The sequence below is a fragment of the Streptomyces sp. NPDC088197 genome (assembly GCF_044741185.1).
In the GTDB taxonomy this organism is placed as follows: Bacteria; Actinomycetota; Actinomycetes; order Streptomycetales; family Streptomycetaceae; genus Actinacidiphila.
Map to the genome: position 1 here is coordinate 1 of NZ_JBIUSD010000005.1, position 114278 is coordinate 114278.

97 protein-coding genes, 1 pseudogene and 1 riboswitch (1 of these 99 running past the window's edge) are annotated in these 114278 nt (G+C 72.7%); of the genes and pseudogenes, 40 read left to right on the forward strand and 58 right to left on the reverse strand.

Translation table 11 applies throughout. The features are described 5' to 3' along the window. From ACIOC1_RS14370 to ACIOC1_RS14420, 11 genes are all read right to left on the reverse strand, one after another. On the reverse strand, nt 1–84 hold an 84-nt coding region (locus ACIOC1_RS14370), incomplete at its 3' end, for a biotin carboxylase N-terminal domain-containing protein (RefSeq protein ID WP_355335748.1). A gap of 106 nt (nt 85–190) precedes the next feature. Beyond that, nucleotides 191–421 carry an acyl-CoA carboxylase epsilon subunit gene (locus ACIOC1_RS14375; RefSeq protein ID WP_391047672.1) on the reverse strand — a complete coding sequence of 77 codons (231 nt, stop codon included), beginning with the start codon at nt 419–421 and terminating at the stop codon, nt 191–193. Beyond that, nucleotides 418–2019, reverse strand: coding sequence for a carboxyl transferase domain-containing protein (locus ACIOC1_RS14380; RefSeq protein WP_391047674.1), 1602 nt, complete (start codon nt 2017–2019; stop codon nt 418–420). The genes ACIOC1_RS14375 and ACIOC1_RS14380 overlap by 4 nt, the downstream gene beginning before the upstream one ends. A gap of 34 nt (nt 2020–2053) precedes the next feature. Further along, nucleotides 2054–3883 carry a fatty acyl-AMP ligase gene (locus tag ACIOC1_RS14385; protein ID WP_401854309.1) on the reverse strand — a complete coding sequence of 610 codons (1830 nt, stop codon included), beginning with the start codon at nt 3881–3883 and terminating at the stop codon, nt 2054–2056. A 2-nt stretch (nt 3884–3885) separates the two neighbouring features. Continuing rightward, nucleotides 3886–4470 (reverse strand): flavin reductase, encoded by a 585-nt coding sequence (locus ACIOC1_RS14390; RefSeq protein WP_391047680.1) that lies wholly within the window; start codon nt 4468–4470, stop codon nt 3886–3888. After that, nucleotides 4460–6112: an NAD(P)/FAD-dependent oxidoreductase gene (locus tag ACIOC1_RS14395; protein ID WP_391162580.1), complete on the reverse strand. Its 1653-nt coding sequence runs from the start codon at nt 6110–6112 to the stop codon at nt 4460–4462. The genes ACIOC1_RS14390 and ACIOC1_RS14395 overlap by 11 nt, the downstream gene beginning before the upstream one ends. A 36-nt stretch (nt 6113–6148) precedes the next feature. Then, nucleotides 6149–7786 carry an FAD-dependent oxidoreductase gene (locus ACIOC1_RS14400; RefSeq protein ID WP_355334782.1) on the reverse strand — a complete coding sequence of 546 codons (1638 nt, stop codon included), beginning with the start codon at nt 7784–7786 and terminating at the stop codon, nt 6149–6151. Nucleotides 7787–7850: 64 nt separating this feature from the next. Continuing rightward, entirely contained in the window at nt 7851–12563 is a 4713-nt protein-coding gene (locus ACIOC1_RS14405; RefSeq protein WP_401854313.1) for a type I polyketide synthase, read from the reverse strand. Further along, entirely contained in the window at nt 12560–21469 is an 8910-nt protein-coding gene (locus ACIOC1_RS14410; protein WP_401854315.1) for a beta-ketoacyl synthase N-terminal-like domain-containing protein, read from the reverse strand. Before ACIOC1_RS14410 ends, ACIOC1_RS14405 begins: the two co-directional genes overlap by 4 nt. Continuing rightward, on the reverse strand, nt 21469–22812 hold the full coding sequence (locus ACIOC1_RS14415) for an NAD(P)/FAD-dependent oxidoreductase (RefSeq protein ID WP_401854317.1): 1344 nt from the start codon (nt 22810–22812) through the stop codon (nt 21469–21471). Before ACIOC1_RS14415 ends, ACIOC1_RS14410 begins: the two co-directional genes overlap by 1 nt. A gap of 116 nt (nt 22813–22928) precedes the next feature. Then, nucleotides 22929–23222: a phosphopantetheine-binding protein gene (locus tag ACIOC1_RS14420; RefSeq protein ID WP_355334794.1), complete on the reverse strand. Its 294-nt coding sequence runs from the start codon at nt 23220–23222 to the stop codon at nt 22929–22931. A gap of 300 nt (nt 23223–23522) precedes the next feature. On the opposite strand from ACIOC1_RS14420, the gene ACIOC1_RS14425 reads away from it, so the two are divergent. The 3 genes from ACIOC1_RS14425 (at nt 23523) to ACIOC1_RS14435 (ending at nt 27002) form a co-directional block, all read left to right on the forward strand. Then, nucleotides 23523–24236 carry an alpha/beta fold hydrolase gene (locus ACIOC1_RS14425; protein WP_355334797.1) on the forward strand — a complete coding sequence of 238 codons (714 nt, stop codon included), beginning with the start codon at nt 23523–23525 and terminating at the stop codon, nt 24234–24236. Nucleotides 24237–24393: 157 nt separating this feature from the next. Then, on the forward strand, nt 24394–25527 hold the full coding sequence (locus ACIOC1_RS14430) for an acyl-CoA dehydrogenase family protein (RefSeq protein WP_355334800.1): 1134 nt from the start codon (nt 24394–24396) through the stop codon (nt 25525–25527). Continuing rightward, entirely contained in the window at nt 25524–27002 is a 1479-nt protein-coding gene (locus tag ACIOC1_RS14435; protein WP_391047695.1) for an amino acid adenylation domain-containing protein, read from the forward strand. The genes ACIOC1_RS14430 and ACIOC1_RS14435 overlap by 4 nt, the downstream gene beginning before the upstream one ends. On the opposite strand, the gene ACIOC1_RS14440 is transcribed toward ACIOC1_RS14435, so the two are convergent. Beyond that, complete coding sequence (locus ACIOC1_RS14440; protein WP_355334806.1) at nt 26982–27647, reverse strand: response regulator transcription factor; 666 nt, start codon at nt 27645–27647, stop codon at nt 26982–26984. The genes ACIOC1_RS14435 and ACIOC1_RS14440 overlap by 21 nt on opposite strands. A gap of 494 nt (nt 27648–28141) precedes the next feature. Between ACIOC1_RS14440 and ACIOC1_RS14445 the strand changes: the two genes are divergently transcribed. The 4 genes from ACIOC1_RS14445 (at nt 28142) to ACIOC1_RS14460 (ending at nt 31885) form a co-directional block, all read left to right on the forward strand. Further along, a complete protein-coding gene (locus ACIOC1_RS14445) occupies nt 28142–28777 on the forward strand; it encodes a TetR family transcriptional regulator (RefSeq protein ID WP_355334808.1) in 636 nt (211 codons plus the stop codon). 377 nt (nt 28778–29154) lie between these two features. Then, a complete protein-coding gene (locus tag ACIOC1_RS14450; protein WP_401854321.1) occupies nt 29155–29913 on the forward strand; it encodes a ferric reductase-like transmembrane domain-containing protein in 759 nt (252 codons plus the stop codon). Continuing rightward, the gene (locus ACIOC1_RS14455) at nt 29910–31616 is read left to right on the forward strand and encodes an FAD-dependent oxidoreductase (protein ID WP_401854323.1); all 1707 of its coding nucleotides are present in this window, start codon (nt 29910–29912) and stop codon (nt 31614–31616) included. Before ACIOC1_RS14450 ends, ACIOC1_RS14455 begins: the two co-directional genes overlap by 4 nt. After that, on the forward strand, nt 31613–31885 hold the full coding sequence (locus tag ACIOC1_RS14460; protein WP_391047703.1) for a hypothetical protein: 273 nt from the start codon (nt 31613–31615) through the stop codon (nt 31883–31885). Before ACIOC1_RS14455 ends, ACIOC1_RS14460 begins: the two co-directional genes overlap by 4 nt. A 36-nt stretch (nt 31886–31921) precedes the next feature. On the opposite strand, the gene ACIOC1_RS14465 is transcribed toward ACIOC1_RS14460, so the two are convergent. From ACIOC1_RS14465 to ACIOC1_RS14480, 4 genes are all read right to left on the reverse strand, one after another. Beyond that, the gene (locus tag ACIOC1_RS14465) at nt 31922–32776 is read right to left on the reverse strand and encodes a DUF4232 domain-containing protein (RefSeq protein ID WP_401854326.1); all 855 of its coding nucleotides are present in this window, start codon (nt 32774–32776) and stop codon (nt 31922–31924) included. Continuing rightward, on the reverse strand, nt 32760–33263 hold the full coding sequence (locus ACIOC1_RS14470; protein ID WP_355334821.1) for an RNA polymerase sigma factor: 504 nt from the start codon (nt 33261–33263) through the stop codon (nt 32760–32762). Before ACIOC1_RS14470 ends, ACIOC1_RS14465 begins: the two co-directional genes overlap by 17 nt. A gap of 183 nt (nt 33264–33446) precedes the next feature. After that, nucleotides 33447–34127, reverse strand: a complete 681-nt coding sequence (locus tag ACIOC1_RS14475) for a class F sortase (protein ID WP_355334824.1) — start codon at nt 34125–34127, stop codon at nt 33447–33449. Nucleotides 34128–34130: 3 nt separating this feature from the next. Then, nucleotides 34131–34877: a DUF4232 domain-containing protein gene (locus tag ACIOC1_RS14480; RefSeq protein ID WP_401854330.1), complete on the reverse strand. Its 747-nt coding sequence runs from the start codon at nt 34875–34877 to the stop codon at nt 34131–34133. A 214-nt stretch (nt 34878–35091) separates the two neighbouring features. Between ACIOC1_RS14480 and ACIOC1_RS14485 the strand changes: the two genes are divergently transcribed. Then, nucleotides 35092–35925 (forward strand): phosphotransferase, encoded by an 834-nt coding sequence (locus ACIOC1_RS14485; RefSeq protein WP_401854333.1) that lies wholly within the window; start codon nt 35092–35094, stop codon nt 35923–35925. A 43-nt stretch (nt 35926–35968) separates the two neighbouring features. On the opposite strand, the gene ACIOC1_RS14490 is transcribed toward ACIOC1_RS14485, so the two are convergent. After that, a complete protein-coding gene (locus ACIOC1_RS14490) occupies nt 35969–36382 on the reverse strand; it encodes a MarR family transcriptional regulator (RefSeq protein WP_391048211.1) in 414 nt (137 codons plus the stop codon). Nucleotides 36383–36609: 227 nt separating this feature from the next. Here ACIOC1_RS14490 and ACIOC1_RS14495 point away from each other — a divergent pair, with 227 nt between their 5' ends. Further along, nucleotides 36610–38103: an MFS transporter gene (locus tag ACIOC1_RS14495; RefSeq protein ID WP_401854335.1), complete on the forward strand. Its 1494-nt coding sequence runs from the start codon at nt 36610–36612 to the stop codon at nt 38101–38103. A gap of 87 nt (nt 38104–38190) precedes the next feature. Here ACIOC1_RS14495 and ACIOC1_RS14500 read toward each other — a convergent pair whose 3' ends face one another. Both ACIOC1_RS14500 and ACIOC1_RS14505 read right to left on the reverse strand, forming a co-directional pair. Then, nucleotides 38191–39225, reverse strand: coding sequence for an NAD(P)-dependent alcohol dehydrogenase (locus tag ACIOC1_RS14500; RefSeq protein WP_401720926.1), 1035 nt, complete (start codon nt 39223–39225; stop codon nt 38191–38193). A gap of 250 nt (nt 39226–39475) precedes the next feature. Next, nucleotides 39476–39967, reverse strand: a complete 492-nt coding sequence (locus ACIOC1_RS14505) for a peptidylprolyl isomerase (protein WP_355334835.1) — start codon at nt 39965–39967, stop codon at nt 39476–39478. Nucleotides 39968–40374: 407 nt separating this feature from the next. Between ACIOC1_RS14505 and ACIOC1_RS14510 the strand changes: the two genes are divergently transcribed. The 3 genes from ACIOC1_RS14510 to ACIOC1_RS14520 all read left to right on the forward strand — a co-directional run bounded on the left by ACIOC1_RS14510 (nt 40375) and on the right by ACIOC1_RS14520 (nt 42271). After that, nucleotides 40375–40776 carry an ATP-binding protein gene (locus tag ACIOC1_RS14510; RefSeq protein WP_355334838.1) on the forward strand — a complete coding sequence of 134 codons (402 nt, stop codon included), beginning with the start codon at nt 40375–40377 and terminating at the stop codon, nt 40774–40776. Between the two features lie 81 nt (nt 40777–40857). Next, on the forward strand, nt 40858–41643 hold the full coding sequence (locus ACIOC1_RS14515) for a class I SAM-dependent methyltransferase (protein WP_401854338.1): 786 nt from the start codon (nt 40858–40860) through the stop codon (nt 41641–41643). Between the two features lie 40 nt (nt 41644–41683). Further along, nucleotides 41684–42271: a DinB family protein gene (locus ACIOC1_RS14520; protein WP_401854340.1), complete on the forward strand. Its 588-nt coding sequence runs from the start codon at nt 41684–41686 to the stop codon at nt 42269–42271. Nucleotides 42272–42324: 53 nt separating this feature from the next. On the opposite strand, the gene ACIOC1_RS14525 is transcribed toward ACIOC1_RS14520, so the two are convergent. Further along, a complete protein-coding gene (locus ACIOC1_RS14525; protein WP_391162608.1) occupies nt 42325–42711 on the reverse strand; it encodes a metalloregulator ArsR/SmtB family transcription factor in 387 nt (128 codons plus the stop codon). Between the two features lie 94 nt (nt 42712–42805). Here ACIOC1_RS14525 and ACIOC1_RS14530 point away from each other — a divergent pair, with 94 nt between their 5' ends. Continuing rightward, nucleotides 42806–44839: a heavy metal translocating P-type ATPase gene (locus tag ACIOC1_RS14530; protein ID WP_401854343.1), complete on the forward strand. Its 2034-nt coding sequence runs from the start codon at nt 42806–42808 to the stop codon at nt 44837–44839. 90 nt (nt 44840–44929) lie between these two features. After that, nucleotides 44930–45604, forward strand: coding sequence for a Type 1 glutamine amidotransferase-like domain-containing protein (locus ACIOC1_RS14535; RefSeq protein WP_401854345.1), 675 nt, complete (start codon nt 44930–44932; stop codon nt 45602–45604). Here the strand turns inward: ACIOC1_RS14535 and ACIOC1_RS14540 are convergent. Then, complete coding sequence (locus ACIOC1_RS14540) at nt 45588–46616, reverse strand: NADP-dependent oxidoreductase (RefSeq protein WP_401854883.1); 1029 nt, start codon at nt 46614–46616, stop codon at nt 45588–45590. The two genes, ACIOC1_RS14535 and ACIOC1_RS14540, sit on opposite strands and share 17 nt — an antisense overlap. A 122-nt stretch (nt 46617–46738) precedes the next feature. Between ACIOC1_RS14540 and ACIOC1_RS14545 the strand changes: the two genes are divergently transcribed. Continuing rightward, nucleotides 46739–47332, forward strand: a complete 594-nt coding sequence (locus ACIOC1_RS14545) for a TetR/AcrR family transcriptional regulator (RefSeq protein WP_401854347.1) — start codon at nt 46739–46741, stop codon at nt 47330–47332. 143 nt (nt 47333–47475) lie between these two features. Here ACIOC1_RS14545 and ACIOC1_RS14550 read toward each other — a convergent pair whose 3' ends face one another. Further along, nucleotides 47476–48414, reverse strand: a complete 939-nt coding sequence (locus ACIOC1_RS14550) for an alpha/beta hydrolase family protein (RefSeq protein WP_401854350.1) — start codon at nt 48412–48414, stop codon at nt 47476–47478. Between the two features lie 209 nt (nt 48415–48623). Here ACIOC1_RS14550 and ACIOC1_RS14555 point away from each other — a divergent pair, with 209 nt between their 5' ends. From ACIOC1_RS14555 to ACIOC1_RS14570, 4 genes are all read left to right on the forward strand, one after another. Next, a complete protein-coding gene (locus ACIOC1_RS14555; protein ID WP_355334854.1) occupies nt 48624–49004 on the forward strand; it encodes a MerR family transcriptional regulator in 381 nt (126 codons plus the stop codon). 250 nt (nt 49005–49254) lie between these two features. Next, nucleotides 49255–50514: an extracellular solute-binding protein gene (locus ACIOC1_RS14560; protein WP_391162622.1), complete on the forward strand. Its 1260-nt coding sequence runs from the start codon at nt 49255–49257 to the stop codon at nt 50512–50514. After that, nucleotides 50511–51404, forward strand: a complete 894-nt coding sequence (locus tag ACIOC1_RS14565) for a sugar ABC transporter permease (RefSeq protein ID WP_355334860.1) — start codon at nt 50511–50513, stop codon at nt 51402–51404. Before ACIOC1_RS14560 ends, ACIOC1_RS14565 begins: the two co-directional genes overlap by 4 nt. A 1-nt stretch (nt 51405) precedes the next feature. After that, a complete protein-coding gene (locus ACIOC1_RS14570; RefSeq protein WP_401854352.1) occupies nt 51406–52242 on the forward strand; it encodes a carbohydrate ABC transporter permease in 837 nt (278 codons plus the stop codon). 39 nt (nt 52243–52281) lie between these two features. On the opposite strand, the gene ACIOC1_RS14575 is transcribed toward ACIOC1_RS14570, so the two are convergent. After that, nucleotides 52282–52893: a TetR/AcrR family transcriptional regulator gene (locus ACIOC1_RS14575; protein ID WP_401854355.1), complete on the reverse strand. Its 612-nt coding sequence runs from the start codon at nt 52891–52893 to the stop codon at nt 52282–52284. A gap of 127 nt (nt 52894–53020) precedes the next feature. Here ACIOC1_RS14575 and ACIOC1_RS14580 point away from each other — a divergent pair, with 127 nt between their 5' ends. Further along, entirely contained in the window at nt 53021–53737 is a 717-nt protein-coding gene (locus tag ACIOC1_RS14580) for an SDR family NAD(P)-dependent oxidoreductase (RefSeq protein ID WP_401854358.1), read from the forward strand. 167 nt (nt 53738–53904) lie between these two features. After that, nucleotides 53905–54240: an STAS domain-containing protein gene (locus tag ACIOC1_RS14585; protein WP_355334871.1), complete on the forward strand. Its 336-nt coding sequence runs from the start codon at nt 53905–53907 to the stop codon at nt 54238–54240. A gap of 15 nt (nt 54241–54255) precedes the next feature. On the opposite strand, the gene ACIOC1_RS14590 is transcribed toward ACIOC1_RS14585, so the two are convergent. The 7 genes from ACIOC1_RS14590 to ACIOC1_RS14620 all read right to left on the reverse strand — a co-directional run bounded on the left by ACIOC1_RS14590 (nt 54256) and on the right by ACIOC1_RS14620 (nt 62047). Next, the gene (locus ACIOC1_RS14590; protein ID WP_401307382.1) at nt 54256–55026 is read right to left on the reverse strand and encodes a beta-glucanase; all 771 of its coding nucleotides are present in this window, start codon (nt 55024–55026) and stop codon (nt 54256–54258) included. Nucleotides 55027–55183: 157 nt separating this feature from the next. Further along, nucleotides 55184–55630 (reverse strand): ATP-binding protein, encoded by a 447-nt coding sequence (locus tag ACIOC1_RS14595; RefSeq protein ID WP_355334874.1) that lies wholly within the window; start codon nt 55628–55630, stop codon nt 55184–55186. 253 nt (nt 55631–55883) lie between these two features. Continuing rightward, a complete protein-coding gene (locus ACIOC1_RS14600) occupies nt 55884–56258 on the reverse strand; it encodes a hypothetical protein (RefSeq protein WP_355334877.1) in 375 nt (124 codons plus the stop codon). A 143-nt stretch (nt 56259–56401) separates the two neighbouring features. Further along, the gene (locus ACIOC1_RS14605) at nt 56402–56803 is read right to left on the reverse strand and encodes a roadblock/LC7 domain-containing protein (RefSeq protein WP_391047738.1); all 402 of its coding nucleotides are present in this window, start codon (nt 56801–56803) and stop codon (nt 56402–56404) included. A gap of 103 nt (nt 56804–56906) precedes the next feature. Next, on the reverse strand, nt 56907–57713 hold the full coding sequence (locus ACIOC1_RS14610; protein ID WP_401854363.1) for a transcriptional regulator: 807 nt from the start codon (nt 57711–57713) through the stop codon (nt 56907–56909). Continuing rightward, complete coding sequence (locus ACIOC1_RS14615) at nt 57710–58132, reverse strand: hypothetical protein (RefSeq protein WP_391048217.1); 423 nt, start codon at nt 58130–58132, stop codon at nt 57710–57712. The genes ACIOC1_RS14610 and ACIOC1_RS14615 overlap by 4 nt, the downstream gene beginning before the upstream one ends. A gap of 333 nt (nt 58133–58465) precedes the next feature. Beyond that, nucleotides 58466–62047 (reverse strand): choice-of-anchor D domain-containing protein, encoded by a 3582-nt coding sequence (locus tag ACIOC1_RS14620; RefSeq protein ID WP_391047743.1) that lies wholly within the window; start codon nt 62045–62047, stop codon nt 58466–58468. A 484-nt stretch (nt 62048–62531) separates the two neighbouring features. Between ACIOC1_RS14620 and ACIOC1_RS14625 the strand changes: the two genes are divergently transcribed. Together ACIOC1_RS14625 and ACIOC1_RS14630 are read left to right on the forward strand one after the other, a co-directional pair. After that, nucleotides 62532–63332 carry a polysaccharide deacetylase family protein gene (locus ACIOC1_RS14625; RefSeq protein ID WP_401854366.1) on the forward strand — a complete coding sequence of 267 codons (801 nt, stop codon included), beginning with the start codon at nt 62532–62534 and terminating at the stop codon, nt 63330–63332. Nucleotides 63333–63365: 33 nt separating this feature from the next. Further along, nucleotides 63366–63809: a BlaI/MecI/CopY family transcriptional regulator gene (locus ACIOC1_RS14630; protein WP_355334889.1), complete on the forward strand. Its 444-nt coding sequence runs from the start codon at nt 63366–63368 to the stop codon at nt 63807–63809. Between the two features lie 72 nt (nt 63810–63881). Here the strand turns inward: ACIOC1_RS14630 and ACIOC1_RS14635 are convergent, their stop codons facing one another. Both ACIOC1_RS14635 and ACIOC1_RS14640 read right to left on the reverse strand, forming a co-directional pair. Then, nucleotides 63882–65306 (reverse strand): sensor histidine kinase, encoded by a 1425-nt coding sequence (locus ACIOC1_RS14635; RefSeq protein ID WP_401854368.1) that lies wholly within the window; start codon nt 65304–65306, stop codon nt 63882–63884. A gap of 14 nt (nt 65307–65320) precedes the next feature. Next, nucleotides 65321–65989 carry a response regulator transcription factor gene (locus tag ACIOC1_RS14640; RefSeq protein ID WP_401854370.1) on the reverse strand — a complete coding sequence of 223 codons (669 nt, stop codon included), beginning with the start codon at nt 65987–65989 and terminating at the stop codon, nt 65321–65323. A gap of 103 nt (nt 65990–66092) precedes the next feature. Between ACIOC1_RS14640 and ACIOC1_RS14645 the strand changes: the two genes are divergently transcribed. Together ACIOC1_RS14645 and ACIOC1_RS14650 are read left to right on the forward strand one after the other, a co-directional pair. Then, nucleotides 66093–66938: a hypothetical protein gene (locus ACIOC1_RS14645; RefSeq protein WP_391162633.1), complete on the forward strand. Its 846-nt coding sequence runs from the start codon at nt 66093–66095 to the stop codon at nt 66936–66938. Nucleotides 66939–67047: 109 nt separating this feature from the next. Beyond that, nucleotides 67048–68178: a sodium-dependent transporter gene (locus ACIOC1_RS14650; protein WP_401854372.1), complete on the forward strand. Its 1131-nt coding sequence runs from the start codon at nt 67048–67050 to the stop codon at nt 68176–68178. Here the strand turns inward: ACIOC1_RS14650 and ACIOC1_RS14655 are convergent. After that, nucleotides 68141–68959, reverse strand: a complete 819-nt coding sequence (locus tag ACIOC1_RS14655) for a hypothetical protein (RefSeq protein WP_401854885.1) — start codon at nt 68957–68959, stop codon at nt 68141–68143. The two genes, ACIOC1_RS14650 and ACIOC1_RS14655, sit on opposite strands and share 38 nt — an antisense overlap. Before the next feature lie 297 nt (nt 68960–69256). Continuing rightward, nucleotides 69257–71881: a polysaccharide lyase family 8 super-sandwich domain-containing protein gene (locus tag ACIOC1_RS14660; protein ID WP_401854374.1), complete on the reverse strand. Its 2625-nt coding sequence runs from the start codon at nt 71879–71881 to the stop codon at nt 69257–69259. A gap of 184 nt (nt 71882–72065) precedes the next feature. Between ACIOC1_RS14660 and ACIOC1_RS14665 the strand changes: the two genes are divergently transcribed. Both ACIOC1_RS14665 and ACIOC1_RS14670 read left to right on the forward strand, forming a co-directional pair. Next, nucleotides 72066–72524, forward strand: a complete 459-nt coding sequence (locus ACIOC1_RS14665; protein WP_401854376.1) for a nucleoside deaminase — start codon at nt 72066–72068, stop codon at nt 72522–72524. 99 nt (nt 72525–72623) lie between these two features. Continuing rightward, nucleotides 72624–73400: a GNAT family N-acetyltransferase gene (locus ACIOC1_RS14670; protein WP_355334907.1), complete on the forward strand. Its 777-nt coding sequence runs from the start codon at nt 72624–72626 to the stop codon at nt 73398–73400. Here ACIOC1_RS14670 and ACIOC1_RS14675 read toward each other — a convergent pair. Together ACIOC1_RS14675 and ACIOC1_RS14680 are read right to left on the reverse strand one after the other, a co-directional pair. Next, nucleotides 73374–74558 (reverse strand): PP2C family protein-serine/threonine phosphatase, encoded by a 1185-nt coding sequence (locus tag ACIOC1_RS14675; protein ID WP_401854378.1) that lies wholly within the window; start codon nt 74556–74558, stop codon nt 73374–73376. The two genes, ACIOC1_RS14670 and ACIOC1_RS14675, sit on opposite strands and share 27 nt — an antisense overlap. A gap of 209 nt (nt 74559–74767) precedes the next feature. After that, entirely contained in the window at nt 74768–75298 is a 531-nt protein-coding gene (locus ACIOC1_RS14680) for a GNAT family N-acetyltransferase (protein ID WP_401854379.1), read from the reverse strand. Nucleotides 75299–75388: 90 nt separating this feature from the next. Between ACIOC1_RS14680 and ACIOC1_RS14685 the strand changes: the two genes are divergently transcribed. Next, nucleotides 75389–75736 carry a cupin domain-containing protein gene (locus ACIOC1_RS14685; protein ID WP_401854382.1) on the forward strand — a complete coding sequence of 116 codons (348 nt, stop codon included), beginning with the start codon at nt 75389–75391 and terminating at the stop codon, nt 75734–75736. Between the two features lie 125 nt (nt 75737–75861). Continuing rightward, the gene (locus ACIOC1_RS14690; protein ID WP_401854887.1) at nt 75862–76557 is read left to right on the forward strand and encodes a YqjF family protein; all 696 of its coding nucleotides are present in this window, start codon (nt 75862–75864) and stop codon (nt 76555–76557) included. A 79-nt stretch (nt 76558–76636) separates the two neighbouring features. Here the strand turns inward: ACIOC1_RS14690 and ACIOC1_RS14695 are convergent, their stop codons facing one another. The 3 genes from ACIOC1_RS14695 to ACIOC1_RS14705 form a co-directional block, all read right to left on the reverse strand. Beyond that, the gene (locus ACIOC1_RS14695) at nt 76637–77647 is read right to left on the reverse strand and encodes an alpha/beta hydrolase (protein ID WP_355334916.1); all 1011 of its coding nucleotides are present in this window, start codon (nt 77645–77647) and stop codon (nt 76637–76639) included. A 216-nt stretch (nt 77648–77863) separates the two neighbouring features. Next, nucleotides 77864–80071 (reverse strand): alpha-galactosidase, encoded by a 2208-nt coding sequence (locus ACIOC1_RS14700; protein WP_401854385.1) that lies wholly within the window; start codon nt 80069–80071, stop codon nt 77864–77866. A gap of 118 nt (nt 80072–80189) precedes the next feature. Beyond that, nucleotides 80190–82331, reverse strand: coding sequence for a fibronectin type III domain-containing protein (locus ACIOC1_RS14705; RefSeq protein ID WP_401854388.1), 2142 nt, complete (start codon nt 82329–82331; stop codon nt 80190–80192). A gap of 333 nt (nt 82332–82664) precedes the next feature. On the opposite strand from ACIOC1_RS14705, the gene ACIOC1_RS14710 reads away from it, so the two are divergent. The 3 genes from ACIOC1_RS14710 (at nt 82665) to ACIOC1_RS14720 (ending at nt 85983) form a co-directional block, all read left to right on the forward strand. Beyond that, nucleotides 82665–83819, forward strand: a complete 1155-nt coding sequence (locus ACIOC1_RS14710) for an ROK family protein (protein ID WP_401854390.1) — start codon at nt 82665–82667, stop codon at nt 83817–83819. Nucleotides 83820–83991: 172 nt separating this feature from the next. Then, nucleotides 83992–85395 (forward strand): Si-specific NAD(P)(+) transhydrogenase, encoded by a 1404-nt coding sequence (gene sthA, locus ACIOC1_RS14715; RefSeq protein ID WP_355334926.1) that lies wholly within the window; start codon nt 83992–83994, stop codon nt 85393–85395. Between the two features lie 105 nt (nt 85396–85500). After that, nucleotides 85501–85983: a VOC family protein gene (locus tag ACIOC1_RS14720; protein ID WP_355334929.1), complete on the forward strand. Its 483-nt coding sequence runs from the start codon at nt 85501–85503 to the stop codon at nt 85981–85983. A 32-nt stretch (nt 85984–86015) separates the two neighbouring features. On the opposite strand, the gene ACIOC1_RS14725 is transcribed toward ACIOC1_RS14720, so the two are convergent. Next, nucleotides 86016–86741 (reverse strand): TetR/AcrR family transcriptional regulator, encoded by a 726-nt coding sequence (locus tag ACIOC1_RS14725; RefSeq protein WP_401854393.1) that lies wholly within the window; start codon nt 86739–86741, stop codon nt 86016–86018. A 75-nt stretch (nt 86742–86816) separates the two neighbouring features. Here ACIOC1_RS14725 and ACIOC1_RS14730 point away from each other — a divergent pair, with 75 nt between their 5' ends. From ACIOC1_RS14730 to ACIOC1_RS14745, 4 genes are all read left to right on the forward strand, one after another. Next, nucleotides 86817–87479, forward strand: coding sequence for an O-methyltransferase (locus tag ACIOC1_RS14730; RefSeq protein WP_401854395.1), 663 nt, complete (start codon nt 86817–86819; stop codon nt 87477–87479). A gap of 98 nt (nt 87480–87577) precedes the next feature. After that, nucleotides 87578–88912 (forward strand): MFS transporter, encoded by a 1335-nt coding sequence (locus ACIOC1_RS14735; RefSeq protein WP_401720458.1) that lies wholly within the window; start codon nt 87578–87580, stop codon nt 88910–88912. A gap of 293 nt (nt 88913–89205) precedes the next feature. Further along, nucleotides 89206–89433, forward strand: a complete 228-nt coding sequence (locus ACIOC1_RS14740; protein WP_401854909.1) for a hypothetical protein — start codon at nt 89206–89208, stop codon at nt 89431–89433. Then, nucleotides 89430–89579 (forward strand): hypothetical protein, encoded by a 150-nt coding sequence (locus ACIOC1_RS14745; protein ID WP_401854398.1) that lies wholly within the window; start codon nt 89430–89432, stop codon nt 89577–89579. The genes ACIOC1_RS14740 and ACIOC1_RS14745 overlap by 4 nt, the downstream gene beginning before the upstream one ends. Here ACIOC1_RS14745 and ACIOC1_RS14750 read toward each other — a convergent pair. The 12 genes and pseudogenes from ACIOC1_RS14750 to ACIOC1_RS14805 form a co-directional block, all read right to left on the reverse strand. Further along, nucleotides 89566–90543, reverse strand: a complete 978-nt coding sequence (locus ACIOC1_RS14750; protein WP_401854400.1) for a sugar kinase — start codon at nt 90541–90543, stop codon at nt 89566–89568. The genes ACIOC1_RS14745 and ACIOC1_RS14750 overlap by 14 nt on opposite strands. Nucleotides 90544–90634: 91 nt before the next feature. Next, nucleotides 90635–91288: a bifunctional 4-hydroxy-2-oxoglutarate aldolase/2-dehydro-3-deoxy-phosphogluconate aldolase gene (locus ACIOC1_RS14755; protein WP_401854403.1), complete on the reverse strand. Its 654-nt coding sequence runs from the start codon at nt 91286–91288 to the stop codon at nt 90635–90637. Nucleotides 91289–91482: 194 nt separating this feature from the next. Next, nucleotides 91483–92361, reverse strand: a complete 879-nt coding sequence (locus ACIOC1_RS14760) for a hypothetical protein (protein WP_401854405.1) — start codon at nt 92359–92361, stop codon at nt 91483–91485. Continuing rightward, a complete protein-coding gene (gene dgoD / locus ACIOC1_RS14765; RefSeq protein ID WP_391047794.1) occupies nt 92355–93500 on the reverse strand; it encodes a galactonate dehydratase in 1146 nt (381 codons plus the stop codon). Before dgoD ends, ACIOC1_RS14760 begins: the two co-directional genes overlap by 7 nt. Nucleotides 93501–93631: 131 nt before the next feature. Then, nucleotides 93632–94369 (reverse strand): annotated as a pseudogene (locus ACIOC1_RS14770) (FadR/GntR family transcriptional regulator); the annotation flags it as partial. 69 nt (nt 94370–94438) lie between these two features. Continuing rightward, a complete protein-coding gene (locus ACIOC1_RS14775; RefSeq protein WP_355334955.1) occupies nt 94439–95197 on the reverse strand; it encodes an SDR family NAD(P)-dependent oxidoreductase in 759 nt (252 codons plus the stop codon). 88 nt (nt 95198–95285) lie between these two features. Next, a complete protein-coding gene (locus ACIOC1_RS14780) occupies nt 95286–97436 on the reverse strand; it encodes an alpha-galactosidase (RefSeq protein WP_401854410.1) in 2151 nt (716 codons plus the stop codon). Continuing rightward, nucleotides 97433–98365 carry an ABC transporter permease subunit gene (locus ACIOC1_RS14785; protein ID WP_391162655.1) on the reverse strand — a complete coding sequence of 311 codons (933 nt, stop codon included), beginning with the start codon at nt 98363–98365 and terminating at the stop codon, nt 97433–97435. The genes ACIOC1_RS14780 and ACIOC1_RS14785 overlap by 4 nt, the downstream gene beginning before the upstream one ends. Continuing rightward, nucleotides 98362–99297, reverse strand: a complete 936-nt coding sequence (locus ACIOC1_RS14790) for a sugar ABC transporter permease (protein ID WP_355334961.1) — start codon at nt 99295–99297, stop codon at nt 98362–98364. The genes ACIOC1_RS14785 and ACIOC1_RS14790 overlap by 4 nt, the downstream gene beginning before the upstream one ends. A gap of 1 nt (nt 99298) precedes the next feature. Continuing rightward, the gene (locus ACIOC1_RS14795) at nt 99299–100591 is read right to left on the reverse strand and encodes an ABC transporter substrate-binding protein (RefSeq protein ID WP_401854415.1); all 1293 of its coding nucleotides are present in this window, start codon (nt 100589–100591) and stop codon (nt 99299–99301) included. A gap of 172 nt (nt 100592–100763) precedes the next feature. After that, a complete protein-coding gene (locus ACIOC1_RS14800; protein ID WP_401854418.1) occupies nt 100764–102908 on the reverse strand; it encodes a glycoside hydrolase family 27 protein in 2145 nt (714 codons plus the stop codon). Between the two features lie 121 nt (nt 102909–103029). After that, nucleotides 103030–103932 (reverse strand): helix-turn-helix domain-containing protein, encoded by a 903-nt coding sequence (locus ACIOC1_RS14805; RefSeq protein WP_391047806.1) that lies wholly within the window; start codon nt 103930–103932, stop codon nt 103030–103032. Between the two features lie 205 nt (nt 103933–104137). Here ACIOC1_RS14805 and ACIOC1_RS14810 point away from each other — a divergent pair, with 205 nt between their 5' ends. Beyond that, nucleotides 104138–104914, forward strand: coding sequence for an SDR family NAD(P)-dependent oxidoreductase (locus ACIOC1_RS14810; protein ID WP_391047809.1), 777 nt, complete (start codon nt 104138–104140; stop codon nt 104912–104914). A gap of 17 nt (nt 104915–104931) precedes the next feature. Here ACIOC1_RS14810 and ACIOC1_RS14815 read toward each other — a convergent pair whose 3' ends face one another. Further along, on the reverse strand, nt 104932–105252 hold the full coding sequence (locus ACIOC1_RS14815) for a multidrug efflux SMR transporter (protein ID WP_188280976.1): 321 nt from the start codon (nt 105250–105252) through the stop codon (nt 104932–104934). A gap of 32 nt (nt 105253–105284) precedes the next feature. Further along, nucleotides 105285–105355: riboswitch (guanidine-III (ykkC-III) riboswitch) on the reverse strand. A gap of 194 nt (nt 105356–105549) precedes the next feature. Between ACIOC1_RS14815 and ACIOC1_RS14820 the strand changes: the two genes are divergently transcribed. After that, nucleotides 105550–106236, forward strand: coding sequence for a TetR/AcrR family transcriptional regulator (locus ACIOC1_RS14820; protein ID WP_355334974.1), 687 nt, complete (start codon nt 105550–105552; stop codon nt 106234–106236). A 35-nt stretch (nt 106237–106271) separates the two neighbouring features. Here ACIOC1_RS14820 and ACIOC1_RS14825 read toward each other — a convergent pair whose 3' ends face one another. Next, nucleotides 106272–107009 (reverse strand): SDR family NAD(P)-dependent oxidoreductase, encoded by a 738-nt coding sequence (locus tag ACIOC1_RS14825; RefSeq protein WP_401854420.1) that lies wholly within the window; start codon nt 107007–107009, stop codon nt 106272–106274. A gap of 91 nt (nt 107010–107100) precedes the next feature. Here ACIOC1_RS14825 and ACIOC1_RS14830 point away from each other — a divergent pair, with 91 nt between their 5' ends. Then, nucleotides 107101–107964 carry a LysR family transcriptional regulator gene (locus tag ACIOC1_RS14830; RefSeq protein WP_401854421.1) on the forward strand — a complete coding sequence of 288 codons (864 nt, stop codon included), beginning with the start codon at nt 107101–107103 and terminating at the stop codon, nt 107962–107964. A 43-nt stretch (nt 107965–108007) separates the two neighbouring features. Here the strand turns inward: ACIOC1_RS14830 and ACIOC1_RS14835 are convergent, their stop codons facing one another. Then, nucleotides 108008–108679 carry a GDSL-type esterase/lipase family protein gene (locus ACIOC1_RS14835; protein WP_391047819.1) on the reverse strand — a complete coding sequence of 224 codons (672 nt, stop codon included), beginning with the start codon at nt 108677–108679 and terminating at the stop codon, nt 108008–108010. Between the two features lie 231 nt (nt 108680–108910). On the opposite strand from ACIOC1_RS14835, the gene ACIOC1_RS14840 reads away from it, so the two are divergent. Beyond that, entirely contained in the window at nt 108911–109318 is a 408-nt protein-coding gene (locus ACIOC1_RS14840) for a PH domain-containing protein (protein WP_391162663.1), read from the forward strand. Between the two features lie 86 nt (nt 109319–109404). On the opposite strand, the gene ACIOC1_RS14845 is transcribed toward ACIOC1_RS14840, so the two are convergent. The 3 genes in view from ACIOC1_RS14845 to ACIOC1_RS14855 are tightly spaced (at most 4 nt apart) and all read right to left on the reverse strand, a layout consistent with a single transcriptional unit that may run on beyond the window. Next, nucleotides 109405–112161 carry an alkaline phosphatase family protein gene (locus ACIOC1_RS14845; protein WP_401854423.1) on the reverse strand — a complete coding sequence of 919 codons (2757 nt, stop codon included), beginning with the start codon at nt 112159–112161 and terminating at the stop codon, nt 109405–109407. 4 nt (nt 112162–112165) lie between these two features. Continuing rightward, on the reverse strand, nt 112166–113590 hold the full coding sequence (locus ACIOC1_RS14850) for an ABC transporter permease (RefSeq protein WP_401854425.1): 1425 nt from the start codon (nt 113588–113590) through the stop codon (nt 112166–112168). After that, nucleotides 113587–114278, reverse strand: the 3' portion of a protein-coding gene (locus tag ACIOC1_RS14855) for an ABC transporter ATP-binding protein (RefSeq protein WP_401854428.1). Its footprint extends 247 nt past the window's final position; 692 of the gene's 939 nt are visible here — the last part of the coding sequence; the start codon falls outside the window, past its right edge; its stop codon occupies nt 113587–113589. Before ACIOC1_RS14855 ends, ACIOC1_RS14850 begins: the two co-directional genes overlap by 4 nt.

Genomic DNA, 114278 nt, shown 5'->3' on the forward strand with positions numbered 1-114278 from the left:
CACACTCGCGATCCCCGCATCCCGGCAGGCACGGGCAACGCGGACAGCAATTTCACCGCGGTTCGCGATGAGCACCTTGCGCACGATGGCTCCCTTGGCTCATTTGGCTGGTTCGGCTTCCCCGACTCCGGCGGCTTCCCGGCTCCGACGCCCCGCGGCGGTCAGGGGGCCGCGCGACGGACGGCCGCGCTCACGGCGTCCAGCCGCCGCTCCGGCCGCCGCGCCGCCACTGGCCGGGGCCGCGGTCCGGGGCGGGCACCGTGCCCCGCCGCCACGATCGCCGCGAAGGTGACCGCCGCGCCGCGGGCTCGTCACCGAGCGCGGCGCCGGCGCCCGCCCACACCGCGAGCAGCGCGGCCAGCTCCTCGGCGGTGGGCTCGCCCCGCACCACCCGGATGTCGGGGTCGCGCGCGCCGCTCACAGCGGGATGTTCCCGTGCTTGCGCGGCAGCCGCGTCACCCGCTTGTCGGCGAGCGCCCGCAGCGCCTGGGCCACTTGCCCGCGGGTCTCGTGCGGCATGATCACCGCGTCCACGTAGCCCCGCTCGGCGGCGACGTACGGGTTGCACAGCGCCTGTTCGTACTCGGCGCGCAGCCGGTCGCGCTCGGCGGCCGGGTCCTCGGCCTGCTCGACGGCGCGGCGGTGCAGGACGGTGACCGCGCTCTCGCCGCCCATGACGGCGATCTCGGCGGTGGGCCAGGCGAGGTTGACGTCGGTGCCGAGGTGCTTGGAGCCCATGACGCCGTACCCGCCGCCGTACGCCTTGCGGGTGACGACCGTGACCATGGGGACGGTGGCCTCGGCGTAGGCGTAGATCAGCTTGGCTCCGCGCCGGATGATGCCGCCGCGTTCCTGCTCCAGGCCCGGCAGGAAGCCGGGGACGTCCACGAAGGTGAGGACGGGGATGTGGAAGGCGTCGCAGGTGCGGATGAAGCGGGCGGCCTTCTCGCTGGCGTCGATGTCGAGCGCCCCGGCCATGTGCGAGGGCTGGTTGGCGACCACGCCGACACTGCGGCCCTCCACCCGGCCGAAACCGCAGATGATGTTGCGGGCGAACAGTTCCTGCGTTTCGAGGAGCTCGCCGTCGTCGAGGACGGTGTGGATCACCTGGTGCATGTCGTAGGGCCGGTTGGCCTCGTCGGGGATCAGCTCGTCGAGCGCGAGGTCGGCGGCGGTGAACTCCTCCGCGGCGCGCACCTCGTAGTCGGGCGCGTCGTCCATGTTGTTCGACGGGAGGTAGCCGAGGAGCAGGCGGACGTACTCGAACGCCTCCTTCTCGTCGCGCGCGAGGTGGTGGGCGTTGCCCGAGACGGCGTTGTGGCTGTAGCCGCCGCCCAGTTCCTCGCGGTCGATCTGGTGGCCGGTCACCGTCTTCAGCACGTCGGGCCCGGTGACGAACATGTGGGAGATGCCCTCGACCATGACGATGAAGTCGGTGATCGCCGGAGCGTAGACGGCGCCGCCCGCGCAGGGGCCGGTCATCAGGGAGATCTGCGGGATGACACCGGACGCCTGGACGTGCCGCTTGACCAGTTCGGCGTAGAGGGCGAGGGAGACCACGCCCTCCTGGATGCGGGCGCCGCCCGAGTCGTTGATGCCGATGATCGGGCAGCCGGTGCGCAGCGCCAGGTCCATCACCTTGAGGATCTTCTCGCCGTAGACCTCGCCGAGGCTGCCGCCGAAGACGGTGAAGTCCTGGGCGAACAGGCAGACCCGGCGGCCGTCGATCGTGGCGTATCCGGTGATCACGCCGTCGCCGAGCGGACGCTGGCGGTCCATGCCGAAGTCGTGGCAGCGGTGCCTGGCCATGGCGTCCAGCTCGACGAAGCTGCCCGGGTCGACCAGGGCGTCGATGCGTTCGCGGGCGGTGAGCTTGCCCTTGTCGTGCTGGCGCGCGACGGCTGGTGCGTCGGTCGCCAGCCGCGCCGACTCGGCCCGCCTGCGGGTGAGTTCGGACAGCCGCTCGGCGGTGGTTCCTCTTCCTGGGCTTGCGGACACGGTGTCTCCTCGGTGCGTCATGACCTGGCCGTGCGGGCGTCGCGGGGCCCGGACGTCAGCCGCTTCGTACGACGGCGTCGGCCAGCGATCCGTCCGTGTAGAGCTGTCGGCAGGCGCGGCGTCGCACCTTGCCGCTGGAGGTCTTGGGCAGAGTGCCGCGCCGCACCAGCAGTACGTCGTCCGCCTCCAGCCGATGATTGTCCCAGACCGCCTCACGTACAAGCCTGTGCAGCCGTTCCGTACCGGTCTCGCGCAGGGTCCGCCCGTCGGCCTCCACGACGACGACCAGTTTCTCGGTGCTGCCGTCGTCCACGGAGAAGGCCGCCGCGCAGTTGGGGCGCAGGCCGGGGGCGGCGGTCTCGGCGGACAGTTCGATGTCCTGCGGGTAGTGGTTGCGGCCCGCGCGGATGACGAGGTCCTTGAGCCGCCCGTTGATGTACAGGGTGCCGTCGTGGAGGAAGCCGAGGTCGCCGGTGCGCAGATATTCGTGGCTGTCGTCGGCGGCGGGGGCGGTGCGGACCCAGAAGGTCTCCTTGCTCGCCTCCGGGCGGCCCCAGTAGCCGGCCGCGACGCAGGGTCCGTTGATCCAGATCTCGCCGACGCGGCCGTCTGGCAGCGGGTTCAGGGTCGCGGGGTCGACGATCCTGATCCGGGTCCCGGGCTCCGGCGCGCCGCAGCCGACGATCGGCACGGCGCCGGGCGCGTCCGCGTCGACCTGCCGGACCACGCCGTCCCGCAGGGCGTCGTCGGAGACCCACAGGGCGGCGGGTTCCCGGTCGACGCGGTCGCCGGTGGCCTTCAGGGTGTTCTCGGCGAGCCCGTAGCCGGGGCACATCGCGCGCGGGTCGAAGCGCGCGGGGGCGAAGGCGGCGGCGAAGTTCTCGATGGTCCGCCAGCGCACCGGTTCCGCGCCGTTGCCCGCGACCTGCCAACTGGACAGGTCGAGGCCGGGGCCGATCCGGCCTTCCGCGGCGGCTGACACGCACAGGTCGTACGCGAAGCCGGGCGCGGCGGCGTGCGTGCCGCGGAACCGCGAGATCGCCTCCAGCCAGCGGGCCGGGCGGCGGATGAACGCCTCGGGTGTCATCAGGTACGAGGTCGGGCCCGCCCACAGCGGCAGCACGATCCCGAACAGCATGCCCATGTCGTGGAAGAGCGGCAGCCAGGACACCACGGTGGCGCCGGGGCCGCAGGGCCACAGGTCGTCGGTCTCCCGCGCGTTGGCCATGAAGTTGGCGTGGGTGACCATCACGCCCTTGGGGTCGCCGGTCGACCCCGAGGTGTACTGGAGCAGCGCGGTGTCGCCCGGTCCCGGCAGGGTGCCGTGCCACTGCTCCGGGTCCGCGCCCCCGGCGGCGTCCTCGGGCAGTTCGTCGGTGGGGATCAGCGTCAGGCCGGTCAGCTCCGGGCGGTCGCCGAACCGCTCCCGCAGCTCGCGTGCCACGGCGGCCGTGGTGAGGACGGCGTGGGTGTCCGCGTCGTCGGCGATGCCGCGCAGCCGCTGGAGTCCGCTGACCCGGCTGGGCACCTGGACCGGCGCCGCGGCGATGCCCGCGTACATGCAGCCGAGCAGGGCGCGGACGAAATCGAATCCTGAGGGGTAGAGCAGTACGGCGTTGCGGCCGGCGAGTCCGGCCGCGGTGAGCGCGACGGCGTGCCGCCGGGCGTCGGCGTCGAGGGCGCCGTAGGTCAGCGGGTCCTGCGGCTCCTCGCCGTCGTGCAGGAAGACGAAGGCGGTGTCGTCCGGCCGTGTCGCGGCGCGCAGCCGCAGCGCGTCCACCAGGGTGCGCACCTCGGGCAGGGTGCGCAGGTCGAGCGGCGCGGAGGGGTCGGGGTACGGGGGCACGGCCTCGGCGACGGGCTGTCGCGTCAGGTCGATGCTCATGGTCAGCGCTCCTTGTCGAGCCGGGCGAGCCGTCCGCGGTAGAAGGTGAGCGGGCCGTCGTCCTCCAGCGTGCCGAGCGAGGTGACGGCGCCGACCACGATCCGGTGGTCACCGCCGTGGTACTCGTCGGCGACCTTGCACTCCAGGTAGCCGATGGCGTCGCGCAGGATGGGCGCGCCGGCGCTGCCGCTGAGGCAGTCCAGCCCGTCGAAGCGGGTCGGTCCCGGTGCGGCGAAGCCCATGGCGACCGGGCCCTGTGCCGCGCCGAGGATGCTCACGGCGAAGGTCCCGGTGGCGCGGACGGCGGCCAGCAGCCGGGAGTCGTGCCGCAGGCAGAACAGCACCAGGGGCGGTTCCAGCGAGACGGAGGTGAAGGAGTTGACGGTGGCGCCGACCCATTGCCCGTCGATCACGCTGGTGACGACGGTGATGCCGGTGGTGAAGTGCCCGCACACCTGGCGCATGGCGGACGGCTCCGGCGGCAGGGCCTGGGCGGGGAACCTCTTGGTTCCGGTGTCTGCTTCCATGTCCACGATCCCCAGGTGGGCGAGTCTGCGTCGGATGTCCTGTTCCTGGTCAGTCGTCATGGCCGAGGTCTTTTCCGCCGCCGCGCGCGCCGTAGGGCCGCACCAGGCGCAGCACTCCCGGTGGTGCTTCCTTGCGCGCCCACAGCAGGGTGCGCACCCGTTGCGGGGTGGTGAGGACGTACTCGCGGTCGGTGGGGTCGCCGAAGCCGTAGATCGGCGGCACCATCGGTTCGTTCCGCAGGCGGACGAAGATCCGGTCGGCGCTCTGGCGGGCGGTGGCGCGGCCCTCGGCGGTGTCGCGGCAGGCGGCGAGGGTGAAGTCGAGCAGCTCGCGGTATTCCGGCAGCGTCTCGTGGCAGACACCGGTGGCGGGGTCGGCGCGCAGCGAGGTGAGGGCGGCCTCGGCGGCGCCGGACGCCATCGTCTTGGCGCTCCGCTTGAGGGAGAGCGCGTCGAACATGGTGCCCAGCAGCCAGACCCTGGCCGTCGCGCTCCACAGCGCGGGGTGCGAGCTGGCAGTCAACGCGGCGTCCACCAGGCGGTCCTGACGGTCCGCCATGCCGTGCTGCAATCGCTCCAGATAGCGGAAGCGGCCCGCCGACCAGTCGTCGTCCCTGGCCGCGGCGAGGATGTCGGAGGCCGCGGAGTAGACGAGTTGGGCGGAGGTGTAGAGGTCGCGGCCGAGGACCGGGTCGCCGCCGAGCGCGGAGCCGTCGAGCAGCAGCATGCGGTCGCCCACGGTGCGCGAGGCGTGCCACTGGCCGGAGTCGGCCGTCCAGCAGAACATCGGCTGGGCGTCGGCGAGTTGGGCGGCGACGGCCGGGTGGCGGGCGGCGCGGGCGAGGATCTCCTCCCAGCCGTCGGTCCCCTGCCGGGGGAAGCGGGCGGCGTCCAGCGACAGGGTGACGGTGGCGAGCGCGGAGCCGGCCGGCGTACCCGAGCCGTTGCGGAAGTGGCCGACCTGTATCCAGCCGCCGTCGAAGACGTGGTGCAAGGTGCCCTGCGACCAGGGGTGCGAACCCTTGAGGACCGGCGCGACCCGCTCGTACGGCCGTACGCCGACGGCGTGCGCGCCGATCACCCGCGTGCCGGTGCCCCCGGAGACCCGCTCGGCGCCGAGCGCGCGGGCCACGGCCGAGTCGGGGCCGCCGGTGTCGACCACGAAGCGGGTGCGTATCTCCTCACCCGAGGTCAGGGTCAGGCGTACCCGGTCGTCCTCGGCGACGGCCTTGTCGACCCGGACCCGCTGCCGTACCCGGGCGCCGTACCCGACGGCCGCGGCGAGCATCCAGGCGTCCAGGTCGGGCCGGTAGAAGCGGCTCTCGCCGTGCTCCGAGGGGATGTTGAACTGGAGGGAGTCGGCCCGCCGGTGCCCGGCGCCCTCGTGGTGGTGCACGAAGCCGAGGGTGCGCTGCACGCCGCAGTTGTACGACAGTTCGCGTCCGACCCGTCCCGCGTCGGCGAGCAGCGCGATCTCCGGCACCCGGAAGCGCTCGGCGATCACCTCGTAGAGGAACGAGGTGCACGGCAGCGTCATCTCACCCGGCTCGCTGCCGGACGTGTCGTGCTCGCCGAGCAGCAGGACGCGCAGGCCGTGCCGGGCGAGGATCACGGCCAGCGAGGTGGCCGTGATCCCGGTGCCCAGGACGGTGACGTCCGGGTCACGCTGGTCGTCTCCGATGTGGTCGGGGTCGGTTCTCATGGTGCCCATCACCTGTTCGGGTCGGATACGGATGGGTCAGCCGCCGTGCGCGACGCGTTCCATGGCGAAGCCGCGCATGGCGTGGGTCACCGTGCCCGCGATGTCGGCGGGTGCCTTGGTCCGGGCCCAGGCGACGGTGCGCGCCATGCGCGCGGGGGTCGCGTGGAAGAAGTGGTTGCCCGGCTTGTCGAGGTTGAGCGGCGGCGGGATGAAGTCGGCGGCGGAGAGCTGCGCGAACAGCCGCCGGGTCGCCTCCTGCGGTGTGATGGTGCCGTTCTCCACCTGCTCGCTGACGGCGGTGGTGTGGCGCAGCAGTTCGTTGCAGCCGTCGTGGGTGGGGAAGGGCGAGCCGAGGTATTTGGAGTGCTCCATCTCGCGCAGCGGGCCGGTGTCGCCGCCGCGGCGCAGCCGGTCGTAGACGCCTTCGAGGTGGAAGGTGCCGAGCACGGTGGAGATCGCCCAGGTCCTGAAGACCGCGTTCCACATCTCGTAGTCGCGGAAGGCGATGAAGGAGCTGTTGACCAGGTCGTCGTTGGCGCTGAGCAGGCCCTGCTCCAACTGCTCGACGAAGGCGAAGCGTTCGCGGGAGAAGTCGTCGTCGCGGATCGCGTCGAGCAGCCGGTAGCCCAGGACGTTGACGACTTCGAGGGTGTTGGTCAGGCCGCGGGAGTAGAGCGCGTCGATGAATCCGGCGGCGTGCGCGGTGATGCAGAAGCGGTCGCCGACGGTGCTGGTGGTCGAGTACTGCAACCGGCCGGTGGAGACCCACTCGCGGACCGGGCGGGCGTTCTTGAACTGCGGTGCGATGTCGGGGAACCGGCTGAGGAATTCGTCGAATTCCTGCTGCGGCGGCCCGTCGGGCCGCGGGTGCCGGCGCGGGTCCAGGGTGAGGCCGACGCTGCACAGCCGGTTGGTGCCGCCCTTGTTGTTGTCGAAGGGGATCACCCACAGCCAGCCGCCGTCGAAGACGTGGTGCAAGGTGCCCTGGTGCCACGGGCTGGGGTTGCCGTACTGCGACGGGTTGCGCATGACGTCGTCGTACGGGGTGACGCCCACCATGTGCGTGAACAGCGAGCGCGAGTGGTGCTTGAAGCGGGTGGGCTGTTCGCGCAGGCCGAAGTGCTCGGCGACCGGGGAGCGGTGGCCGCTGGCATCGACCACGTAGCGGGCCTGGAAGGTCTCGCCGCGGTCGGTGGTCAAGGTGACGCCCGAGCCGTCGATGTCGACGTCCTGGATCCGGGTCTGCTGCCGCAGGACCGCGCCGTAGGAGGCGGCGGTGTACGCCATGTAGGCGTCGATGTCCTGCCGGTAGAAGTGGTTCTCGGTGTGCAGCATCTTCGGGATGACGAACTGGTTGACCTCGTCGGGCCGTTGGGCCTGGCCCTCGCGCTGGTAGACGAAGCCGAAGTTGCGCTTGACGCCGCAGGCCCCGGTCACGTGCTTGCGTACGCTCTGGAAGCTGGCGAGGTGGGCGATCTCCGGCACGTCGTAGCGGGCGCTGACGACCTTCATCAGCACCGAGGTGTAGGGGATGGTGGACTCCCCGATGGCGAACCGCGGGTGGGTGCCGGCGTCCAGCAGCAGCACCTTGGCGCCGTTGCGGGCGAGTACGGCGCCCAGGATCGAACCGGCGATGCCTGCGCCGAGAATGGCTACGTCGTGGCGGGTGTTCATCTGCGACCTCCTGGGATACGGCGGTGTGTCCTGGGGCTTCGGCCGGTGCAGCCGGATCGGTGGGTCAGTGCTGACGGGCGACCTCGGCGGCGAGCAGCCGTGCCCAGTGGACGGCCGGTTCCTCGAAGAAGGGACGGGGTTCCAGGCGCAGGGCCAGGTCGGCGCGGTAGCGGGCGATGACCTGCGTCACCCCCAGCGAGTCCAGTCCCAGGTCGAGCAGGCTGATGTCGTCGGTGATCTCGGTGAGCGCGACGCCGAGGTGGTCGGCGAGGACGGTTCTGACGTAGCCGTCGAGCAGCGGTTCGCGCTGGTCGGCGGGCGCGTCCAGGACGGCCCGCAGGTGTTCGGAGGGACCCTGGTCCTGGCCGGGACCGGCGCTGTCGGCGCGGACCTCGGTCAGCAGCGGGCGGGCGCGGCGCGATTCCAGCAGCGGGCCGAGCGTCGTCCAGTCGGCGCCGGAGACCACGGCGTGCGCGGTGTCGGAGGCGAGCAGCGGGCCCAGGTGCCGCAGCCCGGTCTCCGGGTCGATCGCCCGGAGCCCCAGGGCCTCCAGACGGGCCATCAGCTCGTCGCCGCCCAGGCCGCTGGCCACCCGCCAGGGGCCCCAGCTCACGCTGAGCGCGGTGGCGCCGGTGCCGCGCCGGTAGGCGGCGAGCGCGTCGAGGAAGCGGTTGGCCGAGGCGTACGCGCCCAGGTGCGCCGAACCCCACACGGAGGCGATGGACGACATCAGCAGGAAGAAGTCCAGCGGTGCGCCGTCCAGCAGCCGGTGCAGCGTCCAGGCTCCCTCGACCTTGGGCAGCAGCACGGCGTGCAGCGACTCGGGGTCGGCCTCCGCGATGTTCTGCGCCCCGGCCAGGCCCGCGGCGTGGATGACGCCGCGCAGCGGCTGCCCGCTGTCGGCGATGTCCGCGAGGACCGCCGCCATGCCCGCCTCGTCGCCCACGTCGGCGGCGGCGACGGTCACCCGCGCCCCCTCGGTCTCCAGGGCGCGGATGGCGGCGACCCGCTCGGCGACGGGCGCGGGGAGCGCCGGGTCGTCCCAGCTCTGACGCGGGGGCAGGCCCGCACGGCTGGTGAGGACCAGGTGCCGGGCGCCGAGGCCGACCAGCCACTCGGCCAGCGTCAGCCCGAGGCCGCCGAGCCCGCCGGTGATCAAGTAGCTTCCGTCGCCGGTCACTTGGAGGCGCGGGGCGTCGTCGGCCGGGGGGCCGGAGCGGATCAGACGGGGGACGAGGCGGGCGCCGCCGCGGTAGGCGACCTCGTCGTCCTCGTCGCCGAGGAGCAGTTCCTCGGCCAGTTCCGCGGCGCCGCTGTCGGCCGCGCCGCCTTGCGGGTCCAGGTCGACGGCCCCGCCCCACAGGTCGGCGTGTTCCAGCGAGACGACCTTGGCGAGGCCGGTGAGCAGCGATCCCGCCAGGCCCTCGGGGGCCTCCTCCTCGCCGGTGGCCTGCGCGCCGCGGGTGACCAGCCACAGCCGGGGCGGCCGGGCCCCGGCGGTGGCGGCTTCGGAGGCGGAGCCGGGAGGCGCCTGGGCGGCTCCTTCGGCGAGCGCCTGGATCAGGTGCACCACGGTCTCGGGTCCCGTCACACGGGCCCGCGCCAGGTCCTCGACGGTGGTCTTGTCGCCGCCGGGCGCGTCGAGGGCCGCCAGGTGCACGATCCGGTCGACTGGGCCGACGTCGGCCAGCAGCGCGCGCAGCGCGGCGGGATCGCCCGCGGGGACGCTCCGGGCGCCCGGCAGCCCGGCCGGACCGTCGCCGATCCTGGCCAGCACGCACTCCCCGCCGAGCGAGGACAGCTCCGCCGCCAGCCGCTCACCGACCCCCGTGGTGTCGGTGAACAGCAGGGTGCGCCCGGCCGGATCCGCGGCGCGGCCCGCGCGCGGCGAGCGGCGCCACTCCACCGCGTACTGCGGGTAGTCCGCGGCTTCGGGGTCCGCGACCGCCCCGCCGGGTCCTGGCAGTACCGGAGAGGTGCCGTCGGCCAGCGGGAAGTCCAGTCGCAGCCGCTGGAAGGCGTACGTGGGCAGCGGCACGTGCCGGTCGGCGGTGGCCGGGTGCACCCGCGACCAGTCGACGGGTACGCCCCAGGCGTGCAGCGCGCCGAGGCTTCCCAGGACCTGCTCGGCCTCGGGCCGGCCGCGCCGCAGGGACGGCAGCCACAGCAGGTCGGGGTCGGGCAGGGCGCGGGCGGCCAGGCCGAGCAGGGTCCGGCCGGGGCCGATCTCCACGAAGGCGCCGACGCCGGTCTCGCGCAGTGCCAGCACGCCGTCGTGGAAGCGGACGGGCTGCCGGGCGTGCCGGGCCCAGTAGCCGGGGTCCGCGAGGGTGGCGCGGTCCAGCGGCCGGCCGGTGAGGTTGGAGATCAGCGGGACGCGCGGCTCACGGAAGGTGATCTTCGCCGCCGCCTCCTCCAGCGGGGCGAGGACCGGGTCGAGCAGCGGCGAGTGGAAGGCGTGCGAGACGGTCAGCGGTTTGGCGGTCACACCCTCGCGGGCCAGCTCCGCCCGGATCTCCGCGATGGCGTCGGCATCGCCGGAAAGGACCGTGTCCTGGGGCCCGTTGACGGCGGCGACGGCGACCAGGTCGGCGCGGGAGCCGATGGCCCGCTCGGCGGCCTGCGCGTCCAGTTGTACGGCGAGCATCGCGCCGGGCGCGGTCACCGACTCCATCAGCCGGGCCCGCAGGGCGATCAGCCCGAGCGCGTCCTCCAGGTCCACCGCTCCGGCGACGCACGCCGCCGCGTACTCGCCGACGCTGTGGCCGATCACGGCGGCGGGGCGGACGCCCCAGGACGCCCACAGTTCGGCGAGCGCGAATTCGACGGCGAACAGCGCGGGTTGGGTGTAGCCGGTCCTGTCGAGCGAGCCGTCGGGCTCGACGGGGTGGACGACCTCCAGCAGCGGTCGGTCCAGGACCGGGTCGACGATCTCGGCGCAGCGCTCCAGAGCCTGCCGGAACACCGGCTCGGCCTCGTACAACTCCCGTCCCATGCCCGCGAACTGGGCGCCCTGGCCGGTGAACATGAAGGCGGTCTTCACGCGGTGCGCGGCCTGGGCGCGGCGGGGGGCGGGGCCGCCGTCGCCGGTCCCGAAGTCGTGCAGCCGGTCGGCGAGCGAGGCGGTGTCGCGGGCGGTGAAGGCGGCGCGGACCTGCTGCGGTGAGCGGCCGGCGGCGATGGTGCGGGCCACGGAGTCCAGCGGGGTCGCCGGGTTGGCGCGCAGGAAGTCGGCCCAGCGCAGGGAGAGTTCACGCAGCGCCGGTTCGCTGCGGGCCGACGCGACGAACACTTCTGCCTGCCGCCCCGGCCGCGGGTCCGGCTCGGGCTGCTCGGTGGTCATGGCGGGCGGTTCCTCGATGACGAGGTGGACATTGGTGCCGCTGGCGCCGAACGAGCTGAGGCCCGCGGTGCGCGGCTGCCCGTCGGACGGCCACGGGGTGTGCTCGGCGGCGACCCGCAGGTGCAGCGCGTCCCAGTCGACGTTGGGGTTGGGCGTGCGGAAGTGCAGGCTCGCCGGGATCTCGCCGTGGCCGACGGCCAGCACGCTCTTGATCAGCCCGGCGATGCCCGCCGCCGCCTCCAGATGGCCGACGTTGGTCTTCACCGACCCGACGTAGACGGGGTGATCCGCCGAACGGCCGGTGCCGAGGACGGTCTCCAGGCTGCGCAGTTCGATGGGGTCGCCGAGGGCGGTGCCGGTGCCGTGCGCCTCGACGTAGCCGATCCGGTCTGCGGTGACTCCCGCGTCGGCGAGGGCCGCGCGGATGACCTCCTGCTGCGCCTTGCCGCTGGGTACGGAGATGCCGCTGGCGTGGCCGTCGTGGTTGACGGCGCTGCCCCGGATGACGGCGAGCACCCGGTCGCCGTCGGCCACCGCGTCGCTGAGCCGCTTGAGCACCACCAGACCGCAGCCCTCGCCGCGTGCGTAGCCGTCGGCGGAGGCGTCGAACGCCTTGCAGCGGGCGTCGGGCGAGACCGCCCCGGCCTTGCTGACCAGCACGAAGCCGTACGGGGACAGGATGACGTTGACCCCGCCCGCCAGTGCCAGGTCGGTCTCGCCCAGGCGCAGGGCCTGGCACGCCTGGTGGACGGCGACCAGTGAGGAGGAGCAGGCGGTGTCGACGACCTGCGCGGGTCCGCGCAGCCCGAAGGTGTGCGCGATGCGTCCGGCGATGAAGCTGTTCTCGCCGAGGAGTTGGTAGCCGTCGATCGCGGCCGGGTCGCCGTACTGCTGCCGCAGCCGTACGTAGTCGCTGGTGCTCGCGCCGATGTAGACGCCGGTGCGGGAGCCGTCCAGCGAGTCGTGCGGGATGCCGGCCCGCTCCAGCGCCTCCCAGGCGACTTCGAGCGCGATCCGCTGCTGGGGGTCCATTCCGAGTGCTTCGCCCGGCGCGATCCCGAAGAGCTGCGCGTCGAAGGTGTCGGCGCTGTCCAGGAAGCCGCCTTCCACGACGTACGCCTTCGCGGGCGCCTCGGGGTCGGGGTCGTAGTACGGGTCGGTGTCCCAACGGTCGCGCGGGAAGGGGCCGATGGCGTCCACGCCGTCGCGCAGCAGGTCCCACATGCGCTCGGGCGAGTCGGCGCCGCCGGGGAAGCGGCAGCCGACGCCGATGACGGCCACCGGGCTGTGCAGCGCGGCCCGTTGGTCCTCGACCATCGTGCGCAGCCGCCCGATGGTCTCCAATGCCTGGGCGAGGCGGGACCGTTGGTCCGGTGCGCGCTCCGGCGTACGGTCCGATGTGCGGGGTCCGGCACCGTCGGTGGGCTGGTTCATCGCTTGTCTCCCTCGATGAGGGCGTTCACGGCGGCGACTTCGGCGTCCAGACGGGCGAAGAGGTCCGCGTCGTCGGGGTCGTCGTAGTCGTCTTCATCGGTGAGGTCGCCGGTGACGGTGGCGTTGTCCGCGGTGCCTTCGGCGCTTTCGGCGCGTCCGGTGGTCGCGGCGTTCTCGGCGCGTCCGGTGTCTTGGGTACGGGTGACGCTGCCGGCGGCGGGCTGCGGCGCGTGAGACCGTTCGTCGCCCGATCCGCCGACCACCTCGGCGGCGAGGAATCCGGCCACGGCGTCGCCCGTCGGGTATTCGAAGGCGAGTGTCGCGGGGAGCGCGCTGCCGAAGCGGCGCTCCAGCCGTACCTTCATCTCCAGCGCCGTGATGGAGTTCAGGCCCAGTTCGAAGAAGCCCTGCCGGGGCTCCAGTTCGCCGGGTCCGTCCAGGCCGAGCACCACCGCCACCTCCTCCAGGACGCACTCCAGCAGCAGATCGCCGCGCGCCGTTTCGGGCAGTGAGCGCAGCTTGTCCAGCAGCGCGCCGGAGTCACCGGGCGCAGCCGCCGCCTCGGCGGCCAGGGCGTCGAAGAGCGGCCAGGGGCGGGCCTGTTGGTAGAGCGGCAGCAGCAGGCCCCAGTCGGCGTCGGCCGCGGCGGCGCCGGTCAGGCCGGCCGCGGTGATCCGGTCGAGCAGTTCCACGGCGATGCCGGGCGGGAGCGGGCGCATGCCGCTGCGCGTCAGCCGGTTGGCGCTGTCGCGGTCCAGCAGATCCACGTCGAGCCAGGGCGCCCAGGCGATGGCGCAGACCGGGAGGCCCAGGGCGCGCCGGTGCCCGGCGAGGGCGGTGAGCAGCGCGTCCACCGGGGCCTGTACGCCCGCCCCGATCGCCGCCCAGGCCGACGCCACGGTGCCCCATACCTGGAAGAGGTCCAGGTCGGTACGCGTGTCGAGCGCTGCTTGGTGCAGCAGCCACGCGCCGCGGGCGCGGTCCTCGACCGCCTCGGCGATCGCGGCGGCGGTCGGCTCCTGGTCGATCGGCAGATTCCAGCCGACGCCGAGCCAGATCACGCCCGCGACGGGGTGTCCGGCCGCGGCCTCGTCCTCGATCAGCCGGGTCGCCTGCTTGGCGTCCTCCACGCGGGGCACGACCAGCGTGCGGCCCGCGCCGCGCGCGGTCAGCCAGGCGGCCACCCGGTCGGGCAGCGGTCCTTCCGCGCCCGCCACCAGATAGCTGCGGTCGGCGGCCAGTTCGACCGGCTCGAACAGCGGCGGCGGGGCCGGGGCGCGCAGCACCCGGGCGGTGAGCCTGCGTCCGGCGCGCAGCGCGATCTGGTCCTCGACGTCCTCGCCTCCGGCGCGGTCGGCGCCGTGGGCGAGCAGTTCGGCCGCGACGGCCGCCGCGTCCTCCGCCACACCCGAGGTCAGGGGGTCCAGGTCGAGCGCGGCGCCCCAGGCGGTGGGGCGTTCCACGCCGGAGACGATCGCGGACTGCCGCAGCGGTGCCTGTGCGGCGGCGGGCAGTTCCAGCTCGTCCACCGCGACCGCGCCCCGCGTCACGTACAGCACGCGTGCGCCGCTGGCGACCGCCGCCGTCACGGAGGCGACCGCCGTCACCCCCGCGCACGCGTCGGCCACGGCGAGGGGGTCGGGCTCGTCCCGCTCCGGCAGGTCCAGCGCCGCGAGGTGCACGACGTCCCGGCAGCCGGGCCCGGTGCGCAACTCCCGCAGCGCGTCGGCGAGTCGCTGCCGTACGGTGTCGGGCTCGCCGTCGGCCGCCAGCAGGGTCGTGGGCCGGCCTTGTGCGGCCAGTGCCCGTGCCAGTTCTTCGGCGACGCCGCCGCGGTCGGCGAGGACGACGGTGACGGGTCCGGTCAGGGGCGCCCCCGCTCCCCCGGCGGCTGTGGACGGGTCGTCGTCGGTCCGCGATGCGCCGAGGCCGTCCCGCTGGGCGGGGACATGGGCGGTCAAGCCGCGCTGCGGTGTCCTGGCTTCGAGCCGAGCCGGGGTTTCGGCCGGCCGCTGCTCAGGCTGACGGACCGTCAGCGGGCGCTCCTGCCAGCCGAGGACGTACAGGCTGGTGGTGAGGCGCGCGGTCTCCTCCTGGTTGAGGACGCGGCCTCGCGGCGGGGCGAGGCGCAGGCCGGTGATCTCGGCGAGCGGCCGGCCCTCGGGGGTGGTCAGGCGGATGTCGGCGGTCGGGTCGCCCGCGGTGTCGGGGCGCAGGGCGGCGGTGACGAGGACGCGGTCGTCGGGGGCCGCGTACAGGGTGAGGCTGTCGAGGGAGGCGGGGAGCGGCGCCGGGTCGGCGGGGTCGGCGGACAGCAGGAACGCGGGCAGCCGCAGGGCGAGTTCGAGGAGGTCGGGGGCGAGGTGCCAGCGCATGGTGGCCGGGCGCAGCCGCAGTTCGAGTTCGATGCGGCCGTCGGCGGTCCGGGCCGATTCCGGGGTCGGCGCGCAGTCCCCGGTGGCGTGCCGGGCCACCCAGGCGCGCAGGGCCTCGTCGACCGGGCCGCGCGGGTGCGGCGGGGCGTCCGCAGCGGTGTCGGCCGGCGCGCGTCCTGGCAGGGCGCGGCCCGAGACGAGGCGGCGGGGGCGCGGCGCGGTGTCGCTGGCGGGCTCCCACAAGGTGAGCGCCAGACCCGGCCGGTCGCCCGACGCGGCGCGTTCCAGGGTGAGTTGGGTGGTGACGGAGCCGTCGGCCGGGACCAGCAGGGGACGGTCGAGGGTGATCTCCTCAAGGCGGACGGGGCGGCCGGGGCCGAAGGCGGTCCCGGCCGCGGCGACGGCCAGCTCCAGCCAGGTGGCGCCGGGCACCCGCAGCGCGGCGCCCACGGGTTCGGCGCCGAGCCGGGTGGCGGTACGGGCGTCGAGGTCCGTCTCCACGACGCGGCCCGACGGGGTGCGGACGTCGCGGGTCAGCAGCGGGTGGGCGCCCTTGTTCGCGGGGGCGGCGTCGCGCTGGTCGACCCAGTACCGCTTGTGCTCCCACGGGTAGGTCGGCAGCTCGGCGAGCGGGCCGTTCCCGGGGTGCAGCCGCGGCCAGTCCACGGCCTGGCCGCCGACGTGCAGGGCGCCGAGCCCGGTGAGCAGCGACTCCGGGCCGTCCTGGTCGCGCAGCAGTGACGGCACGAACAGTCCGTCGGTGCCCGCGGCCCGCAACTCCTGCTCGATGGGCACGAGTTGGATGGGGTGGGCGGACAGCTCCACGAAGGTGTCGTGTCCGTCCGCCGCCGCTGCGCGTACTGCGTCGGCGAACCGTACGGTCTGCCGCAGGTTCCGGCCCCAGTAGGCGGCGTCCAGGGGGGTGTCGGCGGCGAGCGGCGCGCCGTCCACCGAGGAGTACATCGGCAGGCGCGGGGCGGCCGGGGCCAGGCCGGTCAGGGCGTGTACAAGCTGTTCGCGCAGCGGCTCGGCCCAGGGGCTGTGGGCCGGGCCGCCGGCGTTGACCGCACGGAAGAACACGTTGCGCGCGCGCATTCGGGCGCCCAGTTCCTCCAGTGCGGTCGTCTCTCCCGACACCACCGTCGACTGTCGGCTGTTGACCACGGCGACGCACAACCGGTCGCCGTACGGTGCCAGTTCGTCCTCGGTGCGGTCGGCGTCGAGGCCGACCACGGCCATGCCGCCCTGGCCGACCAGGGCCCGCAGCAGGTGGGTGCGGCGCACCATGATCTCAGCGGCCTGCGCCAGGTCGAGCGCGCCCGCGCACAGGGCGGCCGACACCTCGCCCATGCTGTGGCCGAGCACGGCGGCGGGCTCGACGCCCAGGGCGCGCCAGCTCGCCGTCAGGCCGTACTGGGTGGCGAAGAGCATGATCTGCTGGTCGAGTTCGTTCGAAGGCTCGCGCGCGGATTCCAGCGCTTCGCGCACCGACCAGTCCAGGTGGCGGGCGAGCGCGGCATCGCAGTCCGCGATCGCGTCCCGGAACACCGGGTCGGCGGCCAGCAGGGAGCGGCCCATGGCGGGCCAGTAGGAGCCGTGTCCGGAGAAGACGAAGACGGGTCCGCGTGCGCGTGCGGCGGCCTTGCCGAGGACGGTGCCGGGGACGCTGTCACCGTCGGCGACGGCGGTCAGTCGTTCGGCGAGCGCGGCGCGGTCGCGGCCCACGACGACCAGCCGGTGGTCGAGGTGGGAGCGGTGTACGGCCAGGGTCCGCGCCACGGCGGCCGGTTCCGCGCCGTGCGCGTCCCGTGTCGCGTCGCCGTCCGGCTCGGCGGTGAGCAGTGAGCGCAGGGCGGCGGCCCGGTCGCGCAGTGCGGCGGGGGACGCGGCGGACAGCGGCAGGACGTGGAGGCGGGCGGTCAGGGCGGCGCCGTCGTCCGCGTCGGAGGTGCCGGAAGCATCGGGGATGTCGGATGCGTCGGAGGCGTCGGTCGCGGGGGCCTCGGCGAGCACGATGTGCGCGTTGGTGCCGCTGAAGCCGAAGGCGCTGACCCCGGCGACCCTGCGGCGCTCGCCGCGGGCCCACGGGCGGGCCTCGGTCGGGACGTCCAGGGGCAGTTCGTCCCAGGGGATGTCGGGGCTCGGCCGCGTGAAGTGCAGGTGCGCGGGCACCGTCTCGTGCCGCAGGGCCAGGACGGTCTTGATGAGCCCCGCGATGCCGGACGCGGCTTCCAGGTGGCCGATGTTGGTCTTCACCGAGCCGACCAGGCAGGGCTGCTGGGTCGTCCGTCCGGCCAACGCGGCGCCGAGCGCCCGCAGTTCGATCGGGTCGCCGAGCGGAGTGCCGGTGCCGTGCGCCTCGACGTAGTCCATGTCGTCGGCGCCGACGCGGGCGTCGGCGAGTGCGGCGCGCAGCAGTGTCTCCTGCGCGGGACCGTTCGGGGCGGTGAAGCCGCTGCTGGCGCCGTCCTGGTTGACGGCGGAGCCGAGGATCAGCGCCAGGACCCGGTCGCCGTCGCGCCGGGCGGCGGACAGCGGCTTGAGGATGACGGCTCCGCAGCCCTCGCCCCGCGTGTATCCGTCGGCGGTGGCGTCGAAGGTCTTGCACCGGCCGTCGGCCGCGAGGGCCCCGGCGGCGTCGCTGGCCCGGTGGATGGTGGGGCCGAGGATGAGATTGACGCCCGCGGCGACCGCGAGGTCGCTCTCACCCGAGCGCAGACTGGCCACCGCGAGGTGCACCGCGACCAGCGAGGACGAGCAGGCGGTGTCGACGGCCAGGCTCGGGCCGCGCATGCCGAGCAGGTACGACAGGCGGCCGGCGGCGGCGCTGAAGGAGGTGCCGGTGCCGTAGAAGGCGTCCACGTTGTCGGGGTGGCTGCCCACGATCTGGGCGTAGTCGGTGGAGTTCATGCCGAGGAAGACCCCGGTGCGGGACTCGGCGAGCGAGGTCGGCGGGACGCCCGCGTGTTCCAGCGCCTCCCAGGCCACTTCGAGGAACATCCGCTGCTGCGGGTCCATCACCTTGGCCTCGCGCGGCGGGATCCGGAAGAACGGCGCGTCGAAGCCCGCCGGGTCGTCGTCCAGGAAGCCGCCCCACCACACGCGCGGGTCGTCGAAGCGGCCGTCGGGGGCGCGGCGTACGGCGTCGCGGCCCGCGGTCAGCAGCCGCCAGTAGGCGTCCGGGCCCTCGGCGCCGCCGGGGAAGCGGCAGCCGACGCCGATGACGGCGATCGGCTCGGGCGCGCCGGGCGTGCCGGTCGGCGCGGCCGGAGCCGCGGGCGTGTCGGTCGTACGGGACACGGCCGCCGTGGCGGTCGTACGGGACACGGCGGGCGCGGGAGCCGGGGCGTCGCCGAGCAGGCCGTCGAGGTAGTCGGCGAACCGCCGCACGGTGGGGTGGTCGAAGGCCGCGGTCTTCGGCAGCCGCAGCGGCACGGACCGTTCCAGCACCTTGCACAGCTCGACGGCGCCGAGGCTGTCCATGCCGAGGTCGGTGAAGCCGCGACCGCGCGCCACGGTGGTGCCGGAGGCCAGCCCCAGCACCTCCGCGGCGGCGTCCGCGACCAGGTCGGCGAGCTGGTCGCGGCTGGGGCGCGCCGGGGTCGCCGGAGCGGTGGCGGGAGCGGCGTCCACCGGCGCGGGCAGGGCGGGCGGCGCCGTCTCGGACAGCGGCGCGCCCGGAGTGCTCAGGCGCAGCCCCACGGTCTCGGCGACGAGCCGCCCGGCCTCGTCGTACAGCTTCAACTCGCCGTGCAGTGCGCTCAGTCGCGGCAGGGTGTCGGCATCGGCGTTCGCGTCGGGCGCGGGGATGTCGAACCACAGCTTGTCGCCCTGCCACGGGTAGCCGGGCAGGTCCGTGACGGCCGTGGGTCCCGGATTGACCTCGGGCCAGCGGATGTCGACCCCGGCGGCGTAGAGCCTGGCCAGCGAGGTGCGCGCGGTGGTGACGTCGTCGGTGTCGCGGCGCAGGGTGGGGACGACGAGCCCGTCGACGCCCCGGTCCTCCAGGCTCTGGACGACGGGCTGCGCGAGCACCGGGTGCGGGCCCAGCTCCACGAAGAGGCGGTGACCGGCGTCGAGCGCGCGGCCGAGCGCGGCGGAGAAGCGGACCGGCTGGCGGAGGTTGCGTCCCCAGTAGTCGGCGCCGAAGGGGCCATCGGTGCCCGGCTCGCAGGTGAGGTGGACCGGCACGCGCGGCTTCGCCGGGGTGATCTCGCCGAGCAGTGCGACGAGTTCGTCCTGGTAGGGCGCCATCTGCGCGCTGTGGAAGGCGTATTCGCCGGGCATCGCGCGGTAGCCGTGGCCGAGCTCGGCCAGTTCGGCGCCCAGGGCCTCGACGGCCTCGGTGCGTCCGGAGACGACCGTGCTCGCGGGACCGTTGACGGCGGCCACGGTCACGTCGTCGCCGTGTGCGGCGAGCAGCGGCAGCAGGTCGGCTTCGGGGAGGGCAACGGAGGCCATCCGGCCGCCGCCCTCGGCCCGTTGGAGGAGGCGTCCGCGGTGCACGATGACGTGTACGGCGTCGGTGAGGGTGAGGGCGCCCGCCACGTGGGCGGCGGCGATCTCGCCCATGCTGTGCCCGATGACGGCGGCGGGCTCCACGCCCCAGGAGCGCCAGAGCGCGGCGGCGGCCACCTGCACGGCGAAGACGACGGGCTGGGCGAATTCGGTCCGAGTCAGCCGGGAGTGCTCGGCGTCCGCGGTCAGTTCGCCGATCACCGACCAGCCCGCCTCCGCGGCGATCAGCTCGTCCACGCGGGCCAGTTCGGTCCGGAAGGCGTCCTCGTGGGCCAGCAGTTCGCGGCCCATGCCCGTCCACTGGCCGCCCTGCCCGGAGAAGACGAAGCAGACCTGCGGCAGGTCGTCGCCCGAGTCGCCCGGGTCGCCGAAGTCCCCGGCGTCCGTGCCGCCCCACTGCGCGCCGCCTCGCTCTTCCGCCGCCAGGTCCGGCACGGCGGTGTCGAGAGATGTCTCCAGCAACGCGCCGAGTTCCTGGGCGAGTTCGGTGGCCGTCCTGCCGGTGACGGCGATGCGGTGCTCGCGGTGCTGGGTGCGCCGGGTGCCCGCCGCCGTGACGTACGCGGCCAGTTCGGCCTCCGGCTGGTCGAGCAGCCGGTCGCGGTGCGCACGGGCCAGTTCGCGCAGCGCGGCGCCGGAGCGCGCGGAGACCGGCAGGAGCAGCCGGGACGGCCGGTCCTGTACCGCCTCGGCGGGCGGGGCGACGGCGGGCGGTGCCTCGACGATCACATGGGCGTTGGTGCCGCTGAGCCCGAAGGCGCTGACGCCGGCCAGTCGCCGCCCGCCGCCGTCCGGCCACGCGGTGAGGTCCGTCGGCACCCGCACCGGCCAGCGGTCCCAGCGGATACCGGGGTTGAGCCGGTCCAGGTGCAGATGCGGGGGGATCTCGCCGTGCTGTGCGGCCAGTGCCGCCTTGAGGAGCCCGGCCGCGCCCGCCGCGCCGTCGGTGTGCCCGAAGTTGGTCTTCAACGAGCCGACCAGCAGCGGGTGTTCCGCGTCGCGTCCTTCGCCGAGAATCCGGGCGAGCGCGCTCATCTCGATGGGGTCGCCGAGCGGGGTGCCGGTGCCGTGCGCCTCGACGTAGCCGATCTCGTCGGGCCGTACGTCCGCGGCGGCCAGGGCGTCCCGCAGCAGCGACTGCTGGGCGGCGGCGCTGGGCACGGTCAGTCCCGCGCTGTGCCCGTCGTGGTTGACGGCGGAGCCGCGGATCACGGACAGCACGCGGTCGCCGTCGGCGAGCGCGTCGGTCAGCCGCTTGAGGACGAGCACCACGCAGCCGTCGCCGCGGACGATTCCGTCGGCCGCCGCGTCGAAGACCTTGCAGTGCCCGTCCTTGGCCATGGCGCCGACCTTGGACATGAACACCGTCAGCTCGGCGGAGAGCAGCAGATTGACGCCGCCGACCAGCGCGGTGTCGGACTCCCCCGTGAGCAGGCTCTGCCGCGCGAGGTGCACGGCGACCAGCGACGAGGAGCAGGCGGTGCTCAGCGCCACGCTCGGGCCGTTGAGGCCGAGCAGGTACGACAGCCGGCCGGGGCCGAAGCTGGCCTCCTTGCCCGAGGCGTACCAGGGGTCGATGCCGCGGACGCCCGCCTCGCGGGAGTGCCGCAGGAAGTAGTCGACGCTCAGGCCGCCGGAGAAGACGGAGGTACGGGTGCCGGCGAGGCTGCCGGGGACGATCCCGGCGTGTTCCAGCGCGTCCCAGGCGACCTCGATGAGCATCCGCTGCTGCGGGTCGATCTGCCGGGCCTCGCGCGGGGCGATACCGAAGAACTCCGCGTCGAAACGCGTCTCGTCCTCGATGAAACCGCCCCAGCGCGTGTACGTCCGGCCTGGCGCGTCGGGGTCCGGGTCGTAGTGCCGGGCGAGGTCGGAGCGGGACGGCGGGATCTCGGTGATCACGTCCGTGCCGTCCCGCAGCACCCGCCAGAATCCGGCCAGGTCCGCCACGCCGCCCGGGAAGCGGCAGCCGGCACCGATGATCGCCACCGCCTCCGGGGCCTGATCGGTCATCAGAACAGCGCCGCCGCTGAGGGCGCGGACAGGCTGCCCAGGTGCTTGTACCAGAGGTGGTCGGGATCGTTCTCGACCGTGGCGACGATCTTCCGCATCGCGGCGAGCGCGCGCGGTTCGTCGTCGTCGTAGACGTCGCCCTGGAGCATCTTGAGGACGTCGAGCCGGTACCTGGGGTCCTGCACGAAGGCGGTGAACAGGATGTTCAGCCGGTAGTAGATGGAGATGAACTCGTACCAGTTGCTCACCCCGCGCCGCAGCGTCCGCTCGTACTCGGTGAAGCGGGACTTGCTGAAGTCCCCGGCCTCCGCCGCCGCGATGATGTCCTTGGTCGCGATGCGGGCGCTGTTGAGCGCGACGCTGACGCCGCTGGAGAAGATCGGGTCCACGAAGCGCGCGGCGTCGCCGATCAGCACGAAGTTGTCGCCGGTGATCTCCTTCATGCCGTAGCTGTAGTCGCCCTCGGCCTTGAAGGGGCGTACGCGCTCGGAGTCCTCGAGCGCGGCGCGCAGTTCGGGGCGGCTTCCCACGCACTCCCAGAAGAAGCCCTCCAGGTCGTCCTTGGAGGCGGTGAAGTGCTTCTTCTGCGTGACGACGCCGACGCTGGTGATGGTGTCGGTGATCGGGATCTGCCAGACCCAGGTGTCGGTCAGCGGCAGGAAGTGGATGAAGATGTAGTCGGCCTTCTTCTTGTCGTGCGAGAGGGCCGTGCGGTCCAGGCCGTCGAACCAGGTGTGCACCGCGTACTGGTTGAACACCGGGTCGGGGACCTTGAGCTTGAGCTGGCGGCCGAGCATCGTGCCGCGCCCGCTGGCGTCCACGACCATGCGGACGGTGACACCGGTGTCCTTGTCGCGGACGGGGTGGATCACCGGGTGCTCGCCGGAGAAGTCGACGCTGCCGATGCGGGTGTTCTCGAAGACCTTCGCGCCGCAGGAGGCGGCGTGCTGGAGCAGGAGCTGGTCGAACTTGCCCCGGTCCACGTGGTACGTGTGGGACTGGAGGACGCCGGGCTGGTCGCGCTCGTCGAATTCGATCTCGGCGGCGCCGAGGCCGTGCGAGAGGCCGCCGAAGCCCATGGTGGGGATGCCGGCCGGTGCCGCGGACGTCCAGGCCGCGCCGTATTTGCGGGGGAATCCGGCCTGCTCGACCAGGTCGAGCGCGCCGATGTCGCGCAGTACGGGGGTGGTGGCGGGCACCAGTGACTCGCCGACGTGCTCGCGGGGGAAGGTCTCCCCCTCGAAGACCGCGACGGTGAGTCCGGCCCTGGTCAGGTATGAGGCCGCGGTGGAGCCTGCCGGGCCTCCACCGATGATCCCGATGTCATAGTCGACTGCGGACAAGACTGCTCCTCTTGAGTCGGATCGGACGGGCCCTGCCTCGGCACGGGCCGCGCTTCCGGTCGGGCGGTTCGCGTCCGCGTCAAAGCGGCGGCGGCACAGCGGCGTCGGACAGAGCGTCAGGCCATGGCGGCGGGGTCGGTCTGGATCCGGACCACGAGCTTGCTGATGGCGTCCAGGCTCTTGAAGTTCCTGCCGACGATGTACTCGGGCGGCATGAACAGCCCGTACCTGTCGTGGATATGGGCGATCAGCTCGGTGGTGTTCAGCGACGTGAGGATTCCGAGCTGGAGCAGCGGGGAATCGGGCTCGATTCCCTCCTCGCCCTCGGGCAGGAATCGCGTTTCGACGAACTCCTTCAGCTCCGCGAGGACTTCGTCGTAGCCGAGCTGCGGATCAGAACTGTCGGACATGCGTAGCGACCTTCCGGAGTCCGGGGTTGACACGGCGGAACCCCCGACTCCACGAAGTCGCGGTCGGCTCGGCCAGGGCCCCAAACGTAGCTACGGGCGCCGCCGGAGGACTTCACCAGACCTGATGAATTACGCCCGCGCACACACGCCCCGAAGTGCGTACTTACGGGGGAGGCGCCGCTTCCGCTTCACGTGCGGGTCCTCATTAATGATGAGTACTCACGGCCGTGGCCCCGTGCCGCCGCAACGGCGAGGATCGAGGGACCATCCGGTGCGCCCGATCACAGGAGGTCCGCGGCCGTGCTGCTTCCCGCCCTACGGCCCCAGTTGCTGTGCCTGCCCCATGCCGGCGGCAGCGCGGTGATGTACCACGCGTGGCGGCCCGGCCTCGCCGAGGTGGCGCGGGTCCGCCCGGTCGACCTGCCGGGCCACGGCAGCCGCAGGCGCGAACCGCTCGCCCAGGACATCGGCACGCTGACCCGTACCCTCGCGGCCGAGCTGGCACCCGGTATCGAGGGACCCTACGCGGTGTTCGGGCACAGCTTCGGCGCCGTGGTCGCCTTCGAACTGACCCACCGGCTCTCGCAGTTGGTCGGGCCGCCCGCCGCCCTGATCGTCTCGGGACGCAATTCGCCCCGCACCCCGCACGCGCTGCCGCCGCTGCACAACGCGCCGCCCGCCCAACTGCTGAGCGGCCTGCGGACGTTGGAGGGCGCGCTGCCCGCCGTCGAGGACAGTCCTGAACTGCTCGACCTGTTCCTTCCGCCGCTCCGCGCCGACCTGCGGATGACGGAGACCTACCGCCGTCCCACCGAACTGCCGCCGCTGTCCTGCCCGGTGCATGTCTTCGCCGGCGACCTGGACCCGGTGGTGGACGCGCCGGGGCTGGCCGCGTGGGCGGCGGAGACCACCGGGCCGTGCCGGGTCACCACCGTGCGGGGCGGCCACATGATGCTCGCCAGCGCCGAACTGCGCTCCGCGCTGGCGGACCTGCTCACGGTGGGCGCGATGTGATCCGCGAGCCCTGAGCCCTGAGCCCTGAGCGCGGAGCCCTCGGCCCCGAGCCCCAGCCCTGAGCCCTGAGCCCCGAGCCCCGAGCCCCGAGCCCCGAGCGCAGCACCCCACCTTCCGTCTCTCTCCCTCCCTCCCCCCTCCCGATGCAGGAGCCAGCGTGGACTTCAGTTGGAGCACCGAGCAGACCGCGCGGTACGAGGAGACCGTCCGCCGGGCCGCCGACGCGTTCCCCGCGGACCGTCCGCGGCGCCCCGGTGAACGGTCCGACTGGCGGGAACTCGGCCGGATCGGCGCCCTGGGCGCCTGCCTTCCCGCCGAGTACGGCGGGGACGGCCTCGGCGCGCTCGACACCGCGCGGGTCATCGAGGCCGTGGGCCGCGGCTGCCACGACACCGGGCTGGTCTTCGCGGCCAGCGCCCACCTCTTCGCCTGCGCCGTGCCGATCGCGGAGTTCGGCAGCGCGGACCTCAAGAAGCGCTTCCTGCCGGAGCTCGCGTCCGGCCGGATGATCGCGGGCAACGCCATGACGGAGCCGGAGTCCGGCTCCGACGTCTCGCGGCTGCGGGTGACGGCGACCGAAGTGCCGGGCGGATTCGTCCTGGACGGCGAGAAGAGCTTCGTCAGCAATGGCCCGGCCGCCGACGTCCTGGTCACGTACGCGACCAGCGACCCCGACTCGGGACACCTCGGCCAGACCGCCTTCGTCGTGCCGGCCGACGCCCCCGGGGTGCTGCGCGGTGAGCCCTTCGAGAAGATGGGTCTGTCCTCCTGCCTGGCGGGCACGGTGACCTTCCAGGAGTGCTTCGTCCCCGACGACCAGGTGCTGGGCGTCGAGGGGATGGGTGCGACGATCTTCCAGACGTCCATGGGCTGGGAGCGCGCCTGCCTCTTCGCGGGCTATCTGGGCCTGATGGACCGCCTGGTCGAGGAGTGCGTCCGATTCGCCAGCGAGCGGCGGCAGTTCGGCCGTCGCATCTCCGGCTTCCAGGCGGTCTCGCACCGCATCGTGGACATGAAGCTGCGGCTGGAGAGCGCCAGACTCCTGCTCTACCGGGCCTGTTGGGAGATGGACCGCGGCGGCAGGGCGACCTTGCCGGTGGCGCTGTCGAAGCTCGCCGTCTCCGAGGCCGCGGTGCAGAGCGCGCTGGACGCCGTACGGATTCTCGGCGGTCGCGGATACCGGTCGGAGTCGGGTGTGGAGGCGGCGCTGCGGGACGCGGTGCCGAGCGTGCTGTTCTCCGGTACCTCGGAGATCCAGAAGGAGCTCGTCGCGAAGGAGCTGGGACTGTGAGGCTGCACGAATTCGTCACCGCCGCCGCCCGCAGGGCGCCGGATTCCCTCGCGGTCGACGCCGTCGACGGACGGCTGACCTACGGCGAACTGGACGCGCTCGCGGCGCGTTACGGCGCGGCGCTGGCCGCGAGCGGGGTGCGGCCGGGCGACCGGGTCGTGCTGTGGAGCGCGAAGAGCCTGCACGTCGTGGCGCTGATGCAGGCGTGCCTGCGCGGCGGCGCGGTCTACGTACCGGTGGCGTCCTCGAACCCGCCGTCGCGGCTGGCGCGGATCGTCGCGGCCTGCGCCCCCGCGCTGGTGGTGACCGACGAGGACGGCGCGGACGCGGCGGCCGACGCGGGCTGGGACGCGGCGCCCTGCCGTACCTTCGCGGACCTGCTGGCGACGGGCGAGGGCCAGCCCGTACCGTCGCCGGTCGAGGGCTCGGAGCACGATCCGGCGTACATCCTGTTCACGTCGGGTTCGACCGGCGAGCCCAAGGGTGTGTGCCTGAGCCACCTCAACGCGCTGGCGTTCGTGCGGTGGGCGGCGGCCGATCTGCGGCTGGTCCCCTCGGACCGGCTCTCCAACCACGCGCCGTTCAATTTCGACCTGTCGGTCTTCGACCTCTACGCGGCGTTCCTGGCGGGCGCCAGCGTCCATCTGGTGCCCGAGGCGCTGGCCTACGCGCCGGCCCAGCTCGTCCGCTTCATGGACGAGCACGCGATCACCGTCTGGTACTCGGTGCCGTCGGCGCTCACCTTGATGATCACCAAGGGCGGGCTGCTGGACGGGCCGCCGCCGCGCGCGCTGCGGGCCTGCGTCTTCGCGGGCGAGGCGTTCCCGATCGCCCATGTGCGGCGGCTGCGCGCGGCCTGGCAGGACGTCAGGCTGCTCAACTGGTACGGCCCGACCGAGACGAATGTCTGTACGTCGTACGAGGTCTGCGCCGCCGATCTCGACCGCGCGGGCGCCCTGCCAATCGGCGCGGTCTGCTCGGGCGACACCCTGGAGCTGGGCCCAGAGGTCGCGGGCCAGGCGGGGCGGGAGCTGCTGGTCTCCGGCCCCACGGTGATGCTCGGGTACTGGGGCCATCCGCCGCAGAGCGGCCCGTACGCGACCGGCGACCTCGTGCGGTACGACGACGCGGGCATGCTGGAGTACCTGGGGCGCCGCGACCACATGGTGAAGATCCGCGGCAACCGGGTGGAGCTGGGCGAGATCGAGAGCGTCCTGAGCCTGCACCCGCAGGTCAGGGATGTGGCCGTGGTCGTGCTCGGGACCGGGCTCACGGCACGGCTGCACGCCGTGGTGGTCCCGGCCCCGGACAGCGCTCCGGGCCTGCTCGCGCTCAAGCGGTGGAGCGCCGAACGGCTCCCCACCTACATGCTCGTCGACAGCCTCAGCCTTTTCGACGAGATACCCCGAACCGGGAACGGCAAGAAAGACCGTTCCCAGGTCGCGAAAATGGTGTCACATACTGGTACCGACTAAAGATTCTAAATTGCCGCCGGCTCTGACAATTCCTTTTTCATAAGCATATATAACGGCGTGTACTCGATTGCGCAGAGCCAGCTTGTCCAGCATGCGCTGAACGTGTGATTTCACGGTGCTCTCACTCAGAAAAAGTGCTTCTGATATTTCCGCGTTCGAATAGCCGCGGATGATGAGCTGGAGCACGTCGCGCTCACGCCGGGTTATTCCACTGGACACCAGATCGGTCTCCGATGTTTCCGCTTGCGGCGGTTCCGGCGTGATGGCCGCCGCGGTGGCGGCGGCAGTGGCGGCGCCGACGGTGGGAATCACCAGTCGGTAACCGGCGGCGACCATCCGGACGGCGGCGATGATCCGCTCCGGACTCGCCTGACTGTCGAGCACACCCCTGGCACCGGCCGCCTGCCAGTGCTGAGCGCACTGCTCCAGGCTCTGGACCAGGGCTAATATCTTAGGGCAGCCGTCGGCGCCGCCGACGATGAGCTGCTGGATGGCATGCGGAACATCCGGCGCCACATCCAGCGCGTCGATGATCACCACATGCGGAGACAACCTTGCCACGCAGGGCAGAGCGTGCCGAATATCGGCAACCTCGCCCACGACTTCCAGATCGGTTTCCCTGCTCAGCAGGACACTGAGTCCCACACGGGAAACCGCTCTGGAGTCGACGAGAAGAACTCTCGTGATCCCATCCTGAAGCATCGAGCCCCCGACCTTCAGCAAACAGCACGTTATTTCGACTCTAGCACGCACGCCTGACCAGCATCAACATGGAACATTTGAGCTCGTTATGATTGAAAGTTAAATCTATAGCCCTTTCGGGCAATGCCCCGAGCCGCCGCACAGGTCACGGCGCGCCGATAAACTCCCCTCGCGGACAGGTCGCCCGTTTGCGTCCCAAAGAGGTTTCAAGCGACCCTCGCGGGTAATTCTTCCGGGTTCGGCGAGGCGTGTCGAGCGCCTGGCGGGCGGCCGGGCCGCGTCGGCGCCGGACCGGACCGGCGCCCGGTCCGCACGCGGTCCGCGCCCGCGGCGCGGGCGGTGGCCGGCGCACGGCCGGCGGGTGGTTGGCGTTTCACCCCGCCGAGGCTACTCTCATAAATCACCGAACGGTGAATTTACGTGACAGGGCGGCGGTCATGGGAGAGGCGGTCACCGGACGGCCCGGCCGACGGCCGGGCCGCAGCGGCAGCAGAGAGGCGATCCTGCGGGCGGCGCGGCTGAAATTCGCCGAGTACGGCTACGAGCGGACGACGGTGCGCGGCATCGCCCGCGAAGCGAAGGTCGACGCGGCGCTCGTGCACCACTTCTTCCGGTCCAAGGAAGGGGTGTTCGCCGCCGCCGTCCACGAGGCGGTGCGCCCGATGGAGTTGCTGCCGGTGCTCGCCGGGGATCCCGCCACCTCGGGCGAGCGGCTGCTGACGACGGTCCTCGGGCTGTGGGAGTCGGCCGAGCGGCACGACGCGCTGCTGGCGGTGATCCGGTCGGCGGTCTCGCACGAGACGGCCGCCGGGATTCTGCGGGAATTCCTCGGCCGCGAAGTGCTCGGCCCGCTGGCCCAGGCACTGGCCGAGCCACAACGCGCTTTGCGCTCGGCCCTGTTGGGCTCCCAGCTCATCGGTCTGGTCATGGCCCGCTACATCATCCGCGTCGAGCCGCTGGCATCCGCGAGCACGCCGTCGCTGATCGCCGTGTACGCGCCGGTGATCCAGAATTCCCTCACCGGCGACCTGCCGCTCCCCCGCACGGCCGACCGTCCGGGCGGCGCGGGCTGAGCCGCGCCCGGCCCGGTCCTTCACCATTCGCCGCGCAGTACACCGGTTCGTGATTCACCGTCGCCGCGCAAAGCCTTTACGCGAGCTACGCGATCCGGGCCGGTGATTCGCCGTCACAATGGTGATTTAGCGTCATATCGAGTCGGCCCGGGGCCCGTTGGCCATGCATCGACCGCGCGCGAATCTTGGTGTAGCGTCTGCCGCCAAGCAGCGTGTCCTTCAGGGGAAAGGGCCCGAAGAGAAGCCTGCCCCGAACACCTTTGCCGCATTCATCGGCGAATGCACAAAATGGTAACGAGACAGCTCGGCTCCGGGTCTCGCCCCAGGTCTTCGCCCTGCGCGTGTCGCAGTCGCGTCGATACGAGGAGTCACAGGATATGGTCACGGTCGCGGCATTCGACAGCCGTAAGAAGGCCCCCGCGCTCAGCGGTGCTTCCCGTCTTCTGCTGGTGCTTTTCTCGGTATTGGTGCTTTTCACGGTGGGGTTGCTCCTGGCGCGCGGCACTTCCGCCGCCGCTCCCATCCCCGGTTCCCCGCTGGACGCGTACGACAAGCAGTTGCCCTACGACATGGGCGTCCACAAGATCGCGAGACTCGCGGCTCTGATCGCGTATGTGCTGATGGTGGCCACCGTCGTCCTCGGTGTGCTGCTGCGGCTGAGATTCCTGCAGCACGCGGTCAACCGGGCCACCTTCTACGGCGCGCACATGACGCTGGCGCTCTCCGCGATGATCTTCGGTGTCGTGCACGGCGCGACCTTTCTCTACCAGCCGGTCTGGCGGATCGGCGGCCGTGAGCTGACCGTGCCGTTCACCGGCGGTGTGCAGCGGCTCCCGGTGGGCTTCGGCATCCTCGGCACCGAACTGGCCATCGCCGTGGGATGTTCGGTGTGGCTCCAGCGCAGACTGGGCTACCACCGCTGGCTGAGGACTCATCAGTTCGCTTATGCGGCCTTCGGGTTGATCTGGCTGCACGTCTTCCTGGTGCACCCGGAGCCGCGCCATCTGAATCTGGTGTCGGTCGGCATCGCCACCGGGGCGGGCACGGTGTTGCTGGCCTTCCTGATCCGCGCCTTCCCGTCCCGTTCCCGGCTCAGACAGCGCACCTACCTCGGCAGGCCGGGAGCCGCCGAATGATCCAGCCGCCTCGCCCGGGCCGTATCCCCCCGGCGCCCTGGCCACCGGGTCAGACGCCCGCCGCCCGGCCCACCACACCGGTCGTCGTCCACCAAGGCCGCCCGGCCGCGCGCACCGCGCCGCCGCTCCCCCAAGCCCCCATCGCCGCCGAGTCGTTCGCGCCCGCCAGGCCCGTACTGGTGCCCGAGGCGGAGCCGGTACGGATCAGCGTCGACAACAACCGGTGCCACATCTACGGCATCTGCCAGCAGGAGGCGCCCGAGGTCTTCCGGATCGCCGAGAGCGGTTCGCTGCACTACACGCGCAGCGTGCCCGCCGACTACGCGGCCAAGGCCCGCCAGGCGGTGCGGTGTTGCCCGATGCAGGCCATCACCGTCCACGGCGGGCAGAGCCCGTCCGGCGGTCCCGCCGCGATCGGGCGGCGGGCGGCGAGGCCGCTGCGCAGCGGCTCCGCGGCGCGGGCGAGCCTGCGGCGGATCGTCGTCGCGGGCGCCGGGCTCGCCGGGCTGAGCGCCGCGACCCGACTCAGGGAGCGCGGTTTCGACGGGGAGTTGGTGATGGTCGGCGAGGAGCCGCACCGGCCGTACAGCCGTCCGCCGCTGTCCAAGCAGTATCTGTCGGGCCGGCTCGCCGAGCAGCAGTTGCCCTTCCGGGCGGACGCGGCGCTGGACGCGCACTGGCTGCTCGACACCCGGATGACGGGGCTGGACCTGGCGAAGTCCGCGATCGAACTGCGCGGCGGGGAGTATCTGCCGTTCGACGGGCTGGTGGTGGCGACCGGTGTGGACGCCAAGCGGCTGCCCGAGGCGCCGGTGTTCAGCGACCGGGTCCGTACCGTCCGCACGATCGAGGACGCGGCGGCGATACGGCGGGCGATGCACGCGGCGCGCGCCCGTCGGGTGGTGATCCTCGGCGGCGGCTTCATCGGCTGCGAACTCGCCTGCACCGCGCGGGAGAACGGGATGGACGTGACGCTCGTCGTCCACAGCGCGCCGCTGCTGCGCCGGGTGCTCGGCGCCAGGGTCGGCGCGGTGGTCGGCTCGCTCCAGCGCCGCGCGGGTGTCGACGTCCGCCTCGGCACGAAGATCACCGACTGGCAGGACCACGGCGACGGGCTGCGGCTGCGGCTCGACGACGGCGCGGTCCTCGACTGCGACTTCGTGGTGCTCGGTCTCGGCGGCCAGCCCCGTACCGAGTGGCTGCGGGGCAGCGGTCTGGAGATCTCCGACGGCGTGCTCTGCGGGCCGACCTGCCACGCGGTGGACCAGTGGGGCAGGACCACGCCGCATGTGGTGGCGGCCGGGGACGTGGCCCGCTGGCCCAACCCGCGCTTCGACACCGAGCCGCGCCGGGTCGAACACCTCATCCACGCCGTGGAGATGGGGCAGCACGCCGCCGACTCGTTGCTGCGCGGCCCCGGACGCGCGGCGCGCTTCACTCCGGTGCCGCGCTTCTGGTCGGAACAGCACGGCATCCGGATCCAGGCGGTGGGCATCCCCGCGCTCGGCACGGACACCGAGGTCATGGCGGGCTCGATGCGCTCCGACCGCTTCCTCGTCCGCTACTCCCGGCAGACCGCGTACGGTCCGCAGATCGTGGCGGCCGTCGCCTTCGACATGCCGCTGGAACTCCTGCGCTACCGCGACCAGATCGGACGCACTCTGCCCCATACCCGGCCCACCGGCGGGAGGGGGCGCCGATGAGCCGTCGCGGCGTCAACCGCAGGAGTCGTTCCGGGCTGCTGCTGTCCGGCGGGATGCTGTCGTGGCTGCTCAGCGTCCCCGCCCGGCTGCACCTGCGCTGGCTGATGATCCTGCTCGTGATGGCGGCGGCGATGGCGGCGTACGGCAGGGTGCTGATCACCGCGGCGCCGATGCCGCCCAGCAAACCGCCGGGCGTCCGCTCGGGTTCCCCCGCGTCCCCCACCTACTCGATGCCGCCCGCGACCTCCAGCCCGCCGGACGTGCACTGAGCCGGCGCCGGGGCGGACCGACCCCCGCCGTCCCCGTCAGGACGGCGGGTTGCCCGTCGTGCCCGCGGTGAAGGGGGTGACCACGAACTCGTTGTCGCAGTTGGTGATCTTCCCCGGGAAGACCAGCGACGCCCTGCTGCCCGGCGGGTAGATCCGCAGGCTCGTGGAGGTCGGCAGGCAGGTCCCCTGCTGGTTGACGGTGTGGATGGTGTCGCTCGCGGACTCGCCGGGCCGCAGCACGACGGGCCCGTGCGGGAGATTCTGGTACGTGGCGGGGGCGCCGATCTGCTTGCCGTTCGCGTCCAGCAGCGACAGGCCGGGGAAGCCGGTGACATGGCAGACCGTATCGCTGTGGTTGGTGAGCAGCAGGTAGCGGTAGAGGTTGCCCGCGCCCGCGTCGCCGTCACCGAGGGAGGCGGTGAGCTGCGCGGCCGTGCACAGCGGTGTGGCGGCGGAATCGGTGCCGGTGCTGGTGCTGGTCGGCGAGGTGGGCGGGGTGGTCCCTGACGGCTCGGACGTGACGGTCGTACCGTCGCCCGGGCCCTTGGTGGGCGTGGTCCGCGTCGGGGTGGGCGCGGGCGGCGGCACGACGGGCGGGGTCGTCGGTCCGGGGGCCGTGGTGACGGGCCCGCTGCTGTTGGCCGGTGTGGGGACGACCTCCTGCGAGTCGTCCCTGTTGAGCGTGCCGGCCACGTAGAAGGCACCGGTGATGACGGCGGCGGCGAGCGTGCCGCCGACCATCGCGCGGGAGCGGCGGCGCCTGGCCGCGCGGCGGCGGATCAGCTCGAACGAGCCCGCGGGCGGCGGCAGGTAGACCGCGGGCGGGCGCAGCAGCGGCTCCAGCGGGTCGAAGGGCTCCCCGCCGGGACCGTCGTCAGACAGTCCGGTCATGGTGTTCCCCCAGCCTGGCGCGCAGCAGTTCGCGGGCCGCGTGCAGGTCGGCCTTGACCGTGCCCTCGTTCCGGCCGAGCAGCGCGGCCACCTGCTGTACCGGCAGGTCCGCGTAGTAGTACAGCAGTGCCGGGTCGCGCAGTCGCTCCGGGAGGGACTGGACGAGCATGCGCACCGAGGGGTCGCTGCTGTCCTGCTGCTCCTTCACGGCTTCCTCCGTGGTGAATCGGCGCATGGCGCGGCGCTCGCGCTCCAGTCTGCGCCAGTGGTCCCTGACCAGGTTGGCCGCGGTCACATAGAGGTATCCGCTGGGCTCCTCGACCTTGGTCCAGCGCGCCCACAGCCGGGTGAAGGCCTCGGACGCGATCTCGTGCGCGGTCCCGTCGTCGTCCACCAGACGGCGGCACCAGCCCGCCAGGCGCGGATAGACGGCCTCGAACAGCTCGGCGGCCGCGCGCTCTTGGGACCGGATGGCCGCTCTCCTCACTCGTCGTCCTCGTGGTGATCGTCGTCTGCCCCGGTGGCGCCGGGGCAGACCTCCCGGGCCGCCCGGCGCCGCCCGCCCCGCGCCGGCCCCGGATCGGGGCCGGTGCCGGGGACGTACGCGCGGACCAGGTCCGGTGCGTACGAGCGGTCGGTGTCCGGACGGCGGACGGGTGCGGGGTCCTGTTCAGGTTCCCGCTCCCGACGACAGGGACGCGTAGACGATCACGTTGTCCTGATAGCCGCTCCCGGTGATCCGGGTGCCGCCACAGGTGATGAGACGCAGAGCGGGGTGGTCGACGTTCCCGTACACGCGGTCCGTCGGAAATCGCGCTTTGGCGACCGTCTGGACGGAGTCGACGGTGAAGGCGGCCGTGGCGCCGTCCTTGAGGCCGATCTCGATCCGGTCGCCGGCGGCGAGCTCGGACAGGTGGCGGAAGACGCCGTCGCCGTACTGTCCGACCGTGACGTGGCCGAGGATCACCGAGGGTCCGGTGACGCCGGGCGTCGGCGAGCCGCTGTACCAGCCCGCGGGCGAGCGCGCCTCGATCGGCGGTACGGCCACGGTGCCGTCGGAGTTGAGCCCCAGTGACATCACCGGGGTGTCCACGCCGATGGCCGCGATCCGCAGCCGGACCGGGACCGAGCGGGCCAGCGGTACGGCCCCGGTGGTCGCCGGGGTCGTGCCGCCGGACGACGGCGTCGAGGTCGCGGACGCCGAGGCGGACGGTGTCCGCTCCGTCCCGCCCGGGGTGGCCCGAGCGGGCGGGTCGGACTGGCAGCCGCTCAGCAGCACCAGTACGGCGGCGGCGAGCACGCACCAGGCCCGTACCGGGACGGAACGGCTGAGGGAGGTGACGGTCGGCAACGGTCAGTCCTGTGCCCGGCCGTGCGACCTGCGGCGCATCCCGGTGACCAGGCCGAGGGCGCCGACGGCCAGCACACCGGCGCCGGCCAGCGCGAGGGTGTCCTTGTCGTGGGTGCCCGAGGAGTGCGCGGTCTCGGCGAGGCCGGTGTCGGGGGCGCCGCTGGGTACGGCGGTGACCTGCGAGCCGGAGCCGGAGGACGTGGTGGTGGGCGTCGGCGCGGGCGCGGAGTTGGAGGGGTTGCCGCCGGTGCCCGCGACGAGCGGGGTGACGGAGAACTGGTTGTCGCAGTTGGTGATCTTCCCCGCGAAGACCAGCGACGCCTTGTTCCCCGGCGGGTAGATCCGCAGGCTCGTGGAGGTCGGCAGGCAGGTGCCCTGGTGGTTGATGGTGTGGATGGTGTCGCTCACCTTGCCGCCGGGGCGCAGCACGACCGCCGCGTAGCCGTTGTGCTCGCGGGTGGCGGGCGCGCCTATCTGCTTGCCGCTCGCGTCGAGCAGCGACAGGCCGGGAAATCCGGTGAGGTGACAGGTGGTGCCGCTGTGGTTGGTCAGCACCAGGTAGCGGTAGAGGTTGCCCGCTCCGGCGTCCTCACCGCCGAGGGACGCGGTGAGCTGGGAGGTGGCGCACATCGGAGTGCTCGATGTGTCGCTCGCGGGGGCGACGGCGGTCGCCGGGGACGCTCCGAGTACGGCGAAACTGGCCGCGGTCGAGAGCGCGGCGGCGCCGACGGCGAGTGAACTCATGCGCATGTCCGGTCTTCCCTTCTCCCCCCGGCTGCCGCGCTCCGGAACGAGCGCCGGCCGGGCCGTAAGGGGATTCGCAGGGGAGAGACGACGCGGGGTGGCGCCGGGTTGTAAAGAGATTGCCAAATCAATCGAGCGGCGAGCGGCGGCACTTCGCACACGGCGTTTCCCGCGCCGCCTCCCGGCGGGTCCAACGGCGGGCCTGGCAGGATCGGTTGCCATGGGCGCGCATCAGTGGGGCACGCACGCCGTGACGTTCGCGGCCGACGGCGTGACCAAGCGGTTCCCGGCCGCGGCCCACGAGCGCGCCGTGCGCGAGTGGCGGGCGTTGACGCTGCTCGACCGGCACGCGCCGGGGCTGGCGCCGCGGCCGTACTCCTGCGACCTGGGCGACGCGGGGCCGGTGGTCTCGATGTCCCTGCTGCCCGGAGCGCCGCTCCGGGGCGCGCCGTTGGACGGCGAGCGGCTGACGCGTCTCGCGCGGACGGTGAACGCGCTGCACAGCGCGCTGCCCGCCGACGTCCTCGCGCGGGTGCCCGTACGGCCGGAAGGCCCGGCGGAACTCGGCGCGCGGCTGCGCGGTTGGGCGCCACGGGTGCGGGGACGGGTGGACGCGGCCGTGGGGGCCGCTGTCGACGCGGGCCTCGCCTGGCTGGACGCGTCGGGCCTGGACCGTACGGAACAGACCGCCGTGCCCGCGGTCTTCGGCCCCGGTGACGGCAATCTCGCCAACTACCTCTGGGACGGCTCGCGTGTGCGGGTCGTGGACTTCGAGGACTCCGGCCGCAGCGACCGCGCCTATGAACTGGCGGAGATCACCGAGCATGTGGCGAGCTGGGTGGAACACCCGCTGGACGTCGCGGCGTTCCTGTCGCACGTCGAGCTGACGGCGGCGGAGACCGTACGGCTGCGGGACTGCCGACGGCTGATCGCGCTGGTGTGGCTGTTCCTGCTGTCCTTCGAGGACCTGGCCTCGGGAGATCCCGCCGCCCGGCGCAATCCGCCGGGTACGGCGCGGCGGCAGGCGGGCCGTCTGCTGGCCCTGCTCGGCTGACCGGCCGTACGGCCCTCGCGTGGACGGCCCGCCGAGCGCGGTCTCACGGCCGCGGCCACTGCCGCCCTTCGCGGGACTCGATGCTGCGGTTGAAGCGGGCGAGCATGTCGCTGAGGAGTTCCACGTCCTGCGGTGACCAGTCGGTCAGGACGCTGTCGATGCCCGCGATGTAGAACGCGCGGTCGGCCGCGAGCCGTTTGGCGCCCTCTTCGGTGATGCGAAGCTTGCGGGCGAGGCCGCCGTCGGGGTCGGGGACGCGCTCGGCGAGGTCGGCCCTCAGGAGGGCGGCGGTCTGCCGGTTGACCGTCGAGGTGTCGAGCGCGAAGGCGTCGGCGAGCTGTCCGATGGACATCGGGCCCTCCGAGTCGAGGCGCGCGAGCAGCAGATACGCGGACTTGTCCAGCCGCTCGGCCGAGCTGTCCCGGCGCGTCAGCACATGGTGGCGGGCCACCAGCATCAGTTCCCGCTCCAGCCGCTCCAGCACACCGCCTCCGCATGACGTATGGACGCACGACGTGGGACGTACGAACCCGGGGCGCGCGCCGTGACGTCCGTGCTCCCGCCTCCCGAGAGTACCCACGACCTGGGCAATGTGCATGACGCACATCCTATGTATCATGCACATCTCCCTGCCCACCTCGTCCACGGCCCCGCGGCCCGACGACCCCCACCGAAGGCGACGACATGTCCGACTCAGCAAGCGGCACCGGCATACCGGCAGCCGGTCACACCGCCGGTGTCCACCGGCCCGCGAGTGGCGCGGTCGTCGCCGTGCTGGCCTTCGCGGGCATCGTGGTCGCCCTCATGCAGACGCTGGTCGTCCCGCTGCTGCCCGAACTGCCCGGCCTGCTGCACGCCTCGGCCTCCGACACCTCATGGGTGATCACCGCGACCCTGCTCGCCGGAGCGGTCGCCACCCCGGTCACCGGACGGCTCGGCGACATGTACGGCAAGCGCCGCGTCCTGCTGCTCAGCCTCGGTCTACTGGTCGTCGGCTCGCTGGTCTGCGCCTTCACCTCGTCGCTGGTCCCGATGGTCGTGGGCCGGGCGCTCCAGGGCGGAGCGACGGGCGTCATCCCGCTGGGCATCAGCATCATGCGTGACGAATTGCCCGCGGAACGGCTCGGTTCCGCGATGGCGCTGATGAGCTCGTCGCTGGGCATCGGCGGCGCGCTCGGCCTGCCCAGCGCCGCGCTGATCGCGCAGCACGCCGACTGGCACGCGCTGTTCTACACCTCCGCGGGGCTCGGCGTGGCGGCGATGGCGCTGGTCCTGTTCCTCGTGCCGGAGTCCCCGGTGCGCACGCCGAGCCGGTTCGACGTGCCGGGCGCGATCGGGCTGTCCGTGGGCCTGGTCTGCCTGTTGCTGGCGATCTCCAAGGGCGGCGACTGGGGCTGGGCCTCGGGCACCACGCTGGGACTGGTGGCCGCGGCCGTCGTCGTACTCGTCGGCTGGGGCATGTTCGAACTGCGCACCACCGCGCCGCTGGTGGATCTGCGCACGACGGCCAGGCCGCAGGTGCTGCTCACCAACATCGCCTCCGTCATGGCCGGATTCTCGCTCTTCGCGATGTCGCTGGTCCTGCCCCAGCTCCTCCAGCTCCCCGAGGAGACGGGGTACGGGCTCGGCCGGTCCATGCTCGTGGCCGGTCTGTGCCTGGCCCCGTCCGGGCTGGTGATGATGGCCGTGTCGCCGCTGTCGGCGCGGATCTCGGCGGCCCGCGGCCCGCGCGTGTCCCTGATGATCGGCATGGCCGTCGTCGCGGTCGGCTACGGGCTCGGCCTGTTCCTCACCCACGCCGTGTGGCAGGTGGTGGTCGTCGCCTCCGTCATCGGCTGCGGGATCGCCCTCGCCTACGCGGCCATGCCCGCGCTCATCATGGGCGCGGTGCCGCTGGCGGAGACCGCCGCCGCCAACGGGCTCAACACCCTGATGCGGTCCATCGGCACCTCGTCGTCCAGCGCGGTCGTCGGCGTGATCCTCGCCCACATGACCACCTCGTACCACGGCGCGCCGCTGCCCTCGCTCAGCGGCTTCCGGGTGGCCTTCGCCGTCGCCTGCGGCGCGGCCGTCGCGGCGCTGTTCATCGCCGCGTTCATCCCGGCGCGGCACGTGCGCGCCACGGGCGGCGGTGCGGCGAAGGTCCCGGCACCGGCGCCGGCGGACGAGCCGGTCTGAGCGGTCCTCGGCCGTCCCCGGTTCAAAGATCCCAGAAGGTCACAGTAGGTCCCAGTAGGTCTCAGAATCTCAACGTGAGGTCGACCTTCAGGGCAGGATCACCGCGCGGCCGTTGATCTTCCCGGCGTGCAGCCGCTCGTAGGCGAGCGGAGCGTCGTCCAGGGAGTACGTCTCGACGTGGACCTCGACCGCGCCGGAGCGGGCGAGGTCGAGCACCTCGATCAGCTCGGCGCGCGAGCCCCAGTAGGGGGCGCGGACGGCCGCGTCGTAGGCGACGGTGCCGAAGCCGACCGTGGCGCTGCCGCCGCCGATGCCGACGATCGTCACGTCGGACTCGACGGCGGCGCACGCGGTGGCGGTGGCGACCGTGGGGGCGGCGCCCACGAAGTCGAAGACGGCCTGGGCGCCGACGCCGTCGGTCAGCGCGCGGACCCGGTCGGCCGCGTCGGCGTCGGACAGGACGGTCTCGTGGGCACCGACCGCGCGCGCCAGTTCCAGCTTCTCGTCGCTGACGTCGAGGGCGATGACGCGGGCCGGGCTGAGCACGCGCAGCAGCTGCACGGCGACGTGGCCGAGGCCGCCGGTGCCGATGACGACGGCGGTGCTGCCGGGGACCAGCTTCGGCAGCGAGGTCTTGATCGCGTGGTACGGCGTGAGGCCCGCGTCGGTCAGCGGCACCGAGGCGACGGGGTCGAGGTCACCGAGCGGCACCAGGTGCCGGGGGTCGTCGACGATCATGTACTCGGCGATGGCGCCGGGCGCGCCGAGGCCGGGCGGGCGGATGCCCAGCTCCTCGGCGCGCAGACAATAGTTCTCCTTGCCCTGCGCGCACATCAGGCAGCCGCCGCAGCCCCACGGGCCGTAGACGGCGACCGACTCGCCCGGCTCCAGGCCGCCGACGCCCTCGCCGAGCGCGGCGACGGTGCCCGCGCCCTCGTGGCCGAGGGTGAGCGGCAGCGCGAAGGGCAGGGCCTCGGCGGGCCAGCTCATGACGGCGATGTCGGAGTGGCACACCCCGGCCGCCGTGACCTTGAGCAGCACCTGGCCGGGGCCCGGCTCGGGGCGCGGGACGGTCACCACTTCGGGGGCGGCGCCCACGGTGCGGTACTGAACCGCCTTCATCTCGGCCTGCGGCTCCGGTGTCGTCCCGGCCTGAGTCGTGGCCGTCGTCCCTTCAGGGCTTGCTGATGTCGACATTCGGTGACCTCTCTCCGGCTCTCGCTCCCCCGCTTCTGCTCCCGGTCCCGCCGCCGGGACCCCGCTCCCGGCTCTTCGATTTTCCCCCGGTCCCGCCCGCCCCGCTCAGCGAACGCGGAAGGCCCCCGGCGGGTCGCCGGGGGCCTTCGGGCCTACGAGGTCGCTGGTGGGGTGCTTACGCGACGGTGCCGGATGCGGAGATGACGACCTTGGCGGAGGGCGTGCCGCTGCGCGAGCCCTTGCCCTCGATCTGCTTGACCAGTTCCTCGCCCTCGACGACCTCGCCGAAGACGACGTGCTTGCCGTCGAGCCAGTCGGTGACCACGGTGGTGACGAAGAACTGCGAGCCGTTGGAGTTCGGCCCCGCGTTCGCCATCGACAGCAGGAACGGGCGGTCGTGCTTGAGCTTGAAGTTCTCGTCCGCGAACTTGTTGCCGTAGATGCTCTTGCCGCCGCGGCCGTCGCCGCTGGTGAAGTCGCCGCCCTGGAGCATGAAGGACGGGATGATCCGGTGGAACGCCGAGCCCGCGTAGCCGAAGCCGTGCTCGCCGGTGGCCAGCTCACGGAAGTTCCGCGCCGTCTCGGGCACGACGTCGTCGAAGAGACGGAAGACGATCCGACCGGCCGGAGCGCCGTCAATGGAGATGTCGAAGTACACGTTGTCCATGGGCACCATCCTTGCATCCCCAGTGGGAGACGCCGCGCCCAGAGCGGCCCAACACGGCAGATCCGCAGGTCACAGCCGTACCGGAGGTGCCCCAAGGCCTCCGGGGGCGTCCGGGCGCCCTCGGAAGGCCGACCGGGTCAACCTCGTCGCCTTGCCCGTGCGACCAGTGGCAAACTGCGCGGGTCCCAACTGTGGCGGATGCGTTTCGGTCATGGCACGTCGGCAAGACGCCCCGTTGACGACAGACCTGGGAAAAACGTCCGCAGGTGTCACCGCGCACCGCGGGCGACCTCCCCGGACCGTCGCCGTCCGTTGCGACCCGATGTCGAATTCCTGGAGATCAGATGGCCGCTGACAGGCCGCCGCCGGGTGGTGGGCAGCGCTCCACGCAAACGCCCCCCACCGGTATGCGAGCGCTTCGGGCCCCCTTCACGGCCGCCGCCGTACGCGCTCTGGTGCGGGAGACCGTGGCGGCCGACCCCGAGCCGTGCGATCCCAGAGCCATGGGCGACGCGGTGCTCGCCACCTCGGAACTCGCCACCAACGCCATCGTGCACGGCGGCGGTATCACCCACTGCCAGGCCCGCCTCGTACCGCTCGGCGTCGAGGTGAGCATCGACGACCTGAGCCCCGCGCTCCCCCGCCTCACCGAACGCCCGCCGGGCACCGAAGCCCCTTACGTGGGCGGCGGATTCGGTTGGCGTCTGATCCAGCAGCTCGCCCTGCGGGTGACCGTCACCCCGCACGACCCCGCGCCCGACGGCACCCCGCGCGGCAAGCGGATCACCCTCATCCTGCCGCTGTACTGAACCCGGCGCGCGCGGCGGCCTACGCCGCCGCCGCGGCGTGCACGAATCGCCGCAGGTGGGCCCTGCTACGGCGAGTGGCGGGTGCCGCGCTGGTCGTACCGGTACACCGGCGCCAGGTCCGTCACCATGGCGGCCTACCTCGCCCGGATAGTCCGGCAGCCCAGGACCGCCGTGGAGCATCACCACGGGCGTCCGCCGCGTGGTGTCCCCCAGCGCCGTCCACCGCAGCCGCGCCACTACCGGGCGCGGGCGGGCGAGTACGACCGGACCTACGCGCAGTACCAGGAGCTGCGGGATCTGCTGGAGGTGGTCGACGAACTCCCCATCACCGGGGACGTGCTGGAGTTGGCCTGCGGGACGGGCCAGTGGACCCCGAGGCTCGCGGCGCGGGCGCGGTCGGTGACGGCGGTCGACGCGGCGGCCGAGGTGCTGGCCATCGCCCGTACCCGTACCGCGTCCTCCACCGTCCGGTTCGTCGAGGCCGACGTGTTCGCGTGGCAGCCGCCGCGCCGCTACGACACGGTCTTCTTCGCCTTCTGGCTCTCCCACGTCCCGCCCGCCCGGCTGCCCGGGTTCTGGGACACCGTCGCCGCCGCGCTCGCCCCGGGCGGCAGGGCCGTCTTCGTCGACGACGGCCCGGGCGCGGCGACGTACGAGGACGTCCTCACCGGCCATGCGACCCCGGCGGCGCTGCGCAGGACCGACGACGGCGGTCGGTACCGCATCGTCAAGGTGTTCCACGACGCCCGGACGCTCACCGACGACCTCACCGCGCTGAAGTGGTCGGTCAGCGTCCGCACCAGGGCCGGGTTCCTCGTCGGCGTCGCGGAACCGCCGCCCGGCGCGGGCCCCGCACCGACGGCGTAAACGGCGTGACCGGTGGTCGGGCGGGCGCGAGACTGGCCGCATGACCGTAACGGATGCCAAGACCGACCTGCGCTTCTACCTCCAGTCCGCGCGCGACGCCCTGCTGTGGAAGCTGGAAGGGCTCTCGGAGTACGAAGTGCGCCGCCCGATGACGCCGACCGGCACGAATCTGCTGGGCCTGGTGAAGCATGTGGCCAGTGTGGAGTTCGGCTACCTCGGCGACACCTTCGGGCGGCCCTCGGGCGAGCCGTTGCCCTGGCTCGACGCGGGAGCCGAGGCGAACGCGGACATGTGGGCCGCCGCCGACGAGTCACGCGAGTACATCGTGGGCCTCTACCACCGGGCGTGGGCCCAGGCGGACGCGACGATCGACGCGCTGGCCCTGGACACGACCGGCCGGGTGCCGTGGTGGCCCGACGGCCGGGACGAGGTGACATTGCATCACGCCGTGGTGCGGGTGATCTCCGATACCCACCGGCACGCGGGGCACGCGGACATCCTGCGCGAACTCACCGACGGTGCGGTGGGCATGAACAAGAACAACGGCAGCCTGCCGCCGGGCGACGCGGCCTGGTGGGAGAACCACCGTGACCGCCTGGAGCGGGCGGCCCGGGAGGCCGACGCGTGAGGCCGTAGGACCGTCGTTCACCGACCGCCCGGCGTGACGGCACGCGCGCGGCCTCAGTCGGCCGCGACCGCCTCCGGCAGGTCCACGGGGCGGTCGCGGATGCCCAGGCGCAGGTGCTCGACGTGGTAGAGGGCCTGGTCGAGCAGTTCGGCGACGTGGTTGTCGTAGAGGGCGTAGACGATCGAGCGTCCGTGGCGCTCGCCGGTGACCAGGCCGAGGTTGCGCAGCAGCCGCAGTTGGTGGGAACAGGCGGAGGCTTCCATGCCCACGGCGTCGGCGAGGTCGCCGACCGCGCAGGGGCCCTCCTGGAGCCGGGCCAGGATGTGCAGCCGCGAGGGCGTGGCGAGCGCCTGGAGGGTGGCGGCGACGTCGGCGGCGCCGACCGCGTCGAGACGCTCGCGCGGGGTGGCGGTGCCGGCGGCGTCGTTTCCATGGCCCATGCCCCCATCATACGGACGACAACTGAAGACCTGTTCAGATGTTCCTGTACGGTGGGGGCTGTCACCTCGTCCGCCCGTGAAGGGTTGTTTTGTCATGCCTTCTGTCCTGGACCGGCGGCCCGCGCCGGTCTCCGCGGGGCGTCCGCGACCGGCCGTTCCGCGCCGCCGCACGCGCGTCCTCGCACTGCCGGAGGCACGGTGGGCGTGCGCGGCGCTCGCCCTGTTCCTGCTCGCGCTTCCCCCGTACCTGCTGGGCGCCCCCGCCTGGTCATGGGGTCCGCTGTTCGCCGCCACCTACGTCACCGGCGGCTGGGAACCGGGCTGGCAGGGGCTGAAGGCGCTCAGGGACAGGACGCTGGACGTGGACCTGCTCATGGTCGTCGCGGCGCTCGGCGCCGCCGCGATCGGCCAGGTACTCGACGGGGCGCTGCTGATCGTCATCTTCGCCACCTCCGGCGCCCTGGAGGCCGTCGCGACCGCGCGGACCGCCGACTCCGTACGCGGACTGCTCGACCTCGCGCCCGCCACCGCGACCCGGCTCCGGCCGGAGGGCACGGACGGTGGTTTCGGTGGTTTCGGTGCCGACGGTGGTGTCGTCACCGAGGAGAGCGTCGAGGCCGCGCGGCTGGCGGTCGGGGACGTCATCCTCGTCAGGCCCGGCGAGCGCGTCGGCGCCGACGGCGTGGTCCTGGACGGCGCCGGCGACGTCGACCAGGCCACCATCACCGGCGAGCCGCTGCCGGTGGTGAAGCAGGCCGGGGACGAGGTGTTCGCCGGGACCGTCAACGGCACCGGGTCCCTGCGCGTACGCGTCGAGCGCGATCCGGCGGACTCGGTGATCGCCCGGATCGTGCGGATGGTCGAGGAGGCCGCCGAGACCAAGGCCCCCACCCAGTTGTTCATCGAGAAGGTCGAGCAGCGCTACTCGATCGGCATGGTCGTCGCCACGCTCGCCGTCTTCGCGCTCCCGCTGGCCTTCGGCGCGGCGCTCCAACCGGCCCTCCTCCGCGCGATGACGTTCATGATCGTGGCCTCTCCCTGCGCGGTCGTCCTGTCCACGATGCCGCCGCTGCTGTCCGCGATGGCCAACGCCGGCCGGCACGGGGTTCTCGTCAAGTCGGCCGTCGTGATGGAGCGCCTCGGGCAGACCGACAGCGTCGCGGTGGACAAGACCGGCACGCTCACCGAGGGGACGCCCCGCGTCACCGACATCCGGCCGCTGCCCGGCAGCGGCCTCGAAGCGGACGCCCTGCTCCGGCTCGCCGCGTCGGCCGGGCACCCGAGCGAACACCCGCTGGCCCGCGCGGTGGTGGACGCGGCCCGCGAGCGCGGCCTTCCGCTGTCCGCCGCCGACGGCTTCACCTCGGCCCCCGGCCAGGGCGTCACGGCCACCGTCGACGGCCGCACGGTCCAGGTCGGCTCCCCCGCCCGCCTCCTCCCCCTCGGGACCGGCGAGGCGGCGCGGGACGGGCTGCGGGACGGCGTGCGCGAGGCAGTGCGGGAGGTGGAGGCCGCCGGGCGTACGGCCGTCGCGGTGCTGCGCGACGGTACGCCGCTGGGAGTGCTGGGCATCGCGGACCGGCTGCGCCCGGACGCCGCCGCCACCGTCGCCGCCCTCGCCCGTATGACCGACCTCCCCCCGGTCCTGCTGACCGGCGACAACGTACGGGCCGCCCGGCAGTTGGCCGCAGAGGTCGGCATCACCGACGTACGCGCCGGCCTGCTGCCACAGGACAAGGCAGCGGCCGTACGCGCGTGGGAGGCACGCGGTCGCAAGGTGCTGGTCGTCGGCGACGGCGTCAACGACGCGCCCGCGCTGGCCGCCGCACACACCGGCGTCGCCATGGGCAGGGCCGGGTCCGACCTCGCGCTGGAGACCGCCGACGCCGTGGTGATCCGCGACGAGTTGGCCACCGTCCCGGCCGTCGTGAAGCTCTCGCGCGCCGCCCACCGTCTGGTGATCCAGAATCTGACGATCGCCGCGGTCTTCATCGCCGCCCTGGCCGTCTGGGACCTGACCGCCGCTCTCCCGCTCCCCCTCGGGGTCGCGGGTCACGAGGGCTCCACTCTCGTCGTCGCCCTCAACGGGCTCCGGCTGCTGCGCGACACCGCCTGGACCCGGCCGTGAGGTGGCCGGTCTCGGCGCGCCTGCTCTGCCGACAGCGGGTGTGTTAGCGTCGCTCGCTCACTTTCACAGAGCGATCAGTGCGGGGGCGTCATGAAGCTTCTCCTTACCGACTCCGGTGTCAAGAACGCCAGCATTCTGGAGGCGCTCCTCGATCTCCTGGGCAAACCGATCGCCGAGGCCAACGCCCTGTGCATTCCCACCGCCGGGTACGGGGGCCCGTACGGCGATCCGGGCGGGCCGTGGCGTTTCATCAGCGGACAGTCCCTTCACCCCATGACCGGGCTGGGCTGGAAGTCGGTCGGCGTACTGGAGCTCACGGCGCTGCCCGGCATCGACAAGGAGCGGTGGGTCTCCTGGGTCCGGGAGACGGACGTCCTGCTGGTGAACGGCGGCGACGCGCTGTACCTGTGCCACTGGATGCGGGAGTCCGGCCTGGCCGACCTGTTCCCCTCGCTGCACGACACGGTCTATGTGGGGCTCAGCGCCGGGAGCATGGTGCTGACTCCCCGCGTCGGGGAGCACTTCGTCGCCTGGCAGCCGCCCACCGGTGACGACCGCGCCCTGGGAGTCGTCGACTTCTCCCTTTTCCCGCATCTCGACAGTCCGGGCTGCCCCGAGAACACCATGGCCGAGGCGGAGCGGTGGGCCGCCGCGCTCAAGGCCCCGGCGTACGCCATCGACAACCAGACCGCCATCAAGGTGACCGACGACGGCGTCGAGATCGTCTCCGAGGGGAACTGGAAGCTGTTCAACGCGGCGCCGTGACCTGCTCGACCGTGAGCACGATCTTGCCCTGGAGGTGTCCGCGGGCGGCCCGTTCATGCGCCGCCCGCGCGCGGGCGAGCGGGAAGGTGCTGTCGACGGCGACGCGTACCGTGCCCGCGTCGAGCAGGCGTCCCAGTTCGGCGAGTTGCGCGCCGTTCGAGCGGACCTGGGCGGTCGAGACGGTGACGCCCAGCCTCGCGGTCTCCTCGGCGTCGAAGTCCCCGGGAAGCACGGGGAATTGGGCGCCGCCGCGCTTGAGGGTGCGCAGGAACCGCCTGCTGTCGGGGCCGCCGACGGCGTCGAGTACGAGGTCGACGTCGTGCACCAGCTCCTCGGGACGGCTCTTGGTGTAGTCGATGAACCGGTCGGCGCCGAGATCGCGCAGGAACGCCTCGTGCGCGCCGGACGCCACGGCGGTGACATGCGCGCCCTTCCACTTCGCCAACTGCACGGCGAAGTGCCCCACGCCGCCCGCGGCGCCGTTGACGAGCACCTTGCTGTCGGCGTCGAGCGGCGTCGGGCGGTGCCGCGCCGCCTGGAAGGGCGAGGGGTGGTCGTGTCCTGCCTCGATGAGGAACTGCCACGCCGTGAGCCCGGCCATGGGCGCCCCGGCGGCGTGCACGTGGTCGATGCCGGACGGCTTGCGCGCGAGGTCCGACGCGGGCGCGGCCACGTACTCGGCGTAGGCGCTGCCGTGGAAGCCGGGGAAGCGCAGAAGGCCGAAGACCTCGTCGCCCACGGCGAGGTCGTCCACGTCCGGGGCGACGGCTTCGACGACACCCGACACGTCCGTTCCCGGAACGGCGGGCAGCCTGACGGTCGACTCCGGCTCCCCCGGCACCGTGGTCAGCCCGCCGCGCAGGTACCAGTCCGGAGGATTGACGCCCACCGCGTGGACGCGGACGAGCACCTCGCCCGGTCCCGGCTCGGGGATCGGCACCCGGTCCTCACGCAGCACCTCGGGGCCGCCGTGCTCGTGCAGCCGGATCGCCCGCATCGTGTCTGACGGCATCTTCGTGGGCATCGTCGTCTCCTGCCCCCACCGGGGGATACGCTGAACGGATCAGTGGTCCACCTACCCGAACCACTGATCCGAATATATGGACCACTGATCCGGATAGTCAAGAGGGACCCATGCGCGCCGACGCCAGGAAGAACCGCGACCACCTGCTCGACGTCGCGGGCGCCGTCATCGCCGAGCAGGGTGTCGACGTCTCGCTGCGCGACATCGCCCGCAGGTCAGGCATGGGCCTGGCGACACTGCTCCGGCACTTCCCCACCCGGGAGGCCCTGCTCGAAGCCCTGCTCCACACGAGCTTCGGTGAACTGACGGCGCGGGCGGCCGACTTGGAGACACAGGGGTCACCCGAGGACGCCCTCGTCTCGTGGCTGCGCGACTGCGTCGCCTGGACGACCGAGTACCGGGGTGTGACCGTCCTGATGGCCGCCGCCATCGAGGACACCGAATCCGCGCTCCACGCCTCGTGCGTCACCCTGCGCGCGGCCGGAGCGCGGCTCCTCACCCGCGCCCAGGCCGCGGGCGTGGCACGCGACGACATCGACGGCGCCGACCTGTTCGCCCTCGTCGCCATGCTCGCCTGGCTCGGCGACCAGCCCTCCCTCGCCCCCCGCGCCGACCACCTCTTCGACGTGATCGCGAGCGCGATCCTCACGAGCGCGGACAGCGCCGACACCGGCCGGCAGCCGCGCCCCCCGGTCCTCGGCTGAGGCCGTCGCGCCGGGGTCCGCGACGGGCTGGTCCGCACGCGTCACCGTCCACGCGGGCTCGGCGATGCCGCCGCACAGGAGCGGGCCGTCAGCGGATCAGCGGCGTCGCCGCGATCGTCGGAGGCGGCCCGGCGCCGTACGGGTCACTTGGACTCCAGGTGTCCCAGGGGGTGGGCGGCGGCGAGGACGGAGCGGGCCGTCTCCCAGTCGGTGTGGTCGTCGCCGGTGATGTGGCGCAGGTAGGCGAGGGTGACCTGCTGGACGAGGGCGACGCGGCCGGGGTCCTCGTCGGTGGTCTCGGCCGACCGGTAGCCGGAGATGCCGCCGAGGAAGTGCTCGCCGCCGCGGACGGTGAGCAGGCTCTTGTCGCCTCGGCTGAGCGTGTAGGGGTCGGTGGTCCACGCCGGACCCCGGGTCGAGAGGGGGAGGTCGTCCTGGTCGCCCGCGACGACGAGTCCGGGGGCGGTGATGTGGGAGAAGTCCTGGTCACGGAGCCAGGGAAGGTGCTCGTGGGCGAAGGGGGTGAGTTCCGCGCCGCCCTTGCCCGCGGTGGCGAGCTGGACGCTGGCCATGACCCGCGGGTCGGACAGGTCTTCGGCGAGGCCGGTCCGCGGGTCCTTGACACGCAGCCCCACCAGGATGCCCGCGGTCTGACCGCCGAAGGAGTGTCCCGCCGCGACGACACGGCCGTGGTCGGTCCGGCCCGCCAGGCCCGGCACGGACGCCTCCAGCGTTCCGAGTTCGTCCAGGACGCGCTTCATGTCCTGGACGCGGTGGCGCCACAGGTCGGGCGTACGGGGGTCGTCCCCGGCGAGGCCGAAGCGCTTGGAGTCCAGATGGGTGGCCTGGACGGTCACGAAGCCGTGCGCGGCCCAGTGGTCGACCAGCGGCCCGTAGCCGTCCAGGTCGGACCCGAAGCCGTGCGCGAACAGCACGATCGGCAGGCGGGTGCCGGTGACCGGGGCGGAGATCCGTACCCGCAGGTCCGCGCCTCGGTGCGGGGCGGGCAGGACGAGCGGCTTGACCGAGACGGTCGGGGTGGGCGCGGGGCCGGTGAGGCCGGTCGCCGAATACGTGGTCATGCGTGTCTCTTTCGGAGGTGCGGGGGTGCGGGCGTGCGGAGGTGCGGGCGTGCGTGCGGAGGTGCGTGCGGGCGGGCGGGCGGTGGCTCGGGGAGCGGGGCTCTCCGGGAGGAAGCTCCGGGAGAAGGGCGCATTGGTTACGCTAAAACCTGACGTTGACGTCAAAGGCAAGTGGCTGTGACGCGGATCGCAGAGACGTGGAGTGGGACATGCGCATTGGGGAACTGGCTCGTCGCACGGGCGTCAGCACCAGGGCGCTGCGGTATTACGAGGAGCAGGATCTGCTGGTCTCCGAGCGCAGCGACAGCGGCCAGCGCCACTACGCGGAGGCCGCGGTCGACCGGATCAATCTGATCCGGGAGCTGTACGCGGCCGGTCTGTCCAGTAAGACCATCGCCGCGCTCACGCCCTGCGTCATCGACGGCCGGGCCACGCCCGAGCTTCTGGATCGCCTCACGGTCGAGCGTGATCAGATCGACCGGCACATCGCGGATCTGACACACACCCGCGACCGGCTCGACTCGGTCATCGCCGGCGCCTCCGTGAACCTGCGCACCGGCGCGTCCTGCCGACAGGACACGTCCGGCTAACGGTGTCGCGCCGGTCCCGCGGTGGCACTCTTCATCCCCCCATCGCCCGCCGACTGACAAGCGGCCTAGTGCGATCCCAGGGTGCGACGGGGGCACCCACGCGCCACGCGGACGACCGCGCAGAGTGCCCGCCCCGCCACCCAGGGTGCCGCCACGTTCGCGCAATGTCGCTGTCGTAATTCCCCTGCATGGTTGGTGCATGGTCCGGCGCGAAGATCGCCGGGACCCACTCTGACTAGGGGGATACGCAGTGACGTTCAGCCGCAGACAACTGCTCGGTACCGGAGGCAGCCTGGCCCTGACCGGTGCGCTGGCCGCCGCCTGCGGGTCGAACAGCGGCCGGGACGACGGGGGTGGCAAGGGCGGCAAGGTCACCTTGCAGCAGTGGTACCACCAGTACGGCGAGGCGGGTACGGAGCAGGCGGTGCGCCGGTACGCCGACGCGTACACCGCGGCGAACGTCAAGGTGCAGTGGCGGCCCGGCGACTACGACCAGCAGACCGCCGCGGCGCTGCTCACCTCGTCGGGACCGGACGTCTTCGAGGGCGGCCCGACGCTGGACCAGATCCAGGGCGGTCAAGTGGTCGATGTCACCGACCTGGTCGGCCCGGTGAAGGCCGACTTCAACCCGGCCGTGGTGACGACGTACGGGGACAGGATCTGGGGTGTCCCGCAGGTCATCGACATGCAGCTCCTGTACTACCGCAAGAGCCTGCTCACTGCCGCGAACATCGCGCCGCCGACCACGCTCGACGAACTGGTCGACGCGGCGGCGAAGTTGACCACCAAGAAGGTCAAGGGGCTGTTCCTGGGCAACGACGGCGGCGCCGGGGTGCTCGGCGGTACACCGCTCTACGCCGCCGGGCTCAGCCTGGTGACCCCGGAGGGCACCGTCGGCTTCGACGACCCGGCCGCCGCCCGCACCCTGGCCAAGTTCCACCGGCTCTACGCCGACAAGTCGCTGCTGTTGGGCGCGCCGACCGACTGGTCCGACCCCTCGGCGTTCATCCAGGGGCTCACCGCGCTCCAGTGGTCCGGACTCTGGGCGCTGCCCGCGGTCAAGAAGGCCCTGGGGGACGACTTCGGGGTGCTGCCGTTCCCGAAGGACGGCGCGGCGGGCAAGCCCACGGTGCCGGTCGGCGCGTACAGCTCGGCCGTCAACTCCCGCAGCAAGCACCAAGCCGAGGCCAAGGCGTACATCAAGTGGCTGTGGATCGACAGGACCGAGTACCAGGAGGACTTCGCGCTCTCCTACGGCTTCCACATCCCGGCCCGGATCTCGCTGGCGAAGAAGGCGGCCAAGCTGCGGGAGGGCGCGGCGGCCGACGCCGTCTCGTACGCCACCGACCACGGCTTCTCGCAGCCGCTGTTGTGGACACCGGCCAGCCAGACCGCGTACCAGGACGCGCTGAGCCGCATCATCAAGGACGGCGCGAACCCCGACACGGAGCTCAAGTCGGTGGTGCGCAAGACCAGTTCCGAATTGCAGCGGGTCCGGAAGAAGTCGTGAGACACCGCACTCTGTGGTTCTGGGTCTTCGTCGGACCATTCGCCGCCGGGCTCGCGCTGTTCACGTACGTGCCGCTGTTGTGGAGCGTCTATCTGAGCTTCTTCGACGCGCACAACACGGTGTCCCCGCACCGCTTCGTGGGCCTGGGCAACTACGCGGACGTCCTCGGCGACCAGGCGTTCACCGACAGCCTGCGCACCTTCGGGGTGTTCGCGCTGTTCATCGTGCCCGCCACCTACGCGCTCTCGCTCGCCCTGGCGCTGATGGTGAACCGGCTCCGGTACGCGCAGGCGTTCTTCCGTTCGGTGTTCTTCCTGCCGGCCGCCTGCTCCTATGTGGTGGCGGCGCTGATCTGGAAGCTGTCGATCTTCAACGGTGTGCGGTTCGGCCTGGCGAACACCGTCCTGGGCTGGTTCGGCGCCGACCAGACGGCGTGGCTGTCCACCACCCACCCGCCGTGGTACTGGCTGGTGATCGTGACCGTACGGCTGTGGTTGCAGGCCGGGTTCTACATGATCCTCTTCCTCGCCGGACTCCAGCGCATCCCGGCGCAGTTGTACGAGGCGGCGGCGGTGGACGGCGCGCGGCCCGGCTGGCAGGTCTTCCGCCACATCACGTTGCCCCAACTGCGGGCCACCTCGGTGGCGGTGGCGCTGCTGCTGGTCATCAACGCCTTCCAGGCGTTCGACGAGTTCTACAACCTGCTCAGCGACTCCCGCGGCTATCCGCCGTACGCCCGGCCGCCGTTGGTGTACCTGTACACCACCGCGCTCGGGCGGGGGCAGAACCTGGGCGTGGGCAGCGCGGGCGCCGTCGTCCTCGCGCTGATCATCGCGGTGGTCACCGTCGTCCAGGCCCGCTGGTTCGGGCTCGGCAGGAGGGAGGACTGACATGGAGCAGGCCCTGCTCAGATTCGGGCGGGCGGTGCGCCTGGTGCTGCTCGTGGTACTCGCGCTGCTGTTCCTGATCCCGTTCTACCTGCTGGTGCGCAACGGCCTGTCGGCCGAGCAGGACATCACCTCGCCGGACTGGACGTTCTTCCCCACCCACCTCCAGTGGTCCAACATCCGCGAGCTGTTCGACGACCCCGCGGTGCCGATGGCCCGGTCGCTGCTCAACTCGGCCATGATCGCGGTCACCACGACGGTGGGCACGGTGGTGCTGGCGTCGCTGGCGGGATACGGACTGGCCCGTATCCCGTACCGCTGGTCCAACCAGGTGTTCTACGCGATCCTCGGCACGCTGATGGTGCCCGCCGCGGTCACCTTCGTGCCGAGCTTCGTGCTGGTGTCCTCGCTCGGCTGGATCTCCACGCTGCGCGGCCTGATCATCCCGACGATCTTCTCGGCGTTCGCCTGCTTCATCTTCCGGCAGTACTTCCTGGGCTTTCCCAGTGAGTTGGAGGACGCGGCGAAGGTCGACGGACTCGGCTACTGGCGCACCTATTGGCGGATCGTGGTGCCCAACTCCCGGCCGGTCTTCGCGGCCGTGTCCACGATCGTCTTCATCGGCGCCTGGAACGCCTTCCTGTGGCCTCTGGTCATCGGCCAGGACACGTCGTCCTGGACGGTGCAGGTGGCGCTGTCCACCTTCACCACCGCCCAAGTGGTCAACATCCACGAGCTGTTCGTCGCGGCGGCGGTGTCGATCCTGCCCCTGCTGCTGGTCTTCCTGCTCCTCCAGCGGCACATCGTGGCGGGCATCGAACGCTCCGGCATCGACGACTGAGCCCCCGCCGGGAGTCGCGGCGGTACGCCCGCGACCCGGTCAGCGGACGTCGCGGACCGCGGCCAGGCCGCGGTCGTAGAGGTCGAGGATGTCGCCCTCGCCGTCACCCTCGATCCAGGTCGCGGTGGCGGCGTCGAAGCAGCCGAAGGCCGTGGCGAGGACGGCGCGGACCTGTACTCGGTCGGCGCCCGAGGCTGCCAGCCTGGCTTCGAGGAGCGGGAGCAGTTCCTCCTGGCAGCGCACGCGCTTTCCGAGGTAGGCGGCGCGCAGCGAGTCGGTGCGGTGGATCAGGCGGAAGCGCTCCAGGGCCTGTTCGGGACCGGTGTGGACGGAGAGCGCGGCCTTGAGGGCGGCGCGCAGGGTCTGCCAGGCGTCGGCGTCGGCGGGCTGCTCGCGGACGGTCTCCGTCAGCAGGGTGACGAACTGCTCCTGGCTGCCGCCGACGAGGTCTTCCTTGGTGCCGAAGTAGCGGAAGAGGGTGCGCTGCGAGACACCGGCCTCGCGGGCGATCTGCGCGATGGTCGTCTCGTCGTACCCCTGCCGTGTGAACAGCCGCAGGGCGGTGTCGAGGATCTCCCGGGCCGCGAGCTGCCGCGTCCGGTCCCACAGTGTGGGCGCGGCCGGCCCCTCGCCCGTTGTTCCCTGCGTCATGACATCACCTTAGCGCGGCCTGCCATCATGGCATTCACACAACATTTGGCAGTCACTGCCATACGGGCGTACGGTGACAATCAGTGGGGCCGTCCACGCGCCCCACGCGTCGACAAGGAGAGCGACCGTGGCAGCGAAGACAGCCCTCGTCACCGGCGGCACCAGCGGGATCGGCAAGGCCATCGCGGAACTGCTCCACGCGCGCGGCTACCGCGTCATGGTCACCGGCCTCGGCAGCGTCGACAGCTCCGGCCTGCCGCACGACGTGGTCGCCGTCAGGGCCGACGCCGGTTCGCTCACCGACATCGACCAGGCGGTGGAGCGGGCGCGCGGGCACCTGGGCTCCCTCGACCTGCTCCATCTCAACGCGGGCATCTCCCGGCCCGGACCGATCGAGTCCACCGACGAGGCCGCCTTCGACGCCCTGTTCGACATCAACGTCAAGGGGAACTTCTTCACCCTGCGAAAGGCGCTCCCGCTGCTGAACGAGGGCGCGTCCGTGGTGTTCACCATCGGCGCGGGCGAGGGGCTCGGCGCGGCCATGACCGCCGCCAAGGGAGCGCTGCTGCCTCTGATGCGCTCGCTCGCCATCGAACTGGCCCCGCGCCGTATCCGGGTCAACGCGGTGAGCCCCGGCCTGATCGACACTCCCGCGTACGGCAAGCTGGGCATCGGCCGGGAGACGGTCGCCGCGTGGGGCGAGGACGTTCCCCTCGGCCGCGTCGGCGCCCCCGCCGATGTCGCCGAGGCGGTCGCCTTCCTCGCCTCCGACGCCGCCGGTTACATCACGGGCGACAATCTGATCGTCTCCGGCGGCATGGGGATCCACGCCCGCTCCGCCTAGCGGACGGTCCGCCGCCGCGGGCCCATCGGTTTGCGACTGGTTCCGACCGCTTGCGATCAGTTTCTGACCTGGGATCGGGCTCCACCGGCGCGCGTCGACGGGGGCGCACTCGGGTTCGCCCTGATCCGCTCTTTCCTCTCCCCCGTGACGCTGGACATACTTGTCATATGTCGACACACCACGACGCGCATAGGGACCCGGTCGTCGGCGACCTCCCGCGCATTGTCACCCCGCACGGCGACCTCGACGCGGACACGCTGGGGCCGTTGCGGCAGGAGCTGACCGAGGCGGCCGAGGCCGGCCGGGTGCTGGTGCTCGACGCCAGCGGGATCACCTTCGCCGATTCCAGCTTCCTCAATCTGCTGCTGAGCATCCACCAGCACGGTGACCTGCGAGTCGCCGCCGTGCCGCCGCAGTTGGCGCGGCTGCTCCGTATCGTCGGCGTGGACCGCGTCCTCAAGGTGTACTCGACGGCGGAGGAGGCACTGCGGGCGACGGCGTGAGCCACCGGGTCCGGATCAGCGGGTGACGGTGAGTCCGGCGCACTCCCAGTGCAGCAGGCTGGTGCGCGCGTCGGGCGGGGTGTGCCCGTACGCGCCCGCGGACACGCTGATGTTCACCACCGGCCAGGCGCGCCAGGCGGGGCCGACGCCGTGGCCGTCGCGGAAGACGACCTCGTCGTCGATGGACCAGCAGACGTCGTCGGCGTCGAAGCGGACCCGGAGTGCGAAGGGGCGGCCGGGCGCGATCACGTCGGCCGCCTCGAACCCGCCGGGGCGTACGTGGTTGGACAGTTCGAGCAGCCGCGGGTTGGTGGGGTGGTACTCGAAGAGGTCGATCTCGCCGTGGCCCGGCTGGGGGCGGCCCGCGTCGCTGTCGCGGCCCCAGGTCCAGATCGCGGGCCAGGCGCCCTGCGGGGCGTGCACCACGCAGGTGGCGGTGAGTTCGTCGCCCGGCAGCAGCTCGAAGCCGCCGGGGGCGTACTCGGTCGACACCAGGTCGGTGTGCCAGACGCCGCCCGCCGCCCGCCGGGCGCGGAAGACACCCCCGGCGGTGGGGGCGTAGGCGGGGCCGATCTGGTCGAGTTTGTTGTCGCCGGGATTGCGGCCGCTCTCCGGGTAGGCGGAGGTGCGGCCCGCCGCCCAGGCCGTGCGGTCGGTGAAGGGCGCGTCGAAGACCACGCGCCGGGGGCGCCGGGGCGGCGGCGGACCGTGGGGCGGGGCCTGCGGCGGGTCATGAGGGGTCGGTTGCTGAGGGGGCGGCTGAGCCGCGTCCTGGCCGGTGGTCACGGTGCTCCTGGTGGCTCGGCGAGATCCGGCCGAGAGTTCAGGCGGGCAGCTCGCTCCGTACCCAGTGAAGATCACCGCGCGGCTCGCGAACAGGAGCGTGCGGAAGCGCGGGCGGCGCGTAACGCGTCAGCCCACGCCCCCTGACCGGGTCAGGCGCTCACGCTCCGAGGGCGACGCGCACCTTGATCCGCTTGCCCACCGGCTCGCGCCGGACGTCGAAGCCCTCGCAGACCGCGAGGATGATCTCCAGGCCGTGCTGGCCGATCCTGCCGGGCTCCGCCGCGCGCGCGAGCGGCATCGACGAGTCGGTGTCCCACACGGTGATCACCAGATCCGTGCCCTGGATCTCCAGGTTCAGCGCGCAGGGACCCGGCGCGAATTTGCACGCGTTGGTCACCAGCTCGCTCACCACGAGTTGCGCGTCGGCGACGACGACCGCGGGGATCGGCTGGGCGCGCCCGCCCGTCACACCGGCCAGGAAGTCGGCGGTGAAGGCGCGGGCCGCCGCGATCGATCCGGTCTCGCCGTCGTACGCGGCTCCCGCCCAGATGTCCTGCCCGGCCTGCTGATGCGGGCCGTTCACGGCCATCGCGCTGGAACGCATGTTCTTGCCCCTGTCCGGTTGTCCGGCACAACCGTCAGGGCTTCTGCCCCACCCCAGTCGCTTCACACCCATCTTTTTTTCGGCTTCTCCTTCCGGGCCGGACGCGGGCCTCGGACGGGCGGCGCGCTCGGGCTACGGGCGGGTGGTGAGCGGGCCGTGAACGGATGTCTCGCGGAGACGGCCGCCCGGCAGGACGGCCGTCTCCAGGCGGCCCGGTGGGCACGGCCGACGGCGTACGGGCGCGACGGCCCGGTCACAGCTCCAGGTCGTTCTCGATCCGCTTCAACTGGTGCCGGGCCATCGCCAGGTTGGCGCGCGACTTGTCCAGCGCCAGGTACAGGAAGAGGCCGTTCTTGCCCCGGCCCTTGAGCAGCCGGATCAGGTGGTACTGCGAGCCCAGGGTGATGAGGATGTCCTCGATCTCGTCCTTGAGGCCGAGCAGTTCCATGGTGCGCGCCTTGGCACGGACGACATCGGTGTTGCCGGCCGCCGCGACGTTGAGGTCGAGTTCCTTGCCCCCGCCGAGGGTGCCCAGCGCCATTCCGCTGGTGTAGTCGACGAGTGCGACGCCTATGACGCCGTCGATCGAGGTCATCGCGTCCTTGAGGGCGGTTTCGGTGTTGGCCATGATGGCTGGGCTTCCTTCCGGTCGGTTCATGTGCGGTGCTGACGTGGATGCGGTGGACGCGGTGGATACGGTCGATGCCGTTGCCGCGTCGGGGGCGGTGGGCGCGCGGTGGCGGGCGCCGCCGGTCCGGGTGGGTCGGGTGGTCATGGTGTGGGGGCGTCCTCCCGTGGCTCGGGGTCGCCGTCGACCAGGTGCGCGATGTGCGCGCCGGAGCGGCGGGCCTCCATGTGCAGCCGGCCCACGTTGACCTGCGGTCCGGCCAGGACGGTGAGCACGCAGGCGGTGCCCGCGGCGTAGATGGCGACGTATCCCTGCTCGCCGCGGACCAGCAGTTCCCGGAAGGGGCCGTGGGACGCGGTGTCGGTCAGCCGCAGGCCGACGCCCAGCGCCGCGGCGGTGAGGGCCGCCACTCCCTCGGCCTCCACGGTGTCCGCCTCCTGGGCGAGCACCATGCCGTCGACGCCCGCGGCGAGCGCGCCCGTCGCGTGCGGCAGCCGGGCCCGCAGCCGCCGCAGTTCCTCGCGTATCTCGGCCTCCTGCGCCATCAGATTCCTTCTCTCCTCTCTCCTTCCGACCTTCTTGTCGGCGCGTTGTCGCACGACGCGCCTCATATCTGTGCGGTCCCGGTCCTGCGGGCGGGAGTGCGCTTCACGGTCGTGCCTCCAAGGCGTCGAGGACCCTGCGGAGCGTGCCGACGTCGGGAGGTCCCGGCAGGTACCCGGCGCGGTCCGCGGTGGCCGGTGCGGATGCGGCTTCCTGTGCCCGTCCCGGTGGCCGCCCCTGCCCTGCTGGCGGTGCCGCGCGCCGCGGGGTCTCGCAGTGCCCGGCGGCGGCCAGCCGCCGTACGTCGACCAGCGCGTGGAAGGTGGGCCTGCCGAGCACGGTGGCGATGGCGGACGGGGTGCGTACCCCGTCCGCGAGGTCCAGCAGGGCCCGCTGCCGACGCGGTACGGGCGGCAGGCACGCGGCCCTGCGGCGGACGACGGGGGCGGTGTCGAGCTGCGGATACGGCCACAGGGCGTCGAGGAGTCCGCGGCGGCGGCGGGTCTCGCGCTCCACCTCGGCCACCCGCACCGGGCGCACGGGGCCGAACCAGTGGACGACACCGTGCCGGAAGCGCGTGGGGCCGCTGCCCGCGGCGAGGACGAAGAAGGCGGCGTCGTAGAGCGCGCCGAGGTGGCTGATCTCCAGTTCCGCGGCGGAGATCCTGCGGTGCTCCAGGAGGTGGCGGGCGGTCCGGCAGCGGGCTCCGGCGGCGTCCACCGCCTCCTGCCACACCTCGACGGGAAGTCGGCCGCCGGCGGTCAGCAGGACGTCGATGCCGGGGGTGGCCGGGCTCTCGGCGTGCACCACGACGCCGTCCGCGAGGTAGAGCGCCCCGCTGTCCCGGAGCAGCGCGCCGGTCGCGCCCTCCTCGGCCAGGCGCAGCAGCATCGGTGACAGCGGCCCGGTCATGCCAGCACCAGCCGTTCGGCGAGGTCGCGTACGCGCATCATGGCGAGGGCGAGGTTGGCGTGCTCGCGGTCGAGCCACAGGTGCAGGAACACCCCGCCGTCGAAGGGCGCTTCGACGAAGCGCAGCAGGTGGTAACCGGTGCGGGTGACGACGATGACGTCCTCGACCGGCAGTCCCTTGGCGGTGTCTGCGGGTCCTGAGGCAGCGGCGGGCGCGGCGGGTTCCGTGGTCCCGCCGCGCGGTGAGCCGAGGGGTTCCGCCGGTTCGAACGCCGAGTGCTCCACGGCCATGCGCGCGAATTCCGCGGTCTCGGCCGCCGCCGTCTCGGGGTCACCGCCCGGCGCGTCTCCGACCTGTCCGAGGGAGAGCCCGCTGATCCACTCCACGAGAGCGGCGCCCCGGGCTCCCGGCAGCGTCATGGCCTCGCGCAGGCACTCGTCTATCCCGGACACCCGACTCCCCTGCGTGAGGCCGCTGTTGGCCCGCCGACGGATCGGCAGTGACCGTCACGTTACGCACGGTGGCACTCGCGCGAAGGACTTCTGGCAATTTCCAGCGGTACATGACCGCACTGGGCATAAAATGCTCCCCCTCCGTCCGGCCGTCCGCGCTTGGTCGCCGTCCCCGGAGCGCCACCGGCCCCTCGCGTATCGCACGCGAGGGGCCGGGCCGGTTGTACTCAGGGACGCCGGCCGGGTCGGGCCGGGTCGGAGGAGGTCAGTCCGGGCCGGGCCGGAGGAGGTCAGTCCGGGTCAGGTGTTCCAGACCTGGAATTCGGAGATCTGCCCGGCGGGCCAGCCGGAGTTGGCGGTGACCGTCACCCGGAAGTACCGCGCGGTGGCCGCGGTGAAGGTGAGGGTGACCGTGTTGTTGGAGGCGGGGTCGAAGGAGTAGGAGGCCGAGGACTTGAGGGTGGTGAAGGTGCTGCCGTCGGTGCTGCCCGACAGGGACAGCGTCTGGTTGCGGGCGCCCCAGCCCGCGGGGAGCTGGAGGACGACCTTGCTCGCGCTCTGCGCGGAGCCGAGGTCGACCTGGACCCACTGCGGGAAGGCGTTGTTGGCACTCTCCCAGTAGCTGTTCTGGCTGCCGTCGGTGACGTTGGAGGACCCGTAGACGTCGGAGTGGCTGGACTCGCTGGTGGCCTTGCCCGCCGCCAGGTTGGTGCTCACCGTGCCGCTGCCGGTGCCGGTCAGCGCCACGGTGGTGGGGCTGTTGGAGGCGTTCCCGCTGATCGTCAGGGTGCCGGTGCGGGTGCCGGAGGCGGTGGGGGTGAACTTCACCGCGACCGAGCAACTGGCGTTGGCCGCGAGCGACGTGCCGCAGGTGTTGGTCTGCGAGAAGTCCCCGGAGGCGGTGACCGAGCTGATCGACGCGGCGGCCGTACCGGTGTTGGTCACCGTCACGCTCTGCGCGCCGCTGGTGGTGCCGGGCGCCTGGGAGGCGAAGGTGAGCGAGGTCGGGGTGACGGACAAGGTCGCGGACGACGGGTTGGTGCCGCCGCTCGGGTAGACCTGGAGGCCGGACAACTGGGCGGCGCTCCAGCCCGAGTTGGCGGTGACGTTGATCCGTACGTAGCGGGCGGTGGCCGCGGGGAAGGTGAGGGTCACCGTGTTGTTGTTGGCGCTCGGGTCGAAGGTCTGCGCGGCGGAGGGCGACAGGGTGCTGAACGAGGTGCCGTCCGTGGAGCCCTGTACGGAGAGGGTCTCGGTACGGGTGGCCCACGCCGTGGACGGCGGGAGCCGCAAGGTCACCTTGCCGACGGCGTAGTTCTGCCCGAGGTCGACCTGGACCCACTGCGGGAAGGCGCCGTTGGCGCTCTCCCAGTACGTGGACGCGTCCGCGTCGGTGACATTGCCCGCGACGAAGGTGCCGTTGGCGGAACTCGCCGTGGCCGGGCGGCCTGCGGCGATGTCGGTGCTGCTGTCGATTCCGGCGCCGCTGAGCGCGACCGTGGTCGGGCTGTTGTTGGCGTTGCTGGTCAGTGTCAGCGTGCCGTTACGGGTGCCGCCGGCCGTCGGCTTGAAGGTGACGGTCACCGCGCAGGACGAACCGACCGCGAGCGACGAGCAGTTGTTGGTCTGGGTGAAGTCGCCGGTCGCCGCGACGGCCGAGACGGTGGCCGTGGTGGTGCCGGAGTTGGTGACGGTGACGGTCTGCGGGGCGGCCGTCGCGCCGACGACCGTGCCGCCGAAGGACAGGCTCGCCGGGTTGGTGCCCAGGATCGGGCCGGGCGCGGTGCCGGTGCCGGACAGGGCGACGGTGCTGGTGTTGCCGCCCGCGCCGACGGTCAGTGTCCCGGCACGCGCTCCGGTCGCCGTCGGCGCGAATTTCACGCTGACGGTGCAGGAGCCGTTGGCCGGGATGGAGGTGCCGCAGGTGTTGGTCTGCGAGAAGTCACCGCTGGTGGTGATGGCGGAGACGGAGGCGGCCGAGCCGGTCGGGTTGGTGACCGTCGCGGTCTGGGCGGCGCTGGTCGAACCGGTGGCGACCGAGCCGAAGTTGAGCGCGCTCGGGCTGGCGGTCACGCCTTCCGCCGGGTAGGGCGGGAAGACGGGGGTGGGGAAGCCGCCGCAGAACGGGGTGCCGCTGATGCCGGAGTTGCCGCCGCCGTCGGTGACGGTGAAGTTGTTGCCCTCGCAGCTATAGATCGGTGAGCTGGCGCCGATGCCGGTGGCCGTGACGTTGGTGAACTTCGCGGCGCCGCCGGTCTGTTCCTGGAGGGCGAAGGTGCCGGCGCCCGCGATGGTCACGTTGTTGAGGCTGACCCCGCTGACGGTGCCCTCGACCCACTGCACCGCCTCGTAGGGGCTCTGCTGGATCAGCGCGTTGGTCACGTTGATCGGGCCGGTGATGGCGCCCTGGCTGCCGTCGAACCACAGCGCGCCGACGCCGAACTGCCAGTTCGGGTCGAGACTGCCCGCCCTGATCAGGGTGTTGTTGGAGATCGTGGTGGTGCCGACCGGGGTGGAGGTGAAGCGCTGGCCGACGTGGATGCCGCCGCCCTGGGCGAGTCCGGTGTCCCGTACGAGGTTGCCGCTGACGGTGTTGTCGTGGCCTCCGTAGATCGCGATGGCGTTGGCCAGGATCTGGGTCTCCACGGTGTTGTTGGAGATGGTGTCGTTGGCGTCGGCGCCGAGCGCGGCGTCGGCCCAGGTGGCGATGCCGTCGTCGCCGGTGTTGCGGATCTCGCTGTTGGTGACGGTCGAATTGGTCACTCCGCCGTGGAAGTTGACGCCGTCGGCGGTGGTGTCCCGGATCCGCAGACCGCTGAGGGTCAGCTTGTCCATCGGCCCGTCCATCCAGGCGCCGACCTTCAGGTGGTCGATCCAGAGGCTGGAGACGGTGGAGTTGCTCATCGCGCCGCCGATGCCGTTGACCTGGTCGCAGTCGTTGCGCTCGCCGACCTGGCCGAAGATCGCGAAGTTGGAGAGGTGGACGTTGCTGCTCACCCCGCGGTTGCCGCCGACTCCGCAACTGTCGGGCTCGCCGAGCCCGTAGAAGCCGGGCGCCGCGCCGGTCACCGTCGAGTACCACATGCCCGCGCCGGTGACGGTGACGTTGTTGACCGTGATGTGCCGGGGGATCTTGAAGGTGCCCGGCGGGATCCACACCGTGCCGCCGGGGCCCGCCGCGTTGATCGCCGCGTTGAAGGCGGCCGTGCTGTCGGCGGCGCCGGTCGCGTCGGCGCCCTGGCTGGTCACCGAGACCGAGCCGGACGGCTGCGGGAGGGCGGCGCCGACCTGCTCGAAGTCGGCGAAGTCGATGGTGGTGGCGGCGCTGGAGCCGCTGGTCTGGAGGGTGAAGGTGGTGCCGGCCGGATACGTCTGCGGGAGCAGCCGGTGGACCTCGTCGTAGAAGTGGTGCGGGTTGCTGCCCGGTGTGTTGGTGAACGGGTAGCTGCCGTAGTACCAGCTATAGGCGTTGGTGAGGGTGAAGTCGGGCTGTGCGGCGCCGTTGATCGCGAACGACAGCGGGGCGGTGTAGACCGAGCCGCCCGAGCCGTCGGGGATGCTGTAGCGGAAGTCGATCGAGTTGGTGGCGACCGGGGTGGTGAAGGTGACGTACTTGCCGCTGCCCGAGAGGGTCACCGCCTTGCGGTACGACGCCTCGTCGGCGAGCTGTCCCGCGGCGAAACTCGGGCCGATGGCCGTGCCGTTGGTGGCGGAGTTCTCCGCCTGCACCTCGACGTAGGGAAGGCTCGCGCCGCTGCCGCCGGTGGCTGCGGCGGCCGATGCCGGTGGGGCCGCGAGGGCGATGACGCCCGCGGCGGCGATCAGCGCGGTGGTGCCTCCCACGGCGATGGTGCGCCTCAGGGATCTGATGGGCTGGAACAACGTCTGCTCCTTTTCGACACGGAATGCCGGACCTGCGCCGTGCGGACAGCCGTACGAGGGCATGGGGAAGCGAGGTGACGCGGAGCTGGGCCGCCGACGCCGGAGCGGGCCTGGGACACGGCCCGTCGCGGTGGCGGTGAAGGGGATGGCGACTGGGGCGTTGCGCTGAAGCGGTCGGCGGGTGGGGGGGTGACGGCGCAAGGGGAACCGTAATGTCGTGGACACGGCAGCGCAATATACGAACTTATCTTTGCTCAATCTCTACTTTCTCTCGCAAGATCCAATGTTGCCCGTCCGTGGATTCGGGAGACCGCCGCCGCTCGCCCCGTGCGCCCTCCGATCGACGGGCACCTCGTCCACCTTCTACAACGTGTAGTAGATTCGCGGGCAGCCCCCGGCCGGGGCCGTCCGCCGAGGTCACCGCGGGGCGCGGGTCCGGCATGCCCGGCTCCCGCTGCCCACGCCCGCAAGGAGGCCGATCACCGTGACTCCTCATTCCGACCGGCGGACCGTCGCCCGTACCGTCCTGCGCACGGGTGCGGTGGCCGCGTCCGCGCTGGCCGCCGCGTACGCCGGGCCCGCGCTGTCGACCTTCGGGCCGCTGCGCAACCGGCTCATGCCGCGGCTGTCGGGACGCGGACGGCCCGACAGCGTGGCGCTCACCTTCGACGACGGCCCCGACCACCTGTCCACCCCGCACTTCCTGCGACTGCTCGACACCCGCCGTGTGCGGGCCACCTTCTTCCTGCTCGGCTCGATGGCCGTCCGCTCCCCCGGCCTCGTCACGGAGATGTACGAGGCGGGCCACGAGGTCGCGATCCACGGCTGGACCCACCGGCCCGCGCTGCTGCGCGGCCCCTGGACCACGTACGAGGACCTGGCCCGCGCCCGCGACCTCGTCGGCGGCCTCACCGGCGGCGCGCCGACGCTCTACCGGCCGCCGTACGGCGTCATGACCGCCGGTACGCATCTGGCCTGCCGCCGCCTCGGACTCACGCCGGTGCTGTGGACCGCCTGGGGCGAGGACTGGCGCGGGCGCGCGACGCCGCGGACCGTCCTCGACACCGTCACCCGCGACCTGCGCGGCGGCGGCACCGTCCTGCTCCACGACTCCGACTGCGCCTCGGCCACCGGGTCGTGGCGCAACACGCTCGGGGCGCTCCCCCGCCTTCTCGACTTCTGTCAGGAACGCGGCCTGACGGTCGGCCCGTTGCGCGATCACGGGGGTCTCGCGGTGGCCGGTTGGTCGGGCGGCCGGGGCCGGGGCGGCCAGGTCGTGCCGTAGTACCGTGAGGATTTCTACGAAGGAGCGGGAAGCGTGGCCGAGCAGGAAGGCCCGGCCGCCGGGCGACGCGCGCCGGGCGAGCTGGAGAGCGAAGTCCTCGCGGCGCTGTGGGCCGTCGGCGAGCCGGCCGGGGCGGGCGCCGTACGCGAACAGGTCGCGGGCGAACCCGCCTACACCACCGTCCTGACGATCCTCACCCGCCTCCACGACAAGGGCCTGGTCACCCGCGAGCGCGCCGGACGCGGCTACCTCTACTCCCCCGTGCGCGACGAGGCGGGCCACGCGGCGGCCGGCATGCGCGACCTGCTGGAAGCCGGCGGCGACCGCGCGGCCGTCCTGGCCCGCTTCGTCTCCGAACTGCCAGCGGAGGACGAGAGGTTGCTGGAGCGGTTGCTGCGCGATCACGCCTCGGGGCAGGCCACCGGCGCCGCTCCCGGCACCCGCCCGGCGCGGCGCCCGCGCGGCCGCCGGTCCTGACGACGTCGGGCACGGGCGGGCGGGCCAGCGCCGAAGGGGCCGAGGGGCTGTTCGTGATCCGCGGAACGGACCCTAGCCCGGCGGGAGTGTCACCTGGAAGCGGGCTCCGCGCGGTGCGGGGACCAGGGTGATGTCGCCGCCTGCCGCGCGGGCGAGGCGGCGGGCCAGGGGGAGGCCGAGCCCGGCGCCGTCGTGGGCGTCCGTCTCCGAGCCGAAGCGGCGGCCCGCCTCGAAGACGGCCTCGGCGTGTCCGGCGGGAACGCCGGGGCCGTCGTCGGCGACGAACACCCGCGCGCCGTCGGGGAGTCGGACGCATTCGAGGGCGATCGCGCGGGCGGCGTAGCGGCGGGCGTTGTCGAGCAGCGGGGCGAGGACGCGTTCGAGGAGTTCGGGGGTGACGCCGACGTCCACCGGCTCGCCGGACGCCGTGACCGGGGGCGCCTCGGGGTGTTCGGCGCGGCTGCGGTCGGCGACCGCGCGGGCGACGTCGAGGGCGGCGCAGCGGCCCGCCGCCGCCGCGGACGGCTGCCGGGCCTCGCTGAGCAGTGTCCGGCAGATCTGCGCCATCTGTGTGGCCGCGGCGGCGATGGCCTGGTGGGAGGAGCGGGACTGGTCCGCGGTGCGGGGGCGGGCGGTGAGCCAGTCCGTCTCCGCGGTGATCCGGGCCAGCGGATTGCGCAGTTCGTGGGAGAGCTCGGCGGTGAGCTGCTGTTCGTGCCGCAGGACGGCCGCCTGGCGGTCGAGGAGCTGGTCCAGATTGGCGGCCAGCGCGGCCAGTTCCGCGGGCCTGGCCTCCCGCGCGCCGAAGCGCTGCGCCGCGCCGTACCGGCTCCAGCGGGACGCCTGGTCGCTCATGGTGCTGACCGGGCGCAGGGCGCGGCCGATCACCATGCGGGTGACCAGGTAGACGCCGCCGACCAGCAGCAGGGCGAGGCCGAGCGAACCGGCCAGCGCCGAACGGGCGGTGAGCAGATACGGCTCCAGGCTCGCGGCGGCCACGACGGTGGCGACCTGAACTCCCCCGCTGCCCAGCGGCATCGCGTACAGCCGGGTCGAGCGCGGGGTGGAGGTGTCGGCGAATCGGGTCCCCTTGCCCGCGAGGGCGTCCGCGCGGCGCTGGAGCGGTTCCGGAGCGGCGGGGCGTTCGACGACGTGGGCGCCGCGGTAGATCCAGATGCCGCTGTCGAGCGCGCCGTCGTCGCCCGGTTCCCGGACGGCGATGGTCCCGTCGGCGCGGATGTCGACGGTCGCGGCGACGGCCGCGGCGCGGGTGCGCAGCAGGTCGTCGGCCTGGCGGCGCAGTATCTCGTGCAGCGCGACGTTGAACGCGGCGGTGAGCAGCGCCACCCACAGCACGGTGGTGACGAGGGCGAGCAGCGCCAGTCGGCCGCGCAGGGTCGCGGGCAGCGTGCCGGACAGACCTCGGCGGCGCGCCCGCCCCGCGCGCGGCTGCTGCCCGGCGCGGCTCGGGCGTTCCGCCCGGCCCGGACGTCGCACGCGGGCGGGCGGCCTCACGCGAACCGGTATCCGATGCCGCGCACGGTGTCGATGCCGCGCGTGCTGCCCGTCTCGCGGAGCTTGCGGCGCAGCCGCGACACGTACTGGTCGAGGGTGTTGTCACTGACCTGGGCGCCGTGCGGCCACGCCGCCCGTACCAGGCTGTGCCGTCGTACGGCGGCGCCGGGCGCGGCCATCAGGCAGGCCAGGATGCGGAATTCGGTGGGGGTCAGGGGTACGGCGGCGCCGCCGTCCGCGGACAGCGCGTGCGTGACGGGGTCCAGGCACAGTCCCTCGACCTCGCGGGCCGCCACGCGGTTGCCGCGGCGGAGCGCCGCGTGCAGACGGGCGGTCAGCTCGGCCAGGTGGAAGGGCTTGGCGAGATAGTCGTCGCCGCCGGAGGAGAAGCCCGACAGCCGGTCGTGCAGGGCGTCGTGCGCGGTGAGGAAGAGCACGGCGGCCTCGATGCCGACGGCGCGCATGGCCTGGCAGACGTCCCGCCCGTCGGAGTCGGGAAGGCCGACGTCGAGGACGACCGCGTCCACGCGCGGGCCGACCGTACGCAGCGCGCTCGCGCCGTCGGCGGCGGTCAGCACCTCGAAGTCCTCTTCGCGCAGGCCGCGGGCGAGGACGTCGCGCAGTCCGTGGTCGTCCTCGACGATCAGGACGCAGTGGGCGGTCATGAGGCCCAGTATCGACGACCGGGCACGTCGGGGAAGGGCCGGGCGGCCGGAGGCGGGGCGGCGCTCAGGTTGTGTTCAGGCGCCGCGTGCCAGCCTGCGCGGCATGACAACGACCATGGAACGCTCGGGCTCCGCGCCCGGGGTGCGCACGATGCTCAACAAGGTGCCGGAAGTCACCGTCTACTTCTGGCTGATCAAGGTCTTGTGCACCACGGTCGGCGAGACCGCGGCGGACTATCTCAACACCAATCTCCACATGGGCCTGACGAACACGACGTACGTGATGTCGGTGCTGCTGGTGGCGGCCCTGGTGGCGCAGTTCCGGGTACGGCGGTACGTGCCGGGCGTGTACTGGCTCGCGGTGGTGCTGATCAGCGTGGTGGGCACCTTGGTCACGGACAATCTGACCGACAACCTCGGGGTGGCGCTGACCACCACGACCGCGGTCTTCGCGGTCGTCCTGGCGGCGACCTTCGCGCTCTGGTTCGCCGTCGAGCGGACGCTGTCGATCCACAGCATCCGCACCCCGCGCCGTGAGGCGTTCTACTGGCTGGCGATCCTGTTCACCTTCGCCCTGGGCACGGCGGCGGGCGACCTGGTCGCGGAGCGGATGAACCTCGGCTACTGGCTCTCCGCGCTCGCCTTCGGCGCGGTCATCGCGGTGGTCGCGCTGGCGCACTTCCGGCTGCGGCTGAACGCCGTGCTCGCGTTCTGGCTGGCGTACATCCTGACCCGGCCGCTGGGCGCGTCCCTGGGCGACTACCTCTCGCAGCCGCGCGCGGACGGCGGTCTCGGCCTCGGCACGGTGGGCACCAGCGCGCTGTTCCTGGCCACGATCCTGGCGCTGGTCGTCTATCTGACCCGGACCCGCAAGGACCAGCGGCCCGCACCGCACACGCCGCTGGACGAGCCCGCCCAGCAGGACCGGCGGGCGGCGGAAACCGCCTGATGACGTACGCGGCTGCCACCGTCCTGTCTGCGCTGATACGCGGCCCGCGCCGGTCACCGGCGTCCACCGGTCCTCCGTGCCGTATCGCAGCAGACAGGAACGACAGCCCGTGCGTGCTCCCTTCGTCCCCCGCGCCCTCGCGCGCGTCCAACGGTCCCTGACCTGGCTGATGGCCCTGGCCTACGCCGTCGCGACGGTCGCTCCCGCCGCCGGTCTGTGGCTGCGGCACCTGCGGTGGAGCGTGCCGCGCGGGGTCGGCGTACCGGCCGCCGCGCTGTCGCCGCCCTCGGCGCTGCTGGCGTTCGTGCTGTTCACGGCGGCCCTTCAGGTGCCGGTGCGGCGGCTGCCCGCGCTGGCCAGGCGCCCGGGGGCGCTGATGACCGGTACGGCGGTGAACGCGGCCGTGCCGCTGCTCGTCCTGCCCTTGCTGGCGGGACTGTTGCGGTTCTCGCCCGACACCGACGGCGGCAGCGGGCTGCTGACCGGGATCGCGCTCGTCGGCGCCATGCCGGTGGCCGGGGGCGCGACGGTCTGGGGCGGCCGGGCGGGCGGCAACCACGCGTTGGTGGTCGGCATCGTGCTCGCCTCCACGCTGCTCAGCCCGTTGACCACCCCGCTGACGCTCTCCATGGCCGCCGTCTTCGCGCACGGCCACTACGCCCACGATCTGGGGCGGATTGCCGGTGCGAGCAGCGGCGCCTTCGCGCTGGCCGGGGTCGTCACGCCGTGCCTGGCCGGGCTGTTGGCGCAGCGGATGACGTCGCGGGAGCGGCGGGACCGCGCGCTTCCCGGTCTGAAGCTGGCCGCGCTGCTGGCGTCACTGCTGCTGACGTACGCCAACGCGTGCGGCGCGCTGGGCGGTCAACTGCGGCACCCGCAGGTGGCGTTCATCGCCGCGTCGGTCGGTGTGGCGGCCCTGGCGTGCCTCGCGGCGCTGGCCGTCGGCTGGGGTCTGGCGCGCGGTCTGCGCAGTGACCGGGCCGACACGGTCGCGATCACGCTGGCCTCGGGGATGAACAACAGCAGCGCGAGCGCGGTGCTCGCGGCGACTCATCTCCCCGCGCATCCGCAGGTGTTGATGCCGGTGCTGGCGTACAGCATCGTGCAGAAATTCGGCGCGGGGGCGGTGGACAGCTTCCTCGGCCCCCGCGCCGCCGCCGGATCCCGGCGGCGGCGCGCGCGACCGCGCGCCACGTCCGGTGCTACGCGCCCGCGTTCGCGGGCAGGTCGCGGTGACTGACCGCCAGGAAGCCCACCAGCGCGGCGATCAGGACGGTGAGCACCAGGCTGACCGGTCCCGTGCCCCAGCCGAGGCCGCCGCGGTGGAGGGGTACGCCCATCCAGTCCGCGAAGGACGCGCCGAGCGGGCGGGTGAGGATGTACGCCCACCAGAAGGCGGCCACCGCGTTGAGCCCGAGGAAGCGGCCCGCGAGCGCCGGTACGGCGATCAGGACGGCGAAGACGACGCCGGAGGAGAAGTAGCCCAGGTGCAGGCTGCCCGCGGTGAGGTCGCCGGCCGCGGTGCCGAGCGCGAAGGTGGTCAGGACGGTCGCCCAGTAGAACGCCTCGCGGCGCGGGGTGCGGACGCTGTGGATGGACAGCGTCCCCTCACTGGCGTACCAGGCGGTGAGCACGGCCGCGAGGATCAGCGAGAAGGCCACCGTGGAGACCGCGTACGGTACCCCGGCCACCACGTGCACGACGTCGGCGGCCATGGTGCCGAAGACGCTGACCATGACGATCGCCGACCAGTAGATCCACGGCGAGTAGCGCGGCGCGCGGAACTGGGCGACCAGCAGCGCCACCAGGCCGATCAGGCCGAGGCCGCCCGCGACGACCGGGCCGAGCGCGCGGGCCAGGAAGTCCGAGGTCGTCTCGCCCATGCCGGTGGTGAGCACTTTGGTCAGCCAGAACCAGGCGGTCACCTCCGGCACCTTGCTCAGGGCGCCGCCGACCGCGAGGCCGCTCCGCCCCGTCCGCCGGTGCCGTACGGGACGGGCGCCCGCCGACTCGTACGGCACCGCTCCGACCGTCCGCGCACGCGCGGACCGCTGCTCCACAGGTTGTTCCACAGGACCGCAACTCTCCCGGCGCGCAGGCCGATTCCGCTCTCCGCACAGCACGGCCCCGAGCACGCGCCGACCAGGGCGGCGAGCCCCGACAGGCCGACGACTACACGACTGTAGACGAACGGCATGCGGGCGAATCGGACACGCGGGCGGTCCGCGCCGATCCTTTGCCGACCCCTTACCGGGACCCGCGACGGACAGCGCCCGCGGCGGTCGCCGCGGTTCCCGGGGACCGGCCGGGCCAGGCGGTCAGCGCAGCGTGGCCGTGAAGCTGCGGCCGTACGCGTGCCGGGTGGTCACCTCGACGCGGGTACCGCCGGGCACACGGGAGACGCGCACGCCGTCGTCGGCGGTGACCGCGCGCAGCGGACGGCCCCGGAGGACGAGCGTGATCCGGTCGCGCCGCGTGGTCGGGTCGGCGACGGCGAGGGAGACCACGCCGCGCCGGTCCTCGCGCAGCAGGACGGACGCGGGCCCTTCGACGGAGAGCCGCTCGGCGTGGTGCGGGCCCGCGGTGAAGGTGTTGACGGCGAGCAGGCCCAGGTCGCGGTGGCGTATCGCCTGCGCCGCCGTGGAGTTGGCGACCACCGACAGCGGGCCGCGGGCGTACGACCGCAGACGCGCCTCGCTGGCGTGCGGGACCAGGGCGTACGCCACGGAGACCGGCCGCGCTCCGGCGGCCTGCTCGACGCGGACGGCGAAGACCTGCTTGGTCACGGTGGTGTCGGGGTTGGAGGTACGGACGACGCGGCGGCTGCGGGCGACGGTGTCCAGCGCGACGGTGGTGCGCGGTCCGGACCGCCCGTGTCCCCGGTCCGGTTGTCGCCGGTCCTCGAAGCCGTCGAGGAAGACGTACCCCACGGCCGTGCCCTGGCCCGCGTCGGCGTAGCGCAGCCAGGCCAGCGGCGCGGTGCCGGTGCCGGTGCCGGACCACGGGGCGCCGTCGCGCAGCCGCCCGGTGAGGGTGACCGGGTCCGCCGGGTCGGCGATCCGGGTGTCGAGCGTCGTGGTCACCGCGCGGCCCGCGCCGTCGCCGACTCCGGCGGCGAGGACCACGATCTCGTCGTCGAGCATGAACCAGGACTTCGTGGCGTCCGCGTTGCGGTAGACGACGAAGTCGTCCGGCAGGAGCCCGGCCCGCTCGGCGGCGTAGGCGGCGTCGTCGGACTGCACGAAGGCGGCCGTCCCGTACGCGCCGAGGGTGGCGCCGCCGGAGAGGGCGTTGGTGGCGCGCGGGAAGTAGACGTAGGTGTTCTGCGACTCGGAGGAGGCGGTGAAGCCCTGGTCCGGGTTGTCGTACCAGGCGGTGCCGTACAGCTCGGGCACGCTGCGCCGGGTCTCGACGGGGGCGGTGACGCCCGCGAGGCCGTAGGGCGACACGGCGGTGAGGTAGTCGATGCCGTAGGCGCGGGTCTGGTCCTGGCCGGTGAGATAGAGGTAGTGGGCGCCGTCGCCCTGGAACCACGGCAGCAGATTCTCGCCGCTCATGTACTCGTACTTGCTGATCCTGGCCGAGCTGCGGGCCAGCGCGAAGGCGTAGCCGGGGCGGCGGTGGACGGTCCGGTCCATGGAGTTGAGGGCCGCGTGGTGCGCGGCCGGGACGAGGTCGCGCGCCGGGGCCGAGGTGTCGGCGAGGATGTCGGCGTAGCGGACGACGGTCGTCGGGGAGACGAAGGTGACCGGGTCGAGGGCGGCCCGCGAGGTCTGCCGTACGTAGCGGACGTAACCGGCCAGCGCCGCCGCGTCGTTCGCGGAGGCGTAGGCGGATATTCCGGTGACGGCCTCGACGACGGTGGCGACGTCCGCGTATCCGGTGGTGGTCCTGGAGATCGCGCGGCCCTTGACGATCTCGGTCATCCACCCCTCGAAGATCAGCGGGGCGAAGCCCTCGGCGATCCAGCCCTGCACGACGCCGATCAGGTCGTCGCCCTGCACATGGCTGGTGCCGTCGAGCATCCGGACCGTCTGCACGACGCGGCTCAGCAGCCCGGTGCCGTACGAGCCGGTGTAGGCGACGGAGGCGTGCTGGATGAAGGAGCCGTCCGCGTAGAAGCCGTCGGTGACGCCGTGCCGCAGACCGTACGGGTCGATCGTGGCGAAGACCGTCAACTGGTCGGCGACGGCCTTGGACGTGCGGGCGTCGTCGCCGAGGACCGCGCCTTGCAGGATGCGGTTGGTGGTGATGTCGGCGAGGTTGGCGCCGGTGTGGAAGCGCGAGTCGAGGTCGACGTCGCCGTCCTCGCCATTGCGCAGATAGGCGTCCATGGCGGCCACGAACGCGGCGGTGAGGTCGGGCCGGTAGGCGGCGAGGGCGTCCTGGAGGAGCAGCAGCGTCTTGGTGACGTGGGTGGAGATGCCGATCTCCCAGTTGAACCAGTTGCCGTAGTAGCCCTTCGCCTGGTCGCCGTAGTAGCCGTCGTAGAGGAAGGCCAGGCCGTCGATGACGCGCCGCTGCACGGCCACGTCGTCGCGCAGCCCGGAGCCCGGACCGCCGGGCGCGCCGGGTACGCGGGTCGCGAGCGCCGTCTCGTACAGGTACTGGAACGACGTCGTCAGGTTGGTGTCGCTGGTGCCGAGCGTCAGGCCGCCGAAGAGCTGATGCGCTCCTGCCGTGCCCAGCGCGGCCAGCCTGGCGCGGGCGGTCGCCTCGATCGCGGTGAGCTTCGCGGCGACCTCGGGGCGAACGTTGGACTCGGCGGTACCGGCGAAGACCGCCACCGTGTTGGCGACGAGCGCCGCCTGGTCCGCGCTCGCGCTGTGCGCGCCGCCCGCCGGGACCGGGCCGTCCGCGGCTCGCGCGCGCAAGGGTGCGACCAGGGCCGTCAGGCTCGCCGCCGGGACCGAGGAGAGCAGGACACGACGGGATATCGGCACGGCGGCGGCTCCAGGGAAACGGGGACGGAAAGCGCTTGCTGCATTGAAGCAACGCGGGCCACGCCTGTCACTACCCTTGCACGGCGTCCGCGCCGGGCCACGGGGGAAGGGAGCGGTTCCGCGCCTCGGGCCGTCCGCCGCCGACGGCATTGCGGCGGCGCTCCCCCGCGGCCACAGTGGGCACATGACTGACGCGGCGACCCCGGACCCGACAACGATGCTGGCCACGGCCCTGGAGGAGGCCCGCGCCGGGCTCGCCGAGGGCGGCATCCCGATCGGCGCGGCCCTCTTCGGCCAGGACGGGCACGTGCTGGGCCGCGGGCACAACCGCCGGGTGCAGGACGGCGACCCGTCGGCGCACGGCGAGACCTCGGCCTTCCGTGCCGCCGGACGGCTGCGCGGATACGGGCGCACGACGATGGTGACGACGCTGTCCCCGTGCTGGTACTGCTCGGGGCTGATCCGGCAGTTCGGCATCGGCCATGTGGTGATCGGCGAGGCGCGCACCTTCTCCGGCGGCCACGACTGGCTCGCGGAGCACGGCGTGCGGATCACGCTGCTGGACGACCCCGACTGCGTCGCGCTCATGCGGGACTTCATCGCGGCCCGGCCCGAGCTCTGGTACGAGGACATCGGGGAGTGACGGCCGACCGGTCGCGCCTCCCCGAGGCAGCGGTACGGCGCGCGGGCGGCGGGAAATGCGCTTGCGGCGCCGTGACCAGGTGTTCCTAGACTGGGCGGTATGCCCGCTGTCGAGGTCTCCGCCGTCGATCTGCACCGCATCGCGTCCTTCCGCGCCGCCTTCCAGCGGCGGCAGGCCCGGTGCGTCGTCGAGTTCCCCGGTGGCGCGGCGGTCCTCAACGGCGCGTACGCCGCCTCCCACGAGCACAATCAGATCGTCGTGGAGGGACCGGTGGCGGTGGACGAGCTGCCCGCGTTCGCCGACGCCGTACTCGCCCATCTGCCGCACCGCCGGATCTCGGTGCTGGACGACGAGTTCGGCGTGCTGTGCGCGCCGACGCTGCTCGCGGCCGGTTACGAGCACGAGACGGAACTGGTGATGCGGCACTCGGGTCCCGCGCCCGCGCCGGACCCGGCCGCCGAGACCGTCACGCCGCGGGCCCTGCGGTCCGCCGTGCTGCGCCAGACGCGGCAGTGGCTGCCGAAGGCCGACGACGAGGTGCTGCGCCAGCTCACCGACCGCCGCGCCGCCCGGCTGCGGGGCGCGGAGCAGGTGCGTTTCCTGGCGGTCAGGGACGAGCAGGGGGCGGTCGGCGCGTGGACCGACCTCTACCTCGACCCGGCGGAGGGCATCGCGCAGATCGAGGAGGTCGTCACCGCGACCACGCATCAGCGGCGCGGCTACGCGGACGTCAATCTCGCCACCGCCGTGCACCTGGCGGCCGGGTGCCCGCTGCTGTTCCTGATCGCGGACGCGGACGACTGGCCGCGCACCTGGTACGCGCGGCGGGGCTTCACCCCGATCGGCCGCTCACACGTCTTCACCCGCGCCGCGTGAACCGGGTGAGCCGCCGCCTGAGCCGGACGAGCCGTCCGCGCTGCCCGAACCGCGCGAATCGCACACTCCCGCGCGGGAGCGTACGAGCACGGCGGCGATGTCGTCGTCGAGCTGTCCGTCGCTGAAGCGCAGCAACTCGGCGCGGAGCTGGTCGAGCAGTTCCCTGGGCTCCACGGGCGGTCTGCCGCTCACCCATCGGCGCAGCGAGAAGAACGCGCCCGTGTCGTCGCGGGTCTCGATGACGCCGTCGGTGTAGAGCAGCAGCCGGTCGCCGCGGACCAGCGGGACGGTGTCCATGCGGTAGTCGGATCCGATCAGCACGGCCATGTTCAGGGGCGGTGACGGGGCGCTCGGGTCGAGGGACGTGGCCTGGTCGCCGCGCAGCAGCAGCGGCGGCGGGTGGCCGCAGTTGAGGAGGACGGCGTGGCCGCCGTCGGCCGGGATCTCGACGAACAGGGCGGTGGCGAAGCGCTCGGGCGCGTCGCCGCCGGGGATCGACGAGCTGTAGCGGACCACACTCCTGTCCAGCCTGCGCGCGACCGCCGCGAGGTCGGGTTCGTCGTGGGCGGCGTCGCGGAAGCTGTTGGCGATCGCCCCGGCCGCGCCCGCCGCGTTCAGCCCTTTGCCGCGGACGTCGCCGATGAGCAGGCGTACGCCGTGCGGGGTGTCGGCCGCCGCGTAGAAGTCGCCGCCGATCCGGGCCTCCGCGGCGGCGGCCACGTACAGCGTCTCGACGTCCACGTTCCCGACACGGGGCGGCACCGGCCGCAGGACGACCGCCTGTGCGGTGTCGGCCACCGATCTCACCTGGGTGAGGGTCTCCTCGCGGTGCAGCCGGCTGTGCGCCGCGTATCCGGCCGCGGCGGTGACCACGGCGATCGCCCCGGCCGTGAACAGCATGTTCGGGGAGTCGATGATGAGCGAATCACCGACCACCACGGCGGTCGCCACCACGCCCAGCGCGACGGTCGGGCGCACCGGCCACATGGAGGCGGCGAGCGCGGGAGCGGCGGGCAGCAGGCGGCTGATCGCGAAGTCGGTCGGAGTGACCAGCGCCACCACAATGATCATCACGGTCAGCAGGAGCGGGGTCAGGAGGACGGGATCCCATCGGACGTCCGGCCACCAGGAGCGCCAGCGGGATCGGATCGTCTTCACACCGTCGAGCATAACGGGGCATATCGGACAATACGTCTTCCCGGCCAGGCGGGTCGGCCGCTTCCTGCCGCGTACGCGAGGGCATGTGAACCGCGCCGCGCGGCCGTCCGCCGGTCTCCCCGGCCGACCGGCTGACGGCTGACGGCTGACGGCTGACGGCTGACGGCTGACCGACCGTACGTCCATGAGCCCGACGCGGTGAGTCCGCCCTACGGGGTCCATTCCTCGGCGAGCAGCCCGAGGACCACCTCGTCGAGGAAGGAGCCGTACACCCAGGCCGCCCGGCGCAGCGTTCCCTCGACGCGGAATCCGGCGCGCGTGGCCGCGGTGATCATCCCGGTGTTGTCGGCGAGGGTTTCGAGCTGGATCCGGTGCAGACCGCGCACGACGAAGCCGTAGTGGCACAGCGCGCGCACGACGTCGGTGCCGAGGCCGCGACCGCGGTAGGCGGGGCGCAGACCGATCCCGAGGTGGGCGAGCCGGTTGTGGGTGTCGATTCCCCACATCGAGGCCGCGCCCGCCAGCTCCCGCGTCCGCGTCTCCACCACGGAGAAGACGACCACCTCCGGAGGAAGCCCGTTCACCGCGTACGGTGAGTCCGCCGTGCCCGGCGATATGGGGCGCCAGGGGCGGGAGTCGGAGCGGGACCTGCCCACCACGTCGTCCTGCAACTCGGCGTGGAGCACCGGGACATCGCTCTCGATCCTGGCCCTGAGCTGGATTTTCTCGCCTTCTATCACCCGGCATTGCTATACCGGCCGCATGCGTCGGTCAACCGAATTCGAGGCCGGCGCCCGCACCCCCGTACCCGTGCTGAAAGAGGTCTCCCCGTGAAGGACGAACACGAATTCCTCGCCGCCGCGGACATCCCGTGGACCCCGGCGGAGGGCTCGCCGGGCGTCAGCGAGCGCGTGCTGTCGGCCGACCCGGCCGCCGACGGCGCGGAGCTGACCCGGCTCGCGCGCTGGGAGCCGGGGCTCGACACCTCAGCCGCCGGGGTGATCAGGCACGCCTACTACGAGGAGGTCTATCTCCTGGAGGGCGAGCTGGAGGATCTGACCCTGGGGAAGACCTTCGCCAGCGGCCACTTCGCCTCCCGCCCTCCCGGCATGCCGCACGGCCCGTACCGCACGGGCCCCGGCTGTCTGATGCTGGAGATCCGCTACCGCCCGAGCTGACCGGCCGTCCCCCGGAGCCGTGCGGGTGACGCGGCGGTGGCATGCTGGACGGCGTGTCCACCATCCCCGCCGACGCGGAGCCGATCGTGGCCGAGGCGCCGCCCGGCGCCGCGGCCGAGCCGCTGATGACGCAGTGGTGGCTGGACCTGGCCTTCGTGCACTGGCCGGTGGAGCCTGGGCTGGTGGCACCGCTGCTGCCGCCGGGCGTACGGCCCGACACCCTGCACGGCGTCACGTACGTGGGTCTGGTCGCCTTCCGCATGCACCGGGTCGGCTGGTTCCGGCTGCCCGGTGTGCCGTACCTGGGCACCTTCCCCGAGACGAATGTGCGGCTGTACTCGGTGGACGAGCGGGGGCGGCGCGGTGTGGTGTTCCGGTCGCTGGACGCGTCCCGGCTGATACCGGTCGCCGTGGGCCGGGGCGTCTTCCGGCTGCCCTATCTGTGGTCGCGGATGTCGGTGCGCCGGGACGCCGACACCATCACGTACGCCAGTTCCCGCCGCTGGCCGGGGCCGCGCGGCGCGCGGGCCTCGCTGAGCGTACGGATCGGTGAGCCGGTGGCGGAGCCCACGGAACTCGAACACTTCCTCACCGCCCGCTGGGGCATGCACAACGCCTTCTTCGGGCGGCCGGTGTATCTGCCCAACGCCCATCCGCGCTGGCCGCTGCACCGCGCCGAGCTGCTGTCCCTGGACGAGGACGTGGTGACGGCCGCCGGTCTGGCCCGGCCGCTGGGGGACCCGGTCAGCGTGCTGTACTCCCCCGGCGTCCCGGTCCGCTTCGGCCTGCCGAACAAGCCCGCGGGCATCCCGACCCCGTAGCGCGGGTCCCCTGCCCTTGCGGACTCCCGTCACCGCCGGTCATCACCGCCGGGCTTCACAGTCGCTCGTACCGCCGGTCTTACGGTCGGCCGCGCCAGGCCACGGCCGGTTCCCGGAGCGTGCCGGCCGCGGCCGACTCGGGGGCGCTGCAGTACGGCAGGTCGTCCAGCGGGTGGCCGGCGCAGAAGCGGGTGACGAGGTCGGCGAAGTCCGCGATCCGCTCGACCGGCGCGAGGTGGTCGGTCTCATCGATGGTCAGGAAGGTGGCCGCGCGCAGCACCGCGGCGACCTCGCGGCCCATCTCCGGGGTGCACAGCGTGTCGTACTCGCCGGTGACGACCAGGCTGGGCACCGCGGGTACGGGCTCCGGCCGGTACCACTCGTGCCGCATCAGCCGCTTGTTGTGCTCGGCGGACTTCCGCAACTGCTCGGCGTCCTGGCCGATCAGACCGCCGTACACCAGGCGGGCGACGGCCGCGTGCTTGCGTACCCGGCCGGTGCCGGGCGGGGACATGAAGCGGTCGGTGAGCTCGCGGGCGATCCGGTCGGTCTCGCCGCGGTCGATCATGCCGTCCCAGCGTTCCATGGCCGCCGCGTAGTCCGGCGGGATCCGGGTCGTCATGCCGACGAAGAACAGCCGCTCGACCCGCGCCGGGTAGTGCTGGGCGAAGCGCAGGCCGACGGCGCCGCCGAAGCAGGCCGCGACGAGGTTGACGGCGGGCACGACCAGCTCGTCCAGCAGATGCCGGACGACGGCGGCCAGGAAGTCGATGCCGTAGAACGCCGGGAGGAAGTCGGCGGTGCCGTAGCCCGGCAGGTCGACGGTGATCACGTCGGCCGCGGTACCGATCCGCTGCTCGTGCCGCATCCACGAGTGCCGGTCCTGGGAGGAGCCGCCGAGGATCAGCAGGGGGGCGTCGACCGGCCGTTCGTGGTGCCTGATCCGGCAGGTGTACCGGAAGCCCTCGTACTCCAGATGCCACTCACTGATCCGGGCGAATGGCCGCGCCGTGGCGCCGTCGCTCTGGGCGGGCACCGGGCCGGGCAGGCAGGCGGTCGGCTCCTCGCGGGCGGCGGTGGCGAAGGACAAGGGGACTCCAGGGTTCGATGGCGGGCATCGACTCCTGCCTAACAGGGCGAACCGCCTCCGTGCGGGTCCGTGACCCGTTCGAGGGCGGTTCGCCGTGCCGCCTGCGCCGGTGGATTCGACATTCGTACACCTGGGGTACGAATGCCTCCCCCAATGGGCTCCCCCGGTCCGTACGCCCGTCGGCCGGCCGGTCCGCCGGTCGGCCGGTCCGCCGGGTCAGGGTGCCGTGCGCACCTCGATGAGCATCGCGTGCTCCGGGTCGAGCGTGGGCATGGGGATTCCCGCCGTGGCCAGGACGGCGCCGGGCAGCGGCAGCCAGCCCTCGAGGGCGCGGGCCAGCCACGGCGGTGCGGTCGTCTGGTGGAAGGAGGGCAGGCCGATCTCGGTGCGGACGCGGACCTGGTAGGCGGTGGCGGGGTCGAGGCCCGGCAGCCGGACGCGGCCCGACTGGCCCTCGGGCGAGGTGGCGATCCTGGCCCACGCGTACAGCGCGGCCGAGCCGTCGGCGGCGACGACGCCGTGCAGCAGGACGGCGCCGCCCGCGAGGTCGGCGCGGACCACCCGTCCCGAGTGCAGCAGCGGGCGCTGCTCGCGGTAGAGCGCGGACCAGTGGGTGAGCCGGGCCAGCTCCTCGGGGGTGCAGCGGCTGAGGTCCTGTTCGATGCCCGCGTGGCCGAACAGGGCGGTGGCCATCCGGAAGGTGTCGGTGCCGGGACGGCTCGTGGTGTGGCTGGGCGTGGGGCCGACGTGCGCGCCGAAGAGTTCCGGCGGCAGCAGCTGGCCGGTCCAGCGCTGGATGGTCTGCCGTTCCACCGGGTCGTTGCAGTCCGAGGCCCACACCCGGTCGGTACGGGCGAGGATGCCGAGGTCGATCCGGCCGCCGCCGCTGGCGCAGCTCTCGATCTCCAGGCCCGGGTGGCGGGCCTTGAGCGCGTCGATCAGCCGGTACAGCGCGAGGACCTGGGCGCGGCTGCCGGGCCGGTCGACGCCGCCGGGGCCGCGCTCGACCGCCTCGTGCAGCTCGCGGTTGTGGTCCCACTTCAGGTAGCCGATCCCGTACCGGCCGACGAGGGTGTCGAGCGAGGTGAGCAGGTACTGCCAGGCGTCCTCGTTGGCGAGGTCGAGCGTGTACTGGTGCCGGGAGCTGGGTCCGAGACCCGCCGAGGGGCCGAGGATCCAGCCCGGGTGCTCGCGGGCGAGGTCGGAGTCGAGGTTGACCATCTCCGGCTCGACCCACAGGCCGAATTCCATGCCGAGGGAGCGGACGTGGTCGGCCAGCGGGGTCAGGCCGTCGGGCCAGACGGTCGCGTCCACCGTCCAGTCGCCGAGGCCCGCGGTGTCGTCGCGGCGGCCCTTGAACCAGCCGTCGTCCAGGACGAAGCGCTCGACGCCGACCTCGGCGGCCCGGTCGACCAGCCGCAGCAGCCGGTCCAGGTCGTGGTCGAAGTAGACCGCCTCCCAGCTGTTGAGGATCAGCGGGCGCGGGGTGGCCGGGTGGGTGGGGCGGGCGCGCAGCAGGGTGTGGAAGCGGTCGGCGAGCCCGTCGAGGCCCGCGTCGGACCAGGCGAACCAGCAGACCGGGGAGGTGTACGACTCCCCCGGTGCCAGCCGTACCTCGCCCGCGCGCAGCAGTTCGCCGCCGCCGAGCACCAGGGCGTGGTCGCTGCCCGCGCCTTCCGGCAGCCGCTCGACGAGATAGCGCTGGTCGCCGCTCCACCCGACGTGCAGGCCCCACACTTCGCCGTCCCGGAAGCCGAAGCCGGGCACGCCGACGGTCAGCAGGTACGGCGAGTCGACGCCGGGCTTGCCGCGCCGGACCTCGCGGACGTACGAGCCGTAGTGCAGCGGGCGGCGCTGCGGGGAGCGTTCCCTGCTCCACTTGCCGGTGAAGTCCAGTACCTCACCGGCGCGTTCGGGCAGCGGCAGCAGCAGGCCGAGCGCGGACAGGTCGTACGGCGCCGGGTCCGTGCCGGAGGCCGCCGCCTGCCCCGCGGTCAGCTCGGCGTGCACCCCGAGCACGCCCGACGGCTCCAGGCGGTAGGTGACGGTGACGGCCAGGTCGCTGACCTCGTCCCGCAGGCGGATCACCAACTCACCGCCGCCGCCGGGCACTTCGCGCTGCTCGGCGCCGGTCAGGGACGGCCGCGGGGTGGTCGCCGTGCCCGCCCGGTGGCCCTGCTGGGCGGGGCTGCCGGACCAGCCGTCGGCCTCGGTGGGCCAGACGGTGAACCGGCGCGGGACGTCGAGGGAGTTGTTGAGCACCGCGCCCTCGGCGGTCAGGCTCAGCGCGGCGAGGTCGGCGTCCGAGAGATCGCCGAGGTCGGCCCCCCAGTGCAGGACTCTGGGCACCGGCTCGCCGAGCTCCACGACGAGGGCGGCGCCTGCCGCGCGCAGGGTGACGATCCGCGCGGGGATGGTGGTCATGAATGAGTCCTTTCCGCAGGTCCGGTGACCATCATCGTCATCGGGCACCAGGGCGCCGCCGGTGGGGTGCGGCAGCCGTGGCGGCTGCCGCACCCCAACCGCGGGACGGCGACCGGGGTCAGACGGTGACGCGGTCGACGTCCGAGGCGTAGTCGGCCGGGTTGCCGAAGGTGACGGTGTTGTCGCCCGCCTTCAGGTGGACCGGTACGGTCACGGACCGCGCCACGCCCCAGTTGTTGTCGTTGCCGCCGGGCAGCGGGAGCTGGAACGACGAGCCGCCCGCGGTGACCACGGCGGTGCGGCCGGAGGACCCGTCCGCGTAGCCGAGTGTGAGGAGGTAGGTGCCGTCCTTCGGCGCTGTCACGTGGTTGATGGCGACCGCGCTGTCCCCGCCGAGGTTGCCGACTTTCTTTCCGCCGGAGCAGCCGGGGCAGTCGGTGATGCCCGCGTTGCCGGTGAGGGTGTTGGCGGGGGCTTCCGCCTCGTAGGTGACGCGTCCGCCGGGGGCGGGGGTGGTGACCGGAACCGGTTTGCCGGGCGCGGAGTGGCGTCCCTTGGCGTCGTGGGCGGTGACGGTGAAGGTGTAGCCGGTGGCGGGGGTGAGGCCGGTGACGGTGGCGGAGGTGCTGCCGGTCGAGGTGGCCTTGCGGCCGTTGACGTACACGTCGTATCCCGTGGTGGCGGGCCCGGTGTTCACCGGGTTCCAGGCCAGGGAGACGGTGGTGGCGGTGGAGGCGGTGCCGTGGACGCCGAGGGGCGTGCCGGGGCCGGGGGTCTTCTTGGCGGGGGTGAGGGTGAACAGGCGGGAGCCGTGCGGGGGCAGGTTCTTCGTCAGGTGGCCCGAGGCGCTGCCGAGGCCGGTGCGGCTCCACAGGTCGCGGACGGCGGCCTTGCCGGTGATGCCGAGGTCGGCGAAGTCGGCGGTGACGTCGGCGGGTGCGCTGCCGAGGTTGAACAGGGCGACGGTGTACGTTCCGTCGGTGTTGCGGGAGTACCAGACCTGCTGGTCGGTGGCCTGGCTGACGGGCCTGGCGGGGTTGCCCGCCTGGTCGACCGCGATCACCTCGTCGTTGGTGAGGAGTTTCAGGCCGTAGGGGTCGAGTCGGGTGAGGTCGTCGCCGGAGTACAGCGGTGCGGACTCGACCGCCCACAGCGTCATGTAGGTCTGCCGTTCGGCGTCGGTGAGGCCGTCCATCGCGCCTGCGCCGACGTCGAGCGAGTCGAGGTTGTTCCAGTGGCCGGGGCCTGCGTCGTCGATCCACTGGACGACGTCGTTCCACCGCTGCTTGACGGAGTTGTCCCAGGTCACCAGCGTGTCGCAGTAGCACTCCACGTCGGTGTCGACCCGCCACCCGTTGGAGTTCCGCTTCCACACGTCCGCCCGGTCATGACTCAACGACCAGGACACCGTGAACTGAATCGGACGGCCGGTCTTCCGGAGCGCGGCGTGCCATGCCTGGACGTCGGGGATGTTGTCGTGGGCCGCGTCGCCCTGGTTGGAGCCGGGGCCGACGCCGTCGACCTTGAGGAAGTCCACGCCCCAGCCCGCCAGTTGGGCCGCGACGGAGTCGATGTACTTCGCGGCGCACGGGCTGGAGAAGTCCATCTGGTAGGAGACGTTGTCCCAGCCGCTGGTCTTGCGCAGGTCCGGGTAGACGATGTCCTTGGTCGTACAGCCCGGTGCCCCGTAGATCGGCGACTTCCCGTCGTTGTACGCGTCGAAGTAGAGCCCGACGGCCAGATAGGCGCCGAATTTCAGGCCCTTGGCGTGCACGTAGTCCGCCAGGCCCTTCAGTCCGTCGGGGAACGTCGTGGCATTGGGCATCGGACGGCCGTAGTGGTCGAAGCCGCCGACCCAGCCCGAGTCGATGTTGATGTACTCGTAGCCATGGGACTTGAGCTTCTTGGCCACCACATCGGCCTGCTGCTTCACATGCGCCTCGGTCAGCCAGCTCATCCCGCCGTAGCCGGGGAAGTTGGTCGACTCCAGGCTCCAACTGCTCCAGCCCATGTACGGCTTGGCGGCCAGGACCGGGGACGGGGCGGAGGCGGGGGCGGGGGCGGCTCGGGAGACGGCGGCTTGTACGGACTCGGGTGCGGAGCCGGGCGCGGCAGCGGGCGCCGACGCGGACGCCGGTACGGCGAAGGCCGCGATCAGCGCTCCGGCCGCCAGCAGGGCGGGGAGGACGGCGTTCCGGGCGCCGCCCCTGGCGCGGGCGGCACGGGCGCTGAGGCATACGGGTCCATCGGAAGGTGCCATGACTGCTCCATCTCGGCACCGTGCGCGGGCACGGCGGGGCCGGGTGACGAGGAGGGTTGGTTGGCGTGGACGCCTGCGCCCGCGGGGCGGTCCGAGGGGACGCCGCCCCGTGCGCAGGCCGCGGCCGGAGGGGAGGAACGCCGGTCGCGCTCCTGCCGTTCGGGGCCGTCCCGGACCCCGTTCGGCTGCGGAGTGCGGCGACTGTAGCCAGAGTTTCCTTCCAGCGTCAACATAGTCACCACCTGTTTTCCCGGCGGTTTCTGTGAAATCTGTGCACCTCTCGCGACGCCATCACCTTCCCTTACCTTCCGGCGGAAAGGTAGGGTCGGAGACGTGACTCCCGCCGATCAGCCGCCCGCCGCCGCCCTGGTGTTCCAGACCCTGCTCGCCCACGGGCCGCTCACCCGGGCCGAGGCCGGCCGACGTACCGGCCTGTCCGCGGGGGCCGTCACCAAGGTGACGGCGCCGCTGCTGAGCGACGGCTGGATCACCGAGCTGAGCACCCCGGCCCCGAAGCGGGCGACCGGCAGACCCGCCACGCTGATCGCGGTACGCCCGGAGCGGGCCCGCTTCATCGGCGTCAAGGTGACCGCGGACGAGCTGATCGGCGTACTGGCCGATCTCACGGCCAAGCCGCTCGTCGCACGCCGGGTCACCCTCGACTCGCGGGATGTCGGCACCGTGGTGCTGGCCATCGCCCGGCTGGTCAAGCGGCTGCGCGCGGCGGCCGGGCCCGCGCACGGCGAGGACGTGCACAGCATCGGCGTGACCATCTCCGGCGACGTCGACGGGCAGACCGGCATCGTGCAGTACTCACCGTTCCTCAACTGGCGCCGGGTCGCGCTGGCTCAGCTCGTCGAGACCGCCACCGGCACACCGACGGTGATCGAGAACGACGTACGCGCGCTGACCGTCACCGAGCAGTGGTTCGGCGCGGGCGCGGGCCTGGACTCGTTCGCGCTGATCACCGTCGGCGCCGGGATCGGCTGCGGACTCTCCATCCGCGGGCGCGTGGTGTCGGGGGCGCACGGCGTGTCGGGGGAGGTCGGCCACCTGCCGGTCGGCGGCACCGAGCGGACCTGCACCTGCGGCAACACCGGCTGTGTGGAGGCCGTCGCGTCCACGCACGCCATCACCGAGCAGGCCAGGCAGGCCACGGGGAATCCGGGGCTGACGATGACCGAAGCGGTACGGCTGGCGCACGCCGGGGACGAGGCGGTCCGCGCCGTGTTCTCCCGCGCCGGGCACGCGCTCGGCCTCGCCATCGCCTCGGTCGCCAACCTGATCGGTCCCGAGCGGATCATCATCTCCGGCGAGGGCGTGGCGACCTACGACCTGTTCGCCGACCAGATCCGCGAGACCTTCGCCGCCCAGGCGTTCGGCGCCGCCGCCGAGTGCGATCTGCTACTGCGCCCGCTGCCGTTCGAGGAGTGGGCGCGCGGCGGCGCGGCCGTGGCGGCGCAGCACCTCTTCGCGCCGGTCACGTAGCCGGTCGGGTTACGGGTCGGGGAACCGGGCGAGCAGCGGTTCGGGGAACGGGGCGGGCAGCGGGCGGGGCGGCCGGTCACGCAGCGGACCGGCGGCAGCGCGACCACGGCCGCGGGCGGCCCTGTTCGGCAAAGCCTTCCGGGGCGGGCCGCCGACTGTCACACTCGCTGGTGTGCCCGACTTCGACGTGTTGGTGATCGGTTCAGGTCCTGGTGGTCAGAAGGCGGCCATCGCGGCGGCCAAGCTCGGACGGCGGGCGGCGGTGGTGGACCGCGCGGACTCGCTGGGCGGGGTGTCGATCCACACCGGCACGATCCCGTCCAAGACGCTGCGGGAGGCGGTGCTCTACCTCACCGGCCTCAACCAGCGGGATCTGTACGGCCAGAGCTACCGGCTCAAGGAGGACATCACCGTCGCGGACCTGACCGCGAGGACGCAGCATGTGGTCGGCCGCGAGGTCGATGTGATCCGCAGTCAGCTCTCCAGGAACCAGGTCGCGCTGCTCTCCGGCACCGGGCGCTTCGTCGACCAGCACACCGTCGCGGTGCGCGACGCGGTCGGCCAGGACCGGCTGGTGACGGCCGAGCACATCGTGATCGCCACCGGCACCCGGCCCGCGCGCCCGGCGAGCGTCGAGTTCGACGACCGTACGGTGCTGGACTCCGACAGCGTCCTCAGCATGGAGCGGGTGCCGCGGTCCATGGTGATCGTCGGCGCCGGGGTCATCGGCATGGAGTACGCGTCGATGTTCGCCGCCCTCGGCAGCAAGATCACCGTGGTGGAGCAGCGCGAGGGAATGCTGGACTTCTGCGACGCCGAGATCGTCGAGGCGCTCAAGTACCACCTGCGCGATCTCGCGGTCACCTTCCGCTTCGGCGAGACGGTCGCGGCGGTCTCGCGGCACGAGCGCGGCACCCTGACCGTGCTGGAGAGCGGCAAGAAGATCGCCGCGGACGCGGTGATGTACTCGGCGGGACGGCAGGGTCTGACCGACGAACTGGACCTCGACAAGGCCGGTCTGCAAGCCGACAAGCGCGGCCGGATATCGGTGGACGAGCACTTCCGCACCGCGGTCCCGCACATCTACGCCGTCGGTGACGTCATCGGCTTCCCCGCGCTGGCCGCGACCTCGATGGAGCAGGGCAGGACCGCCGCGTACCACGCCTGCGGCGAACCCGTGCACGCGATGCGGGACGGCCAGCCGATCGGCATCTACACCATTCCCGAGGTCAGCTTCATCGGCCGCACCGAGGACCAGCTCACCGACGAACTGGTGCCGTTCGAGGTCGGTGTCTCCCGCTACCGCGAGCTGGCCCGCGGCCAGATCATCGGTGACGCGCACGGCATGCTGAAACTGCTGGTCTCGCCGGAGGACCGCAAGCTGCTCGGCGTGCACTGCTTCGGCACCGGCGCCACCGAGCTGATCCACATCGGCCACGCCGTGATGGGCTGCGGCGGCACCGTCGACTACCTCGTGGACGCCGTCTTCAATTACCCGACGCTCGCCGAGTCCTACAAGGTCGCGGCGCTCGACGTCACCAACAAGATCCGGCAGATCGACCGGCTGGGGGACTGAGCCGCGCGGGTGCTGTGTCGCCGATGAGTTTTCGGCGGGCGGCCGGTCATAAAGGTGAACGGCGGCGCTCGGGCGCCGACGACAGCCTGACGCGAGGAGACCGCGATGCCCCGGATCACCCCCAACCTCTGGTTCGACACCGAGAGCCAGGAAGCCGCCGAGTTCTACGTCTCGGTCTTCCCGAACTCGCGGATCACCGACACCACCTACTACGGCGAGGCCGGTCCGCGCGAGGCGGGCACCGTACTGACCGTGGCGTTCGAGCTGGACGGCCAGCCGTACATCGCGATCAACGGCGGCCCCGAGTTCCCCTTCACCGAGGCCGTCTCGCTGCTGATCACCTGTGAGGACCAGGCCGAGGTCGACCACTACTGGGCCCGGCTCACCGAGGGCGGCGGCTCCGAGGGCCCGTGCGGATGGCTCAAGGACAAGTACGGGCTGTCCTGGCAGGTCGTCCCCACCGGCATGGTGGCGATGCTGAACGACCCCGACGCGGAGCGCGGCCAGCGCGCGATGAAGGCGATGCTCGGCATGAAGAAGATCGACCTGGCGGCGCTCAAGGCCGCCGCCGACGGCACCGGGGCCTGACGGACGCCGACGGGAGGACGTACCACGCGCCGCTAGGAAGCGCCGTCCGACGCGGGACGGGCACGGGGGTGGCGGCGCAGGAAGTCGTCCACGAGACGGTCGGTGAAGTCCCGGTCGACCGGGTCCCCGGTCACCAGGACGCGGTGGTAGATCGGCCCCACGAGCCGGTCGACCTCGGCCGTCAGGTCGAGACCGGCGGGGAGTTCGCCGCGGCCCACCGCGTTCTCCAGCGGGAGCCGGTCGCGGCGACGCTGCTCGTCGAGATAGCGGGCGCGCAGCACGGCCGCGAACTCCGGGTCGTGCTGCGCGTGCCCGAGCAGGGCCCGGAAGACCGCGCCCGCGTCTGACGCGGTGAGGAAGCCGGCCAGCAGGCCCAGGTGCTCGCGGAGATCGGCGCCGAGATCGCCGTGGTCGGCCGGGGCGAGGGCTTCGGCGGCGTCCTGGAGGAAGGCGTCCAGAAGGACGTCGGTCTTGGTGTTCCAGCGGCGGTAGATGGTCTGTTTGGCGACCCCGGCCCGCGCCGCGATGCCCTCGACGGTGACACCGGCGAAGCCCTTCTCGACCAGGAGGTCGTCGGCGGCTTCCAGTACGGCCATCCGCGCCTGCTCGCTGCGCCCGTGCCGGTTGCCGTGGTGCCGCGCCGTCCGGTCGGCGTCAGCCCCGGCGCCCTCCGCACCCTCCGTGCCGTCCGCACCCTCAGCGCCCCCCGCGCTCTCGGTGCCCCTGGCGCCGTCGGCGACCGAACTCCCTCGCTCCATGTCTGCATCCTCCGGGTCCCGGGGTAGGTCGGCAACTTCTAGACGCAACGCAACGGTGCGTCTACTCTAGAGCCCATGACAGCCACCAGCACCCTCCGCGACCCCCGGGTCGTCTCCGCCCTGACCGCGATGTTCGACCGGGCCGCGCAGGACGACGCGACCCGCCGCCGTATCCGGGCCGCGTGGCCCGACGGCTTCGCCCCGGCGACGCCGCGGGAGTTGGCCGACGCCAACGCCGAGGTCTACATGCCGATCTCGGCCGACGGCGGAAAACTCCTGTACAGCCTGGTCCGGGCCGTCCGCCCGGCCACCGTCGTCGAATTCGGCACCTCCTTCGGGATCTCCACCCTCCACCTGGCCGCCGCGGTGCGCGACAACGGCGCGGGGCGGGTGATCAGCACCGAACTGAGCGCGGACAAGGCCGCCGCGGCCCGCGTGACCTTCGCCGAGACGGGTCTGGACGGACTGGTCACCGTCCTCGAAGGCGACGCCCGCGACACCCTCGCCGAGCTGTCAGGTCCGGTGGACTTCCTGCTGCTCGACGGCTGGAAGGACCTCTGTCTGCCCGTCCTGCGGCTGCTCGAACCGCGCCTCGCGCCGGGCACCCTCGTCGTGGCCGACGACGTGGACCTCACGGACCTGGCGCCGTATCTCGACTACGTCCGCGATCCGCGCGACGGCTACGAGAGCGTCACCTTCCCGGTCGAGGACGGCATGGAGATCAGCTGCCGTCTGTGAGCCGCGGCGGCAAAGGGCCGGCAGGACGAACGGCCGGGCAGGGCCCCCGGCGGACGGCAACGGGAAGAGGGCCGCGGCGGCCCGGAAAGCAGAGGCGGATGAAAGGCGACGCCGTGGAGCGCGCGGAGCAGCCGAGCCCTCGCGGAGCGCGGCGGCTGCTCGCCGACCACGCCATCGACACCCGCCCGCTGGCCCTGCCCGCCTTCCGGCGGCTCTTCATCGGCCAGGGCACGTCGTTCGTCGGCTCGATGCTCACCCAGATCGCGGTGCCGGTCCAGGTCTTCCGGATCTCGCACTCGTCGCTGGCCGTCGGCATGGTCGGCTTCGCCGGTCTGGTGCCGCTGATCGTCTTCGGCCTCTACGGCGGGGCCGTCGCCGACGCCGTCGACCGCAGGACGCTGTATCTGTGGTCCTCGCTCGGCACCTGGACGGTGACGCTGGCGCTGCTCGCGCAGACGCTGCTCGACCTGCGCAATGTCGGGCTGATCCTCGCCCTGGTCGCGACGCAGTCGGCCGGGTTCGCGATGGCCAGTTCCGCGCGCGGCGCGATCGTGCCGCGCATCGTCGAACCCGGCCTGATCCCCGCCGCGAACACCCTCAACTACGTGATCGGCACGGTCGGCGAGGTCGTCGGCCCGCTGATCGCCGGTGTCCTCGTCACCGTCCCGCACGGCTTCGCGTACGCGTACGGCGCGGACGCCGTGCTGTTCACGGCCGCGCTGCACTCCACGCTGCGGCTGCCCCGACTTCCGCCGGACGGCTCCGCGGGCCGCCTGGGTCTGCGGTCGGTACGGGACGGGCTGTCCTTCATCGGCGGGCGGCCGGTGCTGGTGATGAGCTTCTTCGTGGACATCTGTGCCATGACGCTGGCGATGCCGCGGTCGCTGTTCCCCGCCGTCGCGGACGCCCGCTTCGGCGGCTCGGTCGGACTGCTCTACTCCGCCATCCCGATCGGCTCCGTCCTGGCCGGGTTCGCCAGCGGATGGATCGGCCGGATCCGGCGGCAGGGCGTGGTGCTCACCGGCGCCGTGCTGGTGTGGGGCGCCGCCGTCGCCGTCTCCGGCCTGGCCCGCCAACTCTGGCTGGTCGTCCTGCTCCTCGCCGTGGCCGGCGCGGCCGACCTGATCAGCGCGGTCCTGCGCCAGACGCTCCTCCAGACCTACGCCCCCGACGAGATGCGAGGCCGCATGCAGGGCGTCCACACCGTCGTCGTCGCCGGCGGCCCCCGGCTGGGCGACCTGCGCGCCGGTACCATGGCCGCCGCGCTCGGCGCCGGGCTGTCCTGGACGATCGGCGGCCTCGCCTGCGTGGCGGTCGTGGCACTCGCCGCCCCGCTGGCCCGCTCCTTCTGGCGCTACGACTCCGGCGCTCCGGCCCCGGCGGCCGACCCCGCGAAGGACACCGGCCCGCTGCGCGAGCAGACCGCCCCCTGACGGCTCACCAGCCGGTGCGCCCCGCCGGGTACATCCGCTCGCATCAGCTCTTTGCACCAACCCCATTCGCGCCAGTCGGCACACTCCCCTCGCGGCGCCGGATCTGTCATCGTCGACTTGTCAGCGCACGAACAGAAATGCGCTCCAGCGGACCCACAACCAGACATGACCCGACGTCGAACCGACGCCGTGGTTTCGAGCGCGGTTCGAGGTCCTCTCCCCCACGCTGATCCGCACCGCGTACGCGGGCGACACCGCGTTCCTGGACGCGCCGACCTTCAACGCCGTCGGCCGTGACGGCTTCGGCGGCGCCCCGTTCACCCAGCGGGTTCTCGCGCGCGTACGGCTCACTCCAGACCGGCGGCTACGGCGGCAGGGCCGGGCTCGTGACCGGGCCGTGGGCCGACAAGCGCACCACCGTGCACTTCACCGGTGACACCCGCTCGAGCGAGGCGCTGCTGCCGTACACGTACACCCTGGCCGAGGAGGCTCGGAGGCCCGGTGTGCCGGTGTGCCGGTGACCAACGCCACCGCGCCGAAGTCCGTGACCGTGGACGGCGTCCCGGTGGCCAGGAGCGCCTGGGCGTGGGACGCCGCCGCCGGGAAGGTGACCGTCACCGTTCCGCAGAGGTCCGTGCGTCAGCAGGTCACCGTCAACTATCGGTGACGCCGCCCGGGGACGCCGCCGGGGCCCACCGCGCCTCGGTGGCGTCCAGCAGGTGTGCGATACGTGCGGGGTCCGGCAGCGGGCCGTGATCGCCGGGGACCCGCAGGGCCGCGCCCGCGGTGACATGGCCGAGGCGCAGCGCGCGGACGGGCGGCTCGCCGCGGAGCAGGCCGGTGAGGAATCCGGCGGCGAAGGCGTCGCCCGCGCCGACGGGTTCCACGACCTCGACGGCGCGGGCGGGCACGGTGTGCGCCGTCGCGCCGTCGAAGGCGGTCGCGGCGCGGGCGCCGTCCTTGACCACCAGCACACGCGGGCCCGGCAGCAGGGCGCGTACGTCGGCGGCGTCGGCGATGTGCGCGCCCCACAACTCCTGAGCCTCGTCCAGGCCGACGAAAGTGATGTCCGCGCGGTCGGCGAAGTCGCGCAGGACGCCGGGCGCCGCGCCGTCCGGCCAGAGCGCGGGCCGGTGGTTGACGTCGAAGCTGACCGGCAGCGGGCCGCGCAGCGCCGCGTCCACCAGGTCGCGGCAGGAGTCCGACAGCGCCGCCGTGACGCCGGTCAGGTGCAGCAGCCCCGCGGTGCGTACGGCCTCGGCCGCCAGCGATCGCGGCCCGAGCGCGGACGCGGCCGACCCCCGCCGGTAGTAGTGCACGCGGGTGCCCTGCCCGCCGGGGCTCTTCACCATCACCCCGGTCGGCCGCCCCGTGTCGGTCCTGACGCCGCCGACGTCCACCCCGCACGCCGCGACCTCGGCCACGATCCGCCGCCCGAACGGATCGTCACCGACCGCCGACACCCACCGGGCCTCCACCCCGTGGTCGGCCAGATACATCGCCGCGTTCGACTCCGCCCCGGCGACCTCCACCCGCAACCGCCGTGCCTCCGCGAGCGTTTCACCGGTCTCCGGCACCATCGCGACCATGGTCTCCCCGAGGCAGGCGACGGGGCCGCCGATCCGGATCACGGCAGTCTCCTCGCGGAGGTACGGCGCGGGCCCCGTCCGGTCATGGCGAGTGACGGCGCCAGGCGCTGCCCCCGTTCGGTCGTACTCCCGGTCATCGCGCGGCCCGCGCGCTCGGCGCGTCCGTCTCCGCGACGGCGGCGAGGAAGTCCCTGGCCCGCGCGCGGAGCGCGGTCCGGCTGCCGCCGCTCGCCGCGTCGCCGATGAGGGGCGAGCCGACGCCGACCGCGAGGGCTCCGGCGGCGAAGTAGGCGCGGGCGGCCGGGATGTCGACGCCGCCGACGGGCACGAAGGGCAGGTCGGGGAAGGGGCCGCGCAGGGCGCGGAGGTAGCCGGGGCCGCCCGCTTGCTCGGCGGGGAAGAGCTTGAGCGCGGTGGCGCCGAGCCGCCGCGCGGTGACGATATCGGTGGGCGTCATCACTCCGGCCAGCACGGGCAGGCCCAACTCCCGTGCGGCGCTGACGCCTTCGCCGACCGCGGGCGTGACGACGAAGTCGGCCCCGGCGCGGTGCGCGTCCTTGGCGTCCCGCTCGGTGAGGACGGTGCCCGCGCCGAGCGGCGCGTCGGGGCCGAGGGCGGCGCGGGCCGCGGCGATGACGCCGAGAGCGTTCCGGCCGCTGAGCGAGACCTCGACCAGCGCGACGCCCTCCTCGACCAGGGTCAGTACGGTGCGCAGCGACGCGTCCTCGTCGTCGCCGCGCACGATGGCGACGAGGCGGTGGGCGCGCAGCGCGGTGAGCAGGTCCACGGGTGATGTTCCTTTCCTGTTGCGGTGATTCGGACGGCGTGGGTCCGGGGCGGGCGGTGGGGTCGCGGCCCGTCGAGGGTCGAGCGGCCCGGGGCGGACGGTCCGGTCGGAGTGAGCCGGTCGCGGTGCGGTGAGCCGGTCGCGGTGCGCCGGTCGCGGTGCGCCGGTCGCGGTGCGCCGATCCCGTCGAGGGTTCAGCGGCCCGGGGCGGACGCGGCGGCGGTGGCGGCGGAAGCACCGGCGGCCGTGACCGTGAGCCGCCAGCGGACCTCGCCGCTCGCGGGCACGCGGGCCGCGTCCCCCTCCCCCGCCGTCGCCAGGTCGAAGACCCGCCCGAGCATCGGCTCCACGCCGATCGAGCGGTACGGCGCGCCCTCGGGGAAGCCGCCCAGATTCCGCCACAGGGCGATGGACGCGGGCTGACCGGCCACGTCGAGCGCGAACCGCAGCCGGTCGGGCCCGTCGTGCACGGTCGCCGTCGCGGCCTCGACGACCGCGCCGCTCGCCGTACCGTCGTCGGGCCCGAGCAGGTCGAAGCGGGTACGCGTCCCGTCGCCCGTGCCCCCGGCGGACGGCCAGGTGAACGGCTCGCGCCGCGCGCCCCCGTCCGGGTAGTGCAGGGCCTGTGCGCCGGGCGGCAGTTCGATCCGGCCGTCCCGCGACACGTCGAGGAGCGCGTGGGCGGCCCACAGGAAACGGTAGCCGGGCGCGGCGGTCAGCCGGTAGTCGACCACCGCGCCGCCGCCGGGGCCGCCCCCGATCCGCCGGGTGAGCCGGAAGTCGGGGTGGTCGACCCGGTCCGCGCCATCTGCGCCGTCCCCGCCGTTCTCGCGCCGCCAGGGGCGCGACCACACGTCGCCGTGGTCGGGGACGCCCCGGACGGTGGGCAGGCACTCCTCCACACCGCCCGCGTCGGCGAAGGCGTCACCGGGCGCGACGCCCGCGCGGCGCGGCTCGTCCCGGTGCCAGAGCCATTCGCGGTCCCCGGCCCGCAGCGACGTCCAACGGCCGCCGTGCGCAAGGTCGGTGACGATCCGTACGGGAAGCGCCGCCCCGGTCAGCGCTGTCACCATTCCGCGAACGACCCGTCGGCGTGCCGCCACACCGGATTGCGCCAGGCGTGCCCACCGCGGTCGGCGGCGCGTACCGCCGCCTCGTCCACGGTGATCCCGAGCCCCGGCAGCCCGGTGCGCAGCGCCTGGCCGTCCACGAAGCGGAACGGCTCGGTGTCCACCAGATACGACAGCAGGTCGGCGTCCTTGTTGTAGTGGATGCCGCGGCTCTGCTCCTGGATGAGGAAGTTCGGCGTGCAGAAGGCGACTTGGAGGCTGGCGGCGAGCGAGATCGGCCCGAGCGGGCAGTGCGGGGCGAGTTGGGCGCCGTACGTCTCGGCGAGCGACGCGATCCGCGTCACCTCGGTGATGCCCCCGGCGTGCGAGAGGTCCGGCTGCGCCACGGCTATGCCCGCGGTGAGCGCGGGCAGGAACTCCGCGCGCCCGTACAGGCGTTCACCGGTCGCGATCGGCACTTCGGTGGAGGCCACCAGGCCGCCGAGCAGATGTCCCAGCTCCGGCAGCAGCGGCTCCTCGACGAACAGCGGGTGCAGCGGCGCGATTTCACGCAGGACGCGCCGGGCGCCCGCGGCGGTGAAGCGGCCGTGGAAGTCGACGGCGACATCGCGTCCGGGGCCGAGCGCCTGGCGCGCGGCGGCCACCCGCTCCACAACGGCGGCGGTCTCGGCGGGCGTGGTGAGCGCCGACGTGCGGCCGGCCGCGTTCATCTTGACGGCGGTGAAGCCCGCCTCGACCTGCGCGCCGACGTCCTCCGCGAGCCGCGCGGGCTCGTCGCCGCCGACCCAGGCGTAGACCCGGACCGCGTCCCTGACCGGACCGCCGAGCAGGCCGTACACGGGGGCGCCGTACGTCTTGCCCGCGATGTCCCACAGCGCGTGGTCGAGACCGGCGACGGCGCTGGAGAGCACCGGGCCGCCGCGGTAGAAGCCGCCCTTGGTGAGCACCTGCCAGTGGTCCTGGATCCGCAGCGGGTCCTGGCCGATCAGATACTCGGCCAGCACGTCGACGGCGGCGCGCACCACCTCGGCCCGCCCCTCGACCACGGGTTCGCCCCAGCCGACGACGCCCTCGTCCGTCTCGATCCGGCAGAACAGCCACCGGGGCGGTACGAGGAAGGTCTCGACGCGCACTATCTTCACTTCGCCGCCTCTGAAGCCGTGGAGGTCTGGGATTCCTTGGTTGCCCGCGCCGTTTCGGATGCCTGCGCCCTTTCGGATGCCCGCGCCCTTTCGGATGCCCGCGCCGTTTCGGATGCCCCGGTTGTCCCGGACCCGCCGGCCCCCTCGACCGCCTCGGCGCCCGAGCCGTGCACCAGGTCCAGGTCGCGGACGGCCTGGTCGAGCAGGGCCCGCATGGCGCGCTCGGCGGCGTCCGGGTCCTGGTCGCGTACCGCGTCGAGGACGGCCCGGTGGCTGGGCACCGGGTCCTGGCCGTGCGGGGAGCTGTGCACGATCTCGTCGCGGTGCGCGAGACCGGACTCGATCACCATCTCCATCCGCTCCAGCAGTTCGTTGTGGGTTGCGGCGAGCAGGGCGCGGTGGAAGGCGAGGTCGGCCTCGACCGCGTGCGCGGCGCCGCCCTCGTCCTCACCCATCGCGGTGAGCGCGGAGTCCAGCGCGACCAGGTCCCCGTCGGTACGGCGCACCGCCGCCAGCCGTACGGCGGCCGGTTCGACGATCCCGCGGACCTCGCCGAGGCTGCGCAGCAGCCCCAGGTCGGCCCCGGTGCCGGTGCCGCCCGCGAACTGCCAGCGCAGCACGTCGGCGTCCAGCAGATTCCAGTCGGCGCGGGCTCTGACGAAGGTGCCGCGCTTCTGCCGCGCGTCGACCATCCCCTTGGCCGCCAGCACCTTCAGCGATTCGCGCAGCGCGGTGAGACTGACGTCCAACTCGCTCTGCAACGCCACGAGATCGAGTGTCGCCCCTTCGGGGATCTCGCCGCTGAGCACCCGGCGCGCGAGAGTCTCCACGGTCTGCCCGTGCACTCCGCGGCGCGCGTATGGCGTCATGTCGTTCTGCCTTTCTCCAGGTCGGGTGGGGTACCCCGGGTGAGGTACGGCGATGGTGGTCGGCGGCGGTCAGGCCGAGGCCTTGGTGACACTCCAGCCGCCGTCCACCAGCAGGCTCGAACCGGTGATGTACGAGGCGTCGTCCGAGGCGAGGAAGGCGATGGCCGCGGCGACCTCCTCCGGGCGGCCGAAGCGGCGCGCCGCGGTCTCCGCGACGCTGCGGGCCCGGTCCTCCTCGGGCACCCGGTCCCAGGCCGCGGTGAGGATCGGACCGGGGAGCACCGCGTTGACCCGGACCTCGGGCCCGTACTCGACGGCCAGTTGGCCGCTCAGCGACAGCAGCGCGCCCTTGGCCGCCGCGTAGGCGGGGTGGCCGGGGATGCCCTTGTGCGCGTGGACGGAGGAGGTGAGGACGGCGGCGCCGCGGGCGGTGCGCAGGTCGGGCAGCAGCGCCCGGAAGCCGAGGAAGCCGCCGGTGAGGTTGACCGCGAGCTGACGCTCCCAGGAGGCGACGGACATCTCGTGGGCCGGGGCCACGTCGACGGTGTAGGCGTTGGAGACCAGAGCCGCCACGGGGCCGTAGGCGTGCGCCACCGCGACGATCCGCTCCCAGTCCTCGGGGTCGGACACGTCCGCCCGTACGGACACCGCCCGGCCGCCCTCCTCGCGGATGCCCGCGGCGACGCCCTCGGCGCGGTCGGCCGCGATGTCGGCGAGGACCACGGCGGCGCCCTCGGCCGCGAGCCGTTCTGCGGTGGCCGCGCCGATCCCGGAAGCGGCTCCGGTGACCACGGCCACCTTGTCGGCGAAGCGGAGTGCTGCGTTCATGTGCTGGTCCTGCTCCTCGGTACGGTGGGGCTGGTCGGTGCGGTCGGGTCGCTCGGTGCGGTCGGACCGGTCCGGGCCTCCCGCGACTTTAGTGACGCCCGGAGCCGTCGGCGGCCTCCTGCCGCGCCAGCACGACGAGTTCGGCGTCGTGTCGACCGGTCCAGCCGAACGGCAGGCCGCTGTGGAGCAGATACGCCCCGCTGTACACCGTCCCGTCCGCCGTGTCGGTGTAGCGGGCGGCGGGGTCCAGCCCGCGCAGCCGCAGCCGCGAGGCGCGTCCGGGGACCAGCGGCGCGCCGTCGAGCCGTCCGGTGCTCCACGCGGTGACCACGACCCGCGCGCCGCCGCGTTCCTCGTACTGGACACCGCAGGTCGGATCGGCGGGGCCGTTCAGCAGCCGGGCCGTGCCGTGGTGGACGACGTCGCGGATCTCCTTGTAGCGGGCGATCCAGCCCGCCGCCTCGGTGCGCTGCTCCGGCGTCCAGGCGCGGATGTCGGCGCCGATGCCGAGCACGCCCGCGATGGCGAGGACGAAGCGGAAGGCCAGGGAGCGGGGCCGCGGGTCGAAGACGCCGGGCGCGTCGGTGACCCAGGAGCTCATGGTGTGCGGGGCGTGCGCGTGCAGATAGCCGTACTGGATGGCGAGCCGGTCGAGCGGCGCGGTGTTGTCGCTGGGCCAGACCACGTCGGTACGGGCCAGCGTGGCGTGTTCGATGCGGGCGCCGCCGCCCGCGCAGCCCTCGACGGTGACGTGCGGGTGGTGGGCGCGCAGGTGGTCGAGGACCCGCAGGTATCCGGCGACGTGGTCGGCGTCGAGGTCCTGGCCCGCGGCCGGTCCCGTGTCGGGTCTGCCGCGCTCGGTCGGCGGGCGGTTCATGTCCCACTTGAGGTAGCTGACGGCGTGTTCGCCGAGCAGCCGGTCCAAGGTGGCGATCACGAAGTCCTGCACGTCCACCCGGCCGAGGTCGAGCAGCAGTTGCTCGCGGACGAGGGTCGCCGGGCGGCCGTCGATCCGGTACACCCACTCGGGGTGCTTGGCGTACAGCTCGGACCGCGGGCTGATCGCCTCCGGCTCGACCCACAGGCCGAAGTCCATGCCGGTGGCGCGGACCCGCTCGATGAAGCCGTCGAATCCCTCGGGGAAGTTGGCCGGGTCCGGGGTCCAGTCGCCCAGTCCCCCGGTCTCGTCATGCCGCCCGCGGAACCAGCCGTCGTCCACGACGAAGAGTTCGACGCCCATGTCGGCGGCGACGGCGGCCAGTTCGAGCTGCGCGTCGGCCTCGACGTCGAAGCCGGTGGCCTCCCAGGAGTTGTACTGCACCTTGCGGGTACGGTGCAGCCGCTCGCCGCTCAGCGCGCGCTCGTACGCGTGCCAGATCCGCGTCAGTCCGTCGAGCCCTTCCGGGCTGAAGGCGCAGGCGACGCGCGGGGTGGTGAGCGTGGCGCCGGGCGCGAGGCGGACGGACTCCTCGTGCGGCAGCCGTCCGGCGCGTACGCGGACGATCCCGCCGGGTTCCGCGTCCGCGGTGATGTGCCAGTTGCCCGACCACTCCAACGCGATGCCGTAGGTGGGGGTGTCGCCCTCCTGCGGGGCGGCGGCGTCCTGGACCGCGAGCCAGGGCGCGTAGGCGTGGCCCGGCACTGCCTGGGTGGAGGCCATCTCGAACCGGCCCCTGACGAGGTCGAGTTGGGTGCGCTGGAACTCCTGCGACCACTGGCCCGTGAGGTAGGTGAGCCGGGCGCCCCCGCCGTCGGTGACGGGGACGCTGATCGCGGCGGAGTCCAGGCGTTCCAGGCGCAGTTCGTCCGGTCCCGTGCAGGTCAGCTCGGTCCAGCGCAGCAGTACGTCGGTGCCGGGCACGGTCTCGTAGCGCAGCGCGACCCGCAGTCCGAGGTGGTCGTCGGTGAAGTCCAGGCGCAGCGACCGGTCGTCGTCCTGTGTGGCGCGCTCGAAGGTCCACCACACGCCGCGTTCGCCGTCGGGGCGGCGTACGACGAGGTCGGCGCCGCCGAAGGGACGCATGCCCTGGGGCAGGTATTCGGCCGGGGCGGCGTCGGCGGGGGTGATGTAGTGGGTGCGGCGCGACCAGTCCAGCGGGGACGGGCCGGTCTCGGCGCCGTGCGGGCCCCAGGCGGCGACCTCGGCCCACCGCCCGTCGCCGCCGAGGCGGACGGCGTAGGTGGTGGTGTCGGTGCGCAGCAGCCACGGTGCGGCCGACGGCGTTGCGGACGGGGTCACTTGACTGCTCCCAGGTTGAGTCCGGCCACGAAGTGCCGCTGGAATCGGAGGAAGACGATGACGGTCGGGGCGGCGGCGATCACGGAACCGGCCGCGATGACGTTCCACATGGAGACGTACTGGCCCTGGAGGCCGATCAGCGACGCGGTGATCGGCATCTTGCTGTCGGTGCGCAGCACGGTGATGGCCCACAGCAGGTCGTTGAAGATCCACGTGAACGACAGCGCGGTGAGCGCGGCGAGCGCGGGCCTGGCGAGCGGCAGGATGATCCGCGTGTAGATCTGCCAGGGGCCCGCTCCGTCGATGACGGCGGCCTGCTGGATCTCCGGCGGGATGGACCGCATGAAGCCGTGCAGCACGAAGACGTAGAAGCCGACGCCGAAGCCGACCTGGACGCCGATGAGGGCGTACAGCGAGTCGTAGAAGCCCAGTTGCTCGCTGAGCTTGGAGACCGGGATCAGCAGGATCTGCGGCGGCAGCAGATTGCCGCTGAGCATCACCAGCAGCAGTACGCGGCGCAGCGGCACGTCGTACCGGCTGAGCGCGAAGGCGGCCATCGAGGCGAGCAGCAGCGAGACCAGCACGGTGGGGACGGACACCAGCATGCTGTTGATCAGCGCGCGCTGCTGTCCGCCGTCGACCCACGCCTGGCGGAAGCCGTCGAGGGTGAAGGAGTGCGGCAGGCCGCCGAGGCCGTTGGCGGCGATGTCGTCGAAGGAGCGGGTGCTGGTGACCAATACGACGACGATGGGGATCAGCCAGATCAGCGACAGCAGTCCCGCGCCGGTGTGGAAGGCGGCGGTCCCCCAGGCGCGGCGCCGGTCGGGCCGACGGCTCCCGCCGCGCGCGGCCTTCGCACCGGCACCCGCGTCCTCGCCGGTACGGTCCGCGGTCGGCGCCGCGTCGGCGCCCGCGTGCGTGACGGTCATGAGTCGGCCTCCTTGAAGGCGCGCACCAGGTACGACGCGATCACGCCGAACGCCAGCACGAAGATCACGACGGCGAGCGCGGAACCGTAGCCGAGCCGCAGGGACTGGAAGGCGGTGGAGTACATGTACGTGCTGAGCAGTTCGGAGGAGTGGTACGGGCCGCCGCGGGTGAGCGCCCACACCACGTCGAAGGAGCGCAGCGAGTCGATGATGATGACCGACAGCACGACCGCGTTGACGCTGCTGAGCTGCGGCAGCGTGATGTGCCGGAACTGCTGCCAGCGGGAGGCGCCGTCGACCTTGGCGGCCTCGTAGAGCATCGGGTCGATGCCCTTGAGTCCGGCCAGGTAGAGCACCATCACGTAGCCGATCTGCCGCCACAGGGCGGGCACGATCACGGCGTAGAAGGCGGTGTCCTGGTCGGCGAGCCAGGGGTGGGTGAGGCTGCCGAGTCCGAGGCCGGACAGGGTGTGGTTGATCAGGCCGTCCGGCTGGTACATCGCCTGCCAGACCAGGGCGGTCGCGGTCAGCGAGAACACCACGGGCAGGAAGAGCGCGGCCCGGTAGAAGCCGACCCCGCGCCGCTCCTGCTGGAGCAGCAGGGCCGCGCCGAGGCCGAGCGCGGCGGACAGGCCGCCGAAGAGCACCAGCCACAGCACGGTGTCGAGCACGGCGGTGTGGAAGACGCTGTCGTGCACCATCTCCCGGTAGTTGCCCAGGCCGATGAACCGCGGCGCCGAGACCCCGTCCCACTTGGTCAGCGAGAGGTAGAAGCCCTGGAGGGCGGGCCAGAAGACCCAGAAGCCCTCGGCGAGCAGCGGGACCAGGACGAAGGCGAGGACGACGGGCGGGACCCGGGTCGCCTGCTTGCGCTTCTTCGGCTTCCCCGGCTTCTTGCCCGGGTCCGCGCGGGTCGCGGTGAGCACCGCCATCTCACTGGCTCCAGATCTTCTGCGCGTCCCGCTGCCAGGTGGTGAGGATCGAGTCGATCTCCTTGGGCTTGGCCAGGAACTTCGTCAGCGCGGTGTCGGCGGTCGGCTGGAGGGCGTCGCTGGAGTCGCGGTTGAAGAACTGCGTGACCTCGGCGGCGCTCTCGATCAGCGCGCGGCCCTTCTTCACCAGCGGGGTGCCGCTGTCCTTGGCCTTGGGGTTGGTCGGCAGCGCGGTGCCGGAGGAGCCCTTGATGTAGGTCTCCTGCGCCGGGGCGGTGGCCAGATACCGCATGAAGTCCTTGACCTCGTCCCGGTGGCCGGTGCGGGCGCTGGCGAAGTAGCCGTCGGTGGGGCCCTCCTCGGCCATCGGGATCTTGGCGTCGATCACCGGGAAGCGGAAGAAGTCGATGTCGTCCAGTTCGCCCTTGGGGGCGGAGTCGGCGAAGAAGGTGCCGATCAGCATCATCCCGGTGCGGCCCTGGAGCAGCGCCGTGGTGGCGTCCTGGAAGGCGAGCGCGGTGCCGTTGGGGTCGAAGTACGGCAGCGCCTCGGCCCACTTGTCGAAGACCTTGCGGACCTCGGGGTCGTCGAAGCGGTGCTTCCCCGCGAGCAGGTCGCGGTGGTACTGGGCGCCGTTGATACGGATGTTGAGGTAGTCGAACCAGGACGACGCGACCCACGCGGTGCCGCCGCCCGCGCCGAGGCCGATCGGCGCGACGCCCTTGGACTTGAGCGTCTCGCACAGGGCCATGAACTCGTCCCAGGTCTTGGGCTCCTGGACGCCCCACTTCGCGAAGTTCGACTTCCGGTAGAACACGCCCCACCAGTAGTAGGTGGCGGGCACGAACACCTTCTGGCCCGACGAGGAGGTGCACAGCGTCTGGAGCGCCTTGGAGTAGCCGGACAGCTCCGGCTCGGCCCAGATGTCGCCGACGTCGAGCAGCAGATTCCTCTTGGCGTACGATTCCGCGACCGAGCCGGGGTACCAGGTGAGCAGGTCCGGCGGGTTGCCGGAGGTGAGGTACGTCGGGAGCTGGGTGCGGAAGGTCTCAGAGGCGACCGTGTTCAGCTTGGCCTTGCCGTCGCCCTGCTTGTTGTACGCGGCCACGAGGTCCTGCATCGCGGCCTTCGCCTGCGGGGACGACAGGTTGGACTGAAGGGTGACCGGGCCCTTGCCCGACTGGGTCTTGGCACCGGACGAGCCGGAGGTGACGCAGCTACTCATCATCGCCGCGGCGCCGACGGCGCCCGCACCGGCGAGGAACCGGCGGCGGCTGGGTTGCGAGGTGTTCATGGGACTCCCTTACGCCCACGGAACGGGGCCCGGCCCCCTGACGACCGGGCCCTCGTTCGGCTGGTACAGACTGTCGTGACGGCGGAGCGCCGTCAAGATTAATTCCTAATTTATTTACTTAGGCACGTCCGTGGCCGTGCGCGATCCCGCACCGGACGCCGTACCCGACCTGTCAGAGCGTGCTCTGGCGGACGGCCCCGCCCACCCCGCGGAAGACCACCAGCACGCTCCCGTCCGCCGCGGCCGTGGCCCCGGCCGACCCGTCGAGCGCCCCGCTCACGAACGCCGTGCGCGGGTACCACCCCGACCAGGTGTCGCTCGCGGCGTCGTACCCGCGCTGCCAGAGCGTGTAGTCCGAGGCCCGCGCGAGCAGTTGGACGGTGCCGCCCGCCGTGACCAGCGTCGGCGCGGCACTGATGGTGCCGCCCAGCGACGACCAGCCCGACCAGGCGCCCGAGGTGTCGCGCACCCGCGTCCACACCGCGTCGTCCGCGGCCCGCACCGCCACATGGATCCGGCCCGCGGCGTCGGCGACGGCCGACGGCCGTCCGTACAGCGCCAGTCCGTCCGGCGCGCCGATCGAGGTCCAGCCGGTGCGCGGGCCGCGGCTGCGGACCGTGCCGTCGCTCCCGGTGGCGAACAGCGTCCACCGGTCGGGGTCGTCGAAGGCGACGGTCGGCGCGTCCGCGAGCCGCCCGCCCAGGCTCTGCCAGCCGCCCCAGCGGCCGTGTTCGTAGGTCCGCCGGTACGCGGCGCCGTCCGTGCCGCGCACGAACACGTCGATCCGGCCGCCCGCGCTGCCGTACGCGGCGGGGTCGCCGAGGAACCGGCCGCGGGTGGGGCCGCCGAGGTCGGTGGTGCGCGCCGGCCAGTGACCGTCCCGGCCGGTGCGCGCCCGCAGTTCGCCGCCGTCGCCGCGGGTGAACGCGGTCAGCGTGGCGCCGTCGCGCACCAGCGCGGGGCTCGCCGTGGACCGGCCGCCGAGCGTGACGCCGGGCGCGTCGTCGCGCCCGGTGAGCTTCAGGAAGGCGGTGCCGTGGGCCGGGACGGTGACGGTGTACGAGCCGGTGCGCGTGCCCCGGTCGGCGCGCGCCCGCAGGTCGCGTACGGCCACGTTGCCGGTCAGCCCGGCGGCGGCGAAGTCGACCGTGCGCGCGGCGGGCCGGTCCGAGCGGTTGAGCAGGACGACCGCGCGGCGGCCCGCGCCCTGGAGGACCTTGCTGTAGACGTCGCCGGTCGCGTCCGTGGCCACCCGTACGCCCTGGATCGCCAGCGGGTCCTGGTCGACGGCGAGGATCTCCGGATTGCGCAGCGTGTCGAGCATCGCCTTGGGCAGGGTGCGCGGGTCGGAGCCGATGACCAGCGGGGAGGCCATCTCCGCCCACATCACGAGCTGCGTGGTGGACTCCTCCTGCGTCAGCTCGTACGAGCCGTCGGGCATCTTCCGCATCGGGATCAGATAATCGGGGTCGTTGTAGTGGCCGGGGCCCTGCGCCTCGGGGTGCCAGGCGTTGGCGTCCATGTTGCGCAGCACATTGGGCCACTCGTCCGCGGTCGGCGTGCCGTAGGCGATGTCGGTGCCACTGCGCCAGGAGTCGGCGGCGGTCGGCCCGTACACGTACGCGTTGTGCGCGTCCTGCGCCGGGGTGTGCGGCAGACCCCAGTCGTCGGTGAGCGGGTTGCACAGGTTGAGGATCATCGGGCGGCCGGACTTCGCGACGGCGTCGCTGAACTCCTTGAAGGCCGGGCCGGGATCGAGCTTTTCCGCGATGCCGCACAGGAAGTCGACCTTGACCGCGTCGATCTTCCAGGCGGCGAACTGGTCGGCGTCCTGCCGGTAGTGGCCGCGGCTGCCGAGCCCGCAGTTCGCCGGGTCGTAGTCGCCCGCGTCGGTGTAGATGCCGGCCTTGAGTCCGCGCTGGTGCAGATAGGTCACCAACGCCGGTATGCCGGAGGGGAATCGGTCCCGGTTGGCGGTCAGGCGTCCGGCGCTGTCGCGGGGCGTGTCGGCCTGCCAGCCGCCGTCGAGCCACACGATGTCGTAGCCGCTGTCGCGCAGACCGCTGCTGACGAGGTGGTCGGCGACGCTTCTGACCTGGGCCTCGGTGGGGGCGCCGAGGCCGTAGTAGGTGTTCCAGCCCATGTACGGCGTCGGCGCGAGGCCGCTGTCGTAGAAGGCGGGGGCGCCGTCGGCGGCGGTACGCGCCGGGGCGTCGGCATGCGCCGCCCCCGGCACCGCGACCGCGAGCAGTACGCCCGCTCCCGCCGTCGCCACGGCGCGCCGGGCACGCGCCGTCCCTGAACGATGCGAAGTCATGAAGGGTCTCCCGAGAGTTGGGGATACGCGGACGGCCGCCTCCCGGAACACCGGGGACCGCCGCCACGACGAAGACTGTGGCGGCGGTCCCGAACCCTGTCAACGATAATTCCTAATTAACTTAAATTTGCAGCTCCGGGTCGCTGTCCTGGCCGCTTCCCCGGCCGCCGTCGCGCCCTTCCGGAGCGGGCGCCGTCCAGTTGCCGAGGAGCTGGAGCGCCTGGGCGCTCGGCGAGCCCGGCTCGACGGTGTAGACGCACAGCGTCTGGTCCTGATCGCCGGGCGGTTGCAGCGACTCGTAGGAGAACTCCAGGTCCCCCGCGACGGGATGGCGGTAGCGCTTGATCCCGTGGGTGCGGCGCAGCACCCGGTGGTCGTTCCACCACGTGGTGAACTCCGGTGAGCGCAGGGTGAGTTCACCGACCAGGTCGGCGAGCTGGCGGTCGTTCGGGTAGCGGCCGGCCTCCAGCCGGAGCATGGCGACGGTCTCGGCGGCGAGCTGCTCCCAGTCGACGACGCGCTCGCGCGCCTCGGGGTCCAGCAGGTAGTAGCGGGCCATGTTCCGGCGGGTCGCGGGCAGCGCGTCGAAGTCGACGAGCAGCGCGCGGGCCAGCCGGTTGGACGCCAGCACGTCGGTGCGGCGGCCGAGGACGAAGGCGGGCACGTGCTCCAGCGTCTGGAGCAGCAGATGGAGTCCCGGCCGAACCCGCTGCGGTCCGCTCGGCGCGTGCCGGGAACCTGCGGGCCTGCGGGTCAGCAGGTCGGTCAGGTGCTCGCGCTCGGCGGTGTCGAGCCGCAGCGCGCGGGCGAGCGCGTCGAGCACCTCGGGCGACGGGTTCCCGCCGCGCCCCTGTTCGAGCCGGGTGTAGTACTCGGTGCTCACCCCGGCCAGCCGGGCCACCTCGTCGCGGCGCAGCCCCGGCACCCGGCGGACCCGGCCGTCGGCGGGCAGTCCCGCCTCGTCGGGGGTGATACGGGCCCGGCGCGAGCGCAGGAAGTCGGCGGTGTCGGTGCTGCGGTCCATACCCCCAGTGTGGCGGGCGGCGCGCGGGCCGCGCGCGTCGTGACTGGCCCTGTCAGTACCTGCCTCGCCGGTGCGGGTCAGGCCGTTACCTGCCTGCTCAGGGCACTTTTCGGCGCTCCGCGGCGGCGGCCCGGGTGGTGTGCTGGACGGCAGGCGGACCGAGGGTCCGCCGCCGCATCACACCGAACACGAAAGGTGGACAGCCATGTCCGCGCACGACATCAGCAAGCCCCTCACCGGCCGGGTGGCGGTCGTCACCGGCGCCTCCAGCGGTCTCGGCGAGGCGTCGGCGGAGCACCTGGCGGAACTCGGCGCGAAGGTCGCGGTGCTGGCCCGCCGCACCGACCGACTGGACGACCTGGTCGCCCGGATCGCCAAGAACGGCGGCGCCGCGCTGGCCCTGCCGGTCGACGTCACCGACCCGGAAGCCCTGCTGGCCGCCGCCGACCGGGTCGCGGCCGAACTGGGCGGCGCCGACCTGCTGTTCAACAACGCGGGCGTGATGCTGCCCTCGCCGATCGAGGAGCTGCGCACCGACCTGTGGCAGCGGCAGATCGACCTCAACGTCAAGGGCCTGATGAACGCGATCGGCGCCTTCACCCCGCAGTTGATCGCCGCCGCGGCCGAGCGCGGCGTCGCCGACCTGATCAACACCTCGTCCATCGGCGCGCGGAACATCTTCCCGACCTTCGCCGTCTACTGCGGGACGAAGGCGTTCGTGACGCATCTGTCCACGAATCTGCGGGTCGAACTCGGCCCGAAGAACGTGCGCGTCACCTCCCTGGAGCCGGGCATCGTCGGCACCGAACTCCAGACCCACGTCACGGACGCGGGCGCGCTGGAGTGGCTGGACGGCGCCCGGCGGTCGATGGAGTTCCTGGAGGCCGGGGACATCGCCAGGACCGTCGGTTTCATCGCGACGCTGCCGCCGCGGGTCAATATCCAGCAGGTCACCGTCATGCCGACGGGCCAGCCGAGCTGACCCGTCGGCAGCGCCGGTCAGTGGCCGGAGGTCGCCTTCAGACCGACCACGGCGACCAGCAGCAGCGAGACGAAGAAGATCCGGGCGGCGGTCGTGGGCTCGCCGAGCACCGCCATGCCGACCACGGCCGCACCGGCCGCGCCGATGCCGACCCAGACGCCGTACGCCGTACCGATCGGCAGCGTCTTCGCCGCCTGGGAGAGCATCAGCATGCTCGCCACGATGCCCGCGCCGGTCAGCAGACTCGGGACGGGACGGGTGAAGCCGTCGGTGTACTTCATTCCGATCGACCAGGCCACTTCGAGCAGACCTGCGACAACAACAAGGACCCATGCCATGAGGGCACCTCCGTGGGTTTCGTGCTTACGGGGGTGCGCCGTCTTTGCAGGGTCCCGGTACGACGCGCTCGTCGGGTACTCATCCGACCATAGCAAATTCCGGCAATACGGCCACCGGCCGAGGTGCGGACCGGCCGCCGTTTCCGGGACAGTCCCGGAGTCGCACGCCGTTTGCGTACGGCGTATACCTTGATCCTCGGCGGCACCGTTCGCGGGTGTATACGCAGTACGCTGCGTAGTGGCGGCGGCGAGGAATCCGGTGTCGCTCAGGCTGTCGACCAGGAGGTGGCGGGACCCGTGGCGGCTCACAAACGCTTGAACAGGGACGAGCTGATTTCCACCGCGCTCGCCGTGGCCGACAGCGAAGGTCTCGAAGCCGTCACCATCCGGCGGGTCGCCCAGCAGCACGACGTGACGCCGATGGCGCTGTACCGGCACTTCCCGGACAAGGACGGGCTGTTCGACGCGGTCACCGAGCGGCTGCTGACCGACGTCCGGGTCCCGGAGCCGGACGAGCGGCCGTGGCACGAGCAGATGAACGACCTGCTGAGCGGTTTCCTCGCGGCGCTGCGCCCGCACCCCAACGCCGCCGGTCTGGTGATCACCCGGATCTTCGCCTCGGAGCCCGGTCTCGTCGTCACCGAACGCACCCTCGCGCTGCTCTCCGCGGCCGGTCTGCCGGTCGAGCAGGGCGCGCAGACCGCCGGTCAGGCGCTGTGCTCGCTGGTGACCCTGGTCATCACCGAGCCCGGCCGCAGCAATCCGGCCCTGGACCCCGAGTCCCGCGAGGAGGCCGTCAGCGCGAAGAAGGCGAGCCTGCTCGACCTGTCCCCCGACCGGTACCCGCACGTCGTGGCCGCCGCCGACGCGCTCTTGTCGTGCGCGAGCAACGACGCGTACTACCGGCGCGGTGTCGACATGATCGTCGCGGGCATGCGCGGCACGGCGCAGGACGCCCTCGCGGCCGAGGCCGTCACCGGCTGACCCGGCGCACCCTCGGGACTCGGTGCTGGAAGCCGTTACCAGGGGACGACGCCGGCGTCCTCGAAGAACCCGCCGGTCGGGCCGTCGTCGGGCAGGGTGGCGAGGCGGATGGGGGTGGCCGCGCCCTGCTGGGGGGTGCGGGGGCCGAGGAAGCCGGTGAAGTCGGTCGCGACCAGGCCGGGGCAGGCGGCGTTGATCAGGATGTTCGTACCGGCGAACTGCCGGGCGTAGTGCACGGTGACGGCGTTGAGGAATGTCTTCGTCGGCGAGTAGGCCGCCATGACCGGGCCGATCTCGACGTCCGGGTCCGCCTGCCGGGTCAGGGAGGCGACGCTGCTGGAGACGTTGACGACGCGCGGCGACGCGGAGCGCCGCAGAAGGGGCAGCATCGCGTTGGTCACGCGGATGACGCCGAGGACGTTGGTCTCCACGACCGTGCGGACCAGGTCGAGGTCGAGCGTCGTCGGGTCCTGCGTCCACCCCGGCCCCGTCGGTCCTGAGAGACCGGCGTTGTTGACCAGGGCGTCCAAGCGGCCCTCCCGCCGCTCGACGAGTTCCGCGGCGTCGGTGACGCTGCGGTCGCCGGTCACGTCCAGCGGCACCCCGAAGGCGTCCACCCCGGCGGCGCGCAGCTTGTCGACGGCGGCTTCGAGGCGGCCCCCGTCACGCGCTCCCACGCCCACCCGGTAGCCGAGGGCCCCGAGGCCGCTCGCGATCTCGTAGCCGATTCCCTTGTTCGCGCCGGTCACCAGCGCGATCTTCGTTTCGCTCATACCGTCGATGCTCGCCCGCGGCCGGGCCGCGCATCCAACACCGATACGGTGCTCTGTCATACCCGGCAGGTATCACACGTACGCTGGGGTCATGGACACCTTGGAGATCCGCGAGCTTCGGTACTTCACGGCGGTCGCCGAGGAACTGCACTTCGGCCGCGCCGCCGAGCGCCTCGGCATGGCCCAGCCACCGCTGTCCCGCGCGATCCAGCAGCTCGAACGGCGGCTCGGCGTCACGCTGCTGATCCGCGACCGCCGCGGGGTCGCTCTGACCGGCGCCGGTCAGGTGCTGCTGCACGAGGGCCGCACGGCCCTGGACGCGACGGCCGCCGCCGCGCGCCGTACCCGCCGGGCCGGTGACGCCGACCGCGCGGGCGGGGCACGCGACCGTCTGGTCCTGGCGGTGAAGGCCGCCGCGTCCCACGAGCTGCTGCACAAGCTCCTGGACGCCTACGCGGCCGAGCCGGACGCCGCCGAGATCGAGGTGCTGCCGAGCGGCACGTGCGAGCAGGGCGAGATGCTGCGCGACGGCCGCGCCGACGTGGCGCTCATGCACAAGCCGTTCAACTCCCTCGCCGGATTCGACAGCGAGGAACTGATGACCGAGGGCCAGATCGCCATCCTGCCCGCAGGGCACCCCTTGGCCACGCGCAAGGTCCTGTCGCTGGCCGACGTCACCGACCTCCCCGATCTCCCGCTCGCCCGCTGGGCCCACGACGGCACGTATCCCCCAGGCCCTGGCCCCGAGATCCACGACCAGACGCAACTGGCCCAGCTCATCGCCCTCGGCCGCACCATGGCCGTCTTCCCCGACTCCGCCCGCGCCTGGCTGTGGGCCGAGCACACCGCCGTCCCGCTCAGCGACGCTCCGCCCGTCGTCACCCACATCGCCTGGCCCGCCCACAGCCGCTCCCTCCCCCTCGCCACCCTGGTCCGCACGGCCACCCGGCTGTGAGCCGGGCGGCCCTGGCGACCGGCAAGCGGCCGGGGCGCGGGGGTCAGGCCCGCTCGGGGAGCGCCGCTCCGACCGCGGTGAGCCAGGCGTCGGCGAGCAGGGCGTGACCGTCCGGGGTCAGGTGGATGCCGTCGTCGGTCCACTTGCGGGGACCGGCGTCGGCGGCGGCCCGCGTCATCAGCGCGTCGGCGGGGACGAGGGTGGCGGAGAAGTCGGCGGCCAGCCGCCGTACCACCGCCAGCTTGCCGTCCAGGTCGTCCCGGAAGGCCAGTTGGTCCTCGCTGACGGGCATCACGAACGGCTCGATCAGCACCAGCGCGCTGCCCCGGTCGGCGGCCTGGCCGAGCACGGTGCGGTAGTGGTCCTCGTACTCCTCGTCGGAGGTGGGGTCGTCGCTGTCGAAGCGGCGCCACACCTCGTTGATCCCCACCAGCACGGACACCACGTCGGCGCCGACCGCCAGGCAGTCCCGGTCCCAGCGGCCCCGCAGGTCGACCGCGCGGTTGCCGCTGATGCCCCGGTTGACAAAGCGGACCCCCGAGCCGGGGTGCTCGGCCGCGTACCGCTCGGCCACCATCGCCGCGTAGCCGTCGCCGAGGGAGTCGGGCGCGTCCAGGTCACGACCGCAGTCGGTGATGCTGTCGCCGATGAAGAGCACGACGCCGTCGTCCGGAACGAGATTCGGGCGGACCTGCGGGCTCAGAGGGGACGTCATGATCGGGCCTTTCCCGTGCCGACACGCGTTTCGCTGTTCGTACCACCGTTCGGATCGCCCACTGTACGGTCCCCGACCTGCCCGTTCGCGACCGGCCACCCGCCGACCAGCGGCCCGCCCAGCCGGATTCCGTCCGCACCTGCCGGTACCAACGGCGGTAGACAGCGGGTTCGACACACAGCACGGCGGCACCGGCCGCGCCGCGACGTGGCCGGCGGGGGGCGGAAACGTATGTGGGTGCTGCCCTCCGGCAAGAGCTGGACGGACGCCGCCAGGTACGCGGTGCTCGGTGTGGCCGCGCTCGTGTCGCTGTGGTTCTGGCTGATCCCGCTCATGAAGTGGCGCGGCACCCTCTACATCCTGACCACCAAGCGGGTCCACACGCGGGTCGGCTTCGTGAACAAGACCGGGCGCAGCATCCCGCTGGCCCGGATCAACGACATCTCGTTCGCCGCCTCCCTGTGGGAGCGGATCATCCGGTGCGGGACGCTCAAGATCGAGTCGGCCTCCGAGCAGGGCCTGCTGACCCTGAAGCACATTCCCGACCCCGAGGGTCTGAAGAGGACCATCTACGAGGCGATGGACGGCGACCAGGAGCACCGCTACGGCGCCGAGGAGCGGATCTCGCGTTCCCGCTGACGGGAAGACGGCAGGACGACTGGAGAGCCCCTGGGCGGCGGTGACACCGGCCAGGGGCCCTCTCGCGATCGATCCGGCTCGGACCGTCAGCCGTCGTTCTCCGACGACGGGATGTACGCGCCCGGTACGTCGTTCGGCGCGAAGATCCTGGCCTCGCCGGGGTACGGCTTGGTCCAGTTGTGCGTCTGGTACCAGGTGAGGTGGTTCATCTGCGCCGGGTTGGCGTAGTCGGGCACGGCGTTGGGGCCGGTCAGGCGCTGCTGGGACTTCCAGGTGTCCCACTGGTCCGCGAGCCGCTTCTCGGCCGCCGGGACCGCCGCCGCCGGCACCGCCGCCGCGTTGGGGTTCTGCGCCGCCGGGGTGTCGACGCCGCAGGAGGGCGGGGTGGACAGACCGTCGGTGAGCGAGGTGCGATTGGCCAGCGCGTTGAACGGCGCGAGGTCGGGCTTCTTGGTGAAGGCCGCGGTCATCGGGCTGGCCGCCGTGTCCTTCTGGTTCATCGGGTGGACCCCGAGGATCTGCTCGATGGTGCGGATCATCGTGATCTGCGAGTAGTAGTGGTTGTCGACGACGCCGTGCCGGGCGTACGGGCTGATGATCTGGATCGGGGCGCGGTGGCCGTCGATGTGGTCGAGACCGGCCTGGGAGTCGTCCTCGACCACGAAGATGGCGGAGTCCTTCCAGTACCGGCTGTGCGAGATCTCGTCGACCATCTTGCCGACCGCGAGGTCGTTGTCGGCGACCTGCGCGGCCGGGCTCGCGGGACCGCCGGTGTGGTCGCTGGAGAGCCAGAACATGTTCAGATTCGCCGGACCGTTCTTCTCGAAGTCCTGCTTCCAGATCTGGTACCGGTAGACGTCGGGGACGCTGGTGTCGAACTTCGGGAAGCCCGGCACGGACACGGCGTTGAGCGACGGGATCGGCGAGGAGGAGTCCAGCGGGTAGGCGGTGTCCTTCCCGGTGGCGTCCATGGTCTTGGCGTCGCAGTACAGGTTCTGCCAGCTCGCGTCGGCGGGTTTGGTCAGGAACTGCTGGAACTCGCCGAAGTCCCGCACCGACTTCCCCGCCGCCTGCGCGCCGGTCCACAGGAATCCGCTTCGCTGGTGGCCGAGCGCGTCGTCCTCGGTGTCGTAACTGCGCAGGTACTCACCGGCGGAGGACTCGGTGTACTCCGGATTGTCCGCCTGCATCAGCCAGTTGTGGCCCTCGGCGGAGTTGGTGCCGATGTCGTACGTGTTGTCGTACAGCCCGAACTGGCGCGCCAGCGCGTGCTGGTTGGGTGTCACGTTCTCGCCGAACTGGGTCAGCGACGGGTCGCCGTCACCCTGCGGGAGGTCGCCGAGGATCTGGTCGTAGGTCCGGTTCTCCTTGACGATCAGGAAGACGTGCTTGATCGTCGAGGGGTCGCCGAGCCGCGCGGGGACCGGCACCGGCTTCGCGTGGCCCTTGGACGCGGCCTCCTTGAACGAGCCGTTGGTCCAGCCGTTCTGGCGGAAGACCTTGGCCGTCTGGGACGCGATGACACGGTCGTTCGGCAGCGTGAAGTGCTGCACGCTCGACGTGGTGTCGTGGGTGCCGTGCCCGGCGGCGGTGGTGGGCCGACGGGCGTCCACGCCACGGGTGTTGGAGATGACGACCTGCTTGCCGACGGTGGCGATCTCGGCCGGGAAGTAGTCCGTCGGGAGCAGTCCGACGTAACTGACCGGCTCCTGCGGGGTCGTGTAGCGGTAGACGGCGACGGCGTTGGCGCGGCCGAGCGTCACCAGGAGGTGCCCGTCGTCGGTGAGGGTCACAGCGTCGGGTTCGTAGCCCACCGACGCCTCGGGCCACGGCCGGGTGGCGATGGTCTGCACGACCTTGTCATTGGCCGTCCTGATCACCGACACGTCGTTGGTCGCGGTGTTGGTGACGAACACCGCTCCCTTCTTGGCGTAGACCGCGGTCGGGTGCAGCCCGACGGTGATGCTGGCCGGCGCGGCGTCGGGCTTGGCCAGGTTGATGACACTGACCGTGCCGGTCGTGGTGGCGGCGGTCACCGGGTCGGCGGCCACCTGGGTGTTGTACGAGTTGATGGTGGTCTCGCCGGGACGCGCCGGACGTCCGCCCTCGTTGCTGACGTACAGCTTGTCGCCGACCTGGGCGATGCCGCGCGGGGCGTTGCCGACGGGCCAGCTCCGCTGGACGGATCCGGTCGCGGCGTTGATGGCGACCACGCGGTTCTGGCCGTTGACCACGCTGTACACGGTGGCGCCGTCGGGCGAGAAGACCGCCGCGCTCGCCAGCGCGTGCCGGGGACCGTCGGCGGGGATCTTGACGGCCGTCGGGTGGGCGAGGCTGCCGTCCGCGTTCACGGTGAACTTGGTGTATCCGTCGGTCTGGCCGAGCCACAACTGCGAGCCGTCGGGCGAGTACGCGGGGCTTTCCTGTCCCACGTCATTGCCGCTGATCCGCAGGTCGGCCGCGGCGGAGTTGCCGATGAGCTGCTGCACCTTCCAGCTCTTCAGGTCCACGACGGACAGCGCCATCCCGCCGTCGGTGACCGCGGCCGCCAGGTGGGTGCCGTCCGGGCTGACGGTGGACGACATGATCTTGCCGTTGTTGACGACGAGGCGCTCGCCGTACGGGGCGATGTACTGGTCGCTGGAGATGACCTGGCCCCGGTCGGTGGTCTGCCCGACCTGCTGGGTGCCGAACTGGTGCGTCTGGGCGAACGCGGTGCCGGTGGCGGCGAGGGCGAGGGCGCTGACGCCCGACGTCACCAGGACCGCCCGGCGTCCGACGCGTTTGCCGAAAATGCTGAACTCCGGTTTCTCGGTACGCCTTCGGCGGCGAGCTACCTGCATGGAGTCATCCCTTCGAGGAGTGGAGCAGTTCGACGTTGCCGTCGAACTGCCAGAGCGGGTTCGGCGCGTCCCCGACGGGGGTGCGCACGAGGAAGTAGCCGTTGACTTCCTTCGGCCCGTCGCCGTCGGCCACGAACCGCCCGTCCGCGGTGACGTCGAGTTGGTAGACGGCCGTCCCCGCGGCCGTGACGTTGGGGAGATGCCAGGTGACGACGCAGCGCCAGTCGTTGCCCGGACCCCCGGCGGCGACCTGGCCCCCGCCCCTGTTGCACGCCGCGGTGACGCGCAGGTGCTCCTCCGTCACGTCGGGGCGGTTCAGGTCGCCGGCCTGGACGCGGTAGAGGTGGGCGAACGCGGTGGCCACCGACCGCTGGATCTTGTCCTGGTCGATTCCGGAGCCCGTCGACGGGGTCGCCACGGCGATGACCGCGAAGGTCGCGGCCAACAGGCCGGTCAGCGGCAGGAGTCCGGCGGTGACGGCACGGCGCCCCGAGCCGTCGGAGGTGAGGTCGGTGAAATCGCGGCGCAGGAAGAGCAGACACGCGAGCCCCGTCGCGACCACGGCCCACACCACGCTCACCGCGATGCCGATCAGCAGCGGTTCGAGCTGTCCCGGACTGGTGAACAGACCGTTCCACGAGAGGAAGGCGTAGCCGGGCAGGGCCAGGCGCAGGGCGACGGGCAGCGGCAGCATCTGGGCGAGCTGCATCGCGAGCGCGACGAGCGCGGGCAGGAGCAGACCCATCGGGGACCGTCCCAGCGCGATCGACCCGAGGAGTCCGATCGCGGCCAGGGCGAGGGTCGGCGCGACGACACAGGCCCAGGCGAGGAGGACGTCCCGCGCGGCGTCGGAAGGCGCCAGCAGGTGCCCGTCGAGGCCGACCAGCGGATGGTTGCCGACCGACAGCAGCCCGCCGACCACGCCGGAGGCGGCCAGCCCGGCCACGAGCAGCAGGATGACGGTGAGGCTGGCCAGTGCCTTCGCGGCGAAGATCCGCCCGGGCGACCTGACCGCCACCAGCAGGTGCCGCCAGGTGCCGAGCCGGTCCTCGGAGGCGAAGACGTCCCCGGCGACCAGCGAGGTGAGCAGCGGGAGCGCCCAGGTGCCGGAGAAGCCGAGCACCACCAGCGATCCGGCCCACCCCGTGGCATGCATCCAGCGGCCGAAGAGGGTGTCGGAGGGGAGCGTGCTCTGCTGGCTCACCGCGGCGACGAAGAGCGCGGGCGCGATCCAGCAGGCGAGCACCAGCAGGCGGATGCGCCACTGCGACACCAGCTTGACCAGTTCGAAGCGGTAGGCGCGGGCCACCGAGACGCGGCGGACTCCGGCCTCGTCGTCATGGCCGTCATGGGCGTCATGGCCGTCATGGCCGTCATGGCCGTCATGGCCGTCAGCCGGGCGGTCGGTCGCGGACACGGTCGCGGTCATCGGGCCGCCTCCTGCTCGGTGAGGGCGAGGAACGCGGCTTCGAGGGGCGATTGCACCGGGCCCACCTCTCGTACGGCGACGCCGTCGCGGACGATCCGCGCCACCAGGTCGTCCAGGGCCGGCGTCGGCGCGCGGACGACGAGGACGTCGGCGCCGCGCCATGTCGCGGCCTCGTCCACGACACGCACACCGGCCGTGTCATGGGCCAGTCGGCGGGCGGCCCGCTGGTCCGAGGTCAGCAGCCGGTAGTCGAGTTCGCGGCTCTCGGCGGCCAGCGTGCCCAGCGGGCCGGAGAAGACGGTCCTTCCGGTGGCGAGGATGGTGACGTCGGAGCACAGCGCTTCGAGGTCGTCCATGCGGTGGCTGGAGAGCACGACCGCGGCGCCCTCGGCGGCGAGCCGGGTGAGGACACCGTGGACGTGCTTCTTCCCCGCCGGGTCGAGGCCGTTGGACGGTTCGTCGAGGACGAGCAGCCGGGGTTTGGTGAGCAGGGCCGCGGCGAGTCCGAGGCGCTGCCGCATGCCGAGGGAGAACCCGCGCGCCTTGTCGTCGGCGACGTCGGTGAGGCCGACCTGGTCGAGTACGTCGTCGATCCCCGCCGTCCGCGCGTCGCGTCCGCGCAGGGCGGCCAGCGCGGCCAGATTCTGCCGGGCGGTGAGCGAGGGGTACAGCCCCGGCCCGTCCACGA

Coding starts and splice junctions, on each gene's coding strand:
- ACIOC1_RS14505 (WP_355334835.1), bottom strand. CDS start 39,967: ATGGACAACGTGTACTTCGACATCTCCATTGACGGCGCTCCGGCCGGT.
- ACIOC1_RS14570 (WP_401854352.1), top strand. CDS start 51,406: ATGGAGCAGGCCCTGCTCAGATTCGGGCGGGCGGTGCGCCTGGTGCTG.
- ACIOC1_RS14705 (WP_401854388.1), bottom strand. CDS start 82,331: ATGGCACCTTCCGATGGACCCGTATGCCTCAGCGCCCGTGCCGCCCGC.
- ACIOC1_RS14720 (WP_355334929.1), top strand. CDS start 85,501: ATGCCCCGGATCACCCCCAACCTCTGGTTCGACACCGAGAGCCAGGAA.
- ACIOC1_RS14535 (WP_401854345.1), top strand. CDS start 44,930: ATGAAGCTTCTCCTTACCGACTCCGGTGTCAAGAACGCCAGCATTCTG.
- ACIOC1_RS14670 (WP_355334907.1), top strand. CDS start 72,624: ATGCCCGCTGTCGAGGTCTCCGCCGTCGATCTGCACCGCATCGCGTCC.
- ACIOC1_RS14450 (WP_401854321.1), top strand. CDS start 29,155: ATGGTCACGGTCGCGGCATTCGACAGCCGTAAGAAGGCCCCCGCGCTC.
- ACIOC1_RS14525 (WP_391162608.1), bottom strand. CDS start 42,711: ATGGGCCATGGAAACGACGCCGCCGGCACCGCCACCCCGCGCGAGCGT.
- ACIOC1_RS14545 (WP_401854347.1), top strand. CDS start 46,739: ATGCGCGCCGACGCCAGGAAGAACCGCGACCACCTGCTCGACGTCGCG.
- ACIOC1_RS14410 (WP_401854315.1), bottom strand. CDS start 21,469: ATGACCGATCAGGCCCCGGAGGCGGTGGCGATCATCGGTGCCGGCTGC.
- ACIOC1_RS14785 (WP_391162655.1), bottom strand. CDS start 98,365: ATGACCGTCACGCACGCGGGCGCCGACGCGGCGCCGACCGCGGACCGT.
- ACIOC1_RS14500 (WP_401720926.1), bottom strand. CDS start 39,225: ATGAAGGCGGTTCAGTACCGCACCGTGGGCGCCGCCCCCGAAGTGGTG.
- ACIOC1_RS14400 (WP_355334782.1), bottom strand. CDS start 7,786: ATGAACACCCGCCACGACGTAGCCATTCTCGGCGCAGGCATCGCCGGT.
- ACIOC1_RS14465 (WP_401854326.1), bottom strand. CDS start 32,776: ATGACCGGACTGTCTGACGACGGTCCCGGCGGGGAGCCCTTCGACCCG.
- ACIOC1_RS14380 (WP_391047674.1), bottom strand. CDS start 2,019: ATGACGCACCGAGGAGACACCGTGTCCGCAAGCCCAGGAAGAGGAACC.
- ACIOC1_RS14390 (WP_391047680.1), bottom strand. CDS start 4,470: ATGACGACTGACCAGGAACAGGACATCCGACGCAGACTCGCCCACCTG.
- ACIOC1_RS14610 (WP_401854363.1), bottom strand. CDS start 57,713: ATGACCGGGCCGCTGTCACCGATGCTGCTGCGCCTGGCCGAGGAGGGC.
- ACIOC1_RS14485 (WP_401854333.1), top strand. CDS start 35,092: ATGGGCGCGCATCAGTGGGGCACGCACGCCGTGACGTTCGCGGCCGAC.
- ACIOC1_RS14395 (WP_391162580.1), bottom strand. CDS start 6,112: ATGAGAACCGACCCCGACCACATCGGAGACGACCAGCGTGACCCGGAC.
- ACIOC1_RS14460 (WP_391047703.1), top strand. CDS start 31,613: ATGAGCCGTCGCGGCGTCAACCGCAGGAGTCGTTCCGGGCTGCTGCTG.
- ACIOC1_RS14455 (WP_401854323.1), top strand. CDS start 29,910: ATGATCCAGCCGCCTCGCCCGGGCCGTATCCCCCCGGCGCCCTGGCCA.
- ACIOC1_RS14585 (WP_355334871.1), top strand. CDS start 53,905: ATGTCGACACACCACGACGCGCATAGGGACCCGGTCGTCGGCGACCTC.
- ACIOC1_RS14840 (WP_391162663.1), top strand. CDS start 108,911: ATGTGGGTGCTGCCCTCCGGCAAGAGCTGGACGGACGCCGCCAGGTAC.
- ACIOC1_RS14850 (WP_401854425.1), bottom strand. CDS start 113,590: ATGACCGCGACCGTGTCCGCGACCGACCGCCCGGCTGACGGCCATGAC.
- ACIOC1_RS14555 (WP_355334854.1), top strand. CDS start 48,624: ATGCGCATTGGGGAACTGGCTCGTCGCACGGGCGTCAGCACCAGGGCG.
- ACIOC1_RS14835 (WP_391047819.1), bottom strand. CDS start 108,679: ATGACGTCCCCTCTGAGCCCGCAGGTCCGCCCGAATCTCGTTCCGGAC.
- ACIOC1_RS14815 (WP_188280976.1), bottom strand. CDS start 105,252: ATGGCATGGGTCCTTGTTGTTGTCGCAGGTCTGCTCGAAGTGGCCTGG.
- ACIOC1_RS14665 (WP_401854376.1), top strand. CDS start 72,066: ATGACTGACGCGGCGACCCCGGACCCGACAACGATGCTGGCCACGGCC.
- ACIOC1_RS14795 (WP_401854415.1), bottom strand. CDS start 100,591: ATGAACACCTCGCAACCCAGCCGCCGCCGGTTCCTCGCCGGTGCGGGC.
- ACIOC1_RS14385 (WP_401854309.1), bottom strand. CDS start 3,883: ATGAGCATCGACCTGACGCGACAGCCCGTCGCCGAGGCCGTGCCCCCG.
- ACIOC1_RS14445 (WP_355334808.1), top strand. CDS start 28,142: ATGGGAGAGGCGGTCACCGGACGGCCCGGCCGACGGCCGGGCCGCAGC.
- ACIOC1_RS14490 (WP_391048211.1), bottom strand. CDS start 36,382: ATGCTGGTGGCCCGCCACCATGTGCTGACGCGCCGGGACAGCTCGGCC.
- ACIOC1_RS14495 (WP_401854335.1), top strand. CDS start 36,610: ATGTCCGACTCAGCAAGCGGCACCGGCATACCGGCAGCCGGTCACACC.
- ACIOC1_RS14800 (WP_401854418.1), bottom strand. CDS start 102,908: ATGACTTCGCATCGTTCAGGGACGGCGCGTGCCCGGCGCGCCGTGGCG.
- ACIOC1_RS14520 (WP_401854340.1), top strand. CDS start 41,684: ATGACCGTAACGGATGCCAAGACCGACCTGCGCTTCTACCTCCAGTCC.
- ACIOC1_RS14690 (WP_401854887.1), top strand. CDS start 75,862: ATGACGCAGTGGTGGCTGGACCTGGCCTTCGTGCACTGGCCGGTGGAG.
- ACIOC1_RS14700 (WP_401854385.1), bottom strand. CDS start 80,071: ATGACCACCATCCCCGCGCGGATCGTCACCCTGCGCGCGGCAGGCGCC.
- ACIOC1_RS14830 (WP_401854421.1), top strand. CDS start 107,101: ATGGACACCTTGGAGATCCGCGAGCTTCGGTACTTCACGGCGGTCGCC.
- ACIOC1_RS14645 (WP_391162633.1), top strand. CDS start 66,093: ATGACAACGACCATGGAACGCTCGGGCTCCGCGCCCGGGGTGCGCACG.
- ACIOC1_RS14510 (WP_355334838.1), top strand. CDS start 40,375: ATGCGAGCGCTTCGGGCCCCCTTCACGGCCGCCGCCGTACGCGCTCTG.
- ACIOC1_RS14420 (WP_355334794.1), bottom strand. CDS start 23,222: ATGTCCGACAGTTCTGATCCGCAGCTCGGCTACGACGAAGTCCTCGCG.
- ACIOC1_RS14730 (WP_401854395.1), top strand. CDS start 86,817: ATGACAGCCACCAGCACCCTCCGCGACCCCCGGGTCGTCTCCGCCCTG.
- ACIOC1_RS14530 (WP_401854343.1), top strand. CDS start 42,806: ATGCCTTCTGTCCTGGACCGGCGGCCCGCGCCGGTCTCCGCGGGGCGT.
- ACIOC1_RS14540 (WP_401854883.1), bottom strand. CDS start 46,616: ATGCCGTCAGACACGATGCGGGCGATCCGGCTGCACGAGCACGGCGGC.
- ACIOC1_RS14725 (WP_401854393.1), bottom strand. CDS start 86,741: ATGGAGCGAGGGAGTTCGGTCGCCGACGGCGCCAGGGGCACCGAGAGC.
- ACIOC1_RS14615 (WP_391048217.1), bottom strand. CDS start 58,132: ATGACGCTGCCGGGAGCCCGGGGCGCCGCTCTCGTGGAGTGGATCAGC.
- ACIOC1_RS14480 (WP_401854330.1), bottom strand. CDS start 34,877: ATGCGCATGAGTTCACTCGCCGTCGGCGCCGCCGCGCTCTCGACCGCG.
- ACIOC1_RS14550 (WP_401854350.1), bottom strand. CDS start 48,414: ATGACCACGTATTCGGCGACCGGCCTCACCGGCCCCGCGCCCACCCCG.
- ACIOC1_RS14575 (WP_401854355.1), bottom strand. CDS start 52,893: ATGACGCAGGGAACAACGGGCGAGGGGCCGGCCGCGCCCACACTGTGG.
- ACIOC1_RS14735 (WP_401720458.1), top strand. CDS start 87,578: ATGAAAGGCGACGCCGTGGAGCGCGCGGAGCAGCCGAGCCCTCGCGGA.
- ACIOC1_RS14810 (WP_391047809.1), top strand. CDS start 104,138: ATGTCCGCGCACGACATCAGCAAGCCCCTCACCGGCCGGGTGGCGGTC.
- ACIOC1_RS14825 (WP_401854420.1), bottom strand. CDS start 107,009: ATGAGCGAAACGAAGATCGCGCTGGTGACCGGCGCGAACAAGGGAATC.
- ACIOC1_RS14640 (WP_401854370.1), bottom strand. CDS start 65,989: ATGACCGCCCACTGCGTCCTGATCGTCGAGGACGACCACGGACTGCGC.
- ACIOC1_RS14595 (WP_355334874.1), bottom strand. CDS start 55,630: ATGCGTTCCAGCGCGATGGCCGTGAACGGCCCGCATCAGCAGGCCGGG.
- ACIOC1_RS14790 (WP_355334961.1), bottom strand. CDS start 99,297: ATGGCGGTGCTCACCGCGACCCGCGCGGACCCGGGCAAGAAGCCGGGG.
- ACIOC1_RS14845 (WP_401854423.1), bottom strand. CDS start 112,161: ATGCAGGTAGCTCGCCGCCGAAGGCGTACCGAGAAACCGGAGTTCAGC.
- ACIOC1_RS14605 (WP_391047738.1), bottom strand. CDS start 56,803: ATGGCGCAGGAGGCCGAGATACGCGAGGAACTGCGGCGGCTGCGGGCC.
- ACIOC1_RS14600 (WP_355334877.1), bottom strand. CDS start 56,258: ATGGCCAACACCGAAACCGCCCTCAAGGACGCGATGACCTCGATCGAC.
- ACIOC1_RS14775 (WP_355334955.1), bottom strand. CDS start 95,197: ATGAACGCAGCACTCCGCTTCGCCGACAAGGTGGCCGTGGTCACCGGA.
- ACIOC1_RS14805 (WP_391047806.1), bottom strand. CDS start 103,932: ATGGACCGCAGCACCGACACCGCCGACTTCCTGCGCTCGCGCCGGGCC.
- ACIOC1_RS14760 (WP_401854405.1), bottom strand. CDS start 92,361: ATGGTGACAGCGCTGACCGGGGCGGCGCTTCCCGTACGGATCGTCACC.
- ACIOC1_RS14405 (WP_401854313.1), bottom strand. CDS start 12,563: ATGAACCAGCCCACCGACGGTGCCGGACCCCGCACATCGGACCGTACG.